This is a genomic window from Arthrobacter sp. 10T425 (assembly GCF_056393985.1).
Window position 1 is genome coordinate 172,121 of the sequence record NZ_JBFTGZ010000005.1, and the last position, 115,343, is coordinate 287,463.

102 protein-coding genes, 3 tRNA genes and 1 pseudogene are annotated in these 115,343 nt (G+C 67.6%); 68 read left to right on the forward strand and 38 right to left on the reverse strand.

Annotation, left to right across the window (positions count from 1 at the left end):
- Positions 1–47: 47 nt before the first annotated feature.
- The 4 genes from AC1DDH_RS08115 to AC1DDH_RS08130 all read right to left on the reverse strand — a co-directional run bounded on the left by AC1DDH_RS08115 (position 48) and on the right by AC1DDH_RS08130 (position 3,215).
- Positions 48–120, reverse strand: a tRNA-Arg gene (locus AC1DDH_RS08115).
- 182 nt (positions 121–302) lie between these two features.
- Positions 303–1,886, reverse strand: a complete 1,584-nt coding sequence (locus AC1DDH_RS08120; RefSeq protein WP_476955207.1) for an FAD-dependent oxidoreductase — start codon at positions 1,884–1,886, stop codon at positions 303–305.
- Entirely contained in the window at positions 1,883–2,755 is an 873-nt protein-coding gene (locus AC1DDH_RS08125; protein ID WP_476955208.1) for an FAD:protein FMN transferase, read from the reverse strand. Before AC1DDH_RS08125 ends, AC1DDH_RS08120 begins: the two co-directional genes overlap by 4 nt.
- Before the next feature lie 22 nt (positions 2,756–2,777).
- Positions 2,778–3,215, reverse strand: coding sequence for an FMN-binding protein (locus tag AC1DDH_RS08130; RefSeq protein WP_476848838.1), 438 nt, complete (start codon positions 3,213–3,215; stop codon positions 2,778–2,780).
- A 196-nt stretch (positions 3,216–3,411) separates the two neighbouring features.
- Here AC1DDH_RS08130 and argS point away from each other — a divergent pair, with 196 nt between their 5' ends.
- The 10 genes from argS (at position 3,412) to AC1DDH_RS08180 (ending at position 16,228) form a co-directional block, all read left to right on the forward strand.
- Complete coding sequence (gene argS / locus AC1DDH_RS08135) at positions 3,412–5,076, forward strand: arginine--tRNA ligase (protein ID WP_476955209.1); 1,665 nt, start codon at positions 3,412–3,414, stop codon at positions 5,074–5,076.
- A gap of 5 nt (positions 5,077–5,081) precedes the next feature.
- Entirely contained in the window at positions 5,082–6,560 is a 1,479-nt protein-coding gene (gene lysA, locus AC1DDH_RS08140; protein ID WP_476955210.1) for a diaminopimelate decarboxylase, read from the forward strand.
- Positions 6,561–7,877: a homoserine dehydrogenase gene (locus AC1DDH_RS08145; protein WP_476955211.1), complete on the forward strand. Its 1,317-nt coding sequence runs from the start codon at positions 6,561–6,563 to the stop codon at positions 7,875–7,877.
- Entirely contained in the window at positions 7,878–8,984 is a 1,107-nt protein-coding gene (thrC, locus tag AC1DDH_RS08150; RefSeq protein WP_028276075.1) for a threonine synthase, read from the forward strand.
- A 2-nt stretch (positions 8,985–8,986) separates the two neighbouring features.
- On the forward strand, positions 8,987–9,973 hold the full coding sequence (gene thrB / locus AC1DDH_RS08155) for a homoserine kinase (protein ID WP_476857521.1): 987 nt from the start codon (positions 8,987–8,989) through the stop codon (positions 9,971–9,973).
- 319 nt (positions 9,974–10,292) lie between these two features.
- Positions 10,293–12,449, forward strand: coding sequence for a transcription termination factor Rho (gene rho, locus AC1DDH_RS08160; protein WP_476955212.1), 2,157 nt, complete (start codon positions 10,293–10,295; stop codon positions 12,447–12,449).
- A 258-nt stretch (positions 12,450–12,707) separates the two neighbouring features.
- On the forward strand, positions 12,708–13,781 hold the full coding sequence (gene prfA / locus AC1DDH_RS08165; protein ID WP_079554478.1) for a peptide chain release factor 1: 1,074 nt from the start codon (positions 12,708–12,710) through the stop codon (positions 13,779–13,781).
- 16 nt (positions 13,782–13,797) lie between these two features.
- Positions 13,798–14,718, forward strand: a complete 921-nt coding sequence (prmC, locus tag AC1DDH_RS08170; protein WP_476955213.1) for a peptide chain release factor N(5)-glutamine methyltransferase — start codon at positions 13,798–13,800, stop codon at positions 14,716–14,718.
- Entirely contained in the window at positions 14,715–15,464 is a 750-nt protein-coding gene (locus AC1DDH_RS08175; RefSeq protein ID WP_476955214.1) for an L-threonylcarbamoyladenylate synthase, read from the forward strand. Before prmC ends, AC1DDH_RS08175 begins: the two co-directional genes overlap by 4 nt.
- Entirely contained in the window at positions 15,461–16,228 is a 768-nt protein-coding gene (locus AC1DDH_RS08180) for a WecB/TagA/CpsF family glycosyltransferase (RefSeq protein ID WP_223916033.1), read from the forward strand. Before AC1DDH_RS08175 ends, AC1DDH_RS08180 begins: the two co-directional genes overlap by 4 nt.
- A 33-nt stretch (positions 16,229–16,261) precedes the next feature.
- Here AC1DDH_RS08180 and AC1DDH_RS08185 read toward each other — a convergent pair whose 3' ends face one another.
- A complete protein-coding gene (locus tag AC1DDH_RS08185) occupies positions 16,262–17,158 on the reverse strand; it encodes a glycosyltransferase (protein WP_476858834.1) in 897 nt (298 codons plus the stop codon).
- A gap of 305 nt (positions 17,159–17,463) precedes the next feature.
- On the opposite strand from AC1DDH_RS08185, the gene AC1DDH_RS08190 reads away from it, so the two are divergent.
- From AC1DDH_RS08190 to AC1DDH_RS08255, 14 genes and pseudogenes are all read left to right on the forward strand, one after another.
- Positions 17,464–18,588: an MraY family glycosyltransferase gene (locus tag AC1DDH_RS08190; RefSeq protein WP_476848847.1), complete on the forward strand. Its 1,125-nt coding sequence runs from the start codon at positions 17,464–17,466 to the stop codon at positions 18,586–18,588.
- A 129-nt stretch (positions 18,589–18,717) separates the two neighbouring features.
- Entirely contained in the window at positions 18,718–19,203 is a 486-nt protein-coding gene (locus AC1DDH_RS08195; protein ID WP_476871077.1) for a hypothetical protein, read from the forward strand.
- A pseudogene (locus AC1DDH_RS08200) lies at positions 19,196–19,568 on the forward strand (hypothetical protein). The gene AC1DDH_RS08195 and the pseudogene AC1DDH_RS08200 overlap by 8 nt, the downstream one beginning before the upstream one ends.
- A gap of 81 nt (positions 19,569–19,649) precedes the next feature.
- Complete coding sequence (gene atpB / locus AC1DDH_RS08205; RefSeq protein ID WP_223916023.1) at positions 19,650–20,450, forward strand: F0F1 ATP synthase subunit A; 801 nt, start codon at positions 19,650–19,652, stop codon at positions 20,448–20,450.
- Positions 20,451–20,575: 125 nt separating this feature from the next.
- On the forward strand, positions 20,576–20,794 hold the full coding sequence (gene atpE / locus AC1DDH_RS08210) for an ATP synthase F0 subunit C (RefSeq protein ID WP_003804776.1): 219 nt from the start codon (positions 20,576–20,578) through the stop codon (positions 20,792–20,794).
- A gap of 48 nt (positions 20,795–20,842) precedes the next feature.
- Complete coding sequence (locus AC1DDH_RS08215; RefSeq protein WP_223916021.1) at positions 20,843–21,394, forward strand: F0F1 ATP synthase subunit B; 552 nt, start codon at positions 20,843–20,845, stop codon at positions 21,392–21,394.
- The gene (locus AC1DDH_RS08220) at positions 21,394–22,221 is read left to right on the forward strand and encodes a F0F1 ATP synthase subunit delta (protein ID WP_476857516.1); all 828 of its coding nucleotides are present in this window, start codon (positions 21,394–21,396) and stop codon (positions 22,219–22,221) included. Before AC1DDH_RS08215 ends, AC1DDH_RS08220 begins: the two co-directional genes overlap by 1 nt.
- Positions 22,222–22,304: 83 nt before the next feature.
- On the forward strand, positions 22,305–23,942 hold the full coding sequence (gene atpA / locus AC1DDH_RS08225; RefSeq protein WP_028276064.1) for a F0F1 ATP synthase subunit alpha: 1,638 nt from the start codon (positions 22,305–22,307) through the stop codon (positions 23,940–23,942).
- A 76-nt stretch (positions 23,943–24,018) separates the two neighbouring features.
- Positions 24,019–24,912, forward strand: a complete 894-nt coding sequence (locus AC1DDH_RS08230) for a F0F1 ATP synthase subunit gamma (RefSeq protein ID WP_028276063.1) — start codon at positions 24,019–24,021, stop codon at positions 24,910–24,912.
- Between the two features lie 81 nt (positions 24,913–24,993).
- The gene (gene atpD, locus AC1DDH_RS08235; protein ID WP_018775710.1) at positions 24,994–26,448 is read left to right on the forward strand and encodes a F0F1 ATP synthase subunit beta; all 1,455 of its coding nucleotides are present in this window, start codon (positions 24,994–24,996) and stop codon (positions 26,446–26,448) included.
- Position 26,449: 1 nt separating this feature from the next.
- Positions 26,450–26,734 (forward strand): F0F1 ATP synthase subunit epsilon, encoded by a 285-nt coding sequence (locus tag AC1DDH_RS08240; RefSeq protein WP_018775711.1) that lies wholly within the window; start codon positions 26,450–26,452, stop codon positions 26,732–26,734.
- 10 nt (positions 26,735–26,744) lie between these two features.
- Entirely contained in the window at positions 26,745–27,176 is a 432-nt protein-coding gene (locus AC1DDH_RS08245) for a DUF2550 domain-containing protein (protein ID WP_223916017.1), read from the forward strand.
- Positions 27,177–27,181: 5 nt separating this feature from the next.
- Positions 27,182–28,636: an alpha/beta hydrolase gene (locus tag AC1DDH_RS08250; protein ID WP_476955215.1), complete on the forward strand. Its 1,455-nt coding sequence runs from the start codon at positions 27,182–27,184 to the stop codon at positions 28,634–28,636.
- On the forward strand, positions 28,633–31,254 hold the full coding sequence (locus AC1DDH_RS08255) for a bifunctional lysylphosphatidylglycerol flippase/synthetase MprF (RefSeq protein WP_476955216.1): 2,622 nt from the start codon (positions 28,633–28,635) through the stop codon (positions 31,252–31,254). Before AC1DDH_RS08250 ends, AC1DDH_RS08255 begins: the two co-directional genes overlap by 4 nt.
- 179 nt (positions 31,255–31,433) lie before the next feature.
- On the opposite strand, the gene AC1DDH_RS08260 is transcribed toward AC1DDH_RS08255, so the two are convergent.
- Positions 31,434–31,637, reverse strand: a complete 204-nt coding sequence (locus AC1DDH_RS08260) for a cold-shock protein (RefSeq protein ID WP_011692441.1) — start codon at positions 31,635–31,637, stop codon at positions 31,434–31,436.
- 289 nt (positions 31,638–31,926) lie between these two features.
- The gene (gene nucS, locus AC1DDH_RS08265) at positions 31,927–32,622 is read right to left on the reverse strand and encodes an endonuclease NucS (RefSeq protein ID WP_026266819.1); all 696 of its coding nucleotides are present in this window, start codon (positions 32,620–32,622) and stop codon (positions 31,927–31,929) included.
- An 81-nt stretch (positions 32,623–32,703) separates the two neighbouring features.
- Between nucS and AC1DDH_RS08270 the strand changes: the two genes are divergently transcribed.
- Positions 32,704–33,075 carry an ATP/GTP-binding protein gene (locus tag AC1DDH_RS08270; RefSeq protein WP_476848852.1) on the forward strand — a complete coding sequence of 124 codons (372 nt, stop codon included), beginning with the start codon at positions 32,704–32,706 and terminating at the stop codon, positions 33,073–33,075.
- Between the two features lie 10 nt (positions 33,076–33,085).
- Positions 33,086–33,895: an alpha/beta hydrolase gene (locus tag AC1DDH_RS08275; RefSeq protein WP_476946926.1), complete on the forward strand. Its 810-nt coding sequence runs from the start codon at positions 33,086–33,088 to the stop codon at positions 33,893–33,895.
- A gap of 108 nt (positions 33,896–34,003) precedes the next feature.
- On the opposite strand, the gene AC1DDH_RS08280 is transcribed toward AC1DDH_RS08275, so the two are convergent.
- Entirely contained in the window at positions 34,004–35,320 is a 1,317-nt protein-coding gene (locus AC1DDH_RS08280) for an AI-2E family transporter (RefSeq protein WP_374706739.1), read from the reverse strand.
- 193 nt (positions 35,321–35,513) lie between these two features.
- On the opposite strand from AC1DDH_RS08280, the gene AC1DDH_RS08285 reads away from it, so the two are divergent.
- The 8 genes from AC1DDH_RS08285 to AC1DDH_RS08320 all read left to right on the forward strand — a co-directional run bounded on the left by AC1DDH_RS08285 (position 35,514) and on the right by AC1DDH_RS08320 (position 45,321).
- Entirely contained in the window at positions 35,514–37,403 is a 1,890-nt protein-coding gene (locus AC1DDH_RS08285) for a hypothetical protein (RefSeq protein ID WP_476955217.1), read from the forward strand.
- A 56-nt stretch (positions 37,404–37,459) separates the two neighbouring features.
- A complete protein-coding gene (locus tag AC1DDH_RS08290; RefSeq protein ID WP_476955218.1) occupies positions 37,460–38,497 on the forward strand; it encodes a co-chaperone YbbN in 1,038 nt (345 codons plus the stop codon).
- Positions 38,497–39,597, forward strand: a complete 1,101-nt coding sequence (locus AC1DDH_RS08295) for an NADH:flavin oxidoreductase/NADH oxidase (RefSeq protein ID WP_230008676.1) — start codon at positions 38,497–38,499, stop codon at positions 39,595–39,597. Before AC1DDH_RS08290 ends, AC1DDH_RS08295 begins: the two co-directional genes overlap by 1 nt.
- A 119-nt stretch (positions 39,598–39,716) precedes the next feature.
- The gene (locus AC1DDH_RS08300) at positions 39,717–40,547 is read left to right on the forward strand and encodes an ABC transporter ATP-binding protein (RefSeq protein ID WP_476857511.1); all 831 of its coding nucleotides are present in this window, start codon (positions 39,717–39,719) and stop codon (positions 40,545–40,547) included.
- Positions 40,529–42,100 (forward strand): transporter, encoded by a 1,572-nt coding sequence (locus AC1DDH_RS08305; protein WP_476955219.1) that lies wholly within the window; start codon positions 40,529–40,531, stop codon positions 42,098–42,100. The genes AC1DDH_RS08300 and AC1DDH_RS08305 overlap by 19 nt, the downstream gene beginning before the upstream one ends.
- A gap of 59 nt (positions 42,101–42,159) precedes the next feature.
- Complete coding sequence (gene nagB / locus AC1DDH_RS08310; RefSeq protein ID WP_476955220.1) at positions 42,160–42,942, forward strand: glucosamine-6-phosphate deaminase; 783 nt, start codon at positions 42,160–42,162, stop codon at positions 42,940–42,942.
- A gap of 60 nt (positions 42,943–43,002) precedes the next feature.
- A complete protein-coding gene (locus tag AC1DDH_RS08315; protein WP_370122952.1) occupies positions 43,003–43,320 on the forward strand; it encodes a DUF3039 domain-containing protein in 318 nt (105 codons plus the stop codon).
- A gap of 213 nt (positions 43,321–43,533) precedes the next feature.
- Positions 43,534–45,321, forward strand: a complete 1,788-nt coding sequence (locus tag AC1DDH_RS08320; RefSeq protein ID WP_079554437.1) for a DEAD/DEAH box helicase — start codon at positions 43,534–43,536, stop codon at positions 45,319–45,321.
- A 156-nt stretch (positions 45,322–45,477) separates the two neighbouring features.
- Here AC1DDH_RS08320 and AC1DDH_RS08325 read toward each other — a convergent pair whose 3' ends face one another.
- From AC1DDH_RS08325 to AC1DDH_RS08335, 3 genes are all read right to left on the reverse strand, one after another.
- Positions 45,478–45,825 (reverse strand): hypothetical protein, encoded by a 348-nt coding sequence (locus AC1DDH_RS08325; RefSeq protein WP_223915998.1) that lies wholly within the window; start codon positions 45,823–45,825, stop codon positions 45,478–45,480.
- Between the two features lie 75 nt (positions 45,826–45,900).
- On the reverse strand, positions 45,901–46,572 hold the full coding sequence (locus AC1DDH_RS08330; protein ID WP_230008660.1) for an isochorismatase family protein: 672 nt from the start codon (positions 46,570–46,572) through the stop codon (positions 45,901–45,903).
- A complete protein-coding gene (locus AC1DDH_RS08335; RefSeq protein ID WP_476858822.1) occupies positions 46,573–47,901 on the reverse strand; it encodes a nicotinate phosphoribosyltransferase in 1,329 nt (442 codons plus the stop codon).
- A gap of 37 nt (positions 47,902–47,938) precedes the next feature.
- Between AC1DDH_RS08335 and clpS the strand changes: the two genes are divergently transcribed.
- Together clpS and AC1DDH_RS08345 are read left to right on the forward strand one after the other, a co-directional pair.
- On the forward strand, positions 47,939–48,304 hold the full coding sequence (gene clpS / locus AC1DDH_RS08340) for an ATP-dependent Clp protease adapter ClpS (RefSeq protein ID WP_018775730.1): 366 nt from the start codon (positions 47,939–47,941) through the stop codon (positions 48,302–48,304).
- The gene (locus AC1DDH_RS08345; RefSeq protein WP_223915995.1) at positions 48,297–48,857 is read left to right on the forward strand and encodes a DUF2017 domain-containing protein; all 561 of its coding nucleotides are present in this window, start codon (positions 48,297–48,299) and stop codon (positions 48,855–48,857) included. The genes clpS and AC1DDH_RS08345 overlap by 8 nt, the downstream gene beginning before the upstream one ends.
- A gap of 5 nt (positions 48,858–48,862) precedes the next feature.
- Here the strand turns inward: AC1DDH_RS08345 and AC1DDH_RS08350 are convergent, their stop codons facing one another.
- Complete coding sequence (locus AC1DDH_RS08350; protein ID WP_476955221.1) at positions 48,863–49,630, reverse strand: EAL domain-containing protein; 768 nt, start codon at positions 49,628–49,630, stop codon at positions 48,863–48,865.
- A gap of 227 nt (positions 49,631–49,857) precedes the next feature.
- Between AC1DDH_RS08350 and murI the strand changes: the two genes are divergently transcribed.
- The 4 genes from murI to rdgB are packed head-to-tail and all read left to right on the forward strand — an operon-like array spanning position 49,858 to position 53,154.
- The gene (murI, locus tag AC1DDH_RS08355) at positions 49,858–50,874 is read left to right on the forward strand and encodes a glutamate racemase (protein WP_374706737.1); all 1,017 of its coding nucleotides are present in this window, start codon (positions 49,858–49,860) and stop codon (positions 50,872–50,874) included.
- Entirely contained in the window at positions 50,871–51,668 is a 798-nt protein-coding gene (locus tag AC1DDH_RS08360) for an MBL fold metallo-hydrolase (RefSeq protein ID WP_223915988.1), read from the forward strand. Before murI ends, AC1DDH_RS08360 begins: the two co-directional genes overlap by 4 nt.
- Positions 51,669–51,721: 53 nt before the next feature.
- Positions 51,722–52,480 (forward strand): ribonuclease PH, encoded by a 759-nt coding sequence (gene rph, locus AC1DDH_RS08365; RefSeq protein ID WP_028276043.1) that lies wholly within the window; start codon positions 51,722–51,724, stop codon positions 52,478–52,480.
- A complete protein-coding gene (gene rdgB / locus AC1DDH_RS08370) occupies positions 52,477–53,154 on the forward strand; it encodes an RdgB/HAM1 family non-canonical purine NTP pyrophosphatase (protein ID WP_476955222.1) in 678 nt (225 codons plus the stop codon). Before rph ends, rdgB begins: the two co-directional genes overlap by 4 nt.
- A gap of 166 nt (positions 53,155–53,320) precedes the next feature.
- Here the strand turns inward: rdgB and AC1DDH_RS08375 are convergent, their stop codons facing one another.
- Entirely contained in the window at positions 53,321–54,088 is a 768-nt protein-coding gene (locus AC1DDH_RS08375; protein WP_476849009.1) for a VTT domain-containing protein, read from the reverse strand.
- Positions 54,089–54,202: 114 nt separating this feature from the next.
- Between AC1DDH_RS08375 and AC1DDH_RS08380 the strand changes: the two genes are divergently transcribed.
- Both AC1DDH_RS08380 and AC1DDH_RS08385 read left to right on the forward strand, forming a co-directional pair.
- Positions 54,203–55,219 (forward strand): 3'-5' exonuclease, encoded by a 1,017-nt coding sequence (locus AC1DDH_RS08380; protein WP_476955223.1) that lies wholly within the window; start codon positions 54,203–54,205, stop codon positions 55,217–55,219.
- Positions 55,220–55,418: 199 nt separating this feature from the next.
- Entirely contained in the window at positions 55,419–55,961 is a 543-nt protein-coding gene (locus tag AC1DDH_RS08385; RefSeq protein ID WP_476955250.1) for a DUF4395 domain-containing protein, read from the forward strand.
- A gap of 453 nt (positions 55,962–56,414) precedes the next feature.
- Here AC1DDH_RS08385 and AC1DDH_RS08390 read toward each other — a convergent pair whose 3' ends face one another.
- Complete coding sequence (locus AC1DDH_RS08390) at positions 56,415–57,587, reverse strand: ADP-ribosylglycohydrolase family protein (protein ID WP_476873168.1); 1,173 nt, start codon at positions 57,585–57,587, stop codon at positions 56,415–56,417.
- 184 nt (positions 57,588–57,771) lie between these two features.
- Here AC1DDH_RS08390 and AC1DDH_RS08395 point away from each other — a divergent pair, with 184 nt between their 5' ends.
- The 6 genes from AC1DDH_RS08395 (at position 57,772) to AC1DDH_RS08420 (ending at position 65,635) form a co-directional block, all read left to right on the forward strand.
- Entirely contained in the window at positions 57,772–58,128 is a 357-nt protein-coding gene (locus AC1DDH_RS08395) for a YidH family protein (RefSeq protein WP_018775740.1), read from the forward strand.
- Positions 58,125–58,466, forward strand: a complete 342-nt coding sequence (locus AC1DDH_RS08400; RefSeq protein WP_230012221.1) for a DUF202 domain-containing protein — start codon at positions 58,125–58,127, stop codon at positions 58,464–58,466. The genes AC1DDH_RS08395 and AC1DDH_RS08400 overlap by 4 nt, the downstream gene beginning before the upstream one ends.
- A 193-nt stretch (positions 58,467–58,659) precedes the next feature.
- Positions 58,660–59,664, forward strand: coding sequence for an MIP/aquaporin family protein (locus AC1DDH_RS08405; RefSeq protein ID WP_476955224.1), 1,005 nt, complete (start codon positions 58,660–58,662; stop codon positions 59,662–59,664).
- An 82-nt stretch (positions 59,665–59,746) separates the two neighbouring features.
- Positions 59,747–60,928, forward strand: coding sequence for an exonuclease SbcCD subunit D (locus AC1DDH_RS08410; RefSeq protein WP_476857503.1), 1,182 nt, complete (start codon positions 59,747–59,749; stop codon positions 60,926–60,928).
- Positions 60,925–64,023: an AAA family ATPase gene (locus tag AC1DDH_RS08415; RefSeq protein WP_476955225.1), complete on the forward strand. Its 3,099-nt coding sequence runs from the start codon at positions 60,925–60,927 to the stop codon at positions 64,021–64,023. The genes AC1DDH_RS08410 and AC1DDH_RS08415 overlap by 4 nt, the downstream gene beginning before the upstream one ends.
- A gap of 166 nt (positions 64,024–64,189) precedes the next feature.
- Positions 64,190–65,635 (forward strand): MFS transporter, encoded by a 1,446-nt coding sequence (locus AC1DDH_RS08420; RefSeq protein ID WP_476955226.1) that lies wholly within the window; start codon positions 64,190–64,192, stop codon positions 65,633–65,635.
- Between the two features lie 40 nt (positions 65,636–65,675).
- On the opposite strand, the gene AC1DDH_RS08425 is transcribed toward AC1DDH_RS08420, so the two are convergent.
- Positions 65,676–66,392: an IclR family transcriptional regulator gene (locus AC1DDH_RS08425; RefSeq protein ID WP_476955227.1), complete on the reverse strand. Its 717-nt coding sequence runs from the start codon at positions 66,390–66,392 to the stop codon at positions 65,676–65,678.
- Positions 66,393–66,591: 199 nt separating this feature from the next.
- Between AC1DDH_RS08425 and AC1DDH_RS08430 the strand changes: the two genes are divergently transcribed.
- From AC1DDH_RS08430 to AC1DDH_RS08440, 3 genes are all read left to right on the forward strand, one after another.
- Complete coding sequence (locus AC1DDH_RS08430; RefSeq protein ID WP_230008910.1) at positions 66,592–67,128, forward strand: flavin reductase family protein; 537 nt, start codon at positions 66,592–66,594, stop codon at positions 67,126–67,128.
- 51 nt (positions 67,129–67,179) lie between these two features.
- Positions 67,180–68,634, forward strand: coding sequence for a 4-hydroxyphenylacetate 3-monooxygenase, oxygenase component (hpaB, locus tag AC1DDH_RS08435; protein WP_223915967.1), 1,455 nt, complete (start codon positions 67,180–67,182; stop codon positions 68,632–68,634).
- A gap of 159 nt (positions 68,635–68,793) precedes the next feature.
- A complete protein-coding gene (locus AC1DDH_RS08440) occupies positions 68,794–70,149 on the forward strand; it encodes an MFS transporter (protein ID WP_476858811.1) in 1,356 nt (451 codons plus the stop codon).
- A gap of 138 nt (positions 70,150–70,287) precedes the next feature.
- On the opposite strand, the gene AC1DDH_RS08445 is transcribed toward AC1DDH_RS08440, so the two are convergent.
- From AC1DDH_RS08445 to AC1DDH_RS08465, 5 genes are all read right to left on the reverse strand, one after another.
- Positions 70,288–71,115 (reverse strand): alpha/beta fold hydrolase, encoded by an 828-nt coding sequence (locus tag AC1DDH_RS08445; protein WP_476848875.1) that lies wholly within the window; start codon positions 71,113–71,115, stop codon positions 70,288–70,290.
- Positions 71,116–71,119: 4 nt separating this feature from the next.
- A complete protein-coding gene (locus AC1DDH_RS08450) occupies positions 71,120–71,449 on the reverse strand; it encodes a biotin/lipoyl-containing protein (protein ID WP_018775751.1) in 330 nt (109 codons plus the stop codon).
- Positions 71,442–72,437, reverse strand: coding sequence for an alpha-ketoacid dehydrogenase subunit beta (locus AC1DDH_RS08455; RefSeq protein ID WP_476955251.1), 996 nt, complete (start codon positions 72,435–72,437; stop codon positions 71,442–71,444). The genes AC1DDH_RS08450 and AC1DDH_RS08455 overlap by 8 nt, the downstream gene beginning before the upstream one ends.
- Positions 72,438–72,552: 115 nt before the next feature.
- Entirely contained in the window at positions 72,553–73,590 is a 1,038-nt protein-coding gene (locus tag AC1DDH_RS08460; protein ID WP_476858808.1) for a thiamine pyrophosphate-dependent enzyme, read from the reverse strand.
- Between the two features lie 106 nt (positions 73,591–73,696).
- Entirely contained in the window at positions 73,697–75,133 is a 1,437-nt protein-coding gene (locus AC1DDH_RS08465) for an amino acid permease (protein WP_476955228.1), read from the reverse strand.
- A 183-nt stretch (positions 75,134–75,316) separates the two neighbouring features.
- Between AC1DDH_RS08465 and AC1DDH_RS08470 the strand changes: the two genes are divergently transcribed.
- Positions 75,317–75,793 (forward strand): Lrp/AsnC family transcriptional regulator, encoded by a 477-nt coding sequence (locus tag AC1DDH_RS08470; RefSeq protein ID WP_028277521.1) that lies wholly within the window; start codon positions 75,317–75,319, stop codon positions 75,791–75,793.
- Here AC1DDH_RS08470 and AC1DDH_RS08475 read toward each other — a convergent pair.
- Entirely contained in the window at positions 75,790–76,449 is a 660-nt protein-coding gene (locus AC1DDH_RS08475) for a maleylpyruvate isomerase N-terminal domain-containing protein (RefSeq protein WP_476955229.1), read from the reverse strand. The two genes, AC1DDH_RS08470 and AC1DDH_RS08475, sit on opposite strands and share 4 nt — an antisense overlap.
- A 218-nt stretch (positions 76,450–76,667) precedes the next feature.
- Between AC1DDH_RS08475 and AC1DDH_RS08480 the strand changes: the two genes are divergently transcribed.
- The 5 genes from AC1DDH_RS08480 to AC1DDH_RS08500 are packed head-to-tail and all read left to right on the forward strand — an operon-like array spanning position 76,668 to position 82,660.
- A complete protein-coding gene (locus tag AC1DDH_RS08480; protein WP_476955252.1) occupies positions 76,668–77,384 on the forward strand; it encodes an NUDIX hydrolase in 717 nt (238 codons plus the stop codon).
- Complete coding sequence (gene nadA / locus AC1DDH_RS08485; protein ID WP_476955230.1) at positions 77,381–78,688, forward strand: quinolinate synthase NadA; 1,308 nt, start codon at positions 77,381–77,383, stop codon at positions 78,686–78,688. The genes AC1DDH_RS08480 and nadA overlap by 4 nt, the downstream gene beginning before the upstream one ends.
- Positions 78,685–80,535 carry an L-aspartate oxidase gene (locus AC1DDH_RS08490; protein WP_476955231.1) on the forward strand — a complete coding sequence of 617 codons (1,851 nt, stop codon included), beginning with the start codon at positions 78,685–78,687 and terminating at the stop codon, positions 80,533–80,535. Before nadA ends, AC1DDH_RS08490 begins: the two co-directional genes overlap by 4 nt.
- Before the next feature lie 35 nt (positions 80,536–80,570).
- Entirely contained in the window at positions 80,571–81,497 is a 927-nt protein-coding gene (gene nadC, locus AC1DDH_RS08495) for a carboxylating nicotinate-nucleotide diphosphorylase (RefSeq protein ID WP_476857533.1), read from the forward strand.
- An 8-nt stretch (positions 81,498–81,505) separates the two neighbouring features.
- Positions 81,506–82,660, forward strand: a complete 1,155-nt coding sequence (locus AC1DDH_RS08500) for a cysteine desulfurase family protein (protein WP_476955232.1) — start codon at positions 81,506–81,508, stop codon at positions 82,658–82,660.
- Between the two features lie 80 nt (positions 82,661–82,740).
- Here AC1DDH_RS08500 and AC1DDH_RS08505 read toward each other — a convergent pair whose 3' ends face one another.
- Both AC1DDH_RS08505 and AC1DDH_RS08510 read right to left on the reverse strand, forming a co-directional pair.
- A complete protein-coding gene (locus AC1DDH_RS08505) occupies positions 82,741–83,226 on the reverse strand; it encodes a GtrA family protein (protein ID WP_476857822.1) in 486 nt (161 codons plus the stop codon).
- Between the two features lie 4 nt (positions 83,227–83,230).
- Positions 83,231–83,905: a DUF1684 domain-containing protein gene (locus AC1DDH_RS08510; RefSeq protein ID WP_028277528.1), complete on the reverse strand. Its 675-nt coding sequence runs from the start codon at positions 83,903–83,905 to the stop codon at positions 83,231–83,233.
- A gap of 126 nt (positions 83,906–84,031) precedes the next feature.
- On the opposite strand from AC1DDH_RS08510, the gene AC1DDH_RS08515 reads away from it, so the two are divergent.
- The 3 genes from AC1DDH_RS08515 (at position 84,032) to AC1DDH_RS08525 (ending at position 87,275) form a co-directional block, all read left to right on the forward strand.
- Positions 84,032–85,489 (forward strand): M20/M25/M40 family metallo-hydrolase, encoded by a 1,458-nt coding sequence (locus tag AC1DDH_RS08515; protein ID WP_476955233.1) that lies wholly within the window; start codon positions 84,032–84,034, stop codon positions 85,487–85,489.
- A 117-nt stretch (positions 85,490–85,606) separates the two neighbouring features.
- Positions 85,607–86,386 (forward strand): hypothetical protein, encoded by a 780-nt coding sequence (locus tag AC1DDH_RS08520; protein WP_476955234.1) that lies wholly within the window; start codon positions 85,607–85,609, stop codon positions 86,384–86,386.
- 85 nt (positions 86,387–86,471) lie between these two features.
- Positions 86,472–87,275: a transglutaminase-like domain-containing protein gene (locus AC1DDH_RS08525; protein ID WP_476848886.1), complete on the forward strand. Its 804-nt coding sequence runs from the start codon at positions 86,472–86,474 to the stop codon at positions 87,273–87,275.
- Between the two features lie 26 nt (positions 87,276–87,301).
- On the opposite strand, the gene AC1DDH_RS08530 is transcribed toward AC1DDH_RS08525, so the two are convergent.
- Both AC1DDH_RS08530 and AC1DDH_RS08535 read right to left on the reverse strand, forming a co-directional pair.
- Positions 87,302–87,763: a MarR family winged helix-turn-helix transcriptional regulator gene (locus AC1DDH_RS08530; RefSeq protein ID WP_223916163.1), complete on the reverse strand. Its 462-nt coding sequence runs from the start codon at positions 87,761–87,763 to the stop codon at positions 87,302–87,304.
- Positions 87,763–88,887, reverse strand: coding sequence for an LLM class flavin-dependent oxidoreductase (locus AC1DDH_RS08535; RefSeq protein ID WP_476857818.1), 1,125 nt, complete (start codon positions 88,885–88,887; stop codon positions 87,763–87,765). Before AC1DDH_RS08535 ends, AC1DDH_RS08530 begins: the two co-directional genes overlap by 1 nt.
- Positions 88,888–89,164: 277 nt before the next feature.
- On the opposite strand from AC1DDH_RS08535, the gene AC1DDH_RS08540 reads away from it, so the two are divergent.
- The 5 genes from AC1DDH_RS08540 to AC1DDH_RS08560 all read left to right on the forward strand — a co-directional run bounded on the left by AC1DDH_RS08540 (position 89,165) and on the right by AC1DDH_RS08560 (position 99,289).
- Positions 89,165–90,592, forward strand: a complete 1,428-nt coding sequence (locus AC1DDH_RS08540) for an MFS transporter (protein ID WP_476858798.1) — start codon at positions 89,165–89,167, stop codon at positions 90,590–90,592.
- Positions 90,593–90,635: 43 nt separating this feature from the next.
- Positions 90,636–91,667: a M20/M25/M40 family metallo-hydrolase gene (locus AC1DDH_RS08545; protein WP_476858797.1), complete on the forward strand. Its 1,032-nt coding sequence runs from the start codon at positions 90,636–90,638 to the stop codon at positions 91,665–91,667.
- A 473-nt stretch (positions 91,668–92,140) separates the two neighbouring features.
- The gene (ectB, locus tag AC1DDH_RS08550; protein ID WP_476857815.1) at positions 92,141–93,412 is read left to right on the forward strand and encodes a diaminobutyrate--2-oxoglutarate transaminase; all 1,272 of its coding nucleotides are present in this window, start codon (positions 92,141–92,143) and stop codon (positions 93,410–93,412) included.
- 75 nt (positions 93,413–93,487) lie between these two features.
- Entirely contained in the window at positions 93,488–94,939 is a 1,452-nt protein-coding gene (locus tag AC1DDH_RS08555; RefSeq protein WP_476955235.1) for an aspartate kinase, read from the forward strand.
- Positions 94,940–94,954: 15 nt separating this feature from the next.
- Entirely contained in the window at positions 94,955–99,289 is a 4,335-nt protein-coding gene (locus AC1DDH_RS08560) for a Pls/PosA family non-ribosomal peptide synthetase (RefSeq protein WP_476955236.1), read from the forward strand.
- Here AC1DDH_RS08560 and AC1DDH_RS08565 read toward each other — a convergent pair.
- The 6 genes from AC1DDH_RS08565 to bcp all read right to left on the reverse strand — a co-directional run bounded on the left by AC1DDH_RS08565 (position 99,286) and on the right by bcp (position 107,650).
- Complete coding sequence (locus AC1DDH_RS08565) at positions 99,286–102,465, reverse strand: efflux RND transporter permease subunit (RefSeq protein WP_476955237.1); 3,180 nt, start codon at positions 102,463–102,465, stop codon at positions 99,286–99,288. The two genes, AC1DDH_RS08560 and AC1DDH_RS08565, sit on opposite strands and share 4 nt — an antisense overlap.
- A 119-nt stretch (positions 102,466–102,584) precedes the next feature.
- Positions 102,585–104,087, reverse strand: coding sequence for a malate:quinone oxidoreductase (locus tag AC1DDH_RS08570; protein WP_476871103.1), 1,503 nt, complete (start codon positions 104,085–104,087; stop codon positions 102,585–102,587).
- Positions 104,088–104,165: 78 nt separating this feature from the next.
- Positions 104,166–105,821: an ABC transporter substrate-binding protein gene (locus tag AC1DDH_RS08575; RefSeq protein ID WP_476955253.1), complete on the reverse strand. Its 1,656-nt coding sequence runs from the start codon at positions 105,819–105,821 to the stop codon at positions 104,166–104,168.
- 240 nt (positions 105,822–106,061) lie between these two features.
- On the reverse strand, positions 106,062–106,739 hold the full coding sequence (locus AC1DDH_RS08580) for a fasciclin domain-containing protein (RefSeq protein WP_476857810.1): 678 nt from the start codon (positions 106,737–106,739) through the stop codon (positions 106,062–106,064).
- Between the two features lie 237 nt (positions 106,740–106,976).
- Positions 106,977–107,058, reverse strand: a tRNA-Leu gene (locus AC1DDH_RS08585).
- Positions 107,059–107,176: 118 nt separating this feature from the next.
- Positions 107,177–107,650 (reverse strand): thioredoxin-dependent thiol peroxidase, encoded by a 474-nt coding sequence (gene bcp, locus AC1DDH_RS08590; RefSeq protein WP_476857809.1) that lies wholly within the window; start codon positions 107,648–107,650, stop codon positions 107,177–107,179.
- 109 nt (positions 107,651–107,759) lie between these two features.
- On the opposite strand from bcp, the gene AC1DDH_RS08595 reads away from it, so the two are divergent.
- Positions 107,760–108,242, forward strand: a complete 483-nt coding sequence (locus tag AC1DDH_RS08595; protein WP_043433894.1) for a MarR family winged helix-turn-helix transcriptional regulator — start codon at positions 107,760–107,762, stop codon at positions 108,240–108,242.
- A gap of 89 nt (positions 108,243–108,331) precedes the next feature.
- On the opposite strand, the gene AC1DDH_RS08600 is transcribed toward AC1DDH_RS08595, so the two are convergent.
- Positions 108,332–108,721: a hypothetical protein gene (locus AC1DDH_RS08600; RefSeq protein WP_476955238.1), complete on the reverse strand. Its 390-nt coding sequence runs from the start codon at positions 108,719–108,721 to the stop codon at positions 108,332–108,334.
- Positions 108,722–109,087: 366 nt separating this feature from the next.
- Positions 109,088–109,717 (reverse strand): DUF2510 domain-containing protein, encoded by a 630-nt coding sequence (locus AC1DDH_RS08605; protein WP_476857808.1) that lies wholly within the window; start codon positions 109,715–109,717, stop codon positions 109,088–109,090.
- A gap of 288 nt (positions 109,718–110,005) precedes the next feature.
- On the opposite strand from AC1DDH_RS08605, the gene AC1DDH_RS08610 reads away from it, so the two are divergent.
- Both AC1DDH_RS08610 and AC1DDH_RS08615 read left to right on the forward strand, forming a co-directional pair.
- On the forward strand, positions 110,006–110,194 hold the full coding sequence (locus AC1DDH_RS08610) for a hypothetical protein (RefSeq protein WP_476848899.1): 189 nt from the start codon (positions 110,006–110,008) through the stop codon (positions 110,192–110,194).
- A gap of 869 nt (positions 110,195–111,063) precedes the next feature.
- Positions 111,064–111,222, forward strand: coding sequence for a hypothetical protein (locus tag AC1DDH_RS08615; RefSeq protein ID WP_476955239.1), 159 nt, complete (start codon positions 111,064–111,066; stop codon positions 111,220–111,222).
- Positions 111,223–111,349: 127 nt separating this feature from the next.
- Here AC1DDH_RS08615 and AC1DDH_RS08620 read toward each other — a convergent pair whose 3' ends face one another.
- From AC1DDH_RS08620 to AC1DDH_RS08640, 5 genes are all read right to left on the reverse strand, one after another.
- Complete coding sequence (locus AC1DDH_RS08620) at positions 111,350–111,808, reverse strand: hypothetical protein (RefSeq protein WP_476955240.1); 459 nt, start codon at positions 111,806–111,808, stop codon at positions 111,350–111,352.
- A gap of 188 nt (positions 111,809–111,996) precedes the next feature.
- Entirely contained in the window at positions 111,997–112,542 is a 546-nt protein-coding gene (locus AC1DDH_RS08625) for a hypothetical protein (protein WP_476857806.1), read from the reverse strand.
- A 202-nt stretch (positions 112,543–112,744) separates the two neighbouring features.
- A tRNA-Lys gene (locus tag AC1DDH_RS08630) sits at positions 112,745–112,817 on the reverse strand.
- A gap of 116 nt (positions 112,818–112,933) precedes the next feature.
- Positions 112,934–114,061 carry a PQQ-dependent sugar dehydrogenase gene (locus tag AC1DDH_RS08635; RefSeq protein ID WP_476857824.1) on the reverse strand — a complete coding sequence of 376 codons (1,128 nt, stop codon included), beginning with the start codon at positions 114,059–114,061 and terminating at the stop codon, positions 112,934–112,936.
- 48 nt (positions 114,062–114,109) lie between these two features.
- Positions 114,110–115,177: a sunset domain-containing protein gene (locus AC1DDH_RS08640; RefSeq protein ID WP_476955241.1), complete on the reverse strand. Its 1,068-nt coding sequence runs from the start codon at positions 115,175–115,177 to the stop codon at positions 114,110–114,112.
- Positions 115,178–115,343: the final 166 nt, after the last annotated feature.

The window sequence follows — 115,343 nt, forward strand, 5'->3', positions numbered from 1 at the left end:
GCCGTTTCAATGAAACAGCGGGGTTTGCCGGCGATGCCGGTATTTTGTGCCCTCGATTGGAATCGAACCAACGACCTTCTGCTCCGGAGGCAGACGCTCTATCCCCTGAGCTACGAGGGCAGTCAGGGTTCCTGCCGTTACCGGCGGGACGTCCTAGAGCTTAGCAGGAAGGTGGCCTCCAACGGAAAACCATGGAAAACGGTCGCTCATTTGTGGAGTCAAGTGGCGGTCCAACGCGGCCTATGTGCGGGGTCCGCAGCTTGGCCGATCCCGCGGTTTGGCCGGTCCGCTCAGCAGCGGCGTCAGTAGCCGGTGAACGTATCCACATGGACCCGGCGGGCGCCCGCGCCACGGGCCGCGGCCCGCAGCGAACGCACGCTGGCGGGCGAGCCGGAGATGAAGACTTCCCGGCCGCCGATGTCCGGCACCAGGTCCTTGAGGGCCGCCGCGTCAATCCTTCCGGCGCCTGCGTCCTCCATGTTGGCCGGCGGCGCCGAACCGTCGGCCAGCCGGGCCACGATGCGCGCCCCCGAGCGCTGGAGCTCCTCGGCGTAGCCCAGTTCGGCGGCACTCTTGGCCAGGTACAGCAGGACAACGTCGCGGTCCCCGGCCGGGTTTCCGGCCGACGCCCCGGCCAGCTGGGCCACATACGGGGTGATCCCGATTCCGGCCGCGACGAGCAGCACGGGGGTGGCCGGGTCCCGGGGCAGGACGAAGTCGCCGCTCACCGTGGTGGCGGTGAGCCCGGCGCCGGGTGCCAGGGACAGCAGCGAGCGCTTGGCTGAGGACACCGGTTCGGCCGTCCCCACCCCGATCGTCAGCAGGGAGGCTCCGGGGGCGCTGGTCAGGCTGAACACGCGCCGGATTCCCTTGCCGTCACCCTTCCCATCGCCCCTGGCGGCGCGAGCGTCGCCGGCCGTGTCCGGGGGCAGGTGGAGCTCCAGGGCCTGTCCGGGAGCGAAGCGCACCGGACGTTCCGGGCGGAAGCTGAATTCCGTCGTCGTGGGCGTCAGCGGACGGCTCGCGACGAACGCCAGCCGGACCCCGCCCCGCTGTCCGACGGCGAAGGCAAGCGCGTTGCCCGCGAGCAGCGCCAGCTCGGGGGAGTTGGCCACAAACCCCAGGTTGTAGGGGACGGCAAACAGTGCCCCGACGACGGCGGCCAGCGCCAGCTGCTGCCAGCGCCGCGGGGGCAGGGTGAGCGGCTCGGTGAGCATGAACCCGACGAAGAACAGCACCGGCCGCTGCGCGAGCGTCTGCCACAGGGCCTCGGGGAGATTCATCCCGGCCTGGAGCAGATCGGCGGCCACGATGGACACGGCAACCACGGTGAAGACGGCGGCCATGGCGAACTTCCGGGTCCGGTAGAGCACCAGCAGCACCCCTGGCAGCACCAGCCAGAGCATGGCCGGCGTCGCGGCCCACCAGGTGGCAATGTTGAGCCCGGTCAGCCCGGCCAGGAACGCGCCCGCCGCGGCCGGATTGAAGATGTGCCGGCCGCGCCAGGCCAGCGCATACTTCGAGGCCGAGGCCAGTACGCAGGCCAGGGCGGCGCCGGCGATCTCCGCCAGCTGGAGGCCCTGGGTCAGCTCGCTCGGCCAGAAAAGGAAGTACAGCAGCAGGCCCGTGATGAGTGAGGATTCCGTGTGCGGCCGCACACGGAACAGTGCGGCCAGCCCCTGGCTGGAGGCGCACGTCAGGCCAAGGCACAGGGCAAGGTGGGCCAGCATTTCCGGCAGCCCGAACGTCAGCCAGCCCAGCACATTGAGCAGCAGGCTGTAGCCGGCCAGGACGGCCAGGACCCACAGCACCAGCCGGTACATCGTGAGCCGGCCCAAGGCGGTGTCCAGCCTCGAACCGAGGGCGGTGGCGGTGATGGCAGTCATGAGAACAGGGCCCCTTCGAAGTCGGCTGAATATTCCGCGTGCCCGTCCGCATAAACCGTGAGCCAGGCGCAATCGAACTCCTGCTCCAGCCGCGGACCGTCGACAAAGAACAACGCAGTGGCCAGCGCATCCGCCACCATCGCGGTCCCGGCCATGGCCCAGCTGGCGACAACGGTACGCACCGGCGCTCCCGTGGTGCCGTCCAGGACATGATGGAACCCGTCGCCCCAGGCGCGCCGGTTGGCGGCGGAAGCGCACAGGGCACCGGCCCCCAGCTGGACGGTGCCGATTGCCCGGGTGGGATCGTAGGGGTGCTCGAGGGCAACCGCCACCGGATCCGGCCCCGGATTCAGCAGGTCCCCGCTGGCATCGATGAAATGCCCGGCGCAGCCGCCGTCCCGGAGCTGGGCGGAGAGCAGATCGGCCAGCTGGCCCTTTCCGGCCGCGCCGACGTCGATCACCACCGGAACCGTGGTGGTCAGCGCGGTGCCCTGCCAGTCCAGCGCATCCTCCCACCGGGGCGCGGGAAGCGGCGCACCGCCCGGGCGCAGGGTGTAGGTGGCGTCGTAGCCCAGGCGCTCCAGGCTCCCGCCGATGAGCGGGGTCATCGCACCCCCGGTGAGCCGGTACAGGGTGCCGTACAGCTCGCCCAGGGCGGCCCCTTCGGCGGGCAGCTCAATGCGGCCAGGCGTCCGGGCTGCGTCGGCAATGAGCGCATCGGGGCGGAACCGGGACCACGCGGCGTCGTACTCCGCCACCGTGGCGAGCAGGTCGCGGCGGAGCTCGCCGGAGAGCCGGGACGGGGTGGAAATCTCCCAGCGGGTCCCGATCCCGTCAAAGCTGAAGTGCGCCCAGCCCGGATGCGCCACGATTCCTCTGTCCCTTGTTGCGCTATTGGGCCTGTGACTTGATCTTCGCCACGGCCTGGTTGAAGCCGCCGCTGGTCAGCGAGGATCCGGCCACTTTGGAAACCTTGATCTCGTCGAGCTTCTTGCCAACAACCTGGGACTGGATGCCGCCGGCGAACTCGCCCTGGAACTTTCGGGTGTTCGGATTCGAGGGGTGCTGCGTGATCTTCACGTCGGACACGGCACCGCCGGCCAGCGTCAGCTCCACGCCCACGGTCTCAGTGCCGTTGGGGGAGGTGTAGTTCCCGTCGGCGCTGTACGTGCCGTCCTTGTAGGAACCGGTACCGGCGGTCCCGGAAGCTGCGGGCGGCGCGGCCTCTGCGGCCGGGGCCTGCGCAGAAGGGGCGCAGCCAGCCGCAGTTCCGGCCACGGAGAGGCCGGCAATGCCGACGAGGACGCTTTTGCGGAAGGCGGTATTCATGCGGGACTCGATTCTTTGCGGGGATCGGACAGCGAACAATGTGGAGGCACTGACACGGTTGCAGACGTTGAATTCAGGGTAACGGTTCACCCTGGGCGCGAGGCCTTGATGACCTTGGGTATTCCCGTAACCGGCCCCGCCGTCATGCCGGGCGCCAGATTCCGCCGCACTCCGGGCCCACCGGTAGGCTAGAAGTGTGACCCCAGAAGAACTCTCCCTCGCCATATCCGCCTGCCTGAAGGACGCCGTCGCCGCCGGTGACATAGCCCTCTCCGAGGCCGACATCCCGGATGAGGTGCGCGTGGAGCGCCCCAAGAACAGGGACCACGGGGACTGGGCCACCAACGTCGCCCTCCAGCTGGCCAAAACGGCGGGCATCAACCCGCGGGAGTTCGCGTCCGTCCTGAGCGCCCGGCTCAAAACGATCGACGGCGTGTCCGCGGTGGACATTGCCGGCCCCGGCTTCCTGAACATCACGGTGGACGCCGCTGCCGCCGGTGCCCTCGCCAAGGCGATCGTCGAGGCCGGTGCGGCCTACGGCACCAACACCGCGCTCGCCGGGCACGTGGTCAACATGGAGTTTGTCTCGGCCAACCCAACCGGACCGCTGCACATCGGCCACACCCGCTGGGCCGCCCTCGGCGACGCGATCGCCCGCGTCCTCCGGGCCTCCGGTGCCGACGTCACTGCCGAGTACTACATCAACGACGCCGGTTCCCAGATGAACGTGTTTGCGAACTCCGTGTTCGCCAGGCTGCACGGCCGGGACGTGCCCCAGGGCGGCTACCCGGGCCAGTACATCGCGGACCTCGGCCACGAGGTGCTCACCGAGCACCCGGACATCCGCGAACTCACCGAAGTGGCGGCCCTGCCGGTGATCCGGGGCGCCGCCTACAAGGCGCAAATGCATGACATCAAGCAGACGCTGGCCGAGTTTGGCGTCGACTTCGATGTCTACTTCTCCGAGCAGGAGCTCCACGACGCCGGCGCGATCGAGGACGCCGTCGCCCGCCTGCGCGAACAGGGCCACGTGTTCGACGACGGCGGCGCGGTCTGGTTGCGCACCACCGACTTCGGCGATGACAAGGACCGCGTGATGGTCCGCGCAAACGGTGAGCCCACGTACTTCGCCGCCGACGCCGCCTATTATCTGTCCAAGAAGGACCGCGGCTACACCGAGAAGATCTACCTCCTCGGCGCCGACCACCACGGCTACATCAACCGGCTCAAGGCCATCGCGGCAGCCGCCGGGGACGACCCCGAGATCAACATCGAGGTCCTGATCGGCCAGCTGGTCTCCGTCAACGGTGCCAAACTGTCCAAGCGCGCCGGCAACATCATCGAGCTCAAGGACCTCATTTCCTGGCTCGGCAAGGACGCCGTCCGGTACTCGCTGGCCCGGTTCCCCGCCGATTCGCCGCTGACGCTGGACCCGGAGCTGCTGAAGAAGCACAGCAACGAAAACCCGGTGTTCTACGTCCAGTACGCCCACGCCCGCTCCCGCGGCGCCGCCCGCAACGCCGTGGCCGCCGGCGTGGAGCGCCGCGTGGACGGCATAGACAGCTTCAACGCCGCCCTACTGGACCACCCAACCGAAAACGAGCTGCTCTCGCACCTGGGCAGCTATCCCTCGATCGTGGCCAAGGCCGCTGAGCTGCGCGAGCCGCACCGCGTGGCCCGCCACCTCGAAGTGATCGCCGGCGCCTACCACCGCTGGTATGACGCCTGCCGCGTGGCGCCGCAGGGCGAGGAGCCCATCACCGACACCAACCGCACCAGGCTGTGGCTCAACGACGCCACCAGCCAGGTGCTGGCCAACGGACTGGAACTGCTGGGCGTCTCGGCGCCGGAACGGATGTAACCGCCATGACCGCGAATTCAGGACAGTCCCCGCTCGCCCCGGACTGGCTCGAGGTCCCCGCCGACCTCAATGCCCTCCACGAACCGCTGTGGGCGGGCGGTGTTGCGCGCAACGACGACGGCGAGCTCACCATCGAGGGGCTGACGGTCAGTGAGCTTCAGCGCCAGTACGGCACGCCGCTGTTCGTGCTGAGCGAGACCGATTTCAGGGCCCGGGCCCGGGCGTTCAGCGACGCCTTCAATGACGCCTTCGCCGATATTTGCGGGGGAGTGGACGTCTACTACGCCGGCAAGTCCTTCCTGTGCACCTCCGTGGTCCGCTGGGTCGAGGAAGAGGGGCTGCGCCTGGACACGGCGTCCGGCGGCGAACTCGCCGTGGCCTTCCGCGCCGGCATCCCCGGCGCCGACGTCGCCCTGCACGGGAACAACAAGTCCGACGGCGAAATCCACCGGGCGCTGGACATGCAGCTGGGACGGATCGTGGTGGACAGCCTCGACGAGCTCGAACGCGTCGCGGCGATCGCCGCCAACCGGGGCGACACCGCCAGGGTGATGCTGCGGCTGACCCCCGGAGTGCACGCCCACACCCACGAATTCATCGCCACGGCCCACGAGGACCAGAAATTCGGCCTGTCCATGGCCGGGGACTCCACGGACCAGGCCGGACTGTCCGCCGCAGAGGAAGCCGTGGCCGCGGCCACCGGGCACGCCAGCATCGAACTGCTGGGCCTGCACTGCCACATCGGCTCGCAGATCTTCGAACCGGACGGCTTCGCCCTCGCCGCCGAGAGGCTGCTGGACTTCCTGGCAGCGATGCAGTCGAAGTACTCCATCGTGCTGCCCGAGCTTGACCTCGGCGGCGGCTACGGCATCGCCTACACCCCCGTGGACACCCCGCGCCCGGCCGCCGAAATCGCGCAGGCGATGGCCGCCGTCGTCCGTTCCAAATGCGCTGCCCTCGGCATAACCGCCCCCCGGATTTCGATCGAACCGGGCCGCGCGATCGTCGGAAGCACCACCTTTACGCTGTATGAGGTCGGCACGCTCAAGACCGTCCGGGTGGATACCCCGGCCAATGCTGGTGCCGCGGCCGGCGACGACGGAGCCGGGGACGTTACGCACCCGCGCCGCTATGTGTCGGTGGACGGCGGGATGAGCGACAACCCCCGGCCGGTGCTGTACGACGCGGATTATTCGGCGATTCTCGCCTCGCGGAGCTCCGACGCGGCGCCGCAGCTGTCCCGAGTGGTGGGCAAACATTGCGAGAGCGGCGACATAGTTGTTAGAGATGTATATCTGCCCGAGGACGTGGCAGCCGGTGATCTGCTTGCTGTACCGGGGACCGGCGCCTACTGCTGGGCCCTGTCAAGCAACTACAACTATCTGGCCCGGCCGGGCGTTATCGCTGTCAGCGACGGATCTGCCCGGCTCATTGTCCGCGGGGAAACCGAAGAAGATTTGCTCAACCGCGACATGGGAGTCTGAATGTCTGAATTGCGAACCCTGAAAGTGGCCCTCCTGGGCTGTGGCAACGTTGGGGCCCAGGTTGCGCGGATTCTCATTGACGACGCCGACGCCCTCGCCGCGCGCACCGGCGCCCGGCTGGAACTGCAGGGCATCGCGGTGCGCAACCTCGATGCCAAGCGCGACGTCGAGCTGCCGCAGGAGCTGTTCACCACTGACGCCGAAGTCCTCGTCAAGGACGCCGACCTCGTCATTGAACTCATGGGCGGCATTGAGCCGGCCCGGACCCTGATCCTGACCGCCATGCGGCACGGTGCCTGTGTTGTCAGCGGCAACAAGGCGCTCCTGGCCCAAGACGGCCCCACACTGTACGAGGAAGCGGACAAGGCCGGGGTGCAGCTGTCCTACGAGGCCGCCGTGGCCGGCGCCATCCCCATCCTGCGGCCCATCCGCGACAGCCTGTCCGGCGACCGGATCACCCGGGTGCTCGGGATTGTCAACGGCACCACCAACTTCATCCTCGACCAGATGGACTCCACCGGCGCGCAGTTCGCCGACGCGCTGGCCGAGGCCCAGCGCCTGGGCTACGCGGAAGCCGACCCCACGGCCGACATCGAAGGCTACGACGCCGCCGCCAAGGCCGCGATCCTCGCCTCACTGTCCTTCCACACGCGGTTCGCCCTGGAAGACGTCTCGTGCGAGGGCATCACGTCGGTCACCGCGGCGGACATCGCCGCCGCCAAGGAAGCCGGCTTTGTCATCAAGCTGTTGGCCATTGCCGAGAAATTGGTTGACGAGGACGGCAAAACCGGCGTCTCGGTCCGTGTCCACCCCACGCTCCTGCCCCGCGAGCACCCCCTCGCCGCTGTCCGCGGTGCCTTCAACGCCGTCTTCATCGAAGCCGAGAACGCCGGCGAGCTCATGTTCTACGGCCAGGGTGCCGGCGGCACCCCGACGGCGTCCGCCGTGCTGGGCGACCTCGTCTCCGCGGCCCGCCGCATTGTCCTGGGCGGCCCCGGCCGGACCGAAACCACCACGGGGCACGTGCCATCGCTGCCCATCGACGCGGCCGTCACCAGCTACTACATCGGACTCGACGTCGCGGACCAGCCCGGCGTCCTGGCCAGGATCGCGCAGCTTTTCGCCGAGCACGGCGTGTCCATCGAAATCATGCGGCAGACCATTCACCGCGACGCCGACTCCAACGTGGAATCGGCCGAGCTGCGGATCGTGACACACCGTGCACGCGAAGCCGCACTTGCAGCAACCGTCGAGGCCGTCAGGCGCCTGGACGTCATCAATTCCGTTACATCCGTACTCCGGGTAGAAGGAGTCTAAGTGGCTCACCAATGGCGCGGTGTCATCCGCGAATACGCCGACCGTCTTCCTGTCACGGAAGCGACCAAGGTCATCAGCCTGGGCGAGGGCGGCACCCCGCTCGTGCACGCCCGCCACCTCTCCGAGCTGACCGGCAGCACCGTATACCTCAAGGTCGAAGGCATGAACCCGACCGGTTCCTTCAAGGACCGCGGCATGACAATGGCCATGACGGCAGCGGTGGCTGCCGGCGCCAAGGCCGTGGTCTGCGCCTCCACCGGCAACACCTCCGCCTCCGCCGCGGCCTACGCGACGGCGGCCGGGCTGCAGTGCGCGGTGCTGGTCCCGGAGGGCAAGATCTCCATGGGCAAGCTCAGCCAGGCAGTCGCGCACGGAGCCACGCTGCTGCAGGTGGACGGCAACTTCGACGACTGCCTCGACATCGCCCGCAAGCTCGGCGAGTCCTACCCGGTGTTCCTGGTCAACTCCGTCAACCCGGCCCGGATCGAAGGCCAGAAGACCGGCGCCTTCGAAGTGGTGGATTCGCTCGGCGACGCCCCCGACTTCCACGTGCTCCCGGTGGGCAATGCCGGCAACATCAGCGCGTACTGGAAGGGCTACAAGGAATACGCTGCGGCGTTTGAGTCGCCCACCGCCGGGTCGCTGCCCGCAGTGTCCACCAAGACACCCGTCATGTGGGGCTTCCAGGCCGCAGGGGCGGCGCCCTTCGTGGCCGGCCACCCCATCACCGAGCCCGACACCATTGCGACCGCCATCCGGATCGGCAACCCGGCCTCCTGGGACACCGCCGTGGCGGCCCGGGATGAATCCGGCGGCGTGATCGAGGCCGTCACGGACGAGGAAATCCTGTCCGCGCACCGGTGGCTCTCCGCCCGGGAAGGCGTTTTCGTGGAGCCCGGCTCCGCTGCCGGCGTCGCCGGGCTGATCAAGAAGCACGCGGCCGGGGAAGTGCCGGCGGGTAAGACGATCGTGATCACGGTGACCGGTCACGGCCTCAAGGACCCGCAGTGGGCCCTGCGCACCGAGGACGGCAGCGACGTGCAGCCGGTCAAGGTCTCCAACGACGTCGTCACCGTCGCCGCAGCACTGGGACTGGAAGAAAAATAACGTTGGAAACAACCGTCACCGTCCCGGCCGAATCAGCTGCCGGCTCCCCGGCTGTTCCGGCGGGCCAGCTGGTCACCGTGCGTGTCCCGGCCACGAGCGCCAACCTGGGCCCCGGGTACGACAGCCTCGGCCTGGCCCTCTCGCTGCATGACACGCTGACCGTGGAAACCCTGGCCAGCGGTGAACTTGAATTCGAGCTCAGCGGCGAGGGTGCCGAGTCCCTGCCCCGCGACGCGACGCACCTCGTGGTCAAGGCCCTGACCGAGGCCCTGCACCGCCTTGGGTTCCGGCACGAAGGCCTGCGGATCACGGCGGACAACGTCAACCCGCACGGACGGGGCCTGGGCTCATCGGCCTCGGCCGTGGTGGCGGCCGTCAGCGCCGCCAATGCCCTGGTCCCGGAGGCCTCCCGGCGTGGCCGCGACTGGATCCTGCAGCTCACAAGCGAAATGGAAGGCCATCCGGACAACGTTGCACCCGCCATTTTCGGCGGACTGGCGCTGTCATGGCAGGACAGTGACCAGTACAGCAGCACGTGCGCGTCCGTGGCCGCCTCGGTGATCCCCGTGGTCGCCGTCCCCGACTACGAGCTCTCCACTGAGGCCGCCCGGGCCCTTTTGCCGGCCTCGGTGGGCCACCATGCCGCGGCCATGAACTCCGGCCGCGCCGCCCTGTTGATCCATGCCCTGACCACGAACCCGGAATTCCTGCTGCCCGGCACCGAGGACTACCTGCACCAGAGCTACCGCGCCGAGGCCATGCGGCCCAGCGCGGAACTGATCGGCGCGCTGCGCCGGGCAGGGCACGCCGCCGTCGTATCCGGCGCCGGACCCACCGTGCTGGTCCTGGCCAACGGCGAAGCGGAAGCCCGTGAGGTTGTGGACTTCATCGGCGCCCACACCGCGGGCAACACGCCGGAAGTGGGCTGGCGCGTGATGAAGCTGGCCGTGGACGTTGAAGGTGCTAAAGTGGAAGTGCACCGGCGGTAAATACGCAGGCGGTAAATTTTTAACCGTTGTAAGACCGCGATGTTGGCCACGTAGCCTCTCTCATCTTTCACTGCGCAATATTTTCCGGTGCCACCTGCTTTCGGTCTGACGCAGGAATCAGCAGAATTGATCTGCCCCCTGAAACTCAGCCCGCCGTTCCTCATTTCTCGGATCGTGCATGGTGAAGCAATATCCGGCCCTGCTGGCCGATATACATCCGGCAAGGCCGAAATCCCGGCTGCAGATCTGAACTGCAGCCCAGATCAAATCACCGCGTCCAGCTCTTAGCCTGGACGCCGTCGAGGGGGAAGGATCCTTCGTGACCGAAACCACTGAGCTGTCTCCGGCTGTGGATACATCTTCTGCTGCCGAATCAACGGCAGCACCCGCCAAGAGCAGCGGCCTTGCAGGCCTTAAGCTCGCCCAGCTCCAGGCCCTCGCCAGCCAGCTGGGCATTTCCGGCGGTTCCCGCATGCGCAAGGGTGATCTGGTCACGGCCATTTCCGCCCACCGCGCAGGCACCCCGGTAAGCAAGGCTCCGGCCCGCGCTGCCGAAAAGGCGAGCGACAACGGCACTGTGTCCCACGCAGCGGCCCCGGCAGCTGCGCCCGCAACAGCGCCCGCCGCCGATGACGCCCCCGCCCAGGAAAGCCCCCGCGCCCGTCGTGGCCGCAGCCGCCGCGCAGGCAGCGACGGAGTCGTCACGGCGCCCGTTGTTGAGGCACCCGCCGCCGCCCCGGCTGAAGCCCCCGCGGTTTCCACCGACTCCGGCGCCACTGCCGAATCCGGTTCTGCCGTTTCCGGGACCGAAGGCAGCGACCGCACGAGGCAGCCGCGCACCCGCAACCGCCGCCGCGGCGAAGCCGCAGCCCAGGCCACCGAGGCCGGCCAGACCGCCGTCGAGGCCCAGGCCGAACAGCCCGCCATTGAACAGCGTGAACAGCGCACTGAACAGCGCGAACAGCGCACTGAACAGCGCACTGAACAGCGCGAACAGCGTGAACAGCGCACCGAACAGCGCGAGCCCGGCAGCGAAGACGGCCAGCGCCGTGACACCCGCACCCGTGGCGGCCGCGACGACTCGGCAGGCACCCGCGAGAGCACCCGCGACAGCGATGATTCTGACGGCGGAAGCCGCCGGAACCGCCGCAACCGTCGTGACCGCAACGACCGCGGTGACCGCCAGGGCCAGCAGGACAACCGCGACAACTCCTCGCGCAACGACCGCTTCCGCGACCGCAACGACCGCCGCCGCGGGCGTCAGCAGGGACCCGACGTCGACGACGTCGAGGTCACCGAGGACGATGTCCTGCTGCCGGTCGCCGGTATCCTCGACGTGCTCGAGAACTACGCGTTCATCCGCACCTCCGGTTACCTGCCGGGCCCGAACGACGTCTACGTCTCCCTCGCCCAGGTCAAGAAGTACAACCTGCGCAAGGGCGACGCCGTCGTCGGCGCCATCCGTGCACCGCGCGAAGGCGAAGCCCAGCAGGGGAATCAGCAGCAGTCCGCCCGCCAGAAGTTCAACGCCCTGGTCCGCGTCACCTCGGTGAACGGCAAGACGCCGGAAGAGCTCAAGGACCGCGTCGAATTCGCGAAGCTCGTCCCGCTCTACCCCTCCGAACGCCTGCGCCTCGAGACGGACCCGAAGAAGATCGGCCCGCGCGTCATCGACCTCGTGGCCCCGATCGGCAAGGGCCAGCGCGGTCTGATCGTTTCGCCGCCGAAGGCCGGCAAGACGCTCATCCTGCAGTCCATCGCCAACGCCATCACCACCAACAATCCTGAGGTCCACCTCATGATGGTGCTCGTTGACGAACGTCCCGAAGAAGTCACGGACATGCAGCGCACCGTCAAGGGTGAGGTCATTGCCTCCACCTTCGACCGTCCCGCCGACGACCACACCACCGTGGCCGAGCTTTCCATCGAGCGCGCCAAGCGCCTCGTGGAAATGGGCATGGACGTTGTGGTGCTCCTGGACTCCATGACCCGCCTGGGCCGTGCCTACAACCTGGCAGCACCGGCCTCCGGCCGCATCCTGTCCGGTGGTGTGGACTCCGCAGCGCTGTACCCGCCGAAGCGCTTCTTCGGTGCAGCCCGCAACATCGAAAACGGCGGCTCGCTGACCATCCTGGCCACCGCGCTCGTCGAGACCGGTTCCAAGATGGACGAGGTCATCTTCGAAGAGTTCAAGGGCACCGGCAACATGGAACTGCGCCTGTCCCGCCAGCTCGCGGACAAGCGCATCTTCCCAGCCGTGGACGTCAACGCGTCCGGTACCCGCCGTGAGGAAAACCTGCTTTCCCCCGAGGAAGTCAAGATCATGTGGAAGCTGCGCCGCGTCCTGTCCGGACTCGAAACGCAGCAGAGCCTTGAGCTGCTGACCAACAAGATCCGGGAGACCCAGAGCAACGTCGAGTTCCTCATGCAGGTGCAGAAGACGACGCTTGGTGCGAAGTCCGATAACGACAAGTAGCTGGCTTTCGCCGCTCAAAATATGCCGGCCCCGCCCCTACGCCGGGTGGCCAACGATCTGCGATCGTTAGCCACCCGGCTCCGGCAGGCCCGAAGCCACTCCCTGGCCGGCATATTTTGAGCGGCTTCTGGTTTAACTCACCACCCCCTGGCCGGAGCAACGCGGGGTCACCTACGGCCCATCAGGGCCGCCGGAATGGGCGGTAAGTGACCCCGCGTTGCAGTAACTAGACTTGAGAGAGTCGAAAGAGGTTTGAAAATGTTTGAGTCCGTACAGGGCCTGTTGGATGAGCACGACTCTATCCAGGCTCAGCTGGGGGATCCTGCTGTCTACGCTGACCAGCGGCTGGCCCGGAAGCTGGGGCGGCGTTCTGCCCAGTTGAACGGCATTGTGGAGGCCTACCACCGCTGGGAAGGCATCCGCGATGACCTGGCCGCTGCCAAGGAAATGGCGGACGAGGACCCCGAGTTTGCGGCCGAGGTGCCCGAGCTGGAGGCCGCGCTGGAGCTGGCGGCGGCCAAGCTGCGCCGGCTGCTGATCCCGCGCGACCCGGACGACTCCCGCAATGTGATCCTCGAGGTCAAGGGCGGCGAAGGCGGCGACGAGGCAGCCCTGTTCGCCGCGGACCTGCTGCGGATGTACAGCCGTTACGCGGAATCCCGCGGCTGGAAGACCGAGATCATCTCTGCCACCGAGTCGGACCTCGGCGGGTACAAGGACGTCCAGATGGCCGTCAAGGGCAGCTCGAACGATCCGGCCGAAGGCGTGTACGCCCGGCTCAAGTTCGAAGGCGGCGTGCACCGGGTCCAGCGTGTTCCCGTCACCGAATCCCAGGGCCGCATCCACACCTCGGCCGCCGGCGTGCTGGTGCTGCCCGAAGTGGACGAGCCCGAGGAGCTCGAGATCAACCAGAACGATCTCAAGATCGACGTCTACCGCTCCTCCGGTCCCGGCGGGCAGTCGGTCAACACCACCGACTCCGCAGTGCGCATCACGCACCTTCCCACCGGAATCGTCGTCGCCATGCAGAACGAAAAATCGCAGCTGCAGAACCGTGAGGCCGGCATGCGCGTGCTGCGTGCCCGCATCCTGGCGCACCAGCAGGAGCTGATCGACGCCGAAAACTCGGCGCAGCGCAAGTCGCAGATCCGCACCATGGACCGCTCCGAGCGCATCCGTACCTATAACTACCCGGAAAACCGGATTGCGGACCACCGCACCGGTTACAAGGCCTACAACCTGGACCAGGTCATGAACGGCGACCTGGAACCGGTGATCCAGTCGGCCATCGAATTGGACGAGCAGTCCCGGCTCGACGCCATCGGCGAATAGGCGCGGGTCACTGGTGATGACTGCAGGTGATGGTCCGAGCCTCGCGGAGGCCGTCAGCGAGGCGACGGCGGTCCTCGCGGCGGCCGGCGTGCCCAGCCCGCGCGTGGACGCCGAGCTCCTGGCCGAGCACCTGCTCGGCGTCGGACTGGGCCGTTTGCGCGCGCTGATGCTCGGCGATGCGCCGGCGCCGGAGGGTTATGCAGACCTCGTCGCCGAACGGGCGCAGCGGATCCCGCTGCAGCACATAACGGGCGTGGCGCACTTCCGCTACCTCGAACTCGCCGTCGGTCCCGGTGTGTTCATCCCGCGGCCGGAGACCGAATCCGTGGTGCAGCTGGTCCTGGACTGGCTCAAGGCCAGCGACGGACTGGCGCACCCCAAGGTCGTGGACCTGGGCACCGGGTCCGGTGCCATTGCAGGCTCGATCGCCCATGAGGTTCCCGGCGCGGAAGTCCATGCGGTCGAGTTCAGCGAATTCGCGCACGCGTGGGCGGCGAAAAACTTGGCTCCCCTGGGCGTCCACCTCATCCGCGGCGACCTGCGCGACGCGCTGGCCGAACACAACGGCACGTTCGACGTCGTCGTCTCCAACCCGCCCTACATCCCCGCCGAAGCGATCCCGAACGAACCCGAAGTGGCGCTGCACGACCCGCCCGAGGCGCTCTACGGCGGGGGAGCGGACGGAATGGAACTTCCGACGGCGGCGGCCGCCTCGGCTGCCCGCCTGCTGGTCCCCGGCGGCTACTTCGTGATGGAGCACGCCGAGGTCCAGTCGGAATGGATCGCCGCGATGCTCAAACGCGCCGGGGTGTTCGCCGAGGTGACAACGCACCGTGACCTTAACGGCAAGGACCGCGCCACCAGCGCCGTCCTGGCCGCGTCAGGGCCGACGGCCGCGAAAAATCGTGTGACAAGTGATGAAAGAATAGGCCAGTGACGACTAGCTACGATTGCACGGCGGCCGAGCAGCGCGCTGCGGGACTTGAGCACGCCCAACGGGCCATCCGGGAGAACAAGTGCGTGGTCTTTCCCACGGACACGGTCTACGGGATTGCGGCCGACGCCTTTTCACCCCTTGCCGTGACCCTGCTGCTCGCCTCCAAGGGCCGGAGCCGGAAGATGCCGCCGCCCGTGCTGATCCCCAGGCTGAACGCCCTCGATGGCCTGGCCACGGACGTTCCGGCCGAGGCGCGGCGGCTGGCCGAGGCGTTCTGGCCCGGCGGCCTGACCCTGATCCTGCATGCCCAGCCGTCGTTGGACTGGGATCTCGGCGAGACCAAGGGCACGGTCGCCCTGCGGATCCCGGCCGACGAGATCGCCCAGGACCTGCTGACGCTTACCGGACCCCTCGCGGTGTCCTCCGCTAACCGCACCGGGAACGCCGCGGCGCAGACCGCCGCGGACGCCGAAGCCCAGCTGGCGGAATCCGTGGAGGTTTACCTGGAGGGCGGACCCCGGCCCGCCGACGGCGCCGAGGCCCTCGCCTCGACCATCGTCGACGCGACGGCGCTGCCCTTGCGCGTCGTCCGGCAGGGAGCCATCAGCCTCGACCGCCTGCGCGGAGTGGTGCCCGGCGTCCTGGACATCGACGGCAACGCCCCCGATGCTGCGGACGCTCCGGAGGCCGCCGCAGAGTCCGCCGCTGCGCCGGGCGACGCTGCGCCGGAGCCCGGTTCCGCATGACGCTGGAGCGTCAGCGCGTCCCTTTCCTCGACGTCGAAGCGACCCCCGTGACGGTGTCCGAGCTGACCGCGGTCCTCAGCACCTTCATGGCCGAGGGCAAGACCCGAATCGTGGTGGGCCACAACCTGCACAGCGTGACGCTGCTGCACTCCGATCCTGCCTTCCGCTCTTTCTATGAGCGCAGCGACGTGGTCCTGATCGACGGCGCACCGGTGCTCTGGCTCTGGGCGAAGACCGGCGAAGAGGACGACGGCAGGGAACCGGTGATGGACTACCGCCTTGGGTCGACCGACTGGATTCCCGCGCTCGGCAATGTCGCGGGACTGGAGCGCATTGCGGTCATCGGTGCAGGCGCCGTGGCCAACGCCGGTGCCGTGGCCAGGCTGCGGGAGATCGTCCCCGGGGCGCGGGTCGACGGCATGCCCGGCGAAGGCTGGAACAAGGAAGTTGAGGAAGCCGCGGTCGAATGGCTGAACCGGCTGCGCCCGCAGCTTGTGCTGCTGGGCCTCGGGATGCCGCTGCAGGAGCAGGTCATGGCCCGCCGGCTTGCCGCGCTTCCGCCTGCGGTCTACTGCACCGTCGGCGGCGCCATCGAACAGATTGCCGGTGTGCAGAAACTGGCGCCGCGCTGGATCGGCCGGCTCGGACTCGAATGGGCCTGGCGGCTCATGCTCCACCCGCAGCGGGTAGCCTACCGGGTGTTCGGCGAACCCTGGGTGCTGCTGGGCCTGCTGCTCCGCCGGCGCCTGCGCCGGCAGCCCTAGGCTGCCGGCGGGGCTGCCGGCGGGGGAGCACGGTTAGAACTTCTGGTCCTCCAGCGGGCCGAAGCCCTTGCCGCGGAGCCCGGCGGAAAAGGCGCGGAACCAGTCAGCGAGCCCGCGGAAGTCGCCGCTGCGCAGGAAGTAGCCGAGGTAGCCGCCCACATCCGCGATGAAGGACTTGACCCGGAAGTGGCGGCGGATCATGTACCCGCGGTTCCGGTAGTAGAAGTAGCGTTTGAAGGCGGAATCCGGAACGATCACGTGCCACCGCGCACCGAAGACGTGCTTGGTTTCAGCGAAGGCGTGCGGGTGCGTGATGGCGGCGGTGGTCACCGTGCCGAAGCGGATCCCGGCCTTCCTGAGCCTGAGCGTGAAGTCCACCTCGTCGCCACGGATGAAAAGGCGCATGTCCGGCAGGCCGACTTTGAAGAAGACATCGGAACGGATCAGGGCGCCGTTGAAGAAGTGCCCGTCGTCGGGCAGGAATCCGACCTTTTCCACCTCCGCGCGCTCATGCGTGACCTTGCCGTCCAGCCGGAAGAAAAAGGACAGCTGGTCCGGGTGGCCGGGGGCCACCACGAGGGGCACGACGGCGTCCAGGTCACGTTCCTGGGCTTCACGGAGCAACGTGGCAAGGCAGTCGGGATCTGCCGGTTCGGCGTCGTCGTCCATCATCCAGATCCAGTCAGCCCCGCTGGCCACGGCCTTGAGGATGGCCAACGAGAATCCGCCGGCGCCGCCGAGGTTTGCCTCGGACCGGACATAGTCCACGTTGGCGTGCTGGCCGGCAACGTCCGTCGACGGCACGGTGCCACTGTCGACGAGGCAAATGGACTGCACTGGAGCGGTCTGGTTGTTGATGGCGTCCATCAGGACCGCCAGCTCCCTGGGACGGTCAAACGTCACGGCAGCGACTGCAACCGAGGGGGTCATCGCGGGGTCCTTTCAGCACGACCGTCAGTGGTTTTCCCGCCGGCAGAGGGCCGTGTGACGCGAAGACAGGTGGCCGTTGGCATTAGTATCTTGACTAGAGTCCACTGTAATACAGCCCTGTCAGGCACTACGCACTGCCTGCCCTGCGCACGGCGACGGAGAAGTTTCATTTTTCGAAAGACAGTTCCACCGCAATCGAATCCACCCCATTTCCGCAGCTCACCGGCGCGTCCGGTGCTGCGGGACGTGCCGGCGTGCGGTGCCTGTGCTGACGGTACTGACGGCGTTTGGCTGGTGGTCGTCCCGTGATCATGTACCTGCTCATGATGCTGACGGCAGCGATCGTGACCTACGCGGCGACATGGGGTGCCCGGCTCGCGGGCAACAAGCTGGAGCTGTATTCCCCGATCCGCAGCCGCGACATGCATTCCACCCCGATCTCCCGGCTCGGCGGCCTCGGCATCTTCGCGGGCGTGCTGGTTGCCCTGGTCACGGCGAGCAATTCGTTCTTCGTCAAGGACATCTTCCGGAACAACACGGCGCCATGGGGAATCCTGGCCGGGGCCGCGGTGATCGTCGTTGTCGGCGTGGCGGACGACCTGCTGGACCTGAGGTGGTGGGTCAAGCTGATCGGCCAAAGCGCCGCGGCACTGGTCGTGGCCACCTGGGGGGTCCGGATGACGATCATCCCGTTCATTCCCGAGCCGATCGTGATCCAGAACGAGGCCGTGAGCATTGTGCTGACGGCCGGGCTGATCGTCACCACCATGAATGCATTCAATTTCATCGACGGACTGGACGGGCTCGCCGCGGGCGTGGCCATCATCGGCGGAGCGGCGTTCTTCCTCACGGCCTACTGGGTCCACCGCACGGCCGTCCTGCTGGACCGTTCGGACCTCGCCACCCTGCTGACCGCCGTCGTGGTCGGCAGCTGCGTCGGATTCCTGCCGCACAACTGGTTCCCCTCCAAAATCTTCATGGGCGATTCCGGGGCCATGCTGATTGGCCTGCTGATGGCCTCGGCCGGCGTCGTCTCGACCGGCCAGATCAGCTCGGGCCTCTACGACCGGGCCAACGGCATCCCCACGATCATCCCCATCCTGTTGCCGTTCGCGGTGCTGTTCCTGCCGCTGCTGGACCTGTGCCTGGCGGTGGTGCGGCGGACAGCGCTGGGCCGGTCGCCGTGGTCGGCGGACCGCGGACACCTGCACCACAAACTCCTGGACATCGGATACTCGCACCGCGGCGCCGTCGTGCTGATGTACTTGTGGACCTGCATCCTTGCCTTCGGCGGCCTCGCTTTCGCGATCTTCCCCTGGCACATAGTCCTCGCCGTTGATCTGGCCGCCGCGGCAATCATGGCCGTGGCGACTGCCTGGCCGTACCTGCGCCAGCGCGGGCCGAGGCAGATGGCCCGCACTCCCGAATAGCCTGACCGGCATGCCCGGGGAACCCGCTCCGACGCGCTTTTCCGAATAATTTCTATCTAATGTAGAATTCAGGGGCGGTACTTCGCCGCCTGCCTTGACCAGCAATACGCCAGCGACGATTGGGATCTGATGACCTCCAACGCCGAACCGGAACCCGCTTCCGGCAACGGACCCGTTGGCGTCTCCGGCCCCACAAAATCCCTGTGGCTCAGGCTGCTGGCAATGAGTTCCGCGGCCTCCGCCGCAGCACTGGTGTTGACCGGCACGGCCGCCTTCATCTTTAACGGCGCCGTGGGGTTCTGGTCCGCCCTGTTCGGCGGCGCGCTGGTGATGGCCTTCTTTGCCATCAGCCTCGCGGTGGGCCACTTCGTCGGCCGCAACAACCCTTCGGGAGCGATCGGACTGTTCGTCGCGACGTACTTCGTCAAGGTTGTCGGCTTCGCCGTGGTCCTCTTCGTCATCGGCGCCCCGGCCTGGCTGCACGGCCGCTGGTTCCTGATTGGCGCCGTCGTCACCGTCGTGTTCTGGCAGGCAGCCGAAATTTACGGTTTCAGCAAGGCCAGGCTCCAGATTTACAACGATCCCGAAACGCGAAAAGGCGGCACCGATGTTTAGCCGCAAATCCGGCCGCAGGCCAGTTGCCGGACCACGTACCGGACCAGAAAACCAGCCAGCCAAATCACCCAAAACTACGTCCGGTGCCCCCGGTGTATCGACCGACGGAAGCGACGGCGGATACAACGCCGGAATCGCCGTCTTCAGCTACATTGTTGGCGGAATCATCGTCTGGAGTTTGATAGGGTGGGGACTGGATAATCTGTGGGGAACCCGCTGGATTGTGCTCGCAGGCGCTCTGCTTGGAGCTGCGGGAGGGTTCTATCTTTCTCATATGCACGGCCTCACCAGTAACAGAACTTCAGCTGATGACGGCACTGCTGCACGTGGCCCGTCCCAGGACGAGGAACAGTAATGCCAAATAATTTCACAGGGGGAGAGGCGGGCACCAATGTCGCCGGTCCCCGCCCAACGCCCAATGATGGACACTGCAGAGAGGAAACGCGTTGATCGCGCTTGCGCTCCCGGCCCAAGATTCAGGAACCTTCACGCCTCCTGGAATTGAAGAACTTCACCTGCCGGCTATCATCCCCTGGGGTGCTGCCGACGGATTTTCCAAGCAGATGCTGCTGGTAATCCTGTCGGTCGTCATTATCGGTACATTCTTTGTGATCGCTGCACGGAAGCAGCAGCTGGTTCCCGGCAAGCTGCAGTTCGCTGGCGAGGCCGCCTATAGCTTCGTCCGCAACAGCATCGCCAAGGACATTATCGGCGGCCGGGACTTCATGAAGTATGTCCCGCTGCTGTTCACGCTTTTCTTCTTCATCCTCGTGAACAACATCTACGGTGCAATCCCGCTGATCCAGCTTCCCACCTTCTCGCACGTCGGCGGTGCCTACGTGCTCGCCGCGATCGTGTACGTCACCTGGATCGCCGTCGGCATCCGGAAGAGCGGCCTGAAGTACTTCAAGCTGGCCACGGTTCCGTCCGGTGTGCCGTTCTACATTCTCCCGATCGTCGTACCGATCGAGATCATCTCCAACTTCCTGGTCCGCCCGGTCACGCACAGCCTTCGTCTGTTCGCCACCATGCTGGCCGGCCACCTGATCATCATGATCTCCGGTGCGGGCATCGAATACCTCGTGATGCAGGAAAACGTCCTCCTCAAGGGCGCGTCCGTACTCGTCCTTGGCGGTGCGATCGCCATGTACATGCTCGAAGCGCTGATCATGGTGCTGCAGGCCTACGTCTTCACGCTGTTGACCGCGATCTACATCGAAGGCGCGCTGCACGCCGACAGCCACTAGGCGAAGGCCTTCAGGCGCACACGCCAGAAGGCACAACCCCAGCCGGCACAACATAGTCTTCCCCTCACGGGGATGAAGCAACCCAAACAACCTGCCACATGGGTGGCATCTTGAAAGGAAGAAAAATGGAAGGCTCCATCAACGGCTCCCTCAACCTCATCGGCTACGGCCTCTCCGCCATCGGCGGTGGTATCGGTGTGGGTCTCGTGTTCGCCGCTTACATCAACGGTGTGGCACGTCAGCCGGAAGCCCAGCGCGTCCTGCAGCCGATCGCATTCCTCGGCCTCGCGCTGACTGAAGCCCTCGCCATCCTTGGCCTGGTCTTCGCGTTCGTTCTTAAGTAAACAGAACAACCGAACATCCAGAACCGAGTAGATAAGGACGGGTGAAATATGAATCAAGCGATCATCTCAGCCGCCACCGAAGGCGGTACTAACCCCCTCGTTCCCAATCCTTGGGAAATGCTTGTCGTCTTCGCCGGCTTTGCGCTCCTCTTGTTCATCGTGGTCAAGTACGTTGTCCCGATGTTCGAGAAGACCTTCGCAGAGCGGGCCGAAGCCATCGAGGGCGGTATCGCCAAGGCCGAAAAGGCTCAGGCCGAGGCCTCCGCAGCGCTCGAAGAGTACAAGGCGCAGCTCACGGAAGCCCGCACCGAAGCCAACCGCATCCGCGAGGAAGCACGCGCCGAAGGCGCCCAGATCCTTGCAGAGCTGAAGGAGAAGGCGGCTGCCGAGTCTGCCCGCATCACCGCGCAGGCCCACACGCAGATCGAATCCGAGCGCCAGGCGGCCGTTGTGTCGCTCCGCGCGGAGGTCGGCACGCTGGCCACGACGCTGGCGAGCCGCATCGTCGGCGAGGCACTGAGCGACGATGCACGGTCGGCCCGAGTGGTGGACCGCTTCCTGGCAGATCTGGAGAACCAGAACGCGGGTGTAGCTAAGTAATGGCAGGTGTATCGAGCGAATCGCTGGCCGCTGCGCTGGCGGCACTGGAGGCCAAGCTTCCCACCGCGTCGCTGCAGTTGGCAAAGGAACTCTTCGGAATCCTGGGAACCGTGGACAGCTCGGCCGGCTTGCGCCGTGCTTTGACTGACCCGTCCCGCAGCGGTGACGAAAAGTCGGCGCTGGTCAAGCAGCTCTTCGGCGGAAAAGTATCCGCTGACGCTGTTGAAATCGCAGCCGGACTGGCCAGCTCCCGCTGGGCATCGGCACGGGATATCGGCGATGCACTCGAGACTCTTGCCGCTTCGGTGGTCATCGCTGTTGCCGAGAACAAGTCGGCCGTCTCTGCCTCCGGGCTCAGCGGACTGGAATTGCTGGAGAACGATCTGTTCTCCTTCAACCAGGCCGTTGAGTCCAGCCACGAGGTCCAGCGTGCTCTGTCCGAGCCGCAGGCCAGCCCGGCCGCCAAGGTGTCCCTCGCCGACAAACTCGTACCCGGTGCGAGCGAGGAAGCGAAAGTCCTGATCGGGCAGGCCGTCACGGCTCCGCGCGGGCTTAAGGTCACCAGGCTGGTCCGCCGTTTCGCCGAGCTTGCCGCCAAGCGCCAGCAGCGCTGGATTGCAACGGTCGACGTCACCCGTCCGCTGACGGAGACGCAGATCAGCCGCCTGCAGGCGGGGCTGAACGCCCTTTACGGGCGCGAGCTCAAGATCAACATGAATGTTGACCCGGCACTGATCGGTGGCATCCGGATCCAGGTAGGTGACGAAGTGGTTGACGCTTCGGTCGCCGGCCGCCTGGGCCAGCTCCAGCGTCAGCTTGCCGGCTAGCCGGACAAGCACAACCTAACGACAAGAAACCCCGGTCATCGTGAGCAACGATGATCACGAAAACAGGAGAGCAGGGACTGCAGATGGCCGAATTGACCATCAACGCCGACGACGTCCGTAATGCGTTGAACGAGTTCGCGGCGTCCTACGAACCCGGAAACGCAGAGCGCGTAGAGGTCGGCCGTGTAACAACCGCAGGTGACGGCATCGCCCGTGTTGAGGGCCTTCCCTCGGTCATGGCGAACGAGCTGCTTCGCTTCGAAGACGGCACGCTGGGCCTGGCCCAGAACCTCGACGTCCGCGAGATCGGCGTCATCATCCTCGGTGACTTCACCGGAATCGAAGAAGGCCAGGAAGTCCACCGCACCGGGCAGGTTCTGTCCGTGCCCGTTGGCGACGCCTTCCTCGGCCGCGTGGTTGACCCGCTGGGCCAGCCCATCGATGACCTCGGCGAGATCAAGGCCGAGACCACCCGTGCCTTGGAACTCCAGGCACCCGGCGTGACCCAGCGTAAGTCGGTCCACGAGCCGATGCAGACCGGGCTCAAGGCTATCGACGCCATGATCCCGATCGGCCGCGGCCAGCGCCAGCTGATCATCGGTGACCGCCAGACCGGCAAGTCCGCCATTGCGATCGACACGATCATCAACCAGAAGGCCAACTGGGCTTCCGGAGACGTGACGAAGCAGGTGCGCTGCATCTACGTGGCGATCGGCCAGAAGGCATCCACGATCGCAGCCGTCCGCCAGACCCTCGAGGACAACGGCGCCCTGGAATACACCACGATCGTGGCTTCCCCGGCGTCCGACCCCGCAGGCTTCAAGTACCTGGCACCGTACGCCGGCTCGGCCATCGGCCAGCACTGGATGTACGGCGGCAAGCACGTCCTCATCGTGTTCGATGACCTGTCCAAGCAGGCCGAGGCCTACCGTGCAGTGTCACTGCTGCTCCGCCGCCCGCCGGGACGCGAAGCCTACCCGGGCGACGTCTTCTACTTGCACTCCCGTCTGCTGGAGCGTTGTGCCAAGCTCTCCGACGAGCTCGGTGCAGGCTCGATGACCGGTCTGCCGCTGATCGAGACCAAGGCAAACGACGTTTCCGCCTACATCCCGACCAACGTGATCTCCATCACCGATGGCCAGATCTTCCTGCAGTCGGACCTCTTCAACGCCAACCAGCGCCCCGCTGTCGACGTCGGTGTGTCCGTCTCCCGTGTTGGTGGCGCCGCCCAGGTCAAGTCCATGAAGAAGGTCTCCGGTACCTTGAAGCTGGAACTGGCCCAGTACCGCGACATGCAGGCCTTCGCCATGTTTGCCTCGGACCTGGACGCCGCATCGCGCCAGCAGCTGACCCGCGGTGCACGCCTGATGGAACTGCTCAAGCAGGGCCAGTACTCGCCGTTCCCGGTCGAGAACCAGGTCGTCTCCATCTGGGCCGGCACCAACGGCCACCTGGACGAGGTTCCGGTTGAAGACATCAACCGCTTCGAGACCGAGTTCCTGGAGCACCTCAAGCACAAGTCCTCCATCCTGACGACGCTGGCCCAGACCAACGTCATGGACGATGACACCGCTGAAGCACTGAAGACCGCAATCGTGGACTTCAAGAAGGGCTTCTTCGGCGAGGGAGACAACCTCCTGGTCGGTGCGGGGCACGAGGAGCACGCCCCCATCGGCGAGGATCAGGTCGACCAGGAAAAAATCGTCAAGCAGAAGCGCTAGTTTCGCTGGCAGGGACTGCCGGGACCCGCACGGGTTCCGGCAGTCCCGGCCATCGGGATCTTAGGAAAGGATAAGTATGGGAGCCCAGATCCGGGTCTACCGCCAGAAGATCAGCTCGACGACGTCGATGCGCAAGATCTTCAAGGCGATGGAACTGATCGCTACCTCGCGCATCGGCAAGGCCCGCGCACGCGTAGCAGCTTCACTGCCTTACGCGAACGCGATCACGCGTGCCGTTTCTGCTGTCGCAAGCCAGAGCGAAATCGACCACCCCCTGGTCACCGAGCCGGCGCAGATCCGCCGGGCCGCCGTCCTGGTCATCACCTCGGACCGTGGCCTCGCGGGATCTTACTCGGCGAGTGTCCTCAAGCAGGCCGAAGGCCTCAACGAGCTGCTCCACGGGGAAGGTAAGGAAGTCAAGACGTTCCTGGTCGGCCGCAAGGCGCAGGCGTACTTCGACTTCCGGAACCGTGAATACGCTCGCGTATGGACCGGCAACACGGATGCACCGGAGTTTGCGACCGCGCGCGAAGTCAGTGAAGCACTGCTGGCCGAATTCGCTAACGCCTACGAAGAGGGCGGCGTCGACGAAATCCACGTCGTCTACACCCGCTTCAAGTCGATGGTGACCCAGGAGCCGACGGTCGTCCGTCTGCTGCCGCTCGAGGTTGTCGAAGAGAAAGCCGCGTCCGAATCGGACCTGCTGCCCCTCTACGAATTCGAGCCGGAAACGGAGCAGGTTCTCGATGCCCTGCTGCCGCGCTACATCGAATCACGTATCTTCGCCGCCATGTTGCAGGCAGCAGCTTCCGAGCTCGCAGCCCGCCAGCGTGCGATGAAGTCCGCCGGCGACAACGCGACGGATCTCATCAAGAAGTACACGCGTCTGCGCAACACTGCCCGTCAGGCTGAAATTACGCAGGAGCTTTCCGAAATCGTTGCCGGTGCCGACGCGTTGTCCGCGTCCTAGCCAGCACGAGCCTGGATCCAGCTGTACCTGCACCAAAAGATAAACTTAACCCCACGCCATCTACTGAGTGAAGTGAGAGAGATGACTGCCACTGCTACCGATCACGTAGCCGCAACGTCCGGTGCTACCGGTCGTATTGCACGTGTTATTGGCCCGGTTGTCGACGTCGAATTCCCGGCTGACGCAATCCCCTCGATTTACAACGCACTCACCACCGAGATCACTCTCAACGGTGAGACCCGAACCATCACGTTCGAGGTTGCCCTGCACCTGGGTGACAACCTGATCCGTGCCATCTCCCTCCAGGCCACCGACGGACTTGTCCGCGGTACCAACGTGGTGGACACCGGTGCCCCGATCTCCGTGCCCGTGGGCGACGGCGTCAAGGGCCACATCTTCAACGTGCTGGGCCAGCCCCTCGACGTTGCCGAGTCCGAACTCCAGATCAGCGAACGCTGGCCTATCCACCGCAAGGCTCCGGCCTTCGCGACCCTGGAAGGCTCCACCGAGATGCTGGAAACCGGCATCAAGGTGATCGACCTCCTCACCCCGTACATCAAGGGTGGCAAGATCGGCCTGTTCGGTGGTGCCGGCGTCGGCAAGACCGTGCTGATCCAGGAAATGATCACCCGTGTTGCCCGCAACTTCGGCGGCACCTCGGTGTTCGCCGGTGTCGGCGAGCGTACCCGTGAAGGTAACGACCTCTGGGTCGAAATGGAAGAGGCCGGCGTCCTCAAGGACACCGCCCTTGTGTTCGGCCAGATGGACGAGCCGCCGGGAACGCGTCTGCGCGTTGCACTGTCCGCCCTGACCATGGCGGAGTACTTCCGCGATGTGCAGAACCAGGACGTGCTGCTCTTCATCGACAACATCTTCCGCTTCACCCAGGCAGGCTCCGAGGTTTCCACCCTCCTCGGCCGCATGCCGTCGGCCGTGGGCTACCAGCCCAACCTGGCTGATGAGATGGGCCTCCTCCAGGAGCGCATCACGTCCACCAAGGGCCACTCCATCACCTCGATGCAGGCCATCTACGTTCCCGCAGATGACTACACCGACCCGGCTCCGGCCACGACCTTCGCACACCTCGACGCGACCACGGAACTTTCCCGTGAAATCGCTTCCCGTGGTCTGTACCCGGCCGTTGACCCGCTGACGTCGACCTCCCGCATCCTGGATCCGCAGTACATCGGCCACGACCACTACAACACGGCCGTCCGCGTCAAGCAGATCCTGCAGAAGAACAAGGAACTTCAGGACATCATCGCCATCCTCGGCGTTGACGAACTCTCTGAAGAAGACAAGATCGTCGTGTCCCGTGCACGCCGCATCCAGCAGTTCCTCTCGCAGAACACCTACACCGCCAAGCAGTTCACCGGCGTCGAGGGCTCCACCGTGTCCATCAAGGACACTGTTGAAGGCTTCACCGCTATCTGCGACGGCGACCTTGACCACGTTGCAGAGCAGGCGTTCTTCAACGTCGGTGGCTTGGACGACGTCGAGCGCCAGTGGGCCAAGATCCAGGAACAGACCAAGTAATATGGCTGAGCTTGAGGTTGAGATTGTCGCAGCGGACCACTTTGTGTGGTCCGGAGCGGCCAAGATGGTCAAGGCCCGCACCAGCGATGGTGAAATCGGAATCCTGCCCGGCCACTCGCCCCTGCTGGCGATTCTGGCCGAAGGTGAACTGGCAATCGAGCCGGTATCCGGTGACCGCATCGCTGTAGTTGTTGACGGGGGATTCTTCTCTGTCGACAACAACAGGGTGGTCATTGTTGCTGACAACGCCCAAATGGGCGAAGCGGCTACTGCGGGGATCCGCTAGCACGACCTTGATGAACGATATTGGTTTGCCGTTCATCGTCCTGGCAACTGCGTTTGGGTTGCTGGTATTTGCACTGTGCCTTTCGGGGGTGCGCCGCTTCAATCTGCGGCGCGCCCTGGGCACGGTGGACGCCTCCATCTGCACGGCTGGAAACAGCTGGCAGATGGGGGTTTGTCGTTATCAGGACAACGACCTCGAATGGTTCCGCCTGGTCTCACTCAGCGTCCGCCCCAAGCACACCTTCCGGCGCAGTTCGCTGGAGCTGCTTGGCCGGCGCAAGCCGACCGAATCCGAGCTCCTCAAGGTCCAGCCCGACGCCGTCATCGTGGAGCTCCGCTACGAGGGCCAGCAGGTCCTCCTGGCCATGCGATTCGATGCCTACACAGGGTTGTCATCCTGGCTTGAGGCCGGACCCGTCATCGGCGTCGGCACCTGGCGCTAGCCCCGGTGGACTACCTCGATGGCCTTAGCCTGGTCGACGGCCCGGTGGTGTGGATCGTGTGGGCAGCCGCCGCGGCGGGCCTGGCCTACCTCCTGACGCACGTTGCCCTCCGGCACACGGGTTTCCGGCGCACGGGCCGCCGCGCTCCCGGCGCGGCCGTGGCCGTCGCGGCTGCCATGACCCTGCTCGCCGCGGCGCTCGTCGCGGCCGTGCACTGGTTCCTGCTCTACGCCGTCACCGTCTTCCCTGCCGAACTGCCGTGGGAGACCCTGGCCTGGTCCGTTGCCGGCGTCCTCGCCCTGCTGCTGTGGCTCATGCGCCTGCTTGGACTCTGGGGCCGCGGACGGACCGGCACTAATCCGACCGGCACTATTCCGACCGGCACTAATCCGACCGGTACTATTCCGACCGGCACTAATCCGACCGGTACTAATCCGGGCCGTAGCCGTCGCTGGCGTTCAGGCGCAGCAGCCACGGCCGCCTTCCTGGCCGTCCTCGCGCTGTCCGCCGTCCAGATCAACATCTACTTCGGCCTGAACCACACTGTCGGCGACCTCACCGGAGCGGCCGCAGCCCGGATCCAGCCGCTCGAGGCCGGCCTGACGCGCGCCGCCGGCGCCCCTGCCGCCACCGGGCTCACCAACTGGCAGGCGCCGGACCACCTTCCCGACGGCGTCATCCGCAAGGCGGTCATCCCGGGCACCGTCTCCGGCTTCCAGAGCCGGGACGCCTACGTCTATCTCCCTCCGGCCTACCTGGGTTCCCCCCGGCCTGCGCTGCCGGTGCTGGTCCTCTTTTCCGGCCAGCCGGGCGGTCCTGCCGACTGGCTGACTGGCGGCGCACTCCGGAGCCGGCTCGACCGGTTCGCCGCGGAGCACGCCGGGGTGGCGCCCGTAACGGTGGTGGTCGATCCCAACGGCTCGGCGTCGGGAAACACGCTGTGCATGGACAGCCGGATTGCCCAGGCGGACACCTTCCTGGCGCGGGACGTTCCGGACTGGATCAAGCGCACGCTCGACGTTGACCCGGATCCCCGCCGGTGGGCCGCGGGCGGTTTCTCCTTCGGCGGCACGTGCGCCATGCAGATGGTCACGAGGCATCCCGGCGTCTACATCGCGGCGCTGGCCTTCTCCAGCGAGGAGGAGCCGGCCCTCGCGAAGGTGCGGGCCAAGACCATTGAGGCCTCCTTCGGCGCCGACGCCGCGGCCTTCGACCAGCTGACCCCGCTGCGCGTCATGGCGGAACACCGCTTCGACGGCCACGGCGTGTATTTCGCCGCCGGAGACCGCGATCCGCAGTTCACCGGCTACATGGACGTGCTCTCCGAGGCGGCACGCCGTGCCGGGTTCAGCGTTGAAACACACCGGATCGCCAACGCGGGGCACTCCTGGGACGTGGCATCCGGCGGCCTTCCCGGCGGCCTGGACTTCCTGGCGCGACGCTGGGGGATCGCGCCATGAGCCAGGCCAAGACCGGGAGTAACCGGACCGCGGCGGGCCCAGGGCCGGAGATCCCGCCGCTGCAGGGTGTCTGGCGCCAGGGCTTGCGCCGGACGCTGGCGCACTTCCGTGCCGTACCCTTCACGCTGGCGGTCCTCGCGGCCTTCCTCGGTGTCGGGGCCGTGACGGGCAGCTTCCTGTCGGGCCCGCCCGACGCCCTGTTGCCTGTAGCGTCCGTCAACGCTTCGGGGCTGAAAGCGGGGCATTGGTGGTCCTTGTTCACCTCGCTGTTCTTCGCAACCAACCTGCTGGCCTACCTGGCCGCATCACTGATGATCCTCCTGCTGCTGGGTCTCGCTGAACGGCATCTGGGGACCCTGCGGACGGCCGTATTCTTCTTTGTAGGCCAGTTCGCTGCTGTGACGGTGTTCCTGCTGGTTACCCAGCTGGCCCGGTATATCGGCGACGGCTGGCTGGGGCTCATGGTCAACGCCCGGCTGATTGGCCCCTACGCCGCCGTCCTGGCCGTGGCCCTGGCCGCCAGCGGCCTGCTGCCCACGCTGTGGCAACGCAGGCTGCGGACCGCCGGCCTGTCCGCGTCCCTGCTGCTGGTGCTCTACGTCGGGCATCCGGAGACAGTGGTTGGGCTCGCCGGTGCCCTTGCCGGCCTGGCCGCGGGCTGGTGGATCCAGGGCGACCGGGGGACCCTGCACCGGCACCGTTCAACCGGACGCGAGACCCGCAACCTGCTGGCCCTCACGGTCGCGATCTTCGCGGTGGGGCCGATCCTCACGGCCGCCGTCAGCAGCCCCACCGGGCCCCTGGCCCTGTTGCGCGACGTCGTGCTGAACCCGCTGCCCACGCTGGGCCAGCTGGAGGAAAACTGCGGCGGGACGGTGGACGTCAGCTGCCTGGAGGCCGGCCGCGCCGGACTCGCCGGTCCGCTGGGCCTGGCGCTGGCGGTTGTCCCGGTGGTCCTGCTGTTGATCTGTGCGGACGGCATGCGGCAGGGCCGCCGCCTGGCCCTGCGGATCGCGATCATCGTCCAGCTTGGCGTGACAGCCCTGGCCGCCGTGTACCTGGCCCTGTTCGCCCGGATTCCGCACTATGCCAGCCAGCCGCACACGGCCGTGATGGGCTCCGGCTTCGTCCGCGTCCTTCCGCTCGTGGCCGTCCCGTTGCTGCTCGTTGTGCTGCTCTGGCTTAACCGCCGGCAGTTCAGGGTGGAGACTGCTCCGCGGGCCAGGCGGATCCTGGGCATCGTGGTCGGGGGCACGTGGCTGGTGCTCGCCGGGGCCTATTCGGTGGCCTGGCTCGCCGCCGGCGGGATGGACCGCGACGGGGGAGTGCTGGGCCTCGCGGCGGAACTCGCCCGGCAGTACCTGCCGCTGCCCATTCCGGGCGCCTACAGCCGGTTGTTCCAGAACCGCAACGCCGTCGAGTCATTTCTGTTCGCCTATGCCGGCATCATCTTCTGGGGGGTGGCCCTGGCGGCGGTCTGGCTGGTGCTGCGGCGGCGGCTGCACGGTACCGGACACAGCACCGACGTCGGCTCCGGGGACCGGGACACGGCCCGTGACCTGATCCGCCAAGGCGGGGACTCACTGTCCTGGATGGCGCTCTGGGAACCGAACAAATACTGGTTTACGCCGGACCGGCGCGGCGGCGTGGCCTATCAGCAGCACGGCAACGTGGCCCTGACGCTGGCGGGCCCGTTCGGATCCGCTGCCCTCCACGAGGAGACCGCGGCGGGTTTCATGCGCTACTGCGCCGAACACGCCCTGATCCCGTGTTTCTACTCCTGCACCGCCGGCCTCTGGCCGATGCTCCGGGCCCGCGGATTCCGCCGCGTGGCCGTGGCCCAGGAAACCAGGCTCGCCGTGCGCGAACTCGAGTTCAAGGGCAAGGAATGGCAAAACGTCCGCACCGCCCTGAACCGTGCCGCGAAGACCGGTGTCCAGGCCGTATGGGGGCGCTACAGCGAATTCCCGGCCCCGCTGCGGACCCAGCTCAGCGAGGTCTCCGAAGAATGGGCGGCGCAAAAGCACGTGCCGGAGATGGGCTTCACGCTCGGCAGCATCGACGAGCTCGACGACGACGAGGTGCTGTGCTGCCTGGCGGTGGACGCCTCCGGACGCGTGCAGGGCGTTACGAGCTGGCTGCCGGTGTACGCGGACGGACAGCTCGTGAGCTGGACCCTGGACTTCATGCGCCGGCGCGGCGACGCGTTCCCCGGTGTCATGGAGTTCCTCATTGCTTCCGCCGTGCTGGAGCTCAAGCGCACGGTTGAGGTGATCTCCCTGTCCGGCTCGCCGCTGGCGAAGGACCGTGACGGAGACAGTGCCGGCGGCGGCGACTCCGGAGGCGACTCCGGCGGCAGCGACGCCGGCGGCAGCGACGCCGGGCCGGAGGGGCTGGCCGGGATCCTGGACGTGGTGGGCAGGGCCCTGGAACCCGTCTACGGCTTCCGCTCGCTGGCAACCTTCAAGTCGCGTTTCAAACCGGACTACCGCACGCTGTACCTCTACTACCAGGATCCGTTGCAATTGCCGGCGATGGGCCGGGCCCTGAGCCGCGCGTACCTTCCCGGGTTGTCCGTCCGGCAAAGTGCCCGCCTGCTGCGCACTTTGGTGCGTTAGGCAGGGCCCGGCGGGTTAGTGCCCGGGGTTAGTGCGGAATTCGGCTGAAGAATGCATCCGGGCCAATGCGGACAAGCTGAAACGCCGCGCCCAAGAATGCACAAAAAATGATCCCCGGCACAAATGCCGGGGATCATTCCTGGTGCCGGAAATGCCCTAAAGCACTTCCCGACGGCAGACTAGACCAGCGTTACGCCGGTGGCCTGGGGGCCCTTGGCGCCCTGGCCGATCTCGAACTGAACACGCTGGTTCTCGTCGAGGGTCTTGAAGCCACCGGTCTGGATCTCGGAGTAGTGAACGAAGACATCGCCATCGGAGTCATCCGGGGTGATGAAGCCGAAGCCCTTTTCTGCGTTGAACCACTTGACGGTTCCCTGAGCCATTTGTTTCTCCTCATTGTGGATCTTGAATAAATCCGGCGCACTTCGCACCGGACTTGGTCACTCTGCGAGAAGAACCTTTGGCAACGGAACCGGATTCACGGACCGTGGCGGCAGGAGCTTCACGCTCGCAACATGTCTTGCGAGCATGAAAAAACACCTACACAAAGACTCGTATAAGAATTTCATGACACTTGCGTCAGGTCAACGGGCGAACGGAAGAATTGCATAAAAATTGTGCAAAGAACGTCTTAACGCGAATCGCCGCCACGGAAAGCCTGCTGCGGGGTGCTTAGAAGAGCCGGGATTCGCTGTCGTCAACGCCGCGCATGGCGTCGTAGTCCAGGGTCACGCAGTCGATTCCGCGGTCCTTGGCGAGGACCTTGGCCTGCGGCTTGATCTGCTGGGCTGCGAAGATTCCCCGGACCGGGGCCAGCAGCGGGTCCCGGTTCAGCAGTTCCAGGTACCGGGTGAGCTGCTCGACGCCGTCGATGTCGCCCCGGCGCTTGAGCTCAATGGCCACGGTGGCGCCGTCCGCGTCCCGGGCCAGGATGTCCACGGGGCCGATCGCGGTGAAGTACTCCCGGCGGATCAGCGAGAACCCGGTGCCCAGCAGTTCGATCTGGGCGGCCAGGAGCCGCTGGAGGTCCGCCTCGACGCCGTCCTTGATCAGGCCGGGGTCCTGGCCCAGTTCGTGGGAGGTATCGTGCAGCTGCTCGTGGATGTTGATGATGAGCCGGTCATCGGTCTTGGCCGACTGGACCGTCCACTGTTCGACGACGCCGACCTCGACGTCGACCTCATCCGGTGTGGAGACCCGCAGGGACGCAGGAGGGCTCATCCAGTTCAGCGGCTTGTAGGACCCGCCGTCGGAATGGACCAGGACCGAACCGTCGGCCTTGACCAGCAACAGCCTGGTGGCCAGCGGCAGGTGGGCTTTGAGGCGGCCGACGTAATCAACGGAGCAGCGGGCTATGACTAAACGCACCCGGTCAACTCTACCGCCTGCGCGGGCGGCGGCCTGGCGGGGCGGCAATGAGCGGCAGCCGGACTGGGGCAGAATGGAGGCATGCCCCGTTCCAACCGACCCCGCCGCGCCGGTTCTGCGAAGACAGGCTCCGGCAAGGGCACAGTGCCCGGCAAGAGCAAAGCCGCCGGAGCCAAGCACGGCCCGGCACCGGAACTTGACCTGGAGCGCGCCCGCTCGGGTTTCGCCCGCCGGGAGAGCGCACCGGACGGCGAATGGATGGTCCGCCCCATCACCGCGGGCCGCGCCGAGAAGACCTACATCTGCCCGGGCTGCTCAACCGCCGTTCTGCCGGGAATCGCCCACCTGGTGGTCTGGTCCGAGGACCACCTCTTTGGCGCCGCCGCGGGTCTCGCCGAGCGGCGGCACTGGCACAGCAACTGCTGGACTTCGCGGAGCTACCGGTATCGCTAAGCTGGTCAGCATGAGCTTTGATCCCGCGTCGTACGTCTTCACCCAGCCCTCTGCTCCCACTGCCATCCGTGCCTCCACGGTCCTGCCGGCCCGCCGCGAGAACGTCGAACTCCGCACGTCGGACGGGCACCGGCTGGTGGGCGAGCTCGCCGTCCCGGAAACCGGCGGAATCAAGGCAACACTCATCACGCTGCACCCGCTGCCGACGCACGGCGGCTTTATGGATTCGCACGTCTACCGCAAGGCCTCCTACCGGCTGCCCGCCCTCGCGGGAATCGCCGTCCTGCGCTTCAACACACGCGGCACCTCATCGCCGCGGGGAACCAGCGGGGGAGCCTTCGAGGAAGGCATAGGCGAGCGTCTCGACGTCGAGGCCGCGGTGCAGTTCGCCGTGGACCGCGGCCTGCCGAACCGGTGGCTGGTCGGCTGGTCCTTCGGCACCGAGCTGGCCCTGATGTACGGCGCCGCCGAGCCCGTCGCCTCGGAAATCGAGGGGGCTGTGCTGCTCTCGCCCCCGCTGCACCGGGCCACAGACGTGCACCTGAAGGAATGGGCCGAGGCCGGCAAGCCGCTGAAGGTCCTGGTCCCCGAGCACGACGACTACCTGCAGCCGGCGGCTGCGGCCGCGAGGTTCGCGCTGGTGCCGCAGGCGCAGGTGGTGGGGGTCGACGGCGCCAAACACCTGTGGGTGGGGGAGAAGTACGCCGGGCGGGTTCTCAACGAAATCGTGGACGAGGTCATCCCCGGCGGCGCCACAGGCGGTGCCGAAACGGTGCTGCCGCAGGAATGGGACGGACCGGTCGCCACGGCACACGCCTGAGCCGCCAACGGCGCAAAAAGAGAAAATCGCACTGAAACAGGACAGCCGCACCGTGGACCACGGTGCGGCTGTCCTGTCTCAGTGCGAAAACCCGACAGGGGAGCCCCGTCAGCGGCTGTCCTGGCGCGCGATGAGGATTTCCTTGACCAGCAGCATGATGGCCGCCGCAGTGGGAATGGCGATCAAGGCTCCGAGGACGCCCAGGAGGCTGCCGCCGGCGATCACGGAGATGACGGCGACGGCGCCGGGGACCGCCACGGCCTTCTGCATGATCCGCGGAGAGATGAAGTAGGCCTCGAACTGGAGGTACGCGAAATAGCAGATAGCGAAGACGAGCGCGGTCTGCCAGCCGGCGGTTAGGGCAACGAGCGTCACCAAGCACCCGGCAATCATGCCGCCCACGAGGGGGATGAAGGCCAGCAGGGCCACCACGAACGCCAGCAGCGTTGCAAAAGGCACTCCGATGATCGACATCACAATGAACGCGAACGTCGCGTTCAGCACTGCCACGGCGGCCTGGCCGATCACGTAGTTGCCCACCGAACCGGTGATTTCCTCGGACAGGGCTTCTACCCGGGCCCGCCGTGAGCGCGGCGCGAGCCGGTAGCCCCATTTCTTCATCGCAGGGAGGGCGCCGAGGAAGTACAGGCTCAGGACCAGCACGATCAGTGCGCCGAAGATCCCGTTTGCCACGGTGGAGCCGAAGCCCACAACGCCGCCGAAGATGCCGCCCATGGCGTCCGGGTTGTTGACGAACTTCTCCAGCTCCTGGCTGATGCGGTCCCGGATGCCGAACTGGCTGTCAATGCTCCGGAAGAAGTCCGAGTCAATGAAGTCCTGGACCCACTTGGGCGCCTGCTGCACGATCTGCGTCACCTGCTGCACGATCGTGGGGATCAGGGTGGCGAAAAATGCGGCGACGCCCAGTGCCAGGGTGGACACGGACAGGAGGATGCCGGCGGCGCGGGGGACATTCCGGTGTTCGAGCCACCGCACTACCGGGTCCAGGCCGAGGGTGATGAAGAGTGCCGTGATGATCCACAAAAGCAGCTGCGTCGTATTTGATCCGATCCAGTAGACCAGGAGGGCGAAGCCGACGCCGACCGTGCCCATGAAGCCCATGTACAAGGGGTGCTGGGCCGACATGCGCGGACCGGGACTGCCGAAGCGGGCATCGGCCGCGGACGTCTCCGCGTCCCCGGCCTCATGCTCCGGGGGCATCTCGAAGCGGATTCTCGGCTGGGCTCCGGGCAGGGGCTGGCGCAGGCGCCGGGCCGCGGACAGAAGGACATTTGCCGCGGCAATCCGGGGCCGGGAGGTTGTAGGCCGGGGACTGGAAACGGGTTGTTCGGGGCCGGGTTCCTGGCTGTCGGATTCCTGCGCTTCTTCTGGTCCGGCGGAGGACGAATCCGTATGTTCAGTCACTGCGTTAAATGCCCTTAATTCCTTGCTGCGCCACACTGGCGGCACTGGTGTGATGATCACCGCAAACACTATCAGCAGGCTTGTCACCAGAGGGGAAGAACGCCCCCGGGGGCACCGCCGCCGGGGGCCGTCCGGGTCCCCGATCTGACTCGCGGGTAACAAAATGGTTACTATTGAAGCTAACTGTCCGCTGATGATAGGTAGTATTTTGCGTTTCAAGACTGCAGTCGCCCTGGTGCTGCTTGGCCTCCTGACACTCCTGGCCGGGATTGGCCAGAAGACGTTCTGGGCTCCCCCGGAGACGATTACGGCCACCGCTCCGACCGGCACCGCCGCGCCGCTGACCGTCTTCGACCAGAAGCTGAAGACTCTGCACCCCGGGACCGTGAAGATCACGGTGAAGGGTGAAGGGGCCTTCTTGCTGGCCGCGGGACGCCCGGACGACGTCGACGCCTGGGTGGGTAAGACGGCCCACAACACCGTCGCCGGCGTCTCCGAGGACGGCAAGGCGCTGCAGCTGACGCATACCGACGGCGAAGCTACCGCGCCGTCGCCCGCCGGATCGGATCTTTGGGTCACCACCGAGAACGCCACCGGCGAAATGGACTACTCGTGGAACGCGCCGGCCGACGGTGACTGGTCGCTGCTCCTCGCCGCGGACGGCACCAAGACCGCCCCGGGCTCCATCACGATGACTTTCCCGAACGACACCTCCACGCCCTGGGCCATTCCGCTCATGGTGCTCGGCGGCCTGCTGATCATCGCCGGCGGGGCGCTGCTGGTCCTCAAGCCGAAGTCAGGCAACCGCACCGGGGGCGGCACCAGCGGCGGCAGCACGTTCGCCCGCCGCGCGCAGGCCAAGGCCGCGGCACGCCGCGGGGACAACGGCTCGACGGAAAGCACCCAGGATCCTGCCGCACCCGGCACCCCCGCACCCGAAACTGCACCGCAGCCGGCCACGCCGGAGAAAACAGGCCCGGAAAAAACAGCGCCGGAGAAAGCAGCAGCTGGCCAGAAGAAGGGCTCCGGCACGGTGCGCCGTTCCGGCATCGTGGTGGCAGTGCTGACCGCCGCCGCCGTCGCCGGAACGTCAGTGGCCGCCCAGGCCAGCCAGACTCCCGCCCCGCCGCCCAGTGCTCCCGCCTCCGGTGCCCCGGCCTCAGACGCCGCGACCCCGGGCAGTGAGGGCCAGACCGGCGATGCGCCGGTGCTGCTGGACGCGCAGTTCCGCCGCGTCCTGGAACAGGTTGCCGGTGCCGTCGATGCAGGAGACGCTGCCAAGGACGCCGCCAAGCTGGCGCCGCGGGTGGCCAAGTCCGAACTCCAGGTGCGCACACAGAACTACAAGATCCGCTCGCAGGTCGGTTCCTACGAGGCCCGCATGCCTGTCCGCTCCACCAAGCTGCTGACCACGGTGGTCACCAACAAGCGCAGCTGGCCGCGCTCGGTCATGGCCGTGACGCAGGGCGAGGGCAACGTCGTCCCGCAGCTGCTGACCCTGACCCAGGACTCCCCGCGGGATAACTACAAGCTGGTCAGCAGCACCCCGCTGCAGCCGGGTGCCACCTTCCCGGGGATCGGCAGGGCCGGTACGGAGACGCTGGCGCCCGCGGACAAGACCGGGCTCGCGTACAGCGGCGACGAAGCCCTCGCCGGGCTCGGTGACCGCCTGACCAAGGCCGACTCCACCTTCAAGGACAAGCTCGTCGAAGGCCAGTCCTCCCCGTACATCGCGGACACCCTCGCCTACCAGGCCGACGTCGTCAAATCAGGCGTCAACGGCACCTTCGCCTTCACGCACAAGGCGGCCGCGGACAACACTGTCGTGTTCCGAACCGCTGACGGCGGGGCCTTGGTCCTGGGACGGCTGAACTTCTCGTTCGACGGCACTCCGAAGGCTGACGGGGACAAGCTCACCATCGGCGACGACGCGGCCGCCCTGGCCGGCGGCAAGGAGACCAGCACCGGCATGGTGCTGGACTTCGCAGAGTCCGTGGCTGTCTATGTTCCGCCGGCCGGTTCCACGGACCCGATGAAGCTCGTGGCCGCCACCCGCGGCCTGGTCGGGGCGTCCTTCAAGTAGCCTTGGCCGGCGGGCATGGTGGCGCCGGTCGGGACTTCAATGGCTAGAGTGGAGCTATGACTACGCCAGCTTCCCGCCCGGTCCCGCCAGTTGCCGCCAGCCCGCTGAACCTGCGCGGCGCCGTCGATCTCTCCGCCCTGAAACAGCGGCCGGCACCGAGTTCTCCGGGACCTGCCCGTCCGGGCGCCGCAGTCCCGGGCCCGGCGGGCTCCGCCGGTTCTGCCGGTGCCCCGGCGGCCCCGGCATCCGGCCCGGCCGACCACGCAGGCCGGCCGTTGCGCGTGGATGTGACCGAGGGCAACTTCCAGGAGCTCGTGGACCTCTCGGCCCAGGTGCCTGTGGTGATCGCCCTCTGGGCCTCCTATTCGCCAGGCTCCGGCCAGCTGGTGGACGTCCTCGAAGGCATCGTCGAGAGCTACGACGGCCGGCTGGTCCTCGGGGCCGCGGACATCGATGTGTTCCCGGAACTTGCCCAGGCTTTCCAGGTGCAGGCCGTGCCGACCGCCGTCGCGGTGGTCAAAGGCCAGCCCGTGCCGCTCTTCCAGGGAGGCGCGGACGAACAGCAGGTACGCAGCCTGTTCGATGAACTTCTCAAGGTCGCGGCCACCAACGGCGTGACCGGACGGATCGGCGCCGGCGGCCCGGTTGGCGCGGAACCGGAGGCGCCGCCGCTGCCGCCGCTGCACCAGGCGGCGTTCGATGCGATCGAGGCCGGCGACTACGCGGCCGCGGCCGCCGCCTACCGGCAGGCCCTGAACGAGATGCCCGCCGACGCGGAGGCCAAGGCCGGCCTGGCGCAGGTGGAACTGATGGATCGCCTGCAGGCCCTCTCCGGGCCCGAGGCAGATGCCCTGCGCCGGCTCGCGGCCGACGAACCGGACAACCTCGAGGCCCAGCTCGGGGTTGCGGACCTGGATATCGCCGGCGGCCACATCGAGGACGGCCTTGGCCGGATCGTGACGTTCATTGGCCGCAACTTCGGCCCGGAACGGGAGACCGCCCGGGTCCGGCTGCTTGAACTCTTCGACGTCGTCGGCACCGGCGACGAGCGCGTCGCCAAGGCCCGCCAGGGGCTGGCCCGGGTGCTGTTCTAGTGGGATCGGCACTCTTTGCGCCGCTGGATCTAAGGTCACTGCGGCTGCAGCACCGTGGCTGGGTGTCCCCGATGTGCCAGTACAGCTGCGACCCCGAAACGGGCGAGGGCGTGCCCACAGACTGGCACCTGATGCATCTGGGCTCCTTTGCCACCGGGGGAGCGGCCCTGGTCCTCACCGAGGCCAACGCCGTCAACGCCGCGGGCAGGATCAGCCCCCGCGACGCCGGACTCTACAACGACGACCAGGCCGCGGCCTGGGAACGCATCACCGCCTTCGTGCACCGCCACGGCACCGCGGAGACCAAGATCGGCACCCAGCTGGCGCACGCCGGCCGGAAAGCGTCCTCCTACTGGCCGTTCTCCGGCAAGGTGGGCAGCGTGCCGGCGTCCGAGGGCGGCTGGGACACCGTGGGTCCTGGCACCGGCGCATTCGACGGCTACGCGCCGCCGTCGGCCATGACGGAAGCGCAGATCGACGGCGTGATCGCCGATTTCGCCGCGTCCGCCGTGCGGGCCGTCGATGCCGGGTTCGACACGATCGAAATCCATGGCGCGCACGGCTACCTGCTGCACCAGTTCCAAAGCCCGCTGGTCAACGACCGCACGGACCGCTGGGGCGGGGACGAGGCGGGCCGGAACCGATTGACGCTTGCCGTGGTGGACGCCGTCCGCGCCGTCATCCCGGACTCCATGCCCCTGCTGCTGCGGATCTCGGCCTCGGACTGGGCGCCGGGCGGGATCGAGGCCGACGCCTCGGTCCGGATGGCTGCTGCCGCCGCCGAGCGCGGGGTGGACCTGGTGGACGTTTCCAGCGGCGGGGCCGTGGCCCACCAGCAGATTCCCGTAGGCCCGGGCTACCAGACCGGGTTCTCCGCACGGATCCGGCGCGAAACCGGGGTCAGGACCGGCACGGTGGGACTCCTGACGTCCGCCGGGCAGGCCGAACACGCGGTGGCCACCGGCCAGGCGGACGGCGTGTTCATCGCCCGTGCCGCCCTGCGGGATCCGCACTGGTGGCTGCGGGCCGCGTTTGAGCTCGGCCATGACCTCGCGTGGCCGCCGCAGTACGAGCGCGCCATGCCCCGGCATTCGTTCTAGAACCGGCATCCATTCCAGAACCGGCATTTATTCCAGAAACAGCTGCGCGGTTCCCGCGAGTGAAAACGTACGCCTTGCGGACTATCCTTTTCGCGCCGTCCGGCGGTTAGTCTGGCGTCATGACATTCCAACCCCCTGGCCAGCAGGGACAGCCAGCCCCGCCCGGTCCGTCTTCGCCGCCGGCGGCTGTCCTGCAGGTGCCTGCCTTGTCCCTGCTTGGCCTCGCCAAGCGCTTCGGCGACAAAATCGCCGTCGATGGCATCAGCCTGGACGTTCCGGCCGGGTCCTTCTACGGGGTGGTCGGGCCCAACGGCGCCGGTAAGACCACCACCCTGTCGATGGCGACCGGCTTGCTGCGCCCGGACTTCGGCACCGCGCTGGTCCACGGCGTCGACGTCTGGCAGCATCCGCTGGAGGCCAAGAAGCTGATGGGGATCCTGCCCGACGGCGTCCGGCTGTTCGACCGCCTCAGCGGCGAGCAGCTGGTCACCTATGCCGGCCTGCTGCGCGGGATGGACCGGGAGATGGTGGCGTCCCGGGTGGCGGAACTGCTCGCTGCCCTGGACCTGGCCAATGACGCCGGCACGCTGGTGGTGGACTACTCCGCCGGCATGACCAAGAAGATCGCGCTGGCCTCGGCGCTGATCCACGCCCCGCGGCTGCTGGTCCTCGACGAGCCGTTCGAATCGGTGGACCCGATCTCCGCGGCGAACATCCGCGACATCCTGGACCGCTACGTTTCCTCGGGCGGAACGGTCATCGTCTCCAGCCACGTCATGGACCTGGTCCAGCGCATGTGCGATCATGTCGCAGTCGTCGCGGGCGGCCGGGTCCTCGCCGCCGGGACGGTGGAGGAAGTCCGCGCCGGCGCCAGCCTCGAGGACCGCTTCGTGCAGCTCGTGGGCGGCCGGAACCACACGGAAGGGCTGGAATGGTTGCGCACCTTCTGAGGCTCAAGCTGACCCTGCTGCGCAACAGCGTCCGGCGCAGCCCGTGGCAGCTGGTGGGCCTCGGGATCGGCGCCCTGTATGCCCTGGGAATCGTGGCTGTTTGCGTTGCCGGGCTGTTCGTCCTGCGCGGGGTGGAGATTGAACTCGCCCAGACCGTGGTGGTCCTGGGCGGCGCCACGGCGCTGCTGGGCTGGGCCATCATTCCCGTCGCTGTCTCCGCCGCGGACATGACGCTGGACCCTGCCCGGTTCACCACCTTTGCCGTCCCCATGCCGAAGCTGCTGGCCGGGCTGGCGCTCGGCGGCCTGATCGGCATACCGGGTCTCGCAACCTCACTCGTTGCGCTCGCCACGGTGGGCACCTGGTCCCGCAGCCTGCCGGCCGCAGCCGGCGCCCTCGTCGGTGCCGTGCTGGGCGTGCTGAGCTGCATCGTTCTCTCCAAGGTCGTGACCACGGCCACGGCCGGACTGGCAAGCTCCCGGCGCTTCAAGGACATCAGCTCCGTCGCCTTCCTCATCCCGCTCGTGCTCACGGGGCCCATTGTGGCGGGCATCGCGAGGGGAATCGCCGGTTCCGGCGATTTCCTGACCGGCCTGGCCCGGGCCCTGTCCTGGACGCCGGCCGGGGCGGCCTTCTCGCTCGGCGGCGAGCTGGCTGCCGGCAGCTACGCGGCCGCGGCCGTGAAATTCCTCATCGCCGCGGCCACCCTGGCGGGCCTGGCCCTGGCGTGGAAACTCCTGCTGCAGCGCGCCCTGGTGACCCCGCCCTACGCCGGGACATCCAAGCGGCGGACCGGCGGCACGGGCCTGTTCGGGCTGCTCCCGGCGACACCGGCCGCCGCCGTCGCCGCGAGGTCCCTGTACTACTGGCTGCGCGATCCCCGCTACGCCGGCGCGCTCGTGGTCGTTCCGCTCCTGCCGGTGCTGTTCCTCTTCCAGGGCAGCCAGAGCGGGTTTTACGGCCCGTTCCAGTTCGTCGGGCCGCTGACGGCCTTCCTCCTGGCGTGGTCGATCTCCACGGATGTTTCCTATGACAGCACCGCCTTCGCCCTGCACGTGGCAACCGGGGTGCGCGGCGCCGACGACCGGCTCGGCCGTGCGCTGGCGTGCCTGAGCTTCGCGCTGCCGGTGGCGGTCCTCTTCAGTGTCGGGCCGTTCTTCTTCACCGGCGACTGGGACAAGCTGCCCGCGGTCCTGGGCCTCAGCCTCGGCGTCCTCTTCACCGGCCTGGGCCTGGCCTCGGTGATCTCGGCGCGCTACACGGTGAGCGTCCCGCTCCCGGGGGACAGCCCGTTCAAGAAGCCGCCGGGCAACGTGGCCCAGACCCTCGCCGTGCAGTTCGGCGGCATGGCCGTGCTGCTGGTCCTCGTGGCGCCCGAGGCGGCGCTCGTGGCGGCGCAGTTCATCACCGGCAGCTCCGTGCCGGGCTGGATCACGCTGGCCCTCGGACCCGTGCTCGGTCTCACGCTCTTCGCCGTCGGTGTCCGGACCGGCGGAGCATGGCTGGACCGGCGGGCGCCGGAGCTGCTGGCACAACTGGCCGTCAACCGCTGACGGGTGCATGCTGGGAGTGCGCAGACTCGGACACCAGGCAGGCCAGTAAAGGCAGGATCATGGAAGTTGTCATCCTTCCCGGCAGCAAACGGATCGCGTCGCTTGCCGCGGATGCGGTGGAAGCCCTTCTCCGCCGCAAGCCCGGCGCCGTCCTGGGCCTGGCGACCGGTTCCACGCCCCTGCCGGTGTATGTCGAACTGGCGGCGCGGCACGAGCGCGCCGGACTGGATTTCAGCCGGGTCCGCGCCTTCGCCCTGGACGAGTACGTGGGGCTGCCGGCCGGCCACCCGGAGTCCTACCGCGAGGTGATCGCCCGCGAATTCACCGCACGGGTGAACATCAGTCCGGCCAACGTCCACGTGCCCGACGGCGCGGCGGCGGACATCCCCGCGGCCTGCCGGGCCTATGAAGACGCCATCCGCGACGCCGGGGGAGTGGACCTTCAGCTCCTCGGCGTCGGAACGGACGGCCACATCGGGTTCAACGAACCGGGCTCGTCGCTGGCGTCCCGGACGCGGATCAAGACCCTGATCGAGCAGACACGCCGGGACAACGCACGGTTTTTCGGCAGCCTGGCCGACGTGCCGCACCACGTCCTGACCCAAGGCCTGGGCACCATCCTGGATGCCCGCCACGTGATCCTGATCGCCACCGGTGCGCAAAAAGCCCAGGCCGTCCGGGACCTCGCGGAGGGCCCCGTCGCCGCCATCTGTGCGGCCTCCGTGCTGCAGTTGCACCCGCACGCCACCATCCTCCTGGACGAGGCGGCGGCGTCGTCGCTGCGGCTGGCGGATTACTACCGCCACAGCTACGACCACAAACCCGCCTGGCAGGGCCTCTAGGCCCCGCCGCCGGCACCGCGCAGGTCCGGCAGCGCCCTTCCAACGGCTAAGATGGGTGTCATGACTAGCATGACCGATCCTCTCGAAAACGATCCGATGCGCGAGCTCTCCGGAGCCGGGACGTCAACGGCCACGATCGAGCGCGAGGAACTGCGCCAGGAAGTTGAGCCCGGTGACCGGGAGCGCTTCTCGCACTACGTGCGCAAGGAAAAGATCATGGAATCCGCGCTGACCGGTGAACCGGTGATCGCGCTCTGCGGCAAGGTCTGGACTCCGGGCCGGGATCCGCAGAAGTTCCCCGTCTGCCCCGAATGCAAGGAAGTCTACGAGGGCCTGCGCCCCGGAAACGACGGCGGCAAGGGCTCCGGCGACAAGTAAGGGCAATCAACGGAACCAACAGGTTCCGTTAGCCGCCTTCGGACGGCGCTTCCCTATGGCGGCGCGTCGTCGCGCCCCTGATTTTCTGCTTTCCTGATTGCCGGTCCATGCTGTCCGGGTACTGCCTTACGGTCCATCCAAAAAGATTGGTGTTTTTGTGCTTAATTGGGTTTCTCCGTCGGCTGCAGCCATGCGCGGATGGAGGGCGCCTTAATGACGGAGACACTTTTCGGCGGACCCACGCTTCCCCCCGCCTATCCCGAGCGGGCCGCCTGGGGCACCGCCCCCAAGCTGCGCGCCTGGCAGCAAGAGGCGCTGGACAGCTACTTCAGCACCCACCCCAAGGATTTCCTCGCCGTCGCAACCCCCGGCGCGGGTAAGACCACCTTCGCCCTGCGCGTGGCGTCCATGCTCATCGATTCCGGGGTGGTCAACCGCGTGACCATCGTGGCGCCCACCGACCACCTCAAGCGCCAGTGGGCCGACGCCGCTGCCCGGGTGGGCATCGCGATCGACCCGAACTTCAAGAATGCCGACGGCCAGCACGGCCGCGGGTTCATCGGCGTCGCCGTGACCTATGCCCAGGTGGCCAGCAAGCCCATGCTGCACCGGGCCAAGACCGAAGCCGCCCGCACGCTGGTGATCCTGGACGAAATCCACCATGGCGGCGAGGCCCTGTCCTGGGGTGACGGCCTCCGTGAGGCGTTCGACCCGGCGGCCCGGCGGCTCTCCCTGACGGGCACCCCGTTCCGCTCGGACACCTCGCCCATCCCGTTCGTGGAGTACGCCGAGGACCGGGACGGGATCCGGCGCTCCAAGGCCGACTACACCTACGGCTACGGCAAGGCCCTGCGCGACCACGTGGTCCGCCCGGTGATGTTCATGGCGTACTCCGGCCAAATGCGCTGGCGCACCAGCGCGGGGGACGAGATGGCCGCCTCGCTCGGGGAGTCGGCCGTCACGAAGGACATCACATCCCAGGCCTGGCGCACCGCGCTGAACCCGGCCGGCGAATGGATCCCCGCCGTCCTGGCCGGCGCGGACAAACGCCTCAGCGAGGTCCGGCGCAGCGTCCCGGATGCCGGCGGCCTGGTCATTGCCACCGATCACGAGGACGCCCGCGCGTATGCCGGCCAGCTGAAGAAGATCACCGGCGAATCGCCCACCGTCATCCTCTCCGACGACGCCAAGGCCTCCAGCAAGATCGAGGAATTCACCGCCAGCGAGAAGCGCTGGATGGTGGCCGTCCGGATGGTCTCCGAAGGCGTGGACGTTCCGCGGCTGTCCGTCGGCGTCTACGCCACCTCGACCTCCACCCCGCTGTTCTTCGCCCAGGCCGTGGGGCGCTTCGTGCGTGCCCGCAAGCGCGGCGAGACGGCGTCGGTCTTCCTGCCCTCGGTGCCGCAGCTGATGGCCCTGGCCAACTCGATGGAGGCCGAGCGCGACCACGCCCTGGACCGCCCGGAGAAGGAAGACAGCGACGGCCTCTTCAATCCCGAGGATTCGCTCATGGACGAGGCGAACCGCGAGGAGAAGGCTTCCGATTCCCTGATGAAGGGCAAGTTCGAGGCCCTCGACTCCCAGGCGTCCTTTGACCGGGTGCTCTTCGACGGCGGCGAATTCGGCACCGGCGGCGAGGTGGGCTCGGAGGACGAGCTCGACTTCCTCGGGATCCCGGGCCTGCTGGACGCTGAACAGGTCGGCACGCTGTTGCGCCAGCGCCAGCACGAGCAGCTGAACCGGAAGAACAGGCGCTCCCCGCAGACTGAGGCAGCCGCGGCTGCGGCCCCGGCCGTGCCGGACCACCGGATGCTCATGGACCTGCGCACCGAGCTGGCCAAAAACGTGGCGGCCTGGTCGGCCCGCACCGGGACCCCGCACGGCGTCATCCACACCAAGCTCCGGACCGTCTGCGGCGGCCCGGCCGTCGCCCAGGCCAACGAGGAACAGCTGCAGACCCGTCTGCGCAAGCTCCAGGACTGGTTCATCGGCCGGAAGTAGCCCCGCGCAGGCGGTTATGGGCACGGGGTTATGGGCCCGGGGGTTATGGGCCCGGGGTTATGGGCTCAGGCCAATAGGCGCCGGGCAACAGCAGAGGGACCAGTTCACTGTGAACTGGTCCCTCTGCTGTTTACTCTGCTGTGAACTTTGCTTCGGCTACTGGCCGGCGCCGCAGACCTGGCCGTAGGTCTGGCCTGCCGCGGTGTAGTCGGCCTTCATGTCCTCGAGCTTGGCGGTGTCCGGGGAGGGCTTGGCCGACTCGTCGAAGTATTCGATGATGGTCTGCAGCGGGGCCCGCAGGTCCTCGGATGCCGCCGCCTTGATGGGCCGCAGCTGGTTGGCGACCCGGGTCATGCCGGTCTTGTCCGATGTGGCCGACTGGGCGGAGACCACGGTCTTGACCCGGGCGCAGGTTTCCTCGTTGGTCAGCTGCGGCGTGGCAGAGCAGCCGGCCGCGCCGAGCAGCGCTCCGGCGGCAATCAGGACGGTCAGGGTCTTCTTCATGGTGTACTCCGGGGTTCTACGGGTCTGTCAATATGGCAAGACTGGCGATGGGGCAAGGATTTCGAGTCTACTGGCTCAGAGGACATCGACGCCGCCGAGCTCCATCTCGGCCACGGCATCGTCCAGGTCTTCGGCAATGCCGACCGTCAGGCCGCGCAGCACCGTGACGGAGTAGCCGGCCTGGACGGCATCCAGAGCGGTCGCTTTGACGCAGTAGTCCGTGGCGATGCCCACCACCACAATGTCCTCGACGTCGTGGCTCTGCAGCCAGTCGTCCAGTCCGATCGCGTCCTCGCCGGCGGCGAAATCACTGCCGGCGAAGGAACTCACTGTGTTGTCGGAGTCTCCGGAGCCGGTAACGGGCATGGCGCCGGGCTGGCGGTCGCCGGTGGGGATTTCGTCCTCGGGGGCCAGCAGCCCTTCGAAGCCGGAGTACGCCGCGGCGAACTGGCCCTTGCGGAAGTACGCCTGGATGTGTTCGGGATCAAGATCGGGATGCAGTTCGGCCCCGCGGGTGCCCGCCACGCAGTGCCGCGGCCAGCTGTCCACGAGATCGGGTTTCTCCGAGAAGTGCTCACCCGGATCGATGTGCCAGTCCTGGGTGGCCACGACGTGGTCAAACTGGCCGTGGTGGGCGTCAACGTACTCGCTGATTTCCCCGGCCAGGCTTGCCCCGCCGGGGACGGCCAGGGCACCTCCCTCACAGAAATCGTTTTGGACGTCAACGATGATCAGGGCGCGGGACATTCAGTCCTCCTCGTAGATGGTGGGGATGGCCGCCTCGCCGCGCTGGAGCCGGTTGACCACCGCGGGAAGCTCCCGCATGGTTTCCGCGTGGCGCCGGCGCGCGCGCTGGACCCCCTCCGGGCCCGTCCACCCGGGGAGGAGCTCGCCGTTCTTGACGAACTGCTGCAGCAGCGGACGGTCGTTGCCGTCGTCCTCCGGGTGATGGCCGACGCCGACGATTTCGGCCGTGGCGGTCCCGCGCTCGTTGAGCTTGCGCAGCGCGTACTTCCGGCCGCCCTTGCTGGCCTTGTTCTTGGCGGCCTTGGCGACGGAGATGAAATCGCCGGCGTCGTCGGTGCGGCTGACGAGCTTGTAGACCATGCTCGCCGTCGGGGCCCCGGACCCGGTCACGAGCGAGGTGCCCACGCCGTAGGAGTCCACCGGCGCGGACGCCAGCGCCGCGATGGCGAATTCGTCGAGGTCTGAGGTCACCACGATCTTGGTGTGGTCGTTGCCGAGCTCGTCGAGCAGCCGGCGCACCCACTGGGCCTGGGCCACGAGGTCGCCCGAGTCCAGCCGGACAGCGCCCAGCTTGTCCCCGGCGAGATCGACGGCGGTGCGGACGGCCGTTTCGACGTCGTACGTGTCCACCAGCAGGGAGGTGTCCGGCCCAAAGGCGGCAATCTGGGCCTCGAAGGCCTCCCGCTCGGTGTCATGGAGGAGCGTGAAGGAATGGGCGGCCGTGCCCACCGTCTTCAGCCCGTAGCGCAATCCGGCCTCCAGGTTCGAGGTGCTGTCGAACCCGGCAATGACCGCGGCCCGGGCAGCGGCGGCCGCCGATTCCTCGTGCGTCCGGCGCGATCCCATTTCGATGCACGGGCGGGTCCCGGCCGCGGAGATCATCCGGGAGGCGGCAGAGGCGATTGCGCAGTCGTGGTTGAGCACGGAGAGCAGGTAGGTCTCCAGGATGCAGGCCTCGGCGAACGTGGACTCAACGATCAGCACGGGGGAGTTCGGAAAGTACGCCTCACCCTCCGGATAGCCCCAGATGTCGCCGGAAAAGCTGTAGCCGGCCAGGTAATCCAGTGTCTGGTCGTTGACCACCTTGGTCCGGCGAAGGTAGTCCAGTTCCGGCTCGCCGAAGCGGAAGTTCGCGATCCCCTCCAGCAGGCGGCCGGTGCCTGCCACGATGCCGTAGCGGCGCCCGTCCGGGAGCCGCCGGGCGAAGGCCTCGAAGACCGATTTGCGGTGCGCCGCGCCGGACTGCAGGGCGCCCTGCAGCATGGTCAGCTCGTAGTGGTCTGTGTACAGGGACGTGCGGGGACGGTCCCAGCCAGCGGAGGTACTCACAAATTCACTCTAGTGTGCATCCCCATAGAATGGACAGATGACCCTCAGCGTTGCGCTCGGCCCCGACACACGGGAGAGTACCCAGACCGGAACAGTGACGTCCGGCGACGTCCTGACCGCCCCGGACGTCCCCTGGAACCTTGTGATCTGGAACGATCCCGTGAACCTGATGAGCTATGTGAGCTATGTGTTCCGCAGCTATTTCGGCTACTCGGAGGCTAAGGCGAACAAGCTGATGATGGAGGTCCACAAGAAGGGCCGCTCGATCGTGGCGCACGGCAGCAAGGAACAGGTGGAGCAGCACGCCGTCGCGATGCATGGCTACGGACTCTGGGCGACGGTGGAAAAGGCCACCGGCGGCAACGCCGGCGGTTCCGGCAAAGGCAAGGGAAAACGTGGCTAAGGCATTCAAGTACGGGCTCAAGGGCATCAAGGGCCATCTGGAGCCGGCCGAGCGGGAGCTTCTGCGCAGCCTTTTCGATGACGTCATTTCCATGCTGGAGCCGGAGCAGCGCGCCAACGAGGACCCGCTGGCGGCCCTGGTGGGTCTGGACACTGAAGCCCGCGAACCCTCGGACAGAGCCATGCGGCGGCTGTTGCCGAACGTGATGAAGAACGACGACGACGCCTCCCTGGAGTTCCGTCGTTACACCGAGCGGTCGCTGCGCGAAAGCAAGATCGGCGCGCTGAAGGCGGCCGCACTGAGCCTGGACCGGGACAACCTCGTCCTGACCCCGGACGACGCCCGGCACTGGGCCACCGCGCTCAACGATGTCCGGCTGGTGCTGGCCGAACGCCTCGACATCCGTGATGATGCCGACGCCGACAACATCCACCTCATGCAGGACTGGGCCCAGGCCGAGGACGTCGAAAGCTACCTGGCCCTGGTGTACAACTTCACCACGTGGCTGCAGGAGTCGCTGGTCCAGGCCATGGTGCACTCGCTCGATAGGTAGGGCCGCTAAGCGACAGCGGTGGCGTCAGAAACAGGCACGGACTGTATCTGTGGAAGCTCCTCGAATGCCGGCTTTGCGAACCAGTATCCCTGAAACAAGCGGATGCCGGCTTCCTTCAGAATCCGGAACTCCGCCTCCGTCTCGATGCCCTCTGCGAGCACCGTGATGTCGAGCTCCTTGGCGATGCCGACGATGCCAGCAACGACAGCCTGGCGGGCCGGGCTGGTATCGATTCCTCGGATGAGCTTCATGTCGATCTTGATCAGGTCTGGCTGGAAATCGACCAGGAGCCCCAGCCCTGCATGACCGGCACCAAAGTCGTCGATGGCGGTGGTGAAACCATGCTTGCGGTATTCGGTGATGATGTTCGTGAGGTGGGCAGTGTCGGAAACCTCCTCATTCTCCGTGAACTCGAACATGATCGACGACGTCGGAAAGCTGCAACGCCTGGCTGCAAGCAGCGTCGCACGAAGGCACGCAGCCGGTTCGTAGACCGCGTTCGGCATGAAGTTGATGGAGAGAATCAAGCCCTCACCGGCAGGAAACAGCCGCGATGCCAGCACGATTGCCTTGACGCGGCAGTCCTGGTCGAAACGGTACTTTTGCTCAGGTGCGACTCTGGACAGGACGTGAAAAGCCCCCTCGCCCGACAAGCCTCTGACCAGTGCCTCGTAGCCCCATACGCGACCAGCAACGGCGTCATAGATCGGTTGGAAGGCCATGCTGAAATCGAAGTCGAGCTGTGACGACGTCGTGCAGCCGTCGCATGTCATATGCGGTCCTTTCGCTGTTTCGTCCATCGTGGGGGCACGACGGTCGCCCCCGATATCTCGACGGCGCCCATAGCATACAGGGCGGGGACAGCGGCAGGCTGCCACCGATGAGCAGGGGTCTTCCCCGCGTTGCCCATCCGCCGGAAACCCGTGTGACCCATCAGACACGAGTTGCAGGACACAATGTGATGGCCGCGCCTGTAGTGAAGCCCTATCCTCGAATAATCATGACTTCAGCATCAAATACGGATCCGGCAGCGCCAGCTGCGGCGGAGACCGCAGCGGGCAGCGCCGGAAATGCCGGGTTGGCATCGCGCCCCATCGGCGTCTTCGACTCCGGCGTCGGCGGCCTCACGGTGGCCCGCTCGATCATCGACCAGCTGCCCAACGAATCCATCCTGTATGTCGGTGACACTGCGCATGGCCCCTACGGCCCCCTTCCCATCGCCGAAGTCCGGGCCAACGCCCTCGGCGTCATGGACGAGCTCGTGGATTCCGGCGTGAAACTGCTGACCATCGCCTGCAACTCCGCGTCCGCCGCCGTGCTGCGTGACGCCCGCGAACGGTACACGGCCCGGTACGGGATCCCCGTGATCGAAGTGATCCAGCCGGCCGTGCGGCGTGCCGTCGCGGCGACCCGGACGGGCCGGGTGGGCGTGATCGGGACCTCGGCCACGGTGGGCTCGCGCGCCTACGAGGACACCTTCGCCGCGGCCCCGGACCTGGAGATCACGTCCGTGGCCTGCCCGGCGTTCGTGCCGTACGTGGAGGCCGGGATTACCACCGGACCGGAACTGCTCGCCGTCGCCCGCGACTACCTGGCACCGCTCATTGCCGCCGGGGTGGACACCGTGGTGCTCGGCTGCACCCACTACCCGCTGCTCACCGGCGTGATCTCCTTCGTTATGGGCGAGGACGTCACGCTGGTTTCCAGCGCCGAGGAGACGGCCAAGGACGTCTACCGGGCTTTGGCCTCCCGGGGCCTGGAGCGCACGGACACCGCGGCGCCGGAGCACAATTTCATCGCCACCGGCGACGCCGCCCAGTTTGAGCACCTCGCCCGGCGCTTCCTGGGCCCCGAAGTCCTCAGTGTCCGCCACGTGGACCACGTCGCGGCGCAGTACCCCACCGGCAGCCTCGCCCGGATCACCCCGGAAATGATCGCCGCCGCCCGGGCCGGCGCGGGACGGCCGCGGATCTCCAACTTTGTGGGCGGATCCGCGGGCGGGGGACCACGGCTGTGAAGCTGACCATCGTGGGCTGTACCGGCTCCTTCCCGGGGCCGGGCTCGCCGGCGTCGTGCTATCTGCTGACCGCCAACGACGGCGAGCGGAACTGGAAGATCGTCCTGGACCTCGGCAGCGGGGCGCTCGGCGCCATCCAGCGCTACACGGACCTGGAGGACATTGACGCGATCTTCCTCACCCACCTGCACCCGGACCATTGCATGGATCTGTGCGGGCTCCATGTTGCCGTGCGCTGGAAGCCGGGCGGCTGGGGACGGGGCAGGATTCCGGTGTGGGGGCCTGCCGCGACGGCCGACCGGATGGCCACGGCCTACGGGCTGGACCTGGATCCGGGCATGCACGAGGAATTCGATTTCAGCAACTGGTCCGAGCGCAAGCCGGTCAGCGTCGGCCCGTTCACGGTGACGCCCTACGCGGTGAACCACCCCGTTGAGGAGGCCTACGCCCTCCGCGTGGAGGTCACCGAGCCCGCCAAGGACGGCACGCCCGTGACCCGCGTCCTGAGCTACTCCGGGGACACGGATTCCTGCGCGGGCTTGGAGGACGCCGCTCGCGACGCCGACCTTTTCCTGTGCGAGGCGGCGTTCGAGGAAGGCCGCGACGACGGGATCAAGGACGTGCACCTGACGGGCAAGCGGGCGGGGGAGGCCGCCGTCGCCGCCGGCGCGCGCCGGCTGTTGCTGACGCACATTCCCGTCTGGACGTCGCCGACCACTGTCATGGCCGAGGCCAAAGAGATCTTCGGCAAGGACGTGGCCGTCGCCGTCGCGGGTGTGCACTACACCGTCTAGCGCGCGCTGGCCGCCCGCGCGGTTGGGACCGGGTGAGTCGATAAGCTAAAGGCATGACTTCCCAAGCTCCCAGTGTCCCCGTCATCCGCGCCGACGGCCGTACCCCCGACCAGCTGCGCCCGATCAGCATCACGCGCGGCTGGTCCAAGCAGGCCGAGGGTTCGGCCCTGATCGAGTTCGGCAACACCCGGGTCCTGTGCACGGCTTCGCTGACCGAAGGCGTGCCGCGCTGGCTCAAGGGCGAAGGCCGCGGCTGGGTCACGGCCGAGTACGCCATGCTGCCCCGGGCCACGAACACCCGGTCCGACCGTGAGTCCGTCAAAGGCAAAATCGGCGGCCGCACCCACGAGATCTCCCGGCTGATCGGCCGCTCGCTGCGCTCCATCATCGACACCAAGGCCCTCGGCGAGATCACGATCGTGCTGGACTGCGATGTCCTGCAGGCCGACGGCGGCACCCGCACCGCGGCGATCACCGGCGCCTACGTGGCACTGGCCGACGCCATCCGGTTCGCCCGCGAGAAGAAGATGATCGCCCGCAACGCCCAGCCCCTGATCGACACGATCGCCGCGGTGTCCGTCGGCATCATCGACGGCGTCCCGATGCTCGACCTGCCCTACGTCGAAGACGTGCGCGCCGAGACCGACATGAACGTCGTGGTGACAGGCTCCGGCAAGTTCGTCGAAGTCCAGGGCACCGCCGAGGGCGCACCGTTCGACCGCGACGAGCTGAACAAGCTGCTGGACCTGGCGCTGCTGGGCACGGAGCAGCTCGCCGCGATCCAGCGCGACACCCTGGCGGAGGCCCCGTGACGGAGACGCCCCTCGCGGACCGGCCGGAAGCCGACGGTCCGGGCCCGCGGCTCGTCCTCGCCACCCACAACAAAGGCAAGCTCCGGGAACTCCGTGAGCTGCTCCGCGGCCAGGTTCCCGGGCTCGACGTCGACACGCAGGTGGTGGACGCCGGCGCCGTCGGTGCCCCCGACGTCGCCGAGACCGGCGTAACCTTCGCTGAAAACTCGCTGCTCAAGGCCCGGGCGGTGGCAGAGGCCACGGGGCTCGTGGCGATCGCCGACGACTCCGGGCTTTCTGTGGACGTCCTCGGCGGCGCGCCCGGGATTTTCTCGGCCCGCTGGTCCGGCCGGCACGGCGACGACGCCGCGAACCTGCAGTTGCTGCTCGCCCAGCTGGCCGACGTGCCGGACGAGTACCGCGGGGCCGCGTTCGTCTGCGCGGCAGCGCTGGCGGTGCCCGGATCCTCGCCCGACGGCAGCAGGGAAGTCGTGGAATACGGGCAGCTGGAAGGGACACTCCTGCGGGAGCCGCGCGGGGAGGGTGGCTTCGGCTATGACCCCGTCCTGCAGCCGAACGGGCTGGACCGCAGCTGCGCCGAGCTCAGTTCTGAGGAGAAGAACGCCATCAGCCACCGGGGCCATGCGTTCCGGGCGCTCCTGCCGGCCATCGTCGAGGCCCTGGCCGGGAAGTAGCCGGCCCGGCCAGGCTCAGGACTAAGGAAGGCGCCCCACTCGGTGGGGCGCCTTCCTTGTTAACTGCTGCGTTCACTGCGGCACTGCATTTACTGAGGCGCTGCGCTACATTTACTGCGGCACTGCATTTACTGCGGCGCGGCGCTGCATTTACTGCGGCGCTGCGCTACGGGGTCCGGCGTTCTTCTTCCGGCTCGTGCTCTTCGATGAATTCGTCCACGACGTCGGTGCCGTACTTCTCGGCCTGGCGCTTGGCGATCGTGCCGCGGACAACCTCGATGGCGATCGGGATCACGGAGACCAGCACGATGGCGATGAAGATGATGTCCAGGTTGTCCTTGACCCACGGGACCTTGTCCCCGAGCAGGTAACCGAGGAGGGTGACGCCGCCGCCCCACAGCACCGCGCCGATCACGTTGTAGGTGAAGAATTTGCGTTTGCTCATCTGCGCGACGCCCACGATCACCGGGACGAAGGTGCGGATGATCGGAACGAACCGGGCCAGGATCAGGGCCTTGCCGCCGTGCTTTTCGAAGAACGCATGCGCACTATCCACGTTTTCACGCTTGAACAGCTTGGAGTTGGGCCTGTTGAACAGGGCAGGTCCCGCCTTGGACCCAATCAGGTAGCCCACCTGGTTGCCGATGATCGCGGCGACGATGATCAGCGCGGTCAGGACCCAGATGTTGACCTGGATGGTGCCGGTGGCCACGAGCAGCCCGGCCGTGAACAGCATGGAGTCCCCAGGCAGGAAGAATCCGATCAGCAGCCCGGTTTCGGCAAAGATGATGCCGCAGACCAGCAGGACCACCCACGGCGCGAAGGCCGGATTCGCCAGGAAAACCTGGGGGTTGAGCCAGTCCGGCAGGAAGGAGGCCAGGTGCGGCTGGACGGGGCCGGCGCCGCCAAGGGCGGACACGGCGAGGTCGCTCATTGCTAGTACGTTCACCTGTTAAGGGTACTTGACGGCAGGCTGCAGGCCCGGGGGCCGAGCCCCGCGGGCCGGTCCGGTGCGGGAGGGTCCGTCCGCGGGCGGTAAAGTTGGGCCGTGACTTTGGACTTTACGGCGATCGACTTTGAGACCGCGAACGGCTTCCGCGGTTCACCGTGCGCTGTTGGCCTGAGCAAGGTCCGTGGCGGCGTCGTCGTAGAGGAAGCCTCCTGGCTCATGCGGCCACCGGAAAACCATGACACATTTGATCCCCACAACGTCCGGATCCACGGCATCCGGCCGGACCAGGTGGCTGGACTGCCGCGGTTCGGGGAGTTGTTCCCGGAGATCGGCGCGTTCATCGGCGGCGACGTGCTCGCGGCCCACAATGCAGGGTTCGATCTCGGTGTGATCCGCTCCGGCCTGGAGGTGTCCGGGCTGTCCGGACCCGCCTACGACTACGTCTGCACAGTGATATTGTCCCGGCGCTGCTACTCCCTGGTGTCGAATTCCCTGCCCTACGCCGCCGAGGAGGCCGGGGTCCCGCTGCTCAACCACCACGATGCCGCCGAGGACGCCCGCGCCTGTGCCGGCATCCTGATCGACATCGCGGCCCGCAACGGGGCAGCAAGCATCTCGGAACTTTACCTGTCCCTCGGCCTGACGGTGTCCCACCAGCCGGCGTTCGACCCCCGGCGCGACCCGCTGTCCAAGGCCACCCTGGCCGCCATGGAGGCGCTCGCGGGGGGAACCGCCGGCTCGCCCCCGGGCCGGCGCTTCGTGGCCGGCTGGCCGGAGGAAGGCCCCAACCCGGCCCCCAACGCCGCCGCCAGCCCCGACCACCCGCTGTTCGGCCAGACCGTGGTGTTCACCGGCGAACTGGCAATTCCCCGCCCCGAAGCAAAGGTCCGTTCCGCAGAGCTTGGCGCCAGGCCTGAAAGCCGGGTGACGGCCCGTACCACCGTTCTGGTGGTGGGCGACGGGTTTGTGGCCGCGGACCTGCGCTCCGGCCGGTTGACCGGCAAGGCGCGCCGCGTCCTGGAACTGCACGAACGCGGGCAACGGATCGAGGTCCTGTCCGAGGGCGAATTCCTCCAGATGGTCGGCGGACATCTGGCTGCCGCACCTGCCTGACCCGGTCCTGGCTGACGGGTCCTGCCTGATCCGGTCCTGGCTGACGGGTCCTTTCTGCCCGGGTCCTGCCTGACCCGGCAGTCACACGGCGCAACAATCATTCCTCCCACTGCGCGCCCGCTCGTAGCCTTGGCGGATGAGCAAACCCACGGATGCACAGGCCCCCACAGCGCCGGCCAAGTCAGCGCCGCCGGCGTCAATGCCGGCGGACTCGGCGTCGTCGGCGCCCGCGAAGTCAGCACCGGCGACGCGCGGAATTGATTGGCATCGGGTGTTCGCGTTTCCGAACCCGGTGAATGAGTACTCCGCCCGCATCACCGCAGCCCTGGTGGTGGCGCTGTCCGCCGTGACCCTGCTGACCGGTTTCGGCTGGGGGCTCGCCGTCATCGCCGCCGGGTTCTGGCTGCGCGTGCTGTTCGGTCCCCGGATCTCGCCCCTAGCCCAGCTCTCGGTCAAGGTCCTGACGCCCTGGCTTGGGCGGACCCGTCTCGTTCCCGGACCGCCCAAGCGGTTCGCCCAGGGCATCGGCGCTGCCGTGTCGACGGCGTCGGCGGTGCTGCTGGCCGCCGGCCTCGCGCCGGCGGCGTGGGTGCTGCTCGCCGTGCTGATCGCCGCCGCGTCCCTTGAGGCCTTCGCCGGGTTCTGCCTCGGCTGCACCATTTTCGGCTTCCTGCAGCGCCGCGGGCTCATCCCCGAGGACGTCTGCGAAGCCTGCAACAACATCTCGCTCCGCGGCGCCTAGGATTCGGGGCGCTTAGGTCCGGTGCGCCGGGGCTCCGCCGAAGCGGTCGGGTTCCGCCGAGGCGGCCGCCAGGGACGGACATGTCCTCCGGAGGCTAGGACGGGTGGACATAGTGGCAATATGTCCAGTCGCCGCCGCCGGAGATGGGCATGTCCTGAGGATGCCGCGGCCAGGGATGGACACGTCCTTCGCAGCGGGGGCGACCGGACATGTCCTCCGGAGGCTCTGACGGGTGGACAAAGTGGGAATATGCCCAGTCCTAGCCGCCAGAAATGGGCATGTCCTGAGGATGCAGCGGCCGGGGATGGACATGTCCTTCGCAGCGGGGCGGTACGGGGCATGTCCCGCGGACAGGCCGGGCCGCTGCTTCCGGGCGCAGCCGGCTGCGCTGCGCAAATGCCGGAGACTCGACACCTGGCGTGCACGGGCCCGGCCGAGTGTTGCCGGCCGAAGCTATGAGCCAGTGACGGCGGCCAGCTTCGACGCCATGCCCCGGATGACCTCCGGCGCCTGAAGGGCCGCCAGCCAGTCTGCCGGCAGGCACCGCTCGCCGTAGAACGCGCCCAGGATGTTCCCGGCGATCGACGCCGTTGAATCGCTGTCCCCGCTGTGGTTCACCGCCAGCGCGATCGCGGCACGGAAGTGGGCCTGGGCGGGATCGGCCTCGGCAGCGCCGGCGTCCGCCGTCCCCGTTCCTGTCCCGGTTCCCGGGGCTGTGGCCAGCACGGCGTACAGCGCGACGGCAAGGGCTTCCTCGGCCACCCACCCCTCGCCGAGTTCGCCGACCAGGCCCTCGGGGCTGAGCACGTCTCCGCCGGGCAGGTCTCCGGCCAACCGCAGGGCCGCCTCCAGCCGTGCCACCACCTCCGGATCCGGATTTTCGCCCTTGCGCAGGATGCCGCCGAGCAGCTGCCCGAGGGCCGATTCCGCCGCTTCGCGCAGCCCGTGGCCGGAGGACAGGGCATGGATGAGAAGGCTGAAAACTCCGGCGCTCTGCCGTGCCGCGGGGTGGCCGTGCGTCAGGGACGCGGCATCGGCGCTGAGCTTATAGACCGTTTCCGCTTCGAGGTGGGGGATCAGGCCGAAGGGCGCCGACCGCATCACGGTGCCGCAGCCCTTCGAATCCGGATTGACCGGCCGCTTCACGGTACCCATCTCGCCCGTGGCGAGTCCGCTCAGGCACGCGTCGCCGGGTGAGCGCCGGCTCTTCAGGACATCCTGGGCATCGATCCAGCGCGGCGGCTGGAACGGGGCCGACGCCGGCACGGCGACGCCCTGGGTGCCCAGCCAGCGCAGGTACGCGAGCCACAGGCACGCGTTGATGTCCGCCGCCACGCCGTCGTTGGCCCATTCCAGCGCCTCGAGGAGGCCGTCGGCGGTGTACAGCGTCATTTGCGTGTCGTCCGAAAACGGGCTGCCGGCGTCGAGCGCGGAAAAATCCTGCAGGCCCGCGGGGCCGAACCGGGCCCGGATGGCGGAAATGCTGTCGAACTCGACGGCGTAGCCCAGCGAATCTCCGAGCGCGCCGCCCAGCAGGCAGCCGTGGATGCGCGAGCCGTGGGCAGGGGAGTGCGGCTGGCCGGGTGTTGGGGCGGGTGCGGGGCTGGTCCCGGGCTCGGTGCTCATGCCCTCAAATTTACCCGGCGCTGCACCGCACCCCGCAATGCCGGCGCCCGCCGGGGACTTAGCGCCGCCGCCTGGGGGCCGGGCGGCGGCGGATGCGGAAGGCCGGTAGGGTGCTGGTAGGACCCGTCCAGCGGTCAGACGAGGCAACCGCCGGCGCCGTACCGCCGGGCAGCGGAGGAAACGAATGCGCGAACCAGCGTGGCGGAAGACCGGGACCACCCCCGACTACAGGTTCTCTCTGGCCAACGAGCGGACCTTCCTGGCCTGGATCCGCACGTCCCTGGCCCTGATTGCCGGAGCCCTTGCGATCGACCAGCTGGCCCCGGAGATCGCGCCCGGACCCGTGCGGATCGTGTTGTGCGTCATCCTCGCGTTCCTGGGCGCGGGCCTGGCCGCCCTGTCCTACCACCGGTGGGGTCTCATGGAGGCTGCCATGCGGAACAACAGGGAGCTGCCGTTCTCCGGAGTGATGCTGGTGATGACCATCGGCGTCGCGGCTGCGGCCCTGGTGTTCGCGGTCCTGATCCTGGTGGCGCGGTGAGGCCAGCTGCGGCCAGGGACCCCGGGCTGCAGCCCGAGCGGACCTCCCTGGCCTGGCGCCGGACGTTGCTGGCCCTCATCGTGGCGGACCTGCTGGTCTGGCGCAGCTGGGCGCTCGCAGGATCCCGGGGCGGCGTTGTAGGTCCCGTTGATTTCCTTGGCATCTGCGCGCTGGCCGCCATGGCCGCGACGCTGGTCCTGGGCGTGTGCGTGCTGGTCCGCGGGCGCGAGCTCCGGCGGTCCAACGCTGCGCCGCCGGCGACGCTGCTGCGCTGGGCCGCCGCCGCCGTCGTGGTCCTGGCCGCCAGCGCCGTAGCCGCGGTGGCCCTGGGGCACTGAACTGAGGCACTGAGCCGGGGCCCGGAACGGGCACCCAGCCGGAATCCAGCCAACATCCAGATTGCGCTGGCAGACTGCTGGCGGACCCATTCTCCCAGGCGGCCGAGGCCGCCCCGGACCACGAACCCGGCGGCGGTCCAGCGACGCCGCAACTGCAGCCCCTGGGCGCGCCGCCAGCAAAGGAATCCTGACCATGACCCTGCTTGTGCCAGCCCCAGACTCCGTTGACGTCCAGCCACCGGCCGCCAGCGACGTCCCGCCCCGGCCCGGGCTCGTGGCCCGGCTGTCCGCCGAGGCCCTGGGGACCCTGATCGTCGTGGTTGCGGGCCTGGGCGTGCCGCTCTTCACCATTCCGCAGTCGAGCCCGCTGCCCGCCGCCCTGGCCGCCGGCCTGGCCCTGACGGCGGCGATGCTCGCCGTCGGTTACGTCTCCGGCGGCCACTTCAACCCTGCCCTCACCGTGGGCAACGCCATCGCCGGCCGGATCCGGCTTGCCGACGCCGCCGCCTACATCGGCGCGCAGCTGGTGGGCGCCGTGCTCGGGGCCGTCGCCCTGTACGGCGTCCTGCGCACCGTGCCGACCATCAACGACTCCCAGGGCGCGTTCGCCACCGTGGCCGCCGGATTCGGCGAGCACTCGATCATCCAGGTGCCCATGGCAGGCGTCCTGCTCGTGGAGGTCCTCGGCACGGCACTGCTCGTGGCCATCTTCCTTGCCACGACCGCCCGCCGGAATCCGGCCAGGGCGGCTGCGCCCTTCGCGGTCGGCCTGACGACGGCGATGCTCCTGCAGTTGGGCCAGGCCCTCGGCAATGTGCCGTTCAACCCGGCCCGGGCAACGGCGGCGGCCATCTTCAGCGGCCCGGACGCGCTCGGGCAGCTGTGGCTCTTCTGGGTGGCACCGGTGGTCGGTGCGGCCATCGCCGGGCTGGTTTTCCGCGGCTTCGTGCAGTCGGCCCGGACCAGTGGACAGGCCAGTGACGCTGCCACTGCCGCGGTCACCGCCCAGCCCGCCGCCCAGCCCGACGGAAAGCCCACCGCCCAGACCGACGGAAAGCTCACGGAAGCCGATGTGGATGGCGCCGATTTCGATGACGCCGGGCTGGCCGAGGTCACGGCCACCACCGCTTCTGCTTCGGCCGTCCCCGCCGGCAACGACGAGGCCCGCAGCTTCTTCGACCGCAAGGGCGGGAAGTAGCCACTGCTGACCACTTTTAACCTCCGTCACACCTCCGGGGTGGTGGCGCAAGAGTGTCGGTGGCAGCCGATACCGTAGGAATATGCGGTTATTGCACACCTCCGACTGGCACTTGGGCCGGTCCTTCCACGGCATCGGCATGCTGGATGCCCAGCGCGCCTTCATCGACCAGCTCGTGGCGTTTGTCCGGGAAGAGAGCGTCGACGTCGTCCTCATCGCCGGGGACGTCTATGACCGCGCACTGCCGGGCGTCGACGTCGTCGGCCTGCTGGATGACGCCCTGGTGCGCCTCACCGGGGCCGGCGCCGAAGTTGTGTTGACCAGCGGCAACCACGATTCCGCCATCAGGCTGGGGTTCGCGTCGCGGCTGCTCGAGCGCGGGGGAGTGCATTTGCGCACACGGCTGAATGAACTGGACGTTCCCGTGCTCTTTCCGCTCGGGGACGATGCCGGGAATGAGGCAGCGCCGGTGCTCGCCATCTACGGGATCCCCTGGCTGGAGCCCCGGCTCGTCGCCGAGCAGCTGGGCGTAGAGACCGCGAGCCACTTCGAGGTCACCCGCGCCGCCACCGAACGGATCCGTGCCGACGTGCGGCAGCGGAGTCAGACCCGGACCGTCCATTCGGTGGTCCTGGCGCACACCTTCGCCAGCGGCGGCATCAGCTCCGACAGCGAACGGGATCTGAGCATCGGCGGCGTCGGCGCGGTCCCGCTGGATCTCTTCGACGGCTTTGGCTACACCGCACTGGGCCACCTGCACGGCAGGCAGGAGCTCTCGCCGGCAGTGCGCTACTCCGGCTCGCCGCTCGCGTATTCGTTCTCGGAGGCGAAGCACAGGAAGGGCAGCTGGCTCGTGGAGGTCGACGCCGAGGGGATCGGCGGCGTGCGCGAAGTGCTCTGGGACGCGCCCCGGACCCTCGCCGTGCTCCGCGGGAAGCTGGATGACCTACTGGAGTCGGAGGACTTCGCGTGGGCCGAGACCGCCTACTGCCAGATCACGCTGACGGACGAGGCCCGCCCGGCCCAGGCGATGGACCGCCTGCGGGCACGGTTCCCCGACACCCTGGTGCTCGGCTTCGATCCCGATGGTCCCGGCGCGGCGCCCAAAGCCAGCTACAGCAGCCGGCTGGCCGAAGCCGGGGACGACCTCTCCGTCTGCTGCGGATTCCTCGAGCACGTCCGGGGCAGGCCGGCTTCCGACGCCGAAGCCGCAGTCCTCGCCGAGGCGCTCGACGCCGTACGCCTGGAAGGAGTGTCCCTGTGAGGATCCACCGCCTGGAGATTTCCGCGTTTGGCCCGTTTGCCGGCACGGAGCGGATCGACTTCGACCGCCTGAGCGCACACGGGCTCTTCCTGCTGAACGGCGCCACCGGCGCGGGCAAGACCAGCGTCCTGGACGCCATCTGTTTCGCCCTCTACGGATCGGTTCCCGGGGCCCGCCAGGACGGAAAGCGGCTGCGCAGCGACCACGCGGCGGCCGCCGCCGAACCGCGCGTCACCTGCGAATTCTCGGCCAAGGGCCGGCACTTCGAAGTCTCCCGCACGCCCGCGTGGGACAAGCCGAGTGCCCGGGGCCGGAACGGCTTCACGGTCCAGCAGGCCAACACGCTGCTGCGCGAACGCATCGACGGCGCGTGGGTGGAGAAATCGGGCCGGAATGATGAGGCCGGCGCCGAGATCACCGACGTCCTGGGCATGAACCGGGACCAGTTCACGCGCGTGGTCATGTTGCCGCAGGGGGACTTCGCGGCGTTCCTGCGCTCCAAGGCATCCGACCGTCTGGAGCTGCTGCAGAGCCTGTTCGGCACCCAGCGCTTTGAAGCCGTGGAACAGGAACTGTCCCGGCAGGCGCAGACCGCCAAGGCCGAGGTCGCCAACCTCAACGCGAAGATGGACCTGCTGCTGGCACAGGCGGAGTCCGAAACAGCTGCGCTCGAACTCGACCCCGACGGCGCCCCCGGCCGGGACGAGCCCGATGCCCTGTTGGCCTGGCTCGACGCCGCCGCGGCAGCCGCCGCGGAGGGCCGGCGCAGCGCTGCCGCGGGAGCCGAGAAGCAGGCCGACGATCAGGCGTCCCTGTTGGAGGCGGCGAACGCGCGGGCCAACCGCCACGCCAAACTCGCCGCCGCGGAACAGCGGCGGATCGACGCCGACGCCGCCGCCCCCGTCCTGGCGGGCAAGGCCGTCACACTGGGCCTGCACCGCCAGGCCGAAATGCTCGGCGGCCAGTTGCAGGCGGTCGAAAGCGCCGCGGCAGCCGAGGACCTGGCAGGAACGGCCCTGCTGGAGGCCGCGCGGCAGCTGCGGTCCGCGGCCGCCACGGACCCGGAGCTCGCCGGGCAGGACGTCCTCGACGCCGGCGCCCCCACCGCCGACGACGACGCTGCCGACCCCGTCCGGGCGGGTAAATCCGTCATGTTGGACAGCGCGGCCGTCCGCGGAACCCTCGCCCGGCTGCGGTCCCTGCACGCCGTGCTCACCGAACGTCTGCCCGACGAAGCCCGGTTCCTCGGGCTGACCCAGCGCGGCAGCCGGCTGCGCCTGCAACTGCAGGAGCTGGAAAAAGGACGGCTTGCCGGCACCGCCGCACTGGACACCCTGCGCACTGAGTCGGCGGCCCTGTCCGCCGGCATCCGCCCCCTCGAGGAGCTGGCCGCGGAAGTCCAGTTGCGCACCAAGGAGGCCACGGCAGCGGACGAACTCGTGACCATCGTTGGCCGCTTCCTCGCCGCCGAGGCCGAGTGCGCGGCAATCTCCGGACAGCACACCGCGGCCCTCAGCACGCACCAGGACCGGAGGCAGCACTGGCTGGACCTCCGTGAGCAACGGCTCACCAACGCCGCCGCCGAGCTCGCCACCCAGCTCCTGGCCGGGGTCCCATGTCCTGTCTGCGGCAGCCCTGAGCACCCGGCACGTGCCCCCGCGGCAGCCTCCGCCCTGGCCGTCGCCGAGGCCGAGAAAGCCGCGCAACTGGCCAGCGACACGGCAGAAGAAGCCGTCGCCGCCCTAGGTCGTGAGCTCGCCGGGGCCCAACAGAACGTCGCCGTCCTGGCCGCGCAGGGCGGCAACACACCTGCCGGGGAAGCCCGTGAGGAGGCAGCCTTGGCCCGGGAACGGGCTGATGACGCCGTCCGCGCTGCCACGGACCTTGCTGCGAGCCGGGCGCGGATGGCAGAACTCGAAGCGGTGATCGCCGACGCAGAGCGGGCGCAGGCCGACGCCGCCTCCGGCATCGTGCAGACGCAATCGACGATCGCCGAAATCGACGAACAGGCACAGGCCCTCGAAGCCACCCTGGACAAGCTGCGCGCCGGCCACGCGACCCTCGAACAGCGGATCGCCGCCCTGACGGCAACCACGGCGGTCCTGGAGCACGCCGACGCCGCACACTCAGCCCACGAACAGGCTGCCGCCCGCACCGCGGAGGCACGCCGGCACCTTGAAGTGGCCCTTCCCGGAGCCGGTTTCAGCACCGAAACCGCGGCGCGGGAAGCGCTGCTGGCAACGCCGGTGGCAACAAGCCTTGAAACGGCCATCCGGGTCGGACAGGACGAGGCCGCCAGGATCCAGGAACTGTTCGCCGGAGAGGACCTGGCCCTGGCGGCAGCCGAGCGGGCCGCCGGGGACATCGTCAGCGACGCCGCCCTCGAGGAGCTCAGGACGGAATCGGCGGCGGCTGAACGCAAAGCCCGGGAAGCCGTGCTTGCGGCCGGGCTGGCGGAAAACTCGCTCCGGATACTCGGGCGCATCGCCGGTGACTACGCGGACCTCGCTGCCGCCGGCAGGGAACCGCGGGACCGGGCCGCGATGCTCACCGCCGTCGCCGACGCGGCCAAGGGCGGCGGAGACAACACCTATCGCATGAGCCTGAACAGCTATGTCCTCGCCGCCCGGCTCGAGCAGGTGGCCGTCGCTGCCTCCGAACGCCTGATCGGTATGAGCGATGGCCGCTACACGCTGCAGCACACCGACGCCAAGGCAGCACGCGGCGCGAAGTCCGGCCTTGGCCTGGAGGTCGTGGACGAGTGGACCGGCCAGCGCCGGGACACCGCCACCCTCTCCGGCGGCGAGTCCTTCATGGCCTCACTGGCGCTGGCCCTTGGGCTGGCGGACGTCGTGCAGCATGAGTCCGGTGGCGTGGACATCGAGACCCTCTTCGTGGACGAGGGCTTCGGCAGCCTCGACGAACAGGCGCTGGAACAAGTCATGGACGCCCTGGAAAGCCTCCGCGACGGCGGCCGGGTGGTGGGGCTCGTGAGCCACGTCGCCGAAATGAAGCAGCGCATCGGCACCCAGCTCCAAGTGGTCAAGGGCCGCAGCGGCTCCACCCTGCACATCAGCGACGACACCCGGGCCTGAGCCGGTCCCAGAGTGGGCCCCGGGACCGGTCCCGAGGCCCACTCTGGTCCCGTCCCGAGGTCTGGTCCCAGGGCCGGCGTCCCGGGATCGGGTATCATTGGTCTGTTACCGGGTCGCGCGCATCGGGAGGAGGGACGATGCGCAGTATTTAGCGAACCCGGAAACCATGAACCCTTCACCGTCTTCTTTGGGGTCTACTCTTGACGCCCCAGTGCCGCAGACCTACGCGCTGCCGGCCACCGCAATTTCGACCGACGCTCTGCCTGCCCCGTCGCCCGCAAAGGGCGGCCGCTACGCGCAGCTGCCGTTGCTCGCCGGCCGCAGCTTCATCCCCCTCGGGCTCTTCGCCCGCCTGCCGCTTGCCATGCTGACAGTCGGCGCCCTGACACTCGTCACCGCCGTCACAGGCTCGTACGCCGTGGGCGGCGCCGCGGCCGGCGCCGTCGGCATCGGTTCAGCACTCGGTGCCCCCGTCCTCGGCGTCCTCGCAGACCGGCTCGGCCAGCGCCGCGTCCTGCTCGTATCCGCCATCGCCAACACCGTGGCCATCGTTGCCCTGATCCTCACGGCCTACCTCATCCCCGGGGTCCACGACCTTGCCGCCGCGGTGCCCGTGCTGGCCGCGGCCTTCGTGGCCGGGGTGAGCTGCCCGCAGGTCGGTCCGCTGGCCCGCGTCCGCTGGATGGCGCTGACCTCCCGGACGTCCGGCTCCGGAACCCGTGCGGCCGGAAACTCCGCGGACCTGGACACCGCCCTTTCCTATGAGAGCACCGCGGACGAGCTCACCTTCGTGCTCGGCCCCGCACTCGTCGGAATCCTCGCGAGCCTGCTCGCGCCGTGGCTGCCGCTGGCCCTCGCTGCAGCACTGACCGTGGTCCTCGTACCCGCCTTCGCCGTCCACCCCACGCACCTCGCGGTCGTCCGCACAACGAAACGCCGGCCCGCCGGTCCGGCCGCAGGCCACGCGGCCGGCCCGGCGCCCACGACGGCGGGGGACAACCACGGGGAAACCCGCACGGCAGCCCAGCGGGACAAAACCTTCGCCGCCGTCGCCCTCCCCGTGCTGGCGATGGTGTGCATGGGCACGTTCTTCGGCTCCACCCAGACAGCCCTGAGCTCTTTCTCCGCCAGCTTCGCCACCTCCGAACTCGCGGGCCTGCTCTACGCAGTCATGGGACTGAGCTCTGCCGCGGCCGCCCTCTCGGTCGCGTACTGGCCCCGGCGCTTCACGGTGAACGCCCGCTGGATTGCCTGCGCGGCCCTGATGGCCGGCTTCGCATCGCTGCTGTTGCTGCCCTCGACGGCGCTGCCCATGGTTCTTGTACTGCTGGTCCTGGGCCTGCCCGTTGGTCCGCTCATGGTCACTGTCTTCGCGATCGGCGGCCTCGTGGCCCCGGCCGGAAAGCTCGGCACGGTCATGACAGCCCTGGCCAGCGGCATTGTGGCCGGCACCGCGCTCGGATCCTCCATCGCCGGACAGCTGGCGCAGAACTTCGGCTATTCGACGGCCTTCCTGGTTCCGGTGTGCGCCGCCACGGCGCTGTTCCTGCTCGGAACGGCAGCCGCCGTCGTACTCCGGCAACGCGGGAAGAAGACGGCCGCGGCCGCATAGACCCCGACGGGACAGAGCTGCTGCGGGACGGGGCGCGGGCTTAGCCCAGCTGCGCCTCGATGCGACGCGCCGCCTCGGTCAGGGCCGCTGCGACCTCGTCCGGATCCTGCGCGGCGCGGATATAGACGACGGCGAGGGCGGCCGGACGCCCGCCAGGCACACGCAGCGGCACCGCAATCGAGGACACCCCGGGGATCACCTCGTCATGGCTGGCGGCATAGCCGCGGCGCCGGGCCTCGGCCGCCTCGGACCGGTACGGGATGCCCGGGACCAGGGCCCGCCACTCCTGCTCCGGGAAGGCTGACTGGATCGCAATGCCCGGCGCCCCTGCGCTGATGGGGTGCCGCGACCCCGGGTGCTGCACCACCGCGGCGCCGCTGTGCCGCGGATCCACGGTCACCAGCGTCACGCACTCCTCCCGGTCCCAGACCGCCACGAAGGCGCTCATGGTCAGGGTGTTGGCCAGCTGGGTCAGTTCCGGCAACGCCGCCGACTGCAGGTTCCGGGAGACCCCGCGGGCCAGGACCGCGAGGCCCGGGCCGGGCTGGACGCGGCCGCCATCGTCACGAACCAGCAGCGAGTGGTCCTCGAGCGTGCGCAGAATCCTGTAGGCCACGGAGCGGTGGACGCCCATGGCGTCGGCGAGTTCGGCAATGGTCAGCGGCTGCTGGGCCTCGGCGAGGATCTCCAGCGCCCTGATACCACGGGACAGCGTCTGGGACGGGGAAGCCTGGGCGGCGCCGGCATTCGGGGTCATGGGGTCCATCCTAGGTGCGGGGTTACTGGACGCCGGGCTCGCCGGGCTACCCTTGTGTTCCGGCTCATGGTCAGCTAGCGTTCTATATGGGAACTGTTTGTTCGATTATAGAACACAATACAGAACTCGACTATAGAACACGGCTGATCCAAAGCACACCCACACCACGGTCGGGAAACGCAACGAACGCAAGGGATCAATGATGATTGCCACGCCGCGCGGCCACGCCGGGGGCGCCCAGGGCCCCCTGTCGGCACCGCGGGCCAACCACTTCCGGGGCAGCCTCGGCAGGTTTGCCACCGGCGTCGCGATCGTGACCTTCGACGGGGCCACGAAACGCCACGGCATCACCGTGAACTCCTTCACCTCGGTCTCGATGGACCCTCCGCTGGTGCTGGTGAGCATCGCCCGCACGGCCAGGGCCCACGACGAGCTCGCCGGCCGGCCCTTCACCGTGAATATCCTTGGCGCCGAGCAGCGGTACCTGGCCTTGCACTTCGCCGGCAGGCCCGGGCCCGAGCCGCTGTGGGTGGAGGGGAAGACCGCGCCGCGGCTGTCCAATGTCCTCGCCTATTTCGAATGCAAGCCCTGGGCGGCGTACGACGGCGGCGACCACACCCTGTATATCGGCGAGGTGGTGGACTTCAACTACCGCAACGGCGATGCCTTGGCCTTCGCCAACAGCGCCTTTACCACCATCCCCGAAAGCCAGCTGGGCATGGAGGATCTGCTCTAGCGCCACATTCCTTCCCGGCAATTCAGCTCAACGACGACTGGAGGACGACCAATGGGTATCCGTACCGGACGGCAGTACCTGGACAAGCTCAATGCCATGACGCCGCACGTGGTGATCGACGGCGAGGTGGTCAGCGAGAAGATCGCCGAGCACCCGGCCTTCCGCAATGTGGCCCGCTCCTACGCCAGGCTCTTCGACATGCAGCATGATCCGCAGTACCAGGAGGCGCTCACTTACGCCTCACCCAGCACCGGGGACCTGGTCAGCGCCTCCTTCCTGGTGCCGAAGACCGTCGAGGACCTCCAGCGGCGGCGCCGCGCCATCTCCACCTGGGCCGAGTCCTCCAACGGCTTCCTTGGCCGGTCCGGGGACTATATGAACTCCGCGCTGACCGCGCTGGGCACGGCGGGGAAGTGGTTCGCGCAGGCGGATCCGAAGTTCGGCGAGAACATCCGCAACTACTACGAGTGGGCCCGGGAAAACGACGTGCTCGCCACCCACACACTCATCCCGCCGCAGGTCAACCGGTCCGTCTCCGGGTCGGAGCAGCTCGGCGGCCAGCTCTCGGCCCGGATCGTGGAGGAGCGCGGGGACGGGATCGTCATCCAGGGCGCGCGCATGCTCGCCACCATCGCCCCGATCGCCGACGAACTGCTCGTGTTTCCGTCCACGGTCCTGCGGGGCACCCCGGAGGACGCCCCCTACTCTTACGCGTTCGCCATCCCCAACGACGCCCCGGGCCTGCGCTACCTCTGCCGCACCTCGCTGTACAACGGCGGCAGCACCCACGACGAGCCGCTGGCCTCCCGCTATGAGGAAATGGACGCCGTAGCGGTTTTTGACCACGTCTTCGTGCCCAACGAGCGCATCTTCATGCTGGGCCACCCGCAGCTGTGCAACAGTTTCTACACCGAGACCGGGGCCGGCGCGCTCATGACCCACCAGGTGGTCACCCGCACGATCGCCAAGAGCGAGTTCTACCTGGGCCTGGCATCGGAACTGGCCGAATCGATCGGCATCGACGGATTCCAGCACATCCAGGAGGACATCGCAGAGCTGATTATCGACGTCGAAATCGGCAAGGCCCTGGTCCGCGCGTCCGAGGCCGACGCCGGACTCAACGACGCCGGCGTCATGCTGCCGAAGTGGTCCACCCTGAACGCCGCCCGCAACTGGTACCCGAAGATCGCCCAGCGCTTCCCGCAGATCATCCGGAAGTTCTCGGCGTCGGGCCTCATGGCCCTGCCGGGGGAGGCGGACGTCAACAGCGAGGCCCGGGAGGATATCGAGCTGTACCTGCAGGGCAAGACCCTGACCGGCCCCGAGCGGGTCCGGCTGTTCAAACTGGCCTTCGACGCCTCGATCTCCGGGTTCTCCGGGCGCCAGTCGCTCTACGAGTACTTCTTCTTCGGAGACCCCGTCCGCATGGCCGGCGCCCTGGTCAACACCTACGACCGCGAGCCGGTCCGGGCCAGGGTCCGCGAGCTGCTCAACCGCACCGACTGACCCGCGGAAGACACTTTCCGGGAACATGTGTGCCTTATCACATCTTTCGTAGTAGTATTCAGGATACTAACTGACCGTTCGATCAGTAATTCATGAGGCATCAGTTATCCACTTCGCACCCACCCGGGCAGTACCTCTGCCCCCAGCAACGGAGTTCCAATGACCGTAACTTCATCCGTAGATTCCGAGGCGGGTCCCAGCAGCAAACACGAGGAACGCAAGGTCCTCGCCGGGACACTGGTCGGCACCACCATCGAGTGGTACGACTTCTTTATTTTTGCCCAGCTGACAGCAACGCTGCTGTCGCCGCTGTTCCTGGCCCCGCTGAACGCCTCCAACCCTGGCCTGGCGCAGATCCTGTCCTTCGCCCTGATCGGCATCAGCTTCCTCTTCCGCCCGCTCGGCGCGATCGTCGCCGGCCACCTCGGCGACCGCCTCGGCCGCAAGGCCATGCTGGTCTTCACCCTGATCATGATGGGCGCCGCCACGGCCCTGATCGGCATGCTGCCCACCTATGCGCAGATCGGCGTCTGGGCCCCGATCCTCCTGATCCTGCTCCGCGTCATCCAGGGCTTCTCCGCCGGCGGTGAATGGGGCGGCGCCGCCCTGATGGCCGTGGAGCACGCTCCCAAGAGCAGGCGCGGCCTGTTCGGCGCCTACCCGCAGATCGGCGTTCCGGTCGGCATGATCCTCGCGACCGGCCTGCTGTACTTCCTCAACACGTCCATGTCCAAGGAAGACTTCGCATCCTGGGGCTGGCGTGTGCCGTTCCTGCTCTCCATCGTGCTGATCGTGGTCGGCTACCTGATCCGCCGGGCAGTCGCTGAGAGCCCCGTCTTCAAGGAGATGCAGGACCGCAAGGAAGAAAGCAAGGCGCCCCTGGGCGAGCTGCTCCGCAAGCACAAGAAGGCTGTCCTCTATTCGACGATGATCTTCATCGGCAACAACGCTGCCGGCTACCTGCTGATTGCCTTCTTCATCTCCTACGCCACCAAGACGCTGAAGATGCCCACCCCGCAGATCCTGCTCGCCACGACGCTGGCTTCCTTCGGCTGGCTGATCTTCACCCTGGTCGGCGGCTGGCTCTCGGACAAGATCGGCCGCGTCAAGACGTTCCTGATCGGCTACGGCATTGTCTTTGCCTGGATGATCCCGATGTTCGCCCTCATCGACACCAAGAACATTGTGCTCTACGGCGTCGCGCTGTTCGTCCTCACGGTCGGCCTGGGCCTGTCCTACGGCCCCATGTCCGCCATGTACGCCGAGATGTTCCCGCCGGAGGTGCGCTACTCGGGCATCTCGATCGGCTACGCCTTCGGCGCCATCCTCGGCGGTGCGTTCGCGGCCACCATCGCGGAAGTCCTCCTGCAGGGCACCCACTGGACCGGCTCCATCGGCATCTACATCATGATCCTCTGCGTCATCTCCGCCGTCGGCGTCCTGCTGGCCGGGGAAACGAAGGGCCGCCCGCTCGGCGTCGCGCACCACGCGCCGGCCGAAGCCGCAAAGCACTAGCAACCAGGCAAGCACGAGGGGCGCGGACCGCAAGGTCCGTGCCCCTCTGGGTTAAAGAGCAACGCGGGGTCACTTCGCGCCCATCCAGATCATTCGGATGGGCCGTAAGTGACCCCGCGTTGCTTGTGTGAGGCGGGTTTAGACGCCCAGGAAGCTGATGGCGCCTTGCTTGAAGGCGCGGCTGGTGATGGCGTTGGTGTGGTTGCGGCCCGGCAGCACGAGCTGTTCGACCATGCCGCCGGCCTTGGCGCCCAGGGCGGCGAGCTCCGGCATGGTGGCGGCCCGGTCGTCGTTTTCCCCCGCCACCAGGAGCATCGGCATGTGGGGGACCGCTTCGGCGGGGTCATACGGCTCGGTCTTGATTGCCTCGACCAGGGACAGCAGCGCGAAGATGTTGTTGCTGGGCAGCAGCATGGCCATTTTCAGCAGCCCGGCGGTCGACTCGTCCGCGATCGGCGTGCCGTCGGCCAGGTACCGCTGCGCGGCGATCAGGTCGAAGTCCGCCAGGGGGTCGGCGACGTTCGGGCCGCCCAGGACCAGCCGGTGCACCAGCTCGTGCTGCGTGGCCCCGAACTCCCAGGCGAGCCGGGACCCCAGCGAATAGCCGATCACGTCGAGCCCGCTGGACGGGTCCCCGTCGCGCAGCGGCCGCGCGCCGGCGTCGAAGACTATCTGCAGCAGGTCCGCACGGATCCGGCTGGGGGAGTAGGAGTCCATGTCCTCCGGGGCGCCGCTGCGGCCGTGGCCGGGCAGGTCCACGGTGATGACGCGCCGGCCGGCTTCCAGGAGCGCGGTGAGCCAGCCGCTGTCTTCCCAGTTGAGCTTGGAGGAGGAGGAGAAGCCGTGCAGCAGCAGGACGGGACGGAACCCGGCGTCGTTCTGGGGCTCATGCACCTGCACGTACAGCTGGGGGTCGGTGCCCTCAACGGTGTGCGAATGCTGCTCGCCGGTGTGTCTGCCGCTCATGCTCTCAGTCCTCATCAAGTACGGCGCTCAGGCGGACCCGGCGCTTAGGTGCCTCTTCCTTCGGGACCGTGCCCACGATGCCGGCGGTGTTGTCCGGCACCTCAAACACAATCAGGGGCTCGCCGACATTGATCTTGTCGCCGGGCCCGCCGTAGATACGCACTACCTTACCTGCCTGCGGGCTGGGCAATTCAACGGCCGACTTGGTGGTTTCGACCTCCACGAGCGGCTGGTTGCGCTCCACCTGCTCGCCCGGGGAAACCAGCCATTCCAGCACGGTGGCCTCGATCAGGCCCTCGCCGAGATCCGGGAGCGGGAAGGAAATTTCAGCCACGTTTGTACTCCAATACTCGCTGGATGCCGAAGAGGATCCGGTCAATGTTCGGGATGTATTCATCTTCCAGGTCGCCCGAGGGGTACGGGACGTCGAAGCCGGTGATGCGCTCCACCGGCGCCCTGAGGGTGTCGAAGCAGCTTTGCGTGATCAGCTGCGCCACTTCGGCGCCGAGGCCGGAGGTCAGCGGCGCCTCGTGGACGACGACGGCGCGGCGCGTCTTGCCCACGGAGGCGGCGAGGGCCTCGGCGTCGATCGGCTTGAGCCAGCGCAGGTCCAGGACCTCGATGTCTATCCCGTCCTCGGCCGCGAGCTCCGCCACCTGCAGGCAGCGCGCCACCATGGCGCCCCACGCGACCAGCGTGAGGTGGCGGCCTTCGCGCATCACCTTGGCGCCGGTGGGGGCGCCGCCGTCTGCGTCGTCGTCCGCATCGCAGTGCGCAAGGTCCACCTCACCCTTCTGCCAGTACCTCGACTTGGGCTCCATGAAGATCACCGGGTCCGGCCGCGTGGCGGCGTACTTGAGCAGGTGGTACGCCTCGTGCGGGTTCGACGGCGAGACCACCTTCAGGCCCGGTACGTGGGCGAAGAGCGCCTCCAGGCTTTCGCCGTGGTGTTCGGGGGCGCGGATGCCGCCGAAGCTGGGCACCCGCAGGGTGATGGGCATCGGCATGGTGCCCCGGCTGCGGTAGTTCATCCGGGCGATTTGGCAGACGATCTGGTTGATGGCAGGGTAGGCGAAGCCGTCGAACTGGACCTCGGGAATGGGGTGGAACCCGGCCATCGCCAGGCCCACGGACATGCCCAGGATGCCGGATTCCGCCAGCGGGGTGTCAAAGACGCGCTGCGCGCCGTGCCTGGCCTGCAGCCCGTCGGTGATGCGGAAGACGCCGCCGAGCCGGCCGCAGTCCTCGCCGAAGATGACGGCTTTGGGGTTGTCCGCGAGGACCTCGTCGAGGGCGCGGTTGAGTGCTTGCTGCATCGACATCACCGTGGTGGCGGGCTCGCTTCCGGCCGGGTTGGTGACAGTGTCGTCGGCGGTGTTGTCGGCAGTGTTGTCGGCAGTGTTGTCGCCTGCGGCGTCTACGTTTTCGAGAATCGAGTTAGACATGTTCGGACTCCTCGCGCCAGTTGGCGGCCTGGGCCTGCAGGGCAGGGGTGGTTTCCTGGAAGACCAGGTCAAACATTTCGGTGCCGGGCCGGGAGCCCAGGGCCTGGATGCCGGTACGGATCTGCTCCTCTTCGGCCTTGGCCGCGGCCAGCGCTTCGGCGAAGAACGCCTCGTCGGCGATACCATCGGCCAGCAGCCGCTGCCGCAGCCGTTCGAGCGGGTCGGTGCCGGCGCTGTCGCGTTCCTCGTCGAGGGAGCGGTAGCGGCCCGGGTCATCGGAGGTCGAGTGCGGGCCACGGCGGTACGTCATGGCCTCGATGAGCACGGGGCCGTTGCCGGCGCGGGCGTGGGCGAAGGCGCGGCGGGTCGCCTCGAGGACCGCGACGACGTCGTCGCCGTCGATCTTCAGCGCGGGCATGCCGTAACCCGCGGCGCGGGCCGCGACGGAGCCCCCGGCCACCTGCCGTTCGGTGGGGACCGAGATGGCCCAGCCGTTGTTCTGGACGAAGAACACGACGGGCGCCTTCATCACGGCGGCGAAGTTCATCGCCTCGTGCACGTCGCCCTGGGAGGAGGCGCCGTCGCCGAAGTACGTCATTGCGACGCCGTCCTTTTTGTCCAGCGTTTGGCCGTGGGCCCAGCCGACGGCGTGCAGGACGGATCCGGCAACTACCGCCTGGATCGGGGCCAGCCGGGATTCCAGCGGGTTGTACAGGCCGCCGTGCCACGTGGCCTTGTGGGTGGACATGTAGGCCACCATGTCCACCCCCATGGTCCGGGCAACGCCCATTTCGCGGTAGGTGGGGAAGACGAAGTCCCGGGTGGTGTCCACGGCGTAGCCGCTGCCCACCTGGGCCGCTTCCTGGCCGAGTTCGGGGGCGTAGCCGGGGATGATGCCCTGCCGCTGCCAGGCGATGGCCGAGGTGTCGAGGTGCCGGACGGCCACCATGAGCGAATAGAGCTCGCGGAGTTCATCGGCTGTGAGCGGCCCGGCAGCGCTGCCGGAAGCCACGGGGAGAAGTGTGTCCATGCCTGTGACCCTAGTCACCGGCGGCGGGGTGGGCAATCAGACTAGGCTGGGGTGCCCAGACTGCACACTTATGCCGCCCCGCGCGCCGGTGAGCTTGGCAATTTGTCTAGCGGCTGGGCTGTTCCGCCTGGTCGGCTTTTGCGCCGGCGCCGGCGGCGGCGGCGTTGCGGTTCCGGGTGATCCGGGCGCCGGTCCAGCACGCCACGGCGATGCCGGCCACCAGTACCAGGGTGCTGACCAGCTGCTTGCTGCTCTCCGGGCTGCTGAAGCCGACGGCGAAGATCAGTGCCAGGAGCACGAGCCCGAAGATCGTCAGCCCGGGGAAGCCCTTCATCCGCAGCGGCAGCGCCGTGCCGTCGCGGTCTGCCCGGCGGCGCAGGATCAGCTGGGACACCAGGGCCGAGCCCCACACAACGAGGCAGGTGGAACCGACCAGCTGGAACAGCGCCGGCAGGATCTGGTCGGGGAAGAGCAGTTCCAGGACGGCGGCCAGGAAGCCGAAGGCCACGGAGACGCTCACCGCCACGACCGGGACCCGGGCCGTGTTGAGCCTGGAGAGGAACTTGGGGGCTTCGCCGCGCTCAGAGAGCGAGTACACCATGCGGGACGCGCCGTAGAGGTTGGCGTTCAGGGCGGACAGCAGCGCGATAACGGCGACCAGGGTGATCGCGGCGCCGGCGCCGGGGATCCGGGCGACGTCGAGGACGCCGGCGAAGGGGGACTTCAGGGCCGCGGAGGTTGAGGGAAGGACGGCCGCGATGACGAATACCGAGCCGATGTAGAACACGAGGATCCGCCAGACGACGGTGCGGATCGCCTGGGCGACGCTGCGCTCCGGGTTTTCCGTCTCGGCCGCGGCCACGCTGACAATCTCGGTGCCGCCGAAGGCGAAGATGACGACGAAGAGTGCCGTTGCGATGCCGCCCAGGCCAGCCGGGGCGAAGCCGGATGTGAAGTTGCCGAGGCCAGGAGACGGGACGTCCGGCAGCAAGCCCAGCAGCAGGGCCCCGCCGATGGCCAGGAATATCACGATCGCAGCCACCTTGAGGATGGCGAACCAGAATTCGAACTCGCCGAAGTTCTTCACGCCCGCCAGGTTGATGGCGGTGAACAGGGCCATGAAGATCAGGGACAGTGCCCAGACGGGGATCACCGGCCACACAGTGAACAGGAGCCCGGCCGCGCCGAGGGCCTCGGCGGCGATGACCACCACGAGCTGCAGCCACCAGAGCCAGCCGACGGTGGCGCCCGCGGTCTTGCCCATGGCCTTTTGCGTGTACACGGAGAAGGCGCCGCTGTTGGGATTGGCCGCGGCCATCTCTCCGAGCGCCCACATCACCAGGATGATCAGGGTTCCGGCGACGAGGTAGGAGATCAGCACGGCCGGTCCCGCCGCCTGGATTCCTGCCCCCGAGCCGAGGAACAGGCCGGCGCCGATCGCGCTGCCCAGTCCCATCATGGTCAGCTGGCGTGGTTTCATGCTGTGCCCCAGGCTCGGGGCGGGAACCGCGGTGGGTAGCGTCGCGGTGGACTTCATCGTCATGGCGAACCTTCGTGTGGTTTGGATCTTTGCGTCCTTATGGGACCTATTGAATTTACCGGATTTGGGCCCGGCCCCCGGCCGCCGGGGCGCCTCCGCCGTGAGAGCATGGTGGCAGTTTGCTAACTGAATCGGGGCATCGGTGGCTGTTTGTCCGGCCCGGTCCCGCTTGGGAAGGAAGAATCAGTGGACGTTGATCCGCTTGATGCAAAGATTGTCCGATTTTTCACGGATTCCCCCCGGGCCTCGGTCCTGGAGGCCTCCCGGGTGCTGAAGGTTGCCCGCGCCACGGTGCAGTCGCGCCTGGACCGGATGCAGGACGCCGGCGTGATTGGCTCATGGGTGCCCCAGCCCGATCCGGCGCACTTCGGCTACCCCGTGGTGGCTTTCTGCTCCCTCACGATCAACCAGGACCTCGGGCACGACGCCGTCGTGGAGGCCCTGGCGCGGATCCCCGAGCTGATTGAGATCCATACCGTCTCCGGGAGCTCGGACCTCATGGCCCGGATAGCCGCCCGCTCCAATTCGGACCTCCAGCGCGTCCTCGATGCCATGATCGCCACCAGATCGGTCCTGCGCTCGTCCTCCGTGATCGTGCTCAATACGCACTTCCAGGGCCGCACCCTGCCGCTGCTGGAAGCCGCGGCCGCCGGCACGGGCTAGAGGACACTCAGGTTTTCGGGCAGGCTGGTCCGGCCGGTGAGCAAGAGCAGCAAATCACCGGCGGACGGCAACCGGGAGCCGATGGCTCCGGCGAGCTCCAGGGAGGCCGCGACCGCCGGGGCCAAGGCGGCGGGCGGCGGCAGGCCCAGGGCGCGCGCCAGATCCAGGGTGTGCACGGCCAGCTCGAAGGTCCGGGTCGGCAGGTAGTCGATGAGCGTCATTACTCCGGCCGGGGTGGCCACCAGGGCATCGTCGGGCGTGTTCCTGACGAGGGCCGTGACGCGTTGGACAAGCTCCCGCACGGCAGCGGCAGGGTCCTCGCCCAGCGCCTCCCCGGTTTCCCTGCCCCGCTGCGCAATCGCGGCGGGCGAGGTGGCGCCCCGGACGCCCAGGAAGTATTCCACCGGACCGGGCACCCGCGCCCCGGCGGCCGGGGTGGCGAGGTAGGTTTCCACGGTTGTCAGGGCCCGGCTCGTGTGGCCGGTCAGCGCCCGGACATCCCATTCACCCAGTGCCGGCCGCGACCACGCCTGGTGCGGTACCTGCCCGGCGAGCTCCATGAATGCCTGGGCCGCTCCCGCGTATCGGGCCCTGACCGCCTCTGCGCCCGCTGCCTCTGCGTCCGTGCCCTCCGGGTCCATGACTTCTCCGTCCATAGCCTCGATTAATACCGTTGCCGGCACCCGCGGACAAGCCCGGTCCGTGCGCCGGCGGCATCCCGGTCCGGCCCATGTGACCTGAAACATTTTGCGCCCGGGTGGCGCGGCCGTATCATTAGTTCTAGTCAATGTGACTATAACTAATCCGGCGGTCGGGCCGGATCCAGCCGGGCAGTCCATCGCGGGACCCGCCCGGGACCTCAGAGGGCGGGTAGATCACCGTTTACATCACAGCAGCCAACGTCTCGGAGCGCCAGACCGCGCCGCCGTCGCTGGCCATCTCCACGGTGATCTTTGCGCTGCGTCCCAGCGAACGCTCCGGGCGGCCCACGCTGTGGATCCCGCTGGTGCGCCGGATCCGCGAACCGTTCAAGGGCCTCTGGGCGCTGCCGGGTGGCCCGCTCACGCACTCCGAGTCACTCCAGGACGCCGCCTCGCGGAACCTGCGCGAGACCACCGGGCTGGCCCCGAACTACCTCGAACAGCTCTACGCCTTTGGCGGGCTGCACCGCTCGCCCACCCAGCGCGTCGTCTCGATCGTGTACTGGGCACTCGTCCAGCCCACGGAGGCCGCGCTGGCCGACGAATCGGAGAACGTGCGCTGGTTCCGCGCCGACAGGCTGGACGGGCTGGCCTTCGACCACAACTCGATCGTCGACTACGCGCTGTGGCGGCTGCGCAACAAGATGGCCTACGGATCCATCGCCTACCACCTGCTGGGCGAGTACTTCACCCTCGCCCAGGTCCGGGAGGTCTACGAGGCCGTCCTGGACCGCGAACTCGATCCCGCCAACTTCCGCCGGCAGGTCAAGGCCACGCCGGAAATCGAAGAAACCGACCATTATCTGCAGGGCGGCAAGCACCGCCCGCCCCGCCTCTACCGCTTCACCGGCCGCCCAGGCCTCGACCCAGACAACAGGAGCACACCATGAGCAGCGTCAACACGGCAATCCAGCTGATCACGCGCGAGCAGGCCACTACTCTGGCACAGGGCACGGCCGCCTCCACCTGCAGCCCCGCGCTGGCCCGCGGGCCCTGGGACTACGACCTCGCCGAGGCCCTCGCCGGCGTGCCCGGCTACGGGCCGGGGGCCTCCTCCACCGACGTCGCACCGGCCTCCACTCCCCGGCAGGGCCAGCTCCCGGAAGAATACAAGCTCGCTTCCGACGCCGACCTCGACGCCCGGATCCGCGCCGCCAAAGCGGCACTGGGGGACCGCGCCGTCGTGCTGGGGCACTTCTACCAGCGCGACGAAGTGATCGAATACGCCGACTTCGTGGGAGATTCGTTCCAGCTCGCCAACGCCGCCCTGACCCGGCCCGACGCGGAGGCCATCGTCTTCTGCGGCGTGCACTTCATGGCCGAGACGGCGGACATCCTGTCCCGCCCCGACCAGGCCGTGATCCTGCCCAACCTGGCCGCCGGCTGCTCCATGGCCGACATGGCGGACATCGACTCGGTCACCGAGTGCTGGGAACAGCTTGAGGAGGTCTTCGGCACCGAGCCCGACGCCGAGGGCCGGGTCCCTGTCATCCCGGTCACCTACATGAACTCCTCCGCCGCCCTCAAGGGCTTCTGCGGCGAGCGCGGCGGGATCGTCTGCACCTCCTCGAACGCCGCGACCGTGCTGGAATGGGCGTTTGAACGCGGCCAGCGCGTGCTGTTCTTCCCCGACCAGCACCTGGGCCGCAACACCGCGAAGGCCATGGGGGTGCCGCTGGAGCAGATGCCGATGTGGAACCCGCGCAAGGACCTCGGCGGCAACGACGAACAGGCCCTGCTCGACTCCCGGGTAATCCTCTGGCACGGCTTCTGTTCGGTCCACAAGCGCTTCAACGTGGGCCAGATCGAAAAGGCCCGCGCCGAGTTCCCCGGCGTGCAGGTGATCGTGCACCCGGAATGCCCCATGGAGGTGGTGGATGCCGCCGATTCCGCCGGGTCCACCGACTTCATCAAGAAGGCCATCGCCGCGGCCACGGAGCCCACCACGTTTGCGATCGGCACCGAGATCAACATGGTGAACCGGCTCGCTGCGGAATACCCGCAGCACACCATCTTCTGCCTCGACCCGGTGATCTGCCCCTGCTCCACGATGTACCGCATCCACCCCGGATACCTCGCCTGGGTCCTGGAAGCGCTCGTCCGCGGCGAGGTGCTGAACCGCATCACCGTGGACGAGGACGTGGCCGCCCCGGCCAGGGTGGCCCTGGAACGCATGCTGGCGGCGCGGCCGTGACCAGGCGGCTCGTGATCGTCGGCAGCGGGATTGCTGGGCTCTACGCCGCGCTGCTCGCCACCGACGACGCCGCCACCGGCGGCCGTGACATCGAAGTGGTCCTCCTGAGCAAGGGGACGCTGGAGCAAAGCAACACCTTCTACGCCCAGGGCGGCATCTCGGCCGTGCTGGCCCCGGAGGATGCTGCCCCCGGGGACTCCGTGGCAGCGCACATCGCGGACACGCTCGCCGCCGGTGCCGGGCTCAACGACCCCGAGGCAGTCCGGATCCTGTGCACGGAGGCTGTCCGGGACATCGCCGGCCTGGGCCGCTACGGCGTGCACTTCGACGCAGCTCCCGACGGCGGACCGGCCCTGGGCCTGGAAGCGGCACACTCGGCCCCGCGCATCCTGCACGCCGGCGGGGACGCGACGGGCGCCTGCATCGCCCGCGGGCTCGTCGCCGCCGTCCTCGAACGCGCCGTCCTGGACCGCGCCGGCCACGGCCGGCTCCGGGTGGAGACCAGCGCGTTCGTCACCGGGCTCCTGACCGAACCTGGTGTCCGCCCGGAAGCTCCGTCACAGCCCGGCAGCGCACCCCCGACGCCGGCCCGGGTCACCGGCGTGGCCTACCTGGCTGGCGGACGGCCCCAGGAGCTGGCCGCCGACGCCGTCCTGCTCACCACCGGCGGTGCGGGCCGGCTCTTTGCCCGCACCAGCAACCCCGCCGTCGCCACCGCCGACGGCCTGGCCCTGGCCTGGCGTGCCGGCGCCGCGGTGCGGGACCTCGAGTTCTTCCAGTTCCACCCCACCACCCTTGCCGCCGGGGAGATTCCGGGCGGGCCGCCGGCCCTGCTCATCTCCGAAGCGGTCCGCGGCGAGGGCGCGGTGCTGCTGGATGCCGCGGGATACCGCTTCATGCCCGACTACCACCCCGACGCCGAACTGGCCCCCCGCGACGTCGTCTCCCGCAGCATCGCCATGCACCTGGCCGCCACCGGGGCCGCGCCGGACAGCCCGGTCTACCTGGACGCCCGCGGCATCGAGGCAGAGCGGGGCGCGGGCTTCCTGGCCCGGCGGTTCCCGACCATCACGGCGGCCACCCTCGCCGCAGGGTACGACTGGACCACGGAGACCGTACCCGTGTCCCCGGCTGCCCACTACTGGATGGGTGGCGTGTGCACCGACCTGTGGGGCCGCACGTCGGTACCGGGCCTGTATGCCGCCGGCGAGGTGGCCCGCACGGGCGCCCAAGGGGCCAACCGGCTGGCGAGCAACTCGCTGCTGGAGGGCCTGGTGTTCGGCCGCCGGGCGGTCGAGGACTTCCTGCGCGCCGACCCGTCGCACGACACCACTGCTCCGCGTGCTCCCCACGATCCCCACGATCCCCCTAGCCTCGCAAGCTCGGCCAGGGAACCCGGATCGTGTGGGCCCACGGCCGCGGGCGGCCTCCCCTTGACGCACGCTTCCGCAGCGCCGTCGCACGACTTCACGTCAGGGGAGGACACTTTAGCGAGCGTGTCCGAAGATTTTGTGAAGTCGGTATCCGCGTACGGGGTTTTCTCGCGCGACGCTCTTCGGCGGTTGATGACGGCGGACGCCGGGGTAATGCGCAGCGGGGAGCAACTGCGGGAGGCGGAGACCGTGCTTGCGGCCTGGGACGCCGTTGTCCATTCTGAGACCGCTCCCGATGCCGGCCACAGTGACTGGCTCTGCCAGGATGCCCATGAGGACCGGAACCTGCTCCTCGCGGCCCGCCTGCTTGTGGCGGCTGCCCTGAACCGCACGCAGTCCGTCGGAGCCCACTACCGGGCGGACACGGACGACGCCTCAGCCCTCACCCATTCCATGCAAAGGATTTCCTCGTGACCACCACTGCCCACGCAACCGCTGCCCCGGAAACCCTGCCCTCCCGCACCGCGGCGCTCGCCGGGAGCCTGCCCGAGGCCGCCGTCCTGGCCGTCCTCCGCGCGGCGCTGCAGGAGGACGCCCCGTACGGGGACGTCACTTCCCAGACGCTCATCCCGGCGCAGGCGCGGGCCACCGCGGTGCTCAACGCCCGCGTTCCCGGGGTGCTGAGCGGCGGGGAGGTCTTCGCCGCGGCGATGCGGCTGACCGACCCGGGCGCCGTCGTCGAACTGCTGGTCCACGACGGCGAGGCCTTCGCCGCCGGAACCGCCCTGGCCCGCGTGACCGGGAACGCCCGCGCCGTGCTGCTGGCCGAACGCGTCGCACTGAACCTGGTCCAGCGGATGAGCGCCATCGCCACCAAAACGGCCGAGTTCGTGGCGCTCGTGGCCGGCACCCGGGCCCGGATCACCGATACCCGCAAGACCACGCCGGGGCTGCGGGTGCTCGAACGCTACGCCGTCCGCTGCGGCGGTGGCGCCAACCACCGTTTCAGCCTCTCCGACGCCGTCCTGGCCAAGGACAACCACCTGGCCGTCCTCACCGGCGGCGATCCGGCGAAGCTGACCGCAGTGCTCAGCGGCGCCAAGGCCCAGCTCGGCCACACAACACACTTCGAAGTGGAGGTGGACACCATGGAGCAGATCGAGCCCGTCCTGGCCGCCGGGGTGGACACCATCATGCTGGACAACTTCTCCCTGGCCGAGCTCGCGGCCGGCGTCGGGCTGGTGGGCGGCCGGGCCCGCGTCGAGGCCAGCGGCAACGTCAACCTCGCCACCGTGGCGGACATCGCGGCCACCGGGGTGGACGTCATCTCGATCGGCGCCCTGACGCACAGTGTCACGGCACTGGACCTCGGCCTGGACATTGAGCTTGACGTCGAGCCGGCCGTCGACTCAGGCGCCGGCCCGGCGGCCGGCTGAGGCGCGCCATGATCTTCCTCGACGCCGCGGCCACCACCCCGGTCCGCCGCGAGGTGCTGGAGGCCATGTGGCCGTACCTCACGGGCGAATTCGGCAACCCGTCAAGCCATCACTCCCTGGGTGAGGCGGCTGCCGCGGTGCTCGCAGGGGCCCGCGCCGCAACCGCCAGGGCCCTCGGCTGCCGTCCCGGGGAAGTCGTCTTCACCTCCGGCGGCACGGAAGCGGACAACCTCGCCGTCAAGGGCATTGCCCTGGCCCGGCGCGCCGCCGATCCGCGCCTGGACCGGGTGGCGATCAGCGCCGTCGAGCATTCCGCGGTGGAAGAATCCGCCAGGTACCTTGAACGGGTCCACGGGTTCGCCGTCGACGTGATCCCCGTGGACCGCTTCGGGCAGGTGAGCGAAGAGGCCCTCGCCGCCGTGCTGCAGCCCGGCACGGCCCTGGTCAGCATCATGTACGCCAACAACGAGGTCGGCACGGTCCAGCCCATCGCCCGGCTCGCGGCGCTGGCGCATGCCCACGGGGTCCCGTTCCACACCGACGCCGTCCAGGCCGCCGGCTGGCTGCCGCTGGACACCGGCGCACTGGGTGTGGACGCGCTGAGCATTTCCGGCCACAAGCTGGGCGCGCCCAAAGGCAGCGGCGCGTTGTTTGTGCGCGGCCGGGTCCGGCTTGAACCGCTGGTCCACGGCGGCGGGCAGGAACGGGGCCGCCGGTCGGGCACGGAGAACGTCGCCGGGGCCGTGGCGCTGGCGACGGCACTGGCGCTGCCGCGGGAACCGGCCGGGCACGTCGCTGCCCTCCGCGACGGGTTTATTGACGCCGTGCTGGCCGGTGTTCCCGGCGCACTGCTCACCGGCCACCCCACCGAGCGGCTGCCCTCGGTGGCATCCTTCTGCTTCCCGGGCACCAGCGGCGAGTCCGTGCTGCTGGAGCTCGAACGCCAGGGCATCATCTGCTCCAGCGGTTCCGCGTGCGCCGCCGGCTCGGATGCGCCCTCGCCGGTGCTGCTGGCCCTGGGCATCGAGCCCGAGATCGCCCAGACGGCGGTGCGGTTCAGCTTTGACTCGACCGTGACGGCAGCGCAGTTGCAGGAGGCGGCGGCCGCGGTCCGCAACGCCGTCGCCGGCGTCCGCTCCCTCGGGACCCCCTCCACCGGTTGAGCTGTCACTAAATGTCTTTATCGGGCCTCCATAGCGGCTTGAACTGATAGCTCAACCCGGGGTGAGGGCCCCGGGCGACGTCAGCGGTGGCGGGCGCGGCGGAAGATCCAGTGCCGCAGCATCGTGAACCGCACGGCGGTGGCGGCGAAACCGGAGAGGGTGGTGGTCCACAGCTCCTCGGCCACGGTGGCGTCCGGGTTGACCCAGTGCAGGACGGCGAGGCTGCCGCCGGTGATCAGCAGCGCGACGACGATCACGATCAGGCCGTTGAGGTGGTCGCGCTTCATCCGGCGGCGTTCGGTGATCTTGAACGTCAGGCGCCGGTTGAGGGCGGTATTCATGAACGACGTCAGGATCAGGGCCGCCGCGTTGGCCGGTTGGGCCCCAAGCCAGGGCCGGGAGAGGGCGTACAGGGCCAGGGAGGTCAGGGTGCAGACAATGCCGACGCCGGTGAACCGGATGAGCTGCCGGACCACGGGGTAACGGAGGACTCCACGGTACCGGCGGGTCTTCGGCCCGAGGACGACGGCGGGGGCAGGGTCAAGCTGTTCGAGCTGGGACTCCATCCGCTCAGTACAGCTCGCCCACGGGGATGTCCACGGCCAGCCGGTTTGCCGGGCCCGCCAGCGGACATGCCCAGGCCTCGTTGTAGGCGCACGAGGGGTTGTAGGCGAAATTGAAGTCCAGGATGAATTCGGCCTGGGGCCCGGAGCCCCGCACGCCGTGGAAAGCTCCCTTGATGGTGTCCAGGAGGTAGCGTCCAGCGCCGTAACTGCCGCCGGGCTGGCCTGCGGTGGCGTCACGGAACGGCACGAAGATGCCCCCGCCGTAGCCCCTGAGCTTCCAGACCGCGAGCTGTCCCATCTCGGGCAGGTCGAAGGTGCCCAGCCGCACAAACCGGACCAGGCCGTCGGTCCCGGTCTCTACGTTCATCTCCCGCCCGGCGCCCTCGGGGGTCAGCGGGACGTGGAAACGGTAGATCGGATCGTAGTCCGCCGTCTTCAGGCCGCCGAAAGTGGCTTTGGCCTCGGCCGTCAGCGCGGAGGCCGGGTGGGTGCCGAACATGCGGTCCCGCTCCTGGCGCCAGTAGGAATGCGCCTCGGCCGGGCTGTCCGCGGCAATCTTTCGCGTGGTGGCGTAGAGGGCAAAGGTCCGCAGCCGCCAGTCCGCGATATCGAGGGCCGACATGCCTGCCACGTCGCCCAGATCCCCAAAGTGCGTTCCGTCAATGCTCTGTTCGGCCATGCCCCCAGCGTATCCGCTTTCGCGGGGCCGAAATTTGTGCCCCGAAATTGTGCCCCGGATTCCGGGGCCGGACCCGCGCGCCGAATAGCCCGTTCCGGCGGACCCTCCGGCCGTAGACTTTCGCGCATGCGCAACCCCCTGCAGGACGCGGCCGCCGGCAATACCCTCAAGAGCCCCGGCGGAACACCGGGCGGCCCCGGGCACCCGCCGGGCGCCGGGCGCGCGGCGGCGTCGCTGGCGGAGCTCGTGACGTATCGGACCGTGTCCATCCGGGCCGAGGGGTCCTCCCGGGCCGGGGCCTCCCATGCCGGGGCCGGGGTGGAAACAGCCGAGTTCGAGGCCTTCATCGCGGCGCTGCCCCGGTTGTATCCGGCGGTCCATGCTGCCCTGGAACTGGAGCGGGTCAACGGCCACGCCCTCCTGTACCGCTGGCCCGGCGCCGCACCAGCGGAGGACCCAGCGGCCGTGCACCGGGCGTCGGTGCTGATGGCGCACTACGACGTCGTCCCGGCAGACGACCCGGGGGAGTGGACACACCCGCCGTTCTCCGGCCACAACGACGGCACGTTCCTCTGGGGCCGCGGGACGCTCGATGACAAGGGCCAGCTCGTGGCCATCCTGGAAGCGGCCGAGAGCCTGCTGCTGGCGGGGTATGCGCCCGCGCACGACCTCTACTTCTCGTTCGGCAACAACGAGGAGACGGCCGGCAACAGCGCGGCGGCCGCCGCGGACCTGCTGGCCGGCCGCGGCGTGGTGCCCTGGCTCGTGCTGGACGAGGGCGGTGCCGTCGCGGGCGGCGCCTTCCCGGGGGTGAGCCGGCCGGCCGCCGTCGTCGGCGTGGCCGAAAAGGGAATCCTGGACGTGGAGCTGCTGACCCGGGACCCGGGCGGACACGCCTCCACACCGCCGCGGATGGGGGCGACGGCGCGGCTGGCCCGTGCCATCACCCGGATCGAGCGCAGCCCGTTCCCGCAGTCGCTGCCGGAGGTGACCGCCGAGATGCTGCGCCGCTTCGGCCCGCACACCCCGCCACCGCTGCGGGCCGTGTTCGCGAACGTGGCACTGCTCCGGGCGCCGATCACCTGGCTCTTCGGCCGGCTCGGCAGCGAGACCAACGCCATGACCCGAACCACCGTCGCCATCACCACGCTCGAAGGCAGCTCCGGGGCCAACGTCCTCGCCGCCACGGCGAAGGCCAACGCCAACATCAGGGTGGCGGTGGGGGAGACGGTCGAGGGCACCATGGCACTGCTGAGGAAAATCATCCGCGACCCGAAAGTCGAACTACGCGTCGTGGAGGGCAACGACCCGTCTCCGGTGTCGCCGTCCTCGGGGGCCCAGTGGGACCTGCTGGCGGACTGCATCGGGCAGGTCTTCCCCGAGGCGATCATCACCCCCTACATCATGATGGGCGGCACCGACTCGCGCCGTTTCACCGGGATCTGCGGTGCCGTGTACCGCTTCGCGCCCTTCTTCATGGACGTCCGGGCCCGCGGCTCGATCCACGCCGTTGACGAAAAGATCGGGCTGGAGACGCTGGAGCAGGGGGTCCGGTTCTACGAAACACTGATGCGGGAGCTCTGAGTCATGCGGCGCCCCGGCTACGCTGGCACCATGACAGGGACGGCCCCTTCTTCAGCAGGCACCGCTTCTTCAGCAGGCACTGCATCTTCAGCAGGCACCGCAGGAATCCGGTGCGCTGTGCTGCGCACCGGCGCGGTGCTCGCGGTCGCGGCGGCAGCCCTTTCGGGCTGCAGCAGCGACGGCAAGGGGACACCGGTCTGGACCGCAGGCAGCAGCACGGCGGACAGTGCAGGTCCCGGTGCGAGTGAGAGTGCGACGCCGTCTGCCACCACTGGTGCCGCCGCCTCGGCCGGCGCTTCCCCCAGCGCGGGCTCGAGCGCAGCGGCCTGGAAGGTCTTTACCGACCCGGCAAAGTCCGTCAGTTTTGAGGTGCCGCAGGACTGGATTGTCCAGTCCGTAGCTCCCGACGCCGGTGCCCTGCCCGGGGCGCTGAAGATCACCGTCAAGGACGCCGGCGGCGCTTACCTGGCCACCTTGCAGACCGGCCTGCCCCCGCAGCCGGCCGCGGCCTGCCCGGACGACGCCGCACGCAACTACGTCGTGGTCAGCAGCGTGCCGGTTGACCTGCCGCACGCCGGCGGCGGGGGAACCATTGACCCGCACGTGGTGTTCCGGGTGATCCAGGGCTACAAGTACTTCGGCTCCTACGGCATCACCAACGTGGTGGGCGGCGCCGGCGGCAGGAGCTGCGCGTTGCAGAACGTGGTCCGTGGCCCGGCCGGCAAGGGGGACTATTCGTTCGGGGACCTGACAGTGCTCAAAGCGTTGGCGCCGGACCAGAAGGTTGCCCCCGCCAAGGCCTTCGACACTCTCGACCAGGCGGCCAAGTACGTCAATGAGGGGTCCGAATTCGCGAACCTCCAGCGGATGCTAATGTCTCTGAAGATCAAAAACTAGTCCCGCCCGCCCCGCACATCCCCGGGCCGTTGACGGCGGCTTCCCCTGCACCCACCTCAATCCCACATCCCGGAGACAGAGATACATGGAACGCGCCGTAGCCGCCCGCCTGGCCTTCAAGACCGTTGCCGAAACCAAGGTGGCTCTCGCCGTGGCGGTGGCCCGGAACGCCGGCTACGACTCGATTGAAGAATCGCTCAGGGTGACCGCGGGAGGCGGGGACGTGCCGCTGACCGAGCTCTCGGACCATCACGGCGGCCGCTTCCACTACATGGAATTCGCCGAACCCACCGAAGTCCTGGTTGAGTATTCGGCCACCGTCACCGGCTTCGCGCTGCCCGAGGAACCCGGGCTCATGGAACTGATCCGCTATGTCCGGCCCAGCCGCTACGCGGAATCGGACCGGCTGTTGCCCACCGCCTATGCCGAATTCGGCGGGCTCCAGGGCGAGGAGTTGCTCCACGCCGTCCGGGACTGGGTTTTCAACGAGCTGCGCTACGTCAGCGGATCCTCGCGGGGGACCGACGGCGCGGTCGAAACACTGCTGCACCGCCGCGGCGTCTGCCGGGACTTTGCCCACCTCGCCATTGCCCTGCTGCGTTCCAAGAACGTCCCGGCCCGGCTGGCCGCCGTCTACGCCCCGGGACTGGCCCCGATGGACTTCCATGCCGTGGCCGAGGCGCACATCAACGGCGCCTGGCACGTCATCGACCCCACGGGGCTGGCGCCACGGGAGAGCATGCTGCGGATCACGGCAGGACGCGATTCCTCGGACACCGCCTTCCTGTCCACCGTGGGCGGCAGCCTGTCCCTGAAGGAACTCAGCGTCACCGCCGTCGTCGATGACCTGCCGCAGGAAGACCCGGCGCAGCTCGTCGCGATCCACTAGGCAGCGCACGGCCTCACGGCACGGTCTTAGCGCACGGAGACAGCGGCACGGAGCTTCTCGGTCAGCCGCAGCAGCTCCTGCTGTTCGGCGGCGGAGAGGGCCGGGCCCACGAGCGCGGCGATGTCGCGCACGTGTTCCCGGCCGATCTGCTTCTGCAGGTCCCGTCCGGCATCGGTGAGCCGGATGAGGATCCCGCGGCCGTCCTCCGGGGCTGGAGTCCGTTCAACGAGCCCGCGCTTCCCGAGCCGCTCCACCAGCCGGCTCAGGCTGGACTGGCTCAGCAGCACGTTGTCGTTGAGTTCGTTCAGGCGCAGCCACCCGGAGGGGCAGCGGGAGAGCGTAAACAGGACGTCGTACTCATTGAGCGCCAGGGCTTTGAATGCCGGCGCCGCCTGCAGCTTGCGCATCACCGCCACCTGGGCCCGGAACAGGGACTCCCAGGTTTCCGCGGCCAGGCGTACCGGCGATTCGGTAGTCTTGGCGGGCATCATGAGCCCTGAACGGTGGTCTCTGCCGCGGCGGCGTCGGCGGTGCCCGCTGCCAGTGCGGCCGCCACCCGGCCGGCGTGCGTCGGCGGTTCGGGAACGTGTGCCGGCTTGAGCGCGGCATATTCCTTGCGCAGCACCGGCAGCACTTCCTCGCCGAACAGGTCCAGCTGTTCCAGGACGGTCTTCAGCGGCAGGCCGGCGTGGTCGATCAGGAAGAGCTGGCGCTGGTAGTCGCCGAAGTACTCCCTGAACGTCAGGGTCTTTTCGATCACTTCCTGCGGGCTGCCGACGGTCAACGGGGTCTGGGACGTGAAGTCCTCCAGCGAGGGGCCGTGGCCGTAGACCGGGGCGTTGTCGAAGTAGGGGCGGAACTCCTTGACGGCGTCCTGGGAGTTCTTCCGCATGAAGAACTGGCCGCCGAGGCCCACAATCGCCTGGTCCGCCTTGCCGTGGCCGTAGTGCTCATAGCGTTCGCGGTAGAGGCCGATCAGCTGCTGGTAGTGCTCCTTGGGCCAGAAGATGTTGTTGGCGAAGAAGCCGTCACCGTAGTACGCCGCCACTTCGGCGATCTGCGGCGTGCGGATCGAGCCGTGCCACACGAAGGGGGCGACGCCGTCGAGCGGGCGGGGGGTGGAGGTGAAGTTCTGCAACGGGGTGCGGTGCTTGCCGGACCAGTTGACGGTGTCCTCGTCCCAGAGGCGGCGCAGCAGGGAGTAGTTCTCGATCGCGAGTTCGATCCCGTCCTGGATGTTCTTGCCGAACCAGGGGTAGACGGGGGCGGTGTTGCCGCGGCCCAGGACCAGGTCCACGCGTCCGTCCGCGAGGTGCTGGAGCATCGCGAAGTCCTCTGCGATCTTCACGGGGTCGTTCGTGGTGATCAGGGTCGTGGCCGTGGACAGGATGATGCGCTCGGTCTGGGCCGCGATGTACGCCAGCGTGGTGGTGGGGGAGGACGAGAAGAACGGCCGGTTATGGTGCTCGCCGATGGCGTAGACATCCATACCGATTTCCTCTACCTTTTTGGCGATCGCCACGGACGCCTTGATGCGTTCGTGCTCCGTCGGGGTGCGGCCCGTGGTGGGGTCGGTGGTGATATCGCTGACGCTGAATACGCCGATCTGCATGGTGTGCCTTTCCGTGGCCGGGGTGGATCCGGGATCTGTTTCTACTATAGCCGATTTAGATGCGTTTGCATCTATCGACCGGTATAACGCCCGGCGTGGACGAATATTCCCGCGCCGTTCCGGCCGGGTTTGCCGCCCCGTCTTCCCGGCCGCGTTGCCGGCCGCGTTCCCGCCTTCGGCGACGGCGCGGGCCTAGGATGCAATCAATCGGCTGGCCGCGAGGTGCCCGCCCTCCCGGAAGGCCGCCATGCGCCGTGTTGTAGCTTTTCTGTGTCTGGTGGAGCTCACCAGTGGAGTCCTGCAGGGCTATTACACGCCCATCCTCACCGATATCGCCCGGCACCTGGGAATCCACGACGCCGACGTCAACTGGTTCGAGGCCGCGCAGCTCATGGTCAGCGCCCTCGCCGTCCCGGTGCTGGCCAAGCTGGGGGACATGTACGGGCACAAGAGGATCCTGCTGGTTTCCACGCTGGTCACCGCCACGGCCTCCTGGGGCGTCGCGCTCGCCCCGGACTTCTGGACCTTCCTGGCCGCGTGGTCGTTCCAGGGTTTCTACGTGGTCTGGCTGCCCCTGGAAATTGCCCTGATCTTCAGCCGCGTCCATCAGTTGCCCGACGGCGCCGCCCGCACGCGGCGCGCGGCCGGCGTCCTCGTCGGGGCGCTGGAAGCCGGTGTCATCGCCGGGGCGCTCGCCGCCGGTGCGCTCGTGGAAGTGTTCGCGGGCCAGCTGCAGCTGGTGCTCCTGGTCCCCGCGGTGGCCGTCTCCGCATGCTGGTTCGCCGTCAGGTTTGGCGTGCCGGAGTCGCGGGAGCGCAGCGGCGGACGCGTGGACACCCGCGGCTTCACGCTCCTCGCCCTCGGGCTGCTGCTTATCACGTCCGGTCTGACCTTCATGCGCCTCAACGGGGCCGGCGCGTGGTGGCCGTGGGCGCTGGTGGGAGCCGGAATTCTGGTGTTCGTTCCGTTTGCGCGGTTCGAGCTGCGCGCGGCCGATCCGCTCGTCGACATCCGAATGCTGCGGGGTAAGTCCATGTGGCCCGTCCAGCTGACCGCCGGGCTCTTTGGCGTCTCGGTGCTCGGCGCGCAGGCCCCGCTGTCCACCTTCGCCCGGACGGATCCCGCGCTGCACGGCTACGGCCTCGGGCTGCGCGCTGGGCAGGTCTCCATCATCATCGGGGTCTACGTGCTGGCGCTGCTGGTGGGCGCGCTGCTGTACCCGGTGGTGACCCGCCGGCTCACCCCGCGCTGGACCCTCGTGGGCGCCGCCACGCTCGTGGGCCTGGGCTACCTGCTGTTCCTGCCGTTCCACGGCAGTCTCGCCCAAGCGCTGGCCAACATGGCGATCGCCGGTGTCGGCTCCGGGGCCCTCGTGGCGGCGCTGCCTTCGGCGGCCGCCGCGGCCGCGCCCCTCAACCGGACCGCGATGGCCACGGGTTTGACCAACACCACCAAGACCATCGGCGGAGCCTTCGCGTCCGCGGTGTTCGGCATCGCCCTGGTCAGCCACGTCCTGGCCGAGGCCGGGGCCGGCGCGGGGGACGCCGGTCAGACCGCGGCGCCGCTCGCTGGCTACCTCACGGTATGGACCATCTGCGGAGTCACCGGGCTTGCCGCCGCTGCCGCGCTGGTGGTGGTGCCCCGTCTGGCCTTCTCCGACCCGGCGGCCGTGGCCGCCGCACCGCTTAGGGCCGGCTCGCACTAGGGGTGGCCTTCCTCCCCGGCGACTGAGGCAGTATGTTCTTAGCGTGACGGGTACGCGGAGGTACGAGCGGGGGCGCGCGGCGGCCGCGGCTGTCCTGGTGGCAATCAGCCTTTTGGTTTCGGGATGTTCGGCACCCACCGTGCTGGCCCCGGCGAGCACGGTGGACGCGCGCGCGGTGCTGGCGGCGTTCGAGTCCCGGGACGTGGTGGGGCACCTGCAGGCGCTGCAGCGGGTTGCCGATGCCAACGGCGGGAACCGGGCCTCGGGCACCTCGGGGTATGAGGAGTCGGCCCGATACGTCGAGGAACAGCTGCGCGCGGCCGGGTACTCGCCGGTGCGGCAGAGCTTCACGTTCAAAGAGGACGGCCGGCGCGGCAAGACGGTGGAGTCCTTCAACATCCTCGCCGACACGGGTGGCGATGCCGGGCACACCGTGGTGGTGGGTGCGCATCTGGACTCCGTGCAGGAGGGCCCGGGCATCAACGACAACGCCAGCGGGGTCGCGGCCGTCCTGGAGACCGCGCGGTGGATGAAGGAGGCCGGGATCACCCCGGCCAACCGGGTCCGGTTCGCGTTCTGGGGCGGCGAGGAGGACGGGCTGTACGGGTCCCAGCACTACGTCGACGAACTCAGTGCGGCCGAGATCGGCCAGACCGCGGCGAACCTGAACGTGGACATGGCGGCCTCGCCCAACGGTGTGCGGTCCGTGCATGACGGGGACGGATCGGATTTCGGCGACGGCGGCCCGGCCGGGTCCAAGGCGATCGAGGACATCCTGTTCCGGTACTTCCAGGAGAACGCGCTGCCGGCCGAGACCACGCCTTTTGACGGCGGCTCGGACTACGACGCCTTCCTCTCGGCCGGCATTCCCGGCGGCGGGCTGTTCACCGGCGATGTCGAGAGGAAGACCCAGGCCCAGGCGCAGTCCTTTGGCGGGGTGGCCGGCAAGGACCTGGATCCCTGCTACCACGAGGCCTGCGACACGATCGCCAACACCAACCCGGAACTGCTCACCGAAATGTCCGGCGCCCTGGCCTACGGCACCGTGGCCTACGCGATGGCCAAGACCGGCTAAACACCAGCTTCGCCTTTCAAACGACTCTCAAAACGGTGTCCCATCCCTCGCCGCGTTCGCCGTCCCCGTTGGCAGAGGAAGTCGGATGTCCATGGCGCCGGCGCCCATGTCTGCCGGATGCCCGGCGGCCGGCATTTTTCCGAGTAGCCCGGGGCCGCAAGAGGTGAGAAACCCCGCCGAATCGGGTAGTTAATCAGCCGTTTGAGGGGAAAAGACAGGTACCCGCTACTCAGGTGCTGTGAGTTTCCTGAGATTACGATAAGAAACGGAAAAGCATTTGGGCAGGCGTCTAGGGTCTGCCCAGTTCCCGCCTAGAGCACCTCTATGCGGGAGTAAATACGGGCCCGTGAAAGCAACGGTCAGTGCGCCGCAGGCGCTGCGCTGTCCCCTTCCCGCGCCCGTCATCCGGAAAACCCGGGTTGTGTTTGCGCTCGGGCAACGTCGCTAGTCGGAAGTACGGGGGACATCGACAGATGGATATCTTCGAAAGCTTGGAGTCTGAGGTCCGCAGCTACTGCCGCAGTTGGGACACCGTGTTTGAACGTGCGTCCGGCAGCAGCCTCTACAGTGAAGACGGCAGAGAATATTTGGACTTCTTTTCCGGTGCCGGAGCACTGAACTACGGGCACAACAACCCGGTGCTGCTGCAGCCGCTGGTGGACTATCTTCTCTCCGGCGCAATCGTTCATTCACTCGACATGAAAACACCGGCCAAGCGGCGCTTCCTGGAAACCTTCCGGGAGTTGATCCTTGAGCCCAGGAATTTGGACTACAAAGTCATGTTCCCCGGACCGACGGGAACAAACTCAGTGGAGGCAGCCCTGAAGCTTGCCCGGAAGGTTACCGGCAGGCAGCATGTCCTGAGCTTCACCAACGCGTTTCATGGGATGACCCTGGGATCGTTGTCGGTCACGGGAAATTCAATGAAACGGCAGGGAGCCGGCGTCCCGCTGACGAACACATCGAGCATGCCCTATGACGGGTTCTTCAATGGTCAGATGCCGGACTTTCTGTGGCTCCGGCAAGCCCTGGAGGACAGGGGATCGGGCATCGATAAGCCCGCAGCGGTGATCGTGGAAACCGTCCAGGGCGAGGGTGGGCTCAGGGCCGCCCGGGTGTCCTGGCTGCGAGGCCTTGCCGAGCTGTGCCGGCAACACGACATCCTGCTCATCGTGGATGATGTCCAGGCCGGCTGCGGACGGACCGGGACCTTCTTCAGCTTCGAGGAGGCGGGGATCACTCCGGATATCGTCTGCCTGTCGAAGTCCATCTCGGGCTTTGGGCTGCCTTTGGCACTGACACTGTTCAAACCCGGACTGGATATTTGGAAGCCTGGCGAGCACAACGGAACGTTCCGGGGGCACAACCCGGCATTCGTCACCGGCGCCGCCGCCCTGGAGCACTACTGGCGGGACGGCAGCTTCCAGTCAAGCGTCGCGGGGCTCATTTCCCAGCTCCACGAGGGGCTTACCCAGATCGCAGCGGGCGTCGAAGGCGCCACGGTCCGTGGCCGGGGACTGCTCGCGGGTGTTTACTACCCCAACCCCGAGACTGCGGAGAAGATTGCGGCCGAATCCTTTGCCCGGGGTCTGCTCGTGGAAACGTCCGGACCCGAAGGTGAAGTGGTCAAGACGATGCCCGCGCTGACTATCAGCCCCGAGGATCTTCAGAAGGGACTCGATATTCTCGCTGCGGCCGCAGTGACTGTGACCGGGGAGCCGGTGGCCTTGGGATCAACCATTTGAGCATCCGATCAGGGCGAAACGGCTCGAAGGGGCCAGTGCCCCTTGCAAGAATCGAAGTAGATTTCGGGGAGCAAAATGGGTACCCGCAAGGCAGCAGCTTTCAACGACAGTGATCTAGCGGAAACCGACCGGGCGATTCCCCCGGGTAGTGTCATTGTTCAAAAGTTTGGCGGTTCGTCCCTGGCAGATGCCGCGGGTATCCTCCGGGCAGCCGAGCGGATCGCCAAAACACGGACCAACGGCTATCGGGTCGTGGCGGTGGTGTCCGCCATGGGGGACACCACCGATGAACTCTGCGATCTTGCCGCGGAAGTTTCCGCCCGGCCCTTGCCTGTGGACCTTGACGCCCTGCTGAGCATCGGCGAGCTTGTGTCCTCGGCCCTTTTGGCGATTGCCCTGGCGGATCTCGGCCAGCTGCCCCGCACATTTACGGGCAGTGCGGCCGGCCTCATTACCGACAACATCCACGGCAAGGCACACATCACCGATGTCAGGCCGGACCGCGTCCGCAGTAGTCTGGCCCGTGGCGAGGTCCCCATCGTCGCAGGATTCCAGGGCAGGACGCAGAAACGGAACAGGGTGACCACGCTCGGCCGTGGCGGCTCGGATCTCACAGCGGTCGCCCTGGCCGCTGCGCTCGAAGCCGATATTTGCGAGATATACACGGACGTCGACGGCGTCTACACCGCGGACCCCCGGGTTGTCCCGACGGCGCGGAAGATCGAGATCCTCTCGAGCGAGGAAATGCTTGAGTTCGCCGCCTCCGGCTGCAAGGTATTGCACCTGCGGTGTGTTGAATACGCCCGCCGGTTCGGTATTCCGATCCATGTGAGGTCCTCCTTCGTGCCGGAGCCCGGGACGTTGATCCTGCCCGGCCTTGACCGTCATCCACTGCTCCAGCCCGCCAGGGAACAACCCGAGGTGACCGCTGTAGCCGGGGTCAACTCGGCGTCGAAAATCACTGTCGTGGGAATTCCGGACCAGCCGGAGAGCATGGCGCGCATCTTGCATGTCCTCTCTCGGTCCGGGGCGCATGTCCAGGCAATTGTCCAAAATACGGCCGGCCCCGGCCCGAGGCGTTCCGATGTTGCACTGATCGTGCCTGCTGCCCATGCAGGTAACGCCCTTGCTGTGCTGGATGCCGAAAAGGGAAGCATTGGATTTGAAGGTTTGCAGCACGACGACCGGGTGGGCCGGGTGTCCATTACTGGACTGGGCATGCGGTCGTCCCCGCAAATCTTCTGCACCTTCCTCAAGGCCCTGTCCGACGCCGACGTGGAGCTCGATCTCGTCGACATCTCCGAGACGTCCGTGGGGGCTGTCACGCACGCCGACCGGCTCGCGGATGCCGAGCGCGCTGTCCGGCGGGCCTTCGGCATGACCCCGGCGGACGAGGCAACGGCGGCCGGTCATGAAGGCCATCTCACACCCGCTGTTGGCCCCCCGCTCCAGACGTGGGTCCCGATTTCCGGCCAGGATATGACCCCTGTTCCGGCGGGCGACAGAACTGTGGCACGTCACTTCTAGCGAAGGAGCTAAAGGATGGGCAAGACCGCGAGGACCGGAAACGGCCTCACCAGACCTCCCGAGTTGCGGGGAATCATGTCGATGATCGGCGGCTCGGAAGGCGGAACTGTCCTGACGTCGGCTGCGCCCGATCAGGCCGCCCGCTGGCGGCGGGGCGAGCGGTTGGACCGGCTGTTTGAGGATAGTTGCGACCGCTTGCGGGAACAGGGGCGCGGCGACCAGGTTGCCGTCGATGCGGGGGACGTTGTCCTGACGTACACGGAGCTGGATGAACGGGCGAACCAGCTGGCGCGGCATCTCCTGGTGTGCGGTGCCCGGCCGGGTGACCGCATCGCCCTGCTGTTTGACCAGCCATGGCGGGCCTACGTGGCGATGCTGGCCGTTCTGAAGATCCACGCGGCCTATGTTCCCCTGGACCCGGGTTTTCCCCCTGACCGTCTTCAGTACATTGTCGAGGACGCCAACGTGGCCATGGTCCTGTCTCTGTCCCATCTGAGGGATCTGCTGCCTGAGGTGGCCGCTGTCACGGTGTGCGTCGATGATGTGCAGGCCCAGATCGACGCCAAGGATTTCTCCCGTTTGGGAAGCGCGGACCACGGCGGGACCAAGGATGAGCTGGCTTACATTATCTACACCTCCGGCTCGACCGGCCGGCCCAAGGGCGTGGCAGTGGAGCAGGCCAGCATCTGCAATTTTGTCCGGGTGGCCTCTGACATCTACGGGATTGAGTCCACGGACCGCGTGTACCAAGGTATGACGATCGCCTTCGATTTCTCGGTGGAGGAAATCTGGGTTGCCTGGATGGTCGGAGCCACGCTGGTGCCCAAGCCGGGCCGGTCCAGCATGCTGGGTGCCGAACTCGCGGAGTACCTGCAGGAAAAACGGATCACCGCCCTTTGCTGCGTTCCAACGCTGCTGGCGACGCTTGACGAGGACCTGCCCGATTTGCGGTTCCTGCTGGTCTCCGGAGAGGCGTGCCCGAAGGATCTCGTGATGCGCTGGCACCGCCCCGGCCGGCGCTTCCTGAACGTCTACGGCCCCACCGAAGCGACCGTGACTGCCACCTGGTCGGTCCTGGACCCGGACCTGCCCGTGTCCCTCGGAGTGCCCTTGCCCACCTACACCGCGGTCATTGTGGATCCCGCCGAGCTTCGGGCCCTGCCGCGCGGTGAAATGGGAGAAATCGGCCTCGCAGGGGTGGGGCTGGCGCGCGGGTACGTGAACCGTCAGGACCTGACGGAGCGGGCCTTTGTCCCGGATTTCCTCGGAATCGAGAACAACCCGTCCGGCCGGATTTATCGCACAGGGGACCTCGGACGGGTGAACGACGACGGGCAGCTCGAATATTTCGGCCGGATCGATACCCAAGTCAAAATACGTGGCTACCGCATCGAACTGAGCGAAATCGAATCCGTCCTCCTGCAGCTCCCCGGCATTGCACAGGCAGTCGTACAGACGTATGAGCCGGAACAAGGAACCGTGGAGCTGGCGGCCTACTACACCCTTCGCCAGGACGTGGAGGGCGTGGATGCTCATGACCTCCACCGGATGCTGCGCACCAGGCTCCCCGGATACATGGTTCCTGCCTATTTTGAACAGCTGGACTCCATTCCGATGATGGCCAGCGACAAAGTGGACAGGAAGCGGCTACCCCGTCCCGAGCACAGGATCAGCCGGGCGGCTGCGGGGTCCTTCACTGCCCCCACAACCGCCGCCGAAGAGGCCCTGGCCGCGCAGCTTGGCACCGTCCTGAGCCTTGAGAAGGTTTCCACCGATGCCCACTTCTTCAATGACCTTGGCGCCGACTCGCTGTTGATGGCCCGCTATTGCGCCCGCATCAGGAAAGAAACCGCCCTGCCCGCAGCCGCGATGCAGGATATCTATGAGAACCCGACGGTCCGGCAGCTCGCCGCGTGCCTCGAAGCCCGGCACAGTGAATCCGTCCTCAGCGCGGCCGTAGCTGAGACCGGCGCCGTACCCCCGGTACCGATGCCACCACCCAGCACCTTCCAGTTCGTCATGTGCGGGGCAATTCAGTTGCTGATTTTCCTGGGTTACACTTCGTACGCTGCTTCCCTGCTGATTATCGGCTTCCAGTGGACATCCGGGGGCAGCAATCCATTTGACATGTGGCTGCGGTCCATTGGTTTCGGCGCCGCCATGTTCCTGATCCTTTCCGTGACCCCGATCCTCGCCAAGTGGATTCTGGTTGGGCGGTGGAAGCCGGGCAACATTCGAATATGGAGTCTGGCTTATCTCCGTTTTTGGGCAGTCAAGACACTTACCAGGGCTAATCCACTGGTCTTGTTCGCCGGCTCTCCGCTGTATGTGGTGTACCTGCGGCTCCTGGGCGCAAAGATCGGCAAGGGGGTGGTGATCTTCTCCCGGAAGGTGCCCGCGTGCCCGGACCTGCTCAGCGTCGGTGACAACACAGTCATCCAGAAGAACTCCTCGTTCCAATGCTATCGGGCACGCTCTGGCATGATTGAAACCGGTCCCGTGATGCTGGGCAGAAATGTCCTTGTGTCGGAGAAAACCACGTTGGACATCGGTACGTCGATGGGAGACGAGACTCAGCTGGGACATGCTTCATCGTTGCAGACCGGGCAGGTTGTACCTGATGGACAAATCTGGCACGGTTCGCCTGCTGCGCGCACCAACACCAATTACCTGCGTGTCCCGCCCACTAATTGCGGCACGCGACGCAGGGTCATTTTCAGCCTTCTCCAGTTGTTCAACCGTTTGGTGCTGGTGGTTCCGGCGGGCCTTCTCGGGCTGGCCGTGCTCCTGCCGCCCTACCTGAGCACCGGACACCTGCAGCCGGGCTCCCCAAGCTTTTTCATAGACGTACTCGCCGTAACGCTGGTTCTGTTCGTTGTCGGGCTGATCACCGGCCTGATCATCATCTTCAGCATCCCGCGTTTGCTCAACCGCTTCATCAAGCCGGAAAAGGTCTATCCGCTGTACGGCGTGCACTTCACCCTCCAGCGCATGATCGCCCGCGTGTCCAACGTCAAACTGTACAAAGACGTCTTCGGCGACAGTTCGTACATCGTGCACTATCTGAAGGCCTTGGGTTATAACCTCGGCAGGGTGGAGCAAACCGGGTCAAACTTCGGCCCCACACTGGCCCACGAGTCGCCGTTCCTGAGCTCAGTGGGAACAGGAACTATGGTCGCGGACGGCCTCAACATGATGAACGCCGACTTCTCAAGCACGTCGTTCCGTCTCTCGCGGGTCCACCTGGCTGGCCACAACTTTCTCGGTAATGCCATCAGTGTTCCGATCGGATCCAGGGTCGGGGAGAACTGTCTCTTGGCCACGAAGGTGATGATTCCGATCGACGGTCCGATCCGTGCGGATGTGGGCCTGCTGGGGTCACCGCCGTTCGAGATTCCCCGGTCTGTTCAGCGTGACGCCCAATTTGATGAACAGACGATTGCAGAGGCGCGGAACAGCGCTCTCCCGGCAAAGAACCGGCACAACATCCTGAGCATGGTGCTCTTCCTGGCCGTGCGCTGGTTCCTGTTGTTTGTTGCCACACTCAGCGCCGCCATTGCCGTGTCGGCATTCAGCTTCCTCGGTGTGCTGGCGATCGCAGCCATGATGCTCGCCTTGCTGCTGTTCCGCGTACTGATTGCCGTGCTTGTTGAGCGCTCGGTCATGGGCTTCCGCCACCTGAAGCCGCAATACTGCTCCATCTACGACCCCTACTTCTGGCGGCACGAACGTCTATGGAAGCTGCTGGCCATGCCGGGCTTCAACGGAACCCCGTTCAAGCCCGTGATCTGGCGAATGCTGGGCGTCAAGGTCGGCAAGCGGCTCTACGATGCCGGCGCCAACATACCGGAGAAAACTCTTGTGGCTATCGGTGATGATTGTGCGTTCAATGAAGGAGCCACCATTCAGGGCCACTCCATGGAAGACGGGGCCTTCAAGTCCGACTACATCGTTCTCGGCAACCGCTGCTCCCTTGGCGTGGATTCGTGGGTCAACTACGGGGTGACGATGCAGGATGGTTCGTCACTCGGTGCCGACGCCCTCTTGATGAAGGGCGAAGACGTCCCGGAAGATTCAACCTATACCGGCAACCCGGCGCGGGAGGTGACAAGCCCCGTCGCCCCTAAACCGCTCGCGGCCGTGGTTTCTGGGAGCCCTCGCTACGGCGTTCCGCGCCACGGTGGCCCCCGCCACCGGGAAGCCGTCGCAGTACCCGCTGGACTCGTCAGACTCTCGAAGGGAACCTACGCAACTCACGGAACGCACAGGGCGCCCAAGGCAGCGCGGACCCTCGTCAAGCCTAACGTCGAGGCCGAGGACAAGGCAGGGACGCCCGGTTCTGGTTCCTAGTGCGAACTGGTTGGCAGGGGAGCGTCTTCCGGGAAGTCGTCGGGGAAGTCCTCGGTCACGGCCGGACCGGAATGGCGTCCACGGCGCAGCGACTTCTGTAGTGCCCTGCGCTCGCGCCGGCCTTCCACGAGCCGGTACAGCACCGGGACCAGGATGAGTGTAAGAGCGGTGGAAGAGATCAGGCCGCCGATCACCACGATCGCCAGGGGCTGGGAGATGAATCCGCCGCCGCCGGTCAGTCCCAGCGCCATCGGTGTCAGGGCGAACACCGTGGCGAGCGCCGTCATGAGGATGGGGCGGAGGCGCTGGCGGGCGCCGTGCATGATCGCGTCCGCCACGTTCATCCCGGGTTCGCCGTTGCGCGGCTGGCGGTACTGGTTGATGAGGTCGATCAGCACAATCGCGTTGGTCACCACGATGCCCACGAGCATCAACATGCCGATCAGCGACGGCAGGCCCAACGGCACACCGGTCACCACGAGCAGGGCGATTGCGCCTGTCGCGGCGAACGGGACGGAGACCAGCAGGATCAGCGGCTGCACGAGCGATTTGAACGCAGCCACCATGATCACGTAGACGATCGCGATGGCGGCGAGCAGCGCGAGCCCGAGCTGGCGGAACGAATCGGCCTGCTGCGTCGTGGCACCGCCGATCGTGGCGGTCACCCCGGGCGGCAGCTGGACTGACTTGAGCCGGTTCTGCACCTCGGTGCTGACCGCGCCGAGGTTGGAGCCCGACGGCGTCACCGAGACCCGCGCGGTGCGCTGGCCGTTGCTGGCGGTGATGGAGACGGGGACGTCCACCTGCTCTACCGAGGCGATGCTGCCCAGCGCAACGGCGCCGGCCGCCGTCGGGAGCGGCATGTCCCGGACGGCCTCGATGCTCGTGAAGCGGGTGCCCTCGCCAATCCGGACCGGGAAGTCGTTGGTGTCGATGCGGATCGTCCCGGCCGGAATCGGGCTGATCGTGGCGGCCAGGACCCCGGCCACGCGCTCCTCGTTCAGGCCGGCCGCGACGGCCTTCGCGCGGTCCACCTTGACCTGGACCACCGGCTGGCTGGCGGCCAGGTTGGTGGCCACTTCGCTGCTGCCCGGGACACCGTCCATGGCCTTGACCATCGCGTCACTGGCCGTCTGGAGATCGGCGGTGGTGGCGGCCTTGAGGGTGATGTCCACGGTTGACGAAGTGCCGAAGCCGCCCTGCTGGGAACCAACCGTGATCTTTCCGGCGTCGCCGAGCTTGGAGAGTTCGCTGCGGACAGTCTCCTGGAGCTTGCCCTGGTTGGCTTTCTCGTCCGTCACCACGGTGAACGTCGAATTGGACGCGCCGGAGGAGAGCAGGGCCGAGAAGCCGGTCTGGGCGTTGCCGGTGGTGGCCTGGACGTCCTTGATTCCGTCGATGCCCCGCAGGGTGTCCTCGACGCGGATCGCCGAAGCGCTGGCCTCGTCAAGGCTGGTCCCTGCCGGCAGGGCCTGCTTGACGGTCATGCTGTTCTCGCCGGAGCGGCCCAGGAGGTCGGTGGCGAGCAGCGGGGACATCGCCACGGTGCCGGCAAGCACCAGGGCCGCGGCGACCAGGGTGAGGACCGGGTGCCGCTGCGTGCCGGACAGGACAGGCAGGTAGCCGCGCTGCAGGAGCGTGCTCTGCTCGGCCTCGTGCGCCTTGGCGGCAATGCCAGCCGCAGAAGCCGGAGAGCCGGTGACGGCGGGCGTGCGCAGGAACCAGTAGGCCAGCACCGGCACGATGGTCAGCGAGACCAGCAGCGAGGAGAGCAGGGCGATGGTCACTGTCAGGGCGAACGGACGGAACAGCGCACCGGCCAGGTCGCCGACGAAGGCGATGGGCAGGAAGACGGCCACGGTGGTCAGGGTGGACGCCGTGATGGCGCCGGCAACTTCGCGGATGGCGGTTCCGATCGCGGTGATCTTGTCCTCGCCGTAGCTCAGGTGCCGTTTGATGTTTTCGATGACCACGATCGAGTCGTCCACGACGCGGCCGATGGCGATGGTGAGCGCGCCAAGGGTGAGGATGTTGAGTGAGTAGCCGGTGCCAGCGAGGCCGATGAACGTGATCAGCAGGGACAGCGGGATGGACACGGCCGTCACCAGGGTGGCGCGCACGGACATCAGGAACACCAGGATCACCAGGACGGCGAAGCCCAGTCCCAGCAGGCCCTCGGTGGTGAGGTCCTTGATGGACTTCTCGATGAACGGCGCCTGGTCGAAGACCGGGGTGAATTTGGCGTTGGAGCCAAGCTCGGCCTCAAGTTGCGGGATGGCGTCCTTGACCGCGTGGGAGATCGCGACGGTGTCGCCCTCGGGCTTCTTGGTCACGGACAGGGCGAGGGTTTCCTTGCCGTTGGTCCGCGTGATTGACGTGCGGGCGTCCTCGACCAGGCTGACATCCGCCACGCTGCCGATCGTCGCCGCATCACGGGCCGCGCCCAGCGGGAGGGCCTTGATGGCGTCGAGGGAGTCGACCGGGCTGCCGATCTGCAGCGAGAGGGTTTTGCCCTGTTCCTCGATGGTGCCGGCCGGGACCAATGCACCGTTGTTCTTCAGCGCGTCGCTGATGGCCTGGAGGCTCGTGCCCGATGCCGCCAGGTCCCGGGGCCGCGGCAGGATCTGGATGTGCTGCGTGGCGCCGCCGGTCACGTCGGCGCCGCGCACGCCGTCGAGCTTCTGCAGCACAGGGACGCTGAGCCGGGCGAGATCGGCGTTGAGTTCACTGAGCGGTTTGTCGGAGGACACGGCCAGGAAGACGATCGGGAAGTCGCTGATGCTCCCGGCGATCGCCTGCGGCTGGACGTCCTTCGGCAGGGCCTGCTTGGCGCTGGAGATGGCGCGGTCGATCTGGTTCCGGGCCCGGTCCAGGTTGGAGCCGTAGGTGAACGCCAGGGAAATCTGCGAGACGCCGTTCCGGGACGTTGACGACGTCGATTCCAGCCCCTCGACGCTGTTCAGCGCCTTTTCCAACGGGGCACTGATCTGCTTGTCCACGACTTCCGGCGACGCACCGGGCATCGAGGAGATCACGGTGATCTGCGGGAACTCGATGGAGGGGATGAGCTCCTGTTTCAGCGAGGACATCGTGATCACGCCGAAAACGCAAGCGAACACCGTGATCAGCGCGATCAGGGCCCGGTTGGCGAGAGACAGCTTTGCGAGCCGGAACATCTCATGGTCTCCTGGTGGGTCGGGGGCGTCCTGCACAACGGGACATCAAAAAACGGGGACGTCACGGGTTGCAGCGGTCCCAAACCAGCAGTGTAAACCAGCCGCGGCCGGGCACCGGCTTAGTTGCTGGCGGTGACCTGTTCGAGTTGCAGCGCCTTGGCCGTCTCGGCCTCCAGCGTGGCGGCGAGCTCAGGGTTGTCGTTGAGCTTGACGCCGTAGCCGGGCATCATGTCCTTGAGCTTGGACTGCCAGCCCTTGAAGTTCTTCGGGAAGGACTTCTGGAGCAGCTCGATCATGATCGGCACGGCGGTGGACGCGCCCGGGGATGCGCCAAGCAGGGCGCCGATGGTGCCGTCGCGTCCGGCGATGACCTCGGTGCCGAACTGCAGCACGCCGCCCTTCTTCGGGTCCTTCTTGATGATCTGGACCCGCTGGCCGGCGGTGATGAGCTCCCAGTCGCCGTCCTTGGCCTCGGGGTAGTACTCCCGCAGGGCCTCGACCTTGTCGCCGTGACGCTTGGCGACTTCCTTGATCAGGTAGGCGGTGAGGTCCATGTTGTCCTTGGCCACGGCCAGCATCGGGATGATGTTGGAGGGGCGGATGGACAGCGGCAGGTCCAGGTAAGAGCCGCTCTTGAGGAAGTTCGTGGAGAAGCCGGCGTACGGGCCGAACAGCAGGGAGCGCTTGCCGTTGACGTAGCGGGTGTCCAGGTGCGGCACGGACATGGGCGGGGCGCCGACAGACGCCTGGCCGTAGACCTTCGCGCTGTGCCGGGCAGCGATGCTCTCGTCGGTGCAGCGGAAGAACTGGCCGGAGACCGGGAAACCGCCAAACCCCTTGCCTTCCGGGATGCCGGAGGCCTGCAGCAGGTGCAGGGCACCGCCGCCGGCTCCGACAAACACGAACTTCGCGTGGATGGAGCCGTGCTCGCCGCTCCTGGCGTGCTTCAGCGACAGGTCCCAGCCGCCGCCGGACGCGCGCTTGATGTCGCTGACGTTGTGGCCGTAGTTGATCTCCACGCCGTTGTTGCCCAGGTAGGTGGTCAGCTCGCGGGTCAGGGCGCCGAAGTCGACGTCGGTGCCCTCGGCGGCGCGGGTCGCCGCGACGCGCTGCTTGGGGTCGCGGCCCTTGACGATCAGCGGGGCCCACTTGGCGATCTGCGCGTGGTCCTCGGAATACTCCATCGAACGGAACAGCGGGTTCGGCTTGAGTGCCTCGTAGCGGGTGCGGAGGAACTTGGTGTGGTCCTCGCCGATCACGAAGCTCATGTGCGGAACGGTGTTGATGAAGCCCTTGGGGGAGCCGATCAGCGAGTTCGAGACGAGGTGGGACCAGAACTGGCGGGACAGCTGGAACTGCTCGTTGATGTTCAGGGCCTTGCCGGGGTCCACCGAGCCGTCTTTGGCTGCGGGGGAGTAATTAAGCTCACACAGGGCAGCGTGTCCGGTACCGGCGTTGTTCCACGGGTCGGAGCTTTCCAGTCCGGGCTCGTCCAGACGCTCAAAGAGCGAGATGGTCCAGTTCGGCTCAAGCTGCTTGATGAAGGCGCCGAGCGTGGCGCTCATGATGCCGCCGCCAATCAGGACGACGTCGGCGTGTTGGGTCTTGGAAATGAAAGTCACAATCAGTCTCCGATAGCAGCGGCTCTGGCTGTCACAGAATATCCCGCACCGCCCACTAACTGAAATTGGCCCCGGGCGTCAAGGCCTTAGCTCGACCTTTGTGAAAACTTCGTTCAGCACCGGCGACGCCGGGTACTTCAGCACCCGGTCCGAGAGCGCCAGGGCCGAGATCGGGAAGGCAATGGGAACCGCGGGCACCGTGGCCGCGATCTGCCCGTTGATGGTCTGGTACTCCTCGGTGCGGTCCTTGCCGTCCGGCAGGCCCCGGGCCCGGGCGATCTTGGAGAAGACCTGGGGATCCTGGTAACCGAATTCGCCGGTGTTCTCGCCGAAGAGCGGGCCCACGAAATTGTCGGGGTCCGAATACGAGCCGTTCCAGCCCAGCAGGTGCAGGGCGTGGTCGCCCGGGGACGTGACCTTCTGCAGGTAGCCGTCAGCCCAGTCCACCGGTACGGGCTTGACGTTGAGCCCGACGGCGGTCAGTTGCCGGCTGATCTCGGCGTACACCTTTTCCGGCGTCGGCAGGTATGGCCGGGTGACGTTGAGCGGATAGTAGAACTTCAGCTCCTCGCCCTTGTAGCCGGCCTCGGCCAGGAGTTCCTTGGCCTTGCCCGGGTTGTAGCCGAGCGCCGCGGCATTGTTGTTGAAGCCGCTGAGCTTGGGCGGAACAAACTGGGATGCCTGGGCCGTGTTGTCGATGAAGAACCGGCGGATCAGAGTGTCCTTGTCAAGCGCCATTTCGATCGCCTGGCGGACCTTGAGGTTCTGCAGGATGGGGACCTGCTGGTTCATGCCCAGGTACATCACGGAGAACGGGTCCCGCTGGATGATCTGCTTTCCGCTCTTGACCAGTTGGTCAAAGTTTCCCACGGTGACGGCGTCGTAGGCGTCGATCTTGCCGTCAAGGAGCGCCTGCATCCGGGTCTGCGGGTGATCGTAGGTCACGAACTTGATGGTGCCGATCTGCCCTTTGTCACCCCAGTAGTCCTTGTTGCTGGCCAGGGAGACGCTGCCCGAGTCCCAGGAGCCGAAAACGTACGGCCCTGTGCCTACCGGGTGGAGGCCGTAGGCGGATACCGGCTGCCCGCCCCGGCGCTGGTTCAGGACGTCAGCGTTCTCCGCGGCGAGGGCCTTGGGCGAAGAGATCGCGAAGGCCGGCAGGGTGAGGGCCTGGAGAAAACCCGTGAAGGGCTGGGTGAGGCCGATCTGCACATTGTCCGGCGCGACGGCGGTGCAGTTCTTGTATATGGACAGCGACGCCTGGTCCGCATGGGCCTTGAAGACGCCCTTGAAGGTGGTACCGGTGGCCTGTTCGCGGAGGGCCGGTGAGAAGTTGAACCAGCGGTTGAAGTTGGTGCAGACCGCGGCGGCATCGAACGGTGTCCCGTCCTGGAATTTAACGTTCCCGCGCAGCTTGAACTCATAGGTCCGGCCTTCATCGCTCTGGGACCATTCGGTGGCCAGCAGCGGCGTGGGTTGGCCGGTGGTCTGGTCTACGCCCACGAGGCCTTCCAGTACCTGCCGGGTGACGCGGTATGACTCGACGTCGGAGACCAGGGCAGGATCGAGCCCGAGCGGCTCCGAGCCGGTGCCGAAGGTGAAAAGCGCGGTAGGTGCCGCGCTGGCGGTGGCAGAGGCGGTGGGGGAGCTGGGTGCCGGGCCGAGGCTGCCCGTGCAGGACGCGAGCGGCAGGACAAGGAGGACGGCCCCGATGCTGGCGGCAATCCGCCGCACTGTCCTGCTGGGCACTGTACTGCTGGGCACTCGAGAATCACCTCTGGGAACTGGATGGTCCGCCGGCTGCGGACCAGCCCTAGTCTAGTTGACGGCCGGGTCCGCCAGCTCTTGTGGCACACCGCCGCAAGGCGCACGGCAGCGCAAAAAGCGGAGGCCCGCACCTGGTGGTGCGGGCCTCCGCTTCTCCTAGTGGTCCAGGGAGTCAGGCTGGAGCCGGGCAGGAGTGCAAAGGGCTGACTACTTGGGCATCAGGACTGAGTCGACCATGTAGACAGTGGCGTTGGCGGTCTGGACGCCGCCGCAGACAACGTTGGCGCCGTCAACCTTGAGGGCATCCTTGGTGCCGGTGACCGTCACCGAACCGCCTTCAACCGTCTTGTGGGTGCCGACGATCTGGTCCGGGGTGATCTTGCCGGGGACAACGTGGTAGGTCAGGATCTTGCTCAGCGTGGCGTCGTCCGTCTTCAGGGCCTCGATCGTGGCCGGATCGATCTTCTTGAAGGCGTCATCCGTCGGGGCGAAGACGGTGAATTCGCTGCCGTTGAGCGTGTCCACCAGGTTGACCTTGGGGTTGAGCTTGCCGGACACGGCGGCGGTCAGGGTGGTGAGGATCGGGTTGTTGGACGCCGCGGTGGCTACCGGGTCAAGCGCCATGCCGGAGACGGAGCCGGCACCGCTGGGAACCTGGGCGGCGTAGGCGGCGCAGCCGGAGCCGACGAGGTTGGCGGCCGGATCCATGGCCGCGGCGGAGGCGCTCGTGGAGGGGGAGGCCATGCTGGATTCCGCCGGTGCGGAGGACGGGGCCGAGGAGGCGGGGGCCGACGAGGCGCTGGATCCGCCACAGGCAGTGAGGCTGAGCATGGCGGCAGCTGCGATACCTGCAACGGCGAACGTGGTGCGCTTGATGTTCTGCATTTCGGTTTCTCCTTTGTTGTGCCGATGTTTGCCGGCGGCGAATTTTTGCCGCTGCGGCCCTTTCCCGACTGTTGGGCACCGACCCTTGGTTGGTGTCTCAATGGGTATTCGGCTGCTCGGAGGAAACGGATGGGTGCGGATGTGAAATTCTTTTTGGCGGGGTCAAAACTCCTGAAAAATCCCGGAACAGCGCCGGAAACCACAAGAACCCCGGTCCGAAGACCGGGGTTCTCTCTGTGCGCAAGGGGGGACTTGAACCCCCACGCCCGAAGGCACAGGAACCTAAATCCTGCGTGTCTGCCAATTTCACCACTCGCGCGCGGCGCCGTCGTCGTCCCGGGAAAGAACCCCGGCGGCGGACGCCAGGCTCCATTGTACCTATTGCCGGTTTGCTGGTTGCAACGGCTGCCGCGGGCGGACGGACCGGAGACCGGGGACTAGGCGTCGAGTTTCAGGTCCCGGCGAAGTTTGGCGACATGCCCGGTGGCCCGGACGTTGTACTGTGCGACGGCAACCCGGCCGTCGGCGTCGACGACGATGGTCGAGCGGATCAGGCCCTGGTAGGTCTTGCCGTAGTTTTTCTTTTCGCCCCAGGCCGCGTAGGCCTCGGCGACGGAGTGGTCCTCGTCGGAGAGCAGCGGGAAGTTCAGCCCCTCGGCGGCCGCGAACGCGGCAAGCTTCCCGACGGGGTCGGGGGAGATGCCCACGACGTCATAACCTGCGGCCTGAAGCGCGCCGAGGGAATCCCGGAAATCGCAGGCCTCCTTGGTGCATCCCGGCGTGGCGGCTGCCGGGTAGAAGTAGAGCACGGTCTTCCGGCCCCGGAAATCCCGCAGGCTGACGTCCTGTCCTTCGGCGTTCTTGAGGGTGAAATCCGGTGCTGTGGCACCGGCGGTGAGTCGCTCGGACACGGGTGTCTCCTTGGTGAGGTTGGTCATGAAGCGGGGTGATAATCCAGCGTAGTGACGCGATCGGCGCCGGACGAATCCGCTGCTCGCTATACTCTTGGGTATGCCTGATATGGATCGCTGGCCCACGGGCCGCCTATTGTCCACGGCAGCACGTCTTGTAGAACACTCCTGGAACGAAAAATTGGGGGCCATTGGCCTGACCCATGCCGGGGTGATCGCCATGGAGGTGCTCTCGGCGAATGGGCCGATGACGCAAGCCCAATTGGCCCAGCTCGTCCGGGTCCAGGCCCAGACGATGGGCAAGACACTGAGCCGGCTGGAAGCGCACGGCCACATTTCGCGGCACCGCAGCACCTCCGACCGGCGCAGCCATGTGGTGTCGCTGACTGACCAGGGGCGCGAGGCGGTTGCCGCGGCCGCCGACATGGAACGTTCCGTGCTCGCCGCCACGCCCATTGACCCCGACGTGCTGCGGCAGGAGCTCCAGGCCGTGGTCAGGGTGCTGGCAACCAAGTCTTCCTCGCCGGAGGCCAATGCCATCGTCACGGCTGCCGAGCCGGGCGCCATTGCCGGGGCCACCCCGCTGAATTAGCCACGCTGCTGAGGGGGAACGGGAACGGGACGGCAGGGTTTCCCGCCGTCCCAATCAGTTCCGTTCTCGAGGCCTTCAGTGGTGACCGGTCACCAGGTGTTCCTGTGGTGGTTGTGTTTCTTATTGTCGTGCCGGTTTCCGTGATGGTCCCAGAACCCGTCCTTGTCATGCCGGCAGCCGTCCCGGCCCGTCCATGAGCCGCGGTGGTCGTTGTCGTCACGCCAGTTGCCATGATCGTCGCGCCAACCCCATCCGTCGGCGTTGTCATGCCACCGGTTCTCCCCGTCCCACCAGCCATTGCGCGTGTCGTGCCGGTTGTTGTCCCGCATGTGGTGCCGGTTCACAAATGAGGACTGACTCCAGGAGCTGGCGGAGGCGGTCGAAGTGGTAACGGCGGCGCTGGCAGGCACGGCGCTGGCGCCCAGGCCCAGTGCGGCGGTCACCGCGGTTGTTCCAATGATGCGAATAGCCTTGTTCATGAAACTTGGTCCTTACGGAGATCGATTTCCCTGGCCCCGGGGGCGGGCCGTGCAGGCATGCTGCCGGGGGCCCATGATTTCCGTGTCTGCTGACGCGATCCTCAGTGTGGGCACCGGGAGATCTGAATATCATCTTTGGTGGTCGCGTCGGGCCCTCTGGCCGGCGTTGTTGTCGGTCCGGGTCTGCAGGACCGGTCGCTCCAGAACTGTTGCCCGGAGCACCTTTCCAGTCAACGCCCCAGCATTGACTCTCAAAAGGGACTAAAGACCCTGTTTCTGCCGCAATCGGACGGATCGTTTCAGGAGCCAGGAAGCTGGCGGTCGGAGCAGCCCCGGCACGTTGGCCGCTGCCTGGGCTGACGCTGCCTACACCGTTACAGCCTGGTTCGCCAGGGTGGCGACGATGGCTGACATTTTGAGGCCGGTGAGCACCGCCGTGAGCAAGACGACGCTGATCGTGACCCACACCGGGGCGAGCCCACGCCGCGGGGCGACCTCGTGGACGATCACGGAGCGGCCAATCACGTAGACCTCCCTGCTGAGGAACACCCACGCCCAGTGGAACGGCCGGACAACGCCGTCCTTGCGCAGCCGGTCCCAGTCCAGGTACGCCAGGAGGGCGGACACACCGTAGGCCACGAAACTGATTGCTATGAAGAGGAAGTAAGGCGCCGTGAAAATCGACGCCGGATCAATTGTCTGGATCTGCCGCGGGCCCACGGTGCGCAGCCGGAGCACAGGGTTCCAGAACATCAGCAGGATGAGCGGCACGAGCGGCAGGGCCACAATTGTCCAGATGTACGCGTTGTAGACCGGTGTCCGGTCGCTGATGCGCCTGCGCTGCGCCACCGGGTGGCGGGGCGGCGTCGCCTGGAACTGGGGTGCGTTGAACTGGCCGGTCCAGGCCGAACCGTTCCACCACTGAAGCCGGCCCGAGCCCGCCGGGTCCGGATACCAGCCAGGGCCAGGGGCGGAGGCGTTGGGCGGGACGGTCATGGCTGTTCATCCTTTGCGGGGCGTGGCGCGCGTTGGTTTCTTCTGTTCCGTGACAGAGCGTACAGGGGTATGGGCAACTCCATGATTCCCCCATTGGTCGCAGTGGTGCACTGGATGGAGTCTAACCGCGGCCCGTGCCGGCGGGAAGGCCGGCCGACGGCGCAGACCCGTCCGCTGGAACCCTTGGGCCAGCCTGCCGCCCAGGCGCAAAAGGGCAGTCCGGAAGTATCGACGCGCCAGCCGATCGGGAGGACGATTAATAGGCAATCACCACGAAGGAGGTCAGTGATGTGCTATTCGTACAACAGGGATTCCTGGCGGGAAACCAGGAAGGATGCCGCAAAGGAATCTGAGGATCGCCCGGAGACGCGGTCGCAGGCGCCGGAATTCAGGTTCTGGGCCTTCCCCCGCCGCAGCAAGGAGTTCACGGTCGAAGAACCGGAGAAGGTGCGCGACCGTTCCCGCGAGAAGGTCTGATAAATCGATGTGCATGAGGCGGCCGCTGAACCACACAGATCACTGTGACGGTTCGGCGGCCGTTTCATGGCCGGGCGGGCCGGCGGAGGCCAATGGCCGCGGAGACGCCTATGAGCAGGCCGCTGAGCGCCAGCAGGAATCCGCCGGCGAGACTGCCTTGCCCGTCCGGTCCGGGACCGACCCTGCCGGCCGCCGCTGCGGAAGGATTCGCCGTTGCGGACTCCGGGCCCTGGCCAGCGTCCGGCGACTGAGGGGCGGACGTTCCCGCCGTGGCCGGGACCGGAACGGAACCCGCCGCCGGTGGGGTGGGGGCTCCCTGGCTGACGGAGGGGGCGGGGCCCGGCGTCGGCGGAGCCGCGTCCTGTCCGGGGACCTGGCTTTGAGACGGCGACTGTGACGGTGGTTGGGGCGGCGCGGGGTCCGACGGCGGCGCTGTGCTGCCCGGGGGAGTCACACTGGGCGCCGGGGAAGCGGACGGTGGGCCCGGCGTCGGCGAGGCGGGGCAGATCTTTACGGGAAGAAGGCCGGCCGGCTTGCAGCGCCCGGCCGTGGCTGGCAGCGCAAGGACCAACGGCGAGACCGCGAGCAGCAGGGCCACGGCGGATGCGGACAAGGCCTTCCGGGTGGAGTTCATCCTCACCATCGTAGGGTTCCACCGCCGGCAGCCAGGGAATCCCGGCCTTTGCGTGTCTCCTTAGCCCGGGCAAGGTCTTCGCTCAGCAAGCCATCGTCACTGTGGACCAAGAATCGGTAGGGTGAGCCATCAGCACTGGGCAGCGACAGCGAACCCCGCTTCAGCCAAAGGCCCCAAGCATCCGGAGATCTGACTCATGCCGACCACTGAGGGCCGCAAGCGAATGGAACCCCGGATGACTCGCGGCTCCTGGAAGTTCAGCGCCTGGTCAGCCGCCGGGCTGGCCCTGATCGGTGCTCTGCTCGCCCTCAACAAGCTCTGGCCGGAAAGAGGCTTCGACGCCGCCTCCTTCTGGATCTACACGGCCATGTTTGCGATGGCGTGGTCCAACTAGCGCATCTGCTCAGGGTCCGGAGAAACGACGCACCATTCTGGGACGCGGAAGAGGCCCGCCGAGCCGACTGGGATCAATGGGGCCGGCAGCTGTAGTACCGGCTCCGGCTGCACAGCAGACCTGGCACTCAACGCGGCAACGATCTCCAGCTGCGGCCCTGGAAGGCCAGCACAATGGTCCAGGCGATCGGCACCAGCGGGGAGGCGGACTCACCCAGGAATGCGAGGACCGCAAAAACGATCCAGAGCCCGCCGGTGATGACGGACAGGACGACAAGCGCCTTGCGGGTCATCACGAAGGCGGGCATGTTGACACCTTCGGCTCGCAGGGCACGCGTTTCAGCGGCTGCTCCCCGGACCAGGGGGACGAAGACCGCGGCCAGGGCGGCAGCGAACAGCACGGACCGCCACGGCTCGGGTATGCCCGCTGCGCTCAGGACGCCCTGCAGGACACCGTTCAAGAGGAAGAGCCACAGAAACCCCCAGACGACCAGCCGGCGCCGCTTCGGCGGCATTCCCTCCAGTGAGTCGGACGGCCACGATTGCCACTCGTACGTTCTACCGCCATCACCGCTTCCCGAGGTCATGGCGACAGACTACGCGCACCCGTCCCGGCCGTAGTCGATGTCCTGGAACAGCCACGCCTCGCAACGCGAAAGGGATCGAGAGCAGCATTTACGGTCGGCATCAGTAGTCCCTCCACCGCGCGAGTCCCTCCACCACATGTTGGGCTGGGTCCGATGCGCTGAGTTGAGTCCATACAGGCTCGTTAGCCTCACTGGCCCGTGACTTTGATTCCGGCGACCGCCCCGGTCCAGGCGCCGGTCGGGTCCGGGCGGGTCAACTGGGCACTGACGTAGCCCTTCTGCAGTTGGACGACCTGCGATTGGGTTCGCGAGCAATCGACCTCGAACACCGTGTGCTCTGTTCCGGCCAGCGAGTTCTGGGAGAGGAAGATCTGGGCATGGGGGATGCCCACGCACGCCGCGGTGACTGTGTGCGGACCGGCGGTCGTCACCGTTGCGGCTTTGGTGAAGCCAACCCCTGGCCCGTCCGCCGGACCGGCGTCAGAGAGGAGGACGGACCCTGGCGCCTCGGCCAGACGCTTGTGCAGCTCGGCGTAGTTGCTCGCTTCCACGCCCAGCACCCCCGGATCTTTGGTCGGGGCGGCGGGCGCCGGCCGGTGGCTTTGCCCGGCCGCCGTCGGCCGGGGATCGCCCTCGTCCTCGTAGGCGCAGGAGGCCAAACTACCGGCGAGCAGCAGGCCAACAACGTATGCCGCAGCGCAGCGGACTGTTTTCGTTCCCCCAGGACCAGACATGGGCCGAGTCTACGGTCAGTGCCCTAAATGGCGAGTCATCCCGGGCCGGCCGGTCGGGAGGACTTAGCCAACCTCATTACGAGTCTGGTCTGCGGCACCAGCCCGGATCCGGCTTGTCGCGGCGTCGCGCCGGCCTTTCGCCAACAAAAAAGAAACCCCGCCTCGCAGGCCGCTAAGCCTGTAAGACGGGGTTTCTCGCTTGTGCACCCCCCGGGACTCGAACCCGGAACCCATTGATTAAGAGTCAATTGCTCTGCCAGTTGAGCTAGAGGTGCATCTGTTGTTTTCGTTCACCGGGGCTTTTTATTTCCCGCGTTGTTCTCCGCAACGACATGAAACTCTACACGAGATTGGCTGTCGTGTGAAATCGAGGGGCGCGGGATGGTCCGGGTCAGCCGGGGAGGTTCAAAATCAGCGCGAAATCAGGGTTTTGCCCGTTGCTGAGGAGCCACAGGCGCCCGTCAGGAGCGAGTGAAACGTTGCGCACCCGGCCGTACTTTCCTGTGAAATAGCTCACAGGATCTCCGGCGAATTCGCCGTTGAGGGGAACGACCCAGAGCCTTTGGCCGCGCAGGGCGCCCAGGTAGGCGGTGCCGCCGACAATTTCGAGTCCGCTGGGGGAAGACTCCGCCGTCGACGGCCACACCACCTTGGCGTCCAGGAAGCCGGGGCGGTGCGGGGCGCCCGTCACCTCGGGCCAGCCGTAGTTGCCGCCCGGCACGATCAGGTTGAGCTCGTCGTTGACGTCCGGGCCGAATTCGCTGGCCCAGAGCCGGCCCGCGCTGTCCCAGGCCAGTCCCTGGACGTTCCTGTGGCCAAAGCTGTAGACCGGGTTATCACCAAACGGGTTTCCTGGTGCCGGCCTGCCATCCGGAGTGAGGCGGAGGATCTTCCCGCCCAGCGCCGCGCGGTCCTGCGGCTGCTCCCGGCGCTGGGAGTCGCCCGTCCCCACATACAGGAAACCGTCGGGCCCAAAGCGGATCCGGCCGCCGTTGTGCGTGCCGGCCTTGGAAATGCCGGTGAAAACCGGTTCCAAGGCGCCGAGCTCCAGCCTGCCGCCACGTTCCTCCAGCCGCATGCGGGCGATTCTGTTGTCCGCCGCCGCGGTGAAGTAGGCGTAGAGGTAACGGTCCGACGCGAAGTTGGGGGAAAGGGCAAGGCCCAGGAGGCCGCCTTCGCCGCCGGGCACGACGCCGGGCACTTTGCCGACCGTACCGAGCTGTCCGTCTTTGATGGTCCTGAGCAGTGCTGTGTCGCGCTCGGAGATGACCGCGGTGCCGCCGGGTAGATGGACCGTGGACCACGGCAGCTGCAGCCCATTAACCCGGCCCGCAACCGTGGGCTCACCCGCTGCCCCGGCCGTACCCGCTGCTCCGGTGGCAGTGCGGTCTCCCGGCTGAACCACGGGCGAGGTTGAGCCGCCGGTGCAGGCGCTCAAGAAAAACAGGACAACGGCAAGCGCCACGGCCCGGGCCGCTGCCCTGCCAGCGAAGCGCCTGCCGGTAAAACGCGGGAGTATCAAGGGACGCGTTGAGGGGGGGGATGGGTCGGCCGCCCGGACCGCCGGCTACTGCCGTGTCCGGCGCGGCGGCCGAAACCCGGCTGCTTCGGCGTGGGCCGGGGAGGCAAACCACACCTCAGCCCGGGTTTCTTCATACGCCGGGCTGGTCTCGTCGTGGTAGATCATTGACGAGGCATTGCCCTTGACTGTGAAACCCTCAGGGCCGCTTCCGTCAGCCGCCGGAGCCGCTGAGCCCTCGCCGTAGGGCTGCTCGGTGGCCAAGTGGCCGGTGGGCTCGGCCGTTTGGCTGGCGGAGGCCTCGGCCCCTGCCGGCGAGGCCGCCATCTGCGTCGTTTCCGTGTCAGGGGGACCTGCGGGCTGTGTCCCGGCGTCGGGCACTCCGGGCATCGCCGTGCCGATGCCGGTACCAGCGCCAGTGCTGGTTGAAGTGGCCGTGCCGGTAACGGTGTCCTCGTCGTCGGCCGGTTCCGCGGCTGCCGATTCCGCCCCGGGCAGAGTCGGCGCGTGGGGCTCAGTGTATTCGGGGTGGTGGACGGGCAGGCCCGCCGCCCCAGTCTCCGCAGCAGCGCCAAGCTCGGCGGCCGTCACAGCGTGCGCACCGCGGGCCGGCTCAGCGTGGGCCGCGGCGGTGTGTGTCTCCGCCGGCGGGGCGGTCTCGGACCACTGGGTCTCCCACTCGGCATTGCCCGGGGCGCCCGTTGCTTCCGGGGCGGCCTCGGCGCCCGGCTCGATGATCGTGGCCGCGGTGGCCGCTGCGGGCTCGGTMGCCTCGGGGGCGGCCGTGGCCTCCCGGGCCGGTGCGTCCGGCTCAGGCGCCGGCGCTGCCTCGGGCGCGGCCATCGCGGCACCGGCGGCGCCCGCCGTCGGACCCGCGGCCCCGGCCGGGCTAACCGGACTGGCCGCCGCCGTCGAACTGGCCGCCGAACCGCTCGCCGCACCAGACACCGGCGTCGAACCGGCAGGGGTGTCAGAAGAAATGCCGGCAGCAGTGCCGGTGCTGGTGCCTGCGGCGGATGAGGAATCTGCGCCCGGGCGGCTCTTGTTGCGGTTCAGCAGCCGCCAGACCACAGCGACCACCACGATGATGACAACGAGCCAGACGATCCAGTCCATAGCAGAGCCTTTCAGTCCGTATTCAGCCCATGAGGCATGGTTGCCGATGCTTGACGTTACGTCCGGGCAAAGCCGGCTGTCCACCCTCCCGGCGGCCAAATGCCGGGCATTCCTGAAGCGGATCCCTGGCCCGATGAGCAACCCGGAACCGGAACCAAACCCGGCC

Coding starts and splice junctions, on each gene's coding strand:
- AC1DDH_RS08425 (WP_476955227.1), bottom strand. CDS start 66,392: ATGACCCCGAATGCCGGCGCCGCCCAGGCTTCCCCGTCCCAGACGCTG.
- AC1DDH_RS08445 (WP_476848875.1), bottom strand. CDS start 71,115: ATGAGCGGCAGACACACCGGCGAGCAGCATTCGCACACCGTTGAGGGC.
- lysA (WP_476955210.1), top strand. CDS start 5,082: ATGACCGCGAATTCAGGACAGTCCCCGCTCGCCCCGGACTGGCTCGAG.
- AC1DDH_RS08220 (WP_476857516.1), top strand. CDS start 21,394: ATGGCAGGTGTATCGAGCGAATCGCTGGCCGCTGCGCTGGCGGCACTG.
- AC1DDH_RS08330 (WP_230008660.1), bottom strand. CDS start 46,572: ATGTCCCGCGCCCTGATCATCGTTGACGTCCAAAACGATTTCTGTGAG.
- AC1DDH_RS08555 (WP_476955235.1), top strand. CDS start 93,488: ATGGGTACCCGCAAGGCAGCAGCTTTCAACGACAGTGATCTAGCGGAA.
- AC1DDH_RS08350 (WP_476955221.1), bottom strand. CDS start 49,630: ATGACATGCGACGGCTGCACGACGTCGTCACAGCTCGACTTCGATTTC.
- ectB (WP_476857815.1), top strand. CDS start 92,141: ATGGATATCTTCGAAAGCTTGGAGTCTGAGGTCCGCAGCTACTGCCGC.
- prfA (WP_079554478.1), top strand. CDS start 12,708: ATGTTTGAGTCCGTACAGGGCCTGTTGGATGAGCACGACTCTATCCAG.
- atpE (WP_003804776.1), top strand. CDS start 20,576: ATGGAAGGCTCCATCAACGGCTCCCTCAACCTCATCGGCTACGGCCTC.
- AC1DDH_RS08120 (WP_476955207.1), bottom strand. CDS start 1,886: ATGACTGCCATCACCGCCACCGCCCTCGGTTCGAGGCTGGACACCGCC.
- AC1DDH_RS08605 (WP_476857808.1), bottom strand. CDS start 109,717: ATGACCGTCCCGCCCAACGCCTCCGCCCCTGGCCCTGGCTGGTATCCG.
- atpA (WP_028276064.1), top strand. CDS start 22,305: ATGGCCGAATTGACCATCAACGCCGACGACGTCCGTAATGCGTTGAAC.
- AC1DDH_RS08515 (WP_476955233.1), top strand. CDS start 84,032: ATGCGCAACCCCCTGCAGGACGCGGCCGCCGGCAATACCCTCAAGAGC.
- AC1DDH_RS08475 (WP_476955229.1), bottom strand. CDS start 76,449: ATGGACGGAGAAGTCATGGACCCGGAGGGCACGGACGCAGAGGCAGCG.
- AC1DDH_RS08300 (WP_476857511.1), top strand. CDS start 39,717: ATGACATTCCAACCCCCTGGCCAGCAGGGACAGCCAGCCCCGCCCGGT.
- AC1DDH_RS08180 (WP_223916033.1), top strand. CDS start 15,461: ATGACGCTGGAGCGTCAGCGCGTCCCTTTCCTCGACGTCGAAGCGACC.
- AC1DDH_RS08525 (WP_476848886.1), top strand. CDS start 86,472: ATGGAACGCGCCGTAGCCGCCCGCCTGGCCTTCAAGACCGTTGCCGAA.
- AC1DDH_RS08275 (WP_476946926.1), top strand. CDS start 33,086: ATGAGCTTTGATCCCGCGTCGTACGTCTTCACCCAGCCCTCTGCTCCC.
- AC1DDH_RS08245 (WP_223916017.1), top strand. CDS start 26,745: ATGAACGATATTGGTTTGCCGTTCATCGTCCTGGCAACTGCGTTTGGG.
- prmC (WP_476955213.1), top strand. CDS start 13,798: ATGACTGCAGGTGATGGTCCGAGCCTCGCGGAGGCCGTCAGCGAGGCG.
- AC1DDH_RS08530 (WP_223916163.1), bottom strand. CDS start 87,763: ATGCCCGCCAAGACTACCGAATCGCCGGTACGCCTGGCCGCGGAAACC.
- clpS (WP_018775730.1), top strand. CDS start 47,939: ATGACCCTCAGCGTTGCGCTCGGCCCCGACACACGGGAGAGTACCCAG.
- AC1DDH_RS08505 (WP_476857822.1), bottom strand. CDS start 83,226: ATGGAGTCCCAGCTCGAACAGCTTGACCCTGCCCCCGCCGTCGTCCTC.
- AC1DDH_RS08320 (WP_079554437.1), top strand. CDS start 43,534: ATGACGGAGACACTTTTCGGCGGACCCACGCTTCCCCCCGCCTATCCC.
- AC1DDH_RS08255 (WP_476955216.1), top strand. CDS start 28,633: ATGAGCCAGGCCAAGACCGGGAGTAACCGGACCGCGGCGGGCCCAGGG.
- nadA (WP_476955230.1), top strand. CDS start 77,381: ATGAGCAGCGTCAACACGGCAATCCAGCTGATCACGCGCGAGCAGGCC.
- AC1DDH_RS08420 (WP_476955226.1), top strand. CDS start 64,190: ATGAACCCTTCACCGTCTTCTTTGGGGTCTACTCTTGACGCCCCAGTG.
- AC1DDH_RS08565 (WP_476955237.1), bottom strand. CDS start 102,465: ATGTTCCGGCTCGCAAAGCTGTCTCTCGCCAACCGGGCCCTGATCGCG.
- AC1DDH_RS08620 (WP_476955240.1), bottom strand. CDS start 111,808: ATGACCTCGGGAAGCGGTGATGGCGGTAGAACGTACGAGTGGCAATCG.
- AC1DDH_RS08185 (WP_476858834.1), bottom strand. CDS start 17,158: ATGACCCCCTCGGTTGCAGTCGCTGCCGTGACGTTTGACCGTCCCAGG.
- AC1DDH_RS08230 (WP_028276063.1), top strand. CDS start 24,019: ATGGGAGCCCAGATCCGGGTCTACCGCCAGAAGATCAGCTCGACGACG.
- AC1DDH_RS08430 (WP_230008910.1), top strand. CDS start 66,592: ATGATGATTGCCACGCCGCGCGGCCACGCCGGGGGCGCCCAGGGCCCC.
- AC1DDH_RS08130 (WP_476848838.1), bottom strand. CDS start 3,215: ATGAATACCGCCTTCCGCAAAAGCGTCCTCGTCGGCATTGCCGGCCTC.
- AC1DDH_RS08455 (WP_476955251.1), bottom strand. CDS start 72,437: ATGTCGATGCAGCAAGCACTCAACCGCGCCCTCGACGAGGTCCTCGCG.
- AC1DDH_RS08375 (WP_476849009.1), bottom strand. CDS start 54,088: ATGAGCGACCTCGCCGTGTCCGCCCTTGGCGGCGCCGGCCCCGTCCAG.
- AC1DDH_RS08500 (WP_476955232.1), top strand. CDS start 81,506: ATGATCTTCCTCGACGCCGCGGCCACCACCCCGGTCCGCCGCGAGGTG.
- AC1DDH_RS08440 (WP_476858811.1), top strand. CDS start 68,794: ATGACCGTAACTTCATCCGTAGATTCCGAGGCGGGTCCCAGCAGCAAA.
- AC1DDH_RS08395 (WP_018775740.1), top strand. CDS start 57,772: ATGCGCGAACCAGCGTGGCGGAAGACCGGGACCACCCCCGACTACAGG.
- AC1DDH_RS08535 (WP_476857818.1), bottom strand. CDS start 88,887: ATGCAGATCGGCGTATTCAGCGTCAGCGATATCACCACCGACCCCACC.
- AC1DDH_RS08560 (WP_476955236.1), top strand. CDS start 94,955: ATGGGCAAGACCGCGAGGACCGGAAACGGCCTCACCAGACCTCCCGAG.
- AC1DDH_RS08610 (WP_476848899.1), top strand. CDS start 110,006: ATGTGCTATTCGTACAACAGGGATTCCTGGCGGGAAACCAGGAAGGAT.
- AC1DDH_RS08260 (WP_011692441.1), bottom strand. CDS start 31,637: ATGGCTCAGGGAACCGTCAAGTGGTTCAACGCAGAAAAGGGCTTCGGC.
- AC1DDH_RS08325 (WP_223915998.1), bottom strand. CDS start 45,825: ATGAAGAAGACCCTGACCGTCCTGATTGCCGCCGGAGCGCTGCTCGGC.
- AC1DDH_RS08285 (WP_476955217.1), top strand. CDS start 35,514: ATGATAGGTAGTATTTTGCGTTTCAAGACTGCAGTCGCCCTGGTGCTG.
- AC1DDH_RS08410 (WP_476857503.1), top strand. CDS start 59,747: ATGCGGTTATTGCACACCTCCGACTGGCACTTGGGCCGGTCCTTCCAC.
- hpaB (WP_223915967.1), top strand. CDS start 67,180: ATGGGTATCCGTACCGGACGGCAGTACCTGGACAAGCTCAATGCCATG.
- AC1DDH_RS08215 (WP_223916021.1), top strand. CDS start 20,843: ATGAATCAAGCGATCATCTCAGCCGCCACCGAAGGCGGTACTAACCCC.
- AC1DDH_RS08270 (WP_476848852.1), top strand. CDS start 32,704: ATGCCCCGTTCCAACCGACCCCGCCGCGCCGGTTCTGCGAAGACAGGC.
- murI (WP_374706737.1), top strand. CDS start 49,858: ATGACTTCAGCATCAAATACGGATCCGGCAGCGCCAGCTGCGGCGGAG.
- AC1DDH_RS08580 (WP_476857810.1), bottom strand. CDS start 106,739: ATGCAGAACATCAAGCGCACCACGTTCGCCGTTGCAGGTATCGCAGCT.
- AC1DDH_RS08460 (WP_476858808.1), bottom strand. CDS start 73,590: ATGGACACACTTCTCCCCGTGGCTTCCGGCAGCGCTGCCGGGCCGCTC.
- atpD (WP_018775710.1), top strand. CDS start 24,994: ATGACTGCCACTGCTACCGATCACGTAGCCGCAACGTCCGGTGCTACC.
- rph (WP_028276043.1), top strand. CDS start 51,722: ATGACTTCCCAAGCTCCCAGTGTCCCCGTCATCCGCGCCGACGGCCGT.
- AC1DDH_RS08510 (WP_028277528.1), bottom strand. CDS start 83,905: ATGGCCGAACAGAGCATTGACGGAACGCACTTTGGGGATCTGGGCGAC.
- AC1DDH_RS08385 (WP_476955250.1), top strand. CDS start 55,419: ATGCCGGCGGACTCGGCGTCGTCGGCGCCCGCGAAGTCAGCACCGGCG.
- nagB (WP_476955220.1), top strand. CDS start 42,160: ATGGAAGTTGTCATCCTTCCCGGCAGCAAACGGATCGCGTCGCTTGCC.
- AC1DDH_RS08465 (WP_476955228.1), bottom strand. CDS start 75,133: ATGACGATGAAGTCCACCGCGACGCTACCCACCGCGGTTCCCGCCCCG.
- AC1DDH_RS08615 (WP_476955239.1), top strand. CDS start 111,064: ATGACTCGCGGCTCCTGGAAGTTCAGCGCCTGGTCAGCCGCCGGGCTG.
- AC1DDH_RS08625 (WP_476857806.1), bottom strand. CDS start 112,542: ATGTCTGGTCCTGGGGGAACGAAAACAGTCCGCTGCGCTGCGGCATAC.
- AC1DDH_RS08240 (WP_018775711.1), top strand. CDS start 26,450: ATGGCTGAGCTTGAGGTTGAGATTGTCGCAGCGGACCACTTTGTGTGG.
- AC1DDH_RS08290 (WP_476955218.1), top strand. CDS start 37,460: ATGACTACGCCAGCTTCCCGCCCGGTCCCGCCAGTTGCCGCCAGCCCG.
- AC1DDH_RS08595 (WP_043433894.1), top strand. CDS start 107,760: ATGGATCGCTGGCCCACGGGCCGCCTATTGTCCACGGCAGCACGTCTT.
- AC1DDH_RS08315 (WP_370122952.1), top strand. CDS start 43,003: ATGACTAGCATGACCGATCCTCTCGAAAACGATCCGATGCGCGAGCTC.
- AC1DDH_RS08195 (WP_476871077.1), top strand. CDS start 18,718: ATGACCTCCAACGCCGAACCGGAACCCGCTTCCGGCAACGGACCCGTT.
- AC1DDH_RS08600 (WP_476955238.1), bottom strand. CDS start 108,721: ATGAACAAGGCTATTCGCATCATTGGAACAACCGCGGTGACCGCCGCA.
- AC1DDH_RS08390 (WP_476873168.1), bottom strand. CDS start 57,587: ATGAGCACCGAGCCCGGGACCAGCCCCGCACCCGCCCCAACACCCGGC.
- AC1DDH_RS08145 (WP_476955211.1), top strand. CDS start 6,561: ATGTCTGAATTGCGAACCCTGAAAGTGGCCCTCCTGGGCTGTGGCAAC.
- AC1DDH_RS08405 (WP_476955224.1), top strand. CDS start 58,660: ATGACCCTGCTTGTGCCAGCCCCAGACTCCGTTGACGTCCAGCCACCG.
- AC1DDH_RS08305 (WP_476955219.1), top strand. CDS start 40,529: ATGGTTGCGCACCTTCTGAGGCTCAAGCTGACCCTGCTGCGCAACAGC.